Source organism: Blautia hansenii (assembly GCF_013304445.1).
In the GTDB taxonomy this organism is placed as follows: domain Bacteria; phylum Bacillota; class Clostridia; order Lachnospirales; family Lachnospiraceae; genus Blautia.
Genome location: NZ_JAAITA010000005.1, coordinates 1 through 115,343, shown reverse-complemented (window position 1 = coordinate 115,343; position 115,343 = coordinate 1). Strand labels below are relative to the sequence as shown.

General features: G+C 44.7%; 107 protein-coding genes, 2 pseudogenes and 2 riboswitches (1 of these 111 running past the window's edge). Of the genes and pseudogenes, 91 read left to right on the top strand and 18 right to left on the bottom strand.

Annotated elements, in window-relative coordinates; genetic code table 11:
• The 25 genes from G5A70_RS06330 to G5A70_RS06210 form a co-directional block, all read left to right on the top strand.
• A protein-coding gene (locus tag G5A70_RS06330; protein WP_173748833.1) for a DUF4430 domain-containing protein crosses the window boundary here: on the top strand, positions 1-1,879 show its 3' end. Its footprint begins 3,098 nt before the window's first position; 1,879 of the gene's 4,977 nt are visible here — the last part of the coding sequence; the start codon falls outside the window, past its left edge; it ends in the stop codon at positions 1,877-1,879.
• Positions 1,880-1,974: 95 nt separating this feature from the next.
• Positions 1,975-2,168, top strand: a riboswitch (cobalamin riboswitch).
• A 133-nt stretch (positions 2,169-2,301) separates the two neighbouring features.
• Positions 2,302-5,088, top strand: a complete 2,787-nt coding sequence (locus G5A70_RS06325) for a prenyltransferase/squalene oxidase repeat-containing protein (RefSeq protein ID WP_173748832.1) — start codon at positions 2,302-2,304, stop codon at positions 5,086-5,088.
• Positions 5,089-5,097: 9 nt separating this feature from the next.
• Positions 5,098-6,012 carry a DUF4430 domain-containing protein gene (locus G5A70_RS06320; RefSeq protein WP_173748831.1) on the top strand — a complete coding sequence of 305 codons (915 nt, stop codon included), beginning with the start codon at positions 5,098-5,100 and terminating at the stop codon, positions 6,010-6,012.
• A gap of 1 nt (position 6,013) precedes the next feature.
• Complete coding sequence (locus G5A70_RS06315; protein WP_173748830.1) at positions 6,014-6,907, top strand: energy-coupling factor transporter transmembrane component T; 894 nt, start codon at positions 6,014-6,016, stop codon at positions 6,905-6,907.
• Entirely contained in the window at positions 6,880-8,556 is a 1,677-nt protein-coding gene (locus G5A70_RS06310) for an ABC transporter ATP-binding protein (RefSeq protein WP_173748829.1), read from the top strand. The genes G5A70_RS06315 and G5A70_RS06310 overlap by 28 nt, the downstream gene beginning before the upstream one ends.
• Positions 8,529-9,872 carry an ECF transporter S component gene (locus tag G5A70_RS06305; RefSeq protein WP_173748828.1) on the top strand — a complete coding sequence of 448 codons (1,344 nt, stop codon included), beginning with the start codon at positions 8,529-8,531 and terminating at the stop codon, positions 9,870-9,872. The genes G5A70_RS06310 and G5A70_RS06305 overlap by 28 nt, the downstream gene beginning before the upstream one ends.
• A gap of 65 nt (positions 9,873-9,937) precedes the next feature.
• Entirely contained in the window at positions 9,938-10,798 is an 861-nt protein-coding gene (locus G5A70_RS06300; protein ID WP_226853620.1) for a leucine-rich repeat domain-containing protein, read from the top strand.
• Positions 10,799-10,890: 92 nt separating this feature from the next.
• Positions 10,891-13,452 (top strand): PAS domain-containing hybrid sensor histidine kinase/response regulator, encoded by a 2,562-nt coding sequence (locus G5A70_RS06295; RefSeq protein WP_173748827.1) that lies wholly within the window; start codon positions 10,891-10,893, stop codon positions 13,450-13,452.
• Between the two features lie 156 nt (positions 13,453-13,608).
• Positions 13,609-13,965: an Hpt domain-containing protein gene (locus G5A70_RS06290; protein ID WP_173748826.1), complete on the top strand. Its 357-nt coding sequence runs from the start codon at positions 13,609-13,611 to the stop codon at positions 13,963-13,965.
• 2 nt (positions 13,966-13,967) lie between these two features.
• Positions 13,968-15,407, top strand: coding sequence for an extracellular solute-binding protein (locus G5A70_RS06285; protein WP_173748825.1), 1,440 nt, complete (start codon positions 13,968-13,970; stop codon positions 15,405-15,407).
• 10 nt (positions 15,408-15,417) lie between these two features.
• Complete coding sequence (locus G5A70_RS06280; protein WP_173748824.1) at positions 15,418-15,825, top strand: hypothetical protein; 408 nt, start codon at positions 15,418-15,420, stop codon at positions 15,823-15,825.
• Positions 15,826-15,915: 90 nt separating this feature from the next.
• Entirely contained in the window at positions 15,916-17,649 is a 1,734-nt protein-coding gene (locus G5A70_RS06275; RefSeq protein WP_173748823.1) for a sensor domain-containing diguanylate cyclase, read from the top strand.
• Complete coding sequence (locus G5A70_RS06270) at positions 17,597-18,787, top strand: HD-GYP domain-containing protein (protein WP_173748822.1); 1,191 nt, start codon at positions 17,597-17,599, stop codon at positions 18,785-18,787. The genes G5A70_RS06275 and G5A70_RS06270 overlap by 53 nt, the downstream gene beginning before the upstream one ends.
• Positions 18,784-19,518, top strand: a complete 735-nt coding sequence (gene truA, locus G5A70_RS06265) for a tRNA pseudouridine(38-40) synthase TruA (protein ID WP_173748821.1) — start codon at positions 18,784-18,786, stop codon at positions 19,516-19,518. The genes G5A70_RS06270 and truA overlap by 4 nt, the downstream gene beginning before the upstream one ends.
• 12 nt (positions 19,519-19,530) lie before the next feature.
• Positions 19,531-19,977 (top strand): PaaI family thioesterase, encoded by a 447-nt coding sequence (locus G5A70_RS06260; protein ID WP_173748820.1) that lies wholly within the window; start codon positions 19,531-19,533, stop codon positions 19,975-19,977.
• Positions 19,978-20,092: 115 nt separating this feature from the next.
• The gene (locus G5A70_RS06255) at positions 20,093-21,772 is read left to right on the top strand and encodes a glutamine--tRNA ligase/YqeY domain fusion protein (protein ID WP_173748819.1); all 1,680 of its coding nucleotides are present in this window, start codon (positions 20,093-20,095) and stop codon (positions 21,770-21,772) included.
• A 31-nt stretch (positions 21,773-21,803) separates the two neighbouring features.
• Positions 21,804-23,234 (top strand): PLP-dependent aminotransferase family protein, encoded by a 1,431-nt coding sequence (locus G5A70_RS06250; protein ID WP_173748818.1) that lies wholly within the window; start codon positions 21,804-21,806, stop codon positions 23,232-23,234.
• Positions 23,235-23,266: 32 nt separating this feature from the next.
• Positions 23,267-23,378: riboswitch (TPP riboswitch) on the top strand.
• 84 nt (positions 23,379-23,462) lie between these two features.
• The gene (locus G5A70_RS06245; protein WP_173748817.1) at positions 23,463-23,759 is read left to right on the top strand and encodes a thiamine-binding protein; all 297 of its coding nucleotides are present in this window, start codon (positions 23,463-23,465) and stop codon (positions 23,757-23,759) included.
• Positions 23,728-24,492: an ABC transporter permease gene (locus G5A70_RS06240; RefSeq protein WP_173748816.1), complete on the top strand. Its 765-nt coding sequence runs from the start codon at positions 23,728-23,730 to the stop codon at positions 24,490-24,492. Before G5A70_RS06245 ends, G5A70_RS06240 begins: the two co-directional genes overlap by 32 nt.
• Positions 24,493-24,511: 19 nt before the next feature.
• Positions 24,512-25,525 (top strand): ABC transporter substrate-binding protein, encoded by a 1,014-nt coding sequence (locus G5A70_RS06235; RefSeq protein ID WP_173748815.1) that lies wholly within the window; start codon positions 24,512-24,514, stop codon positions 25,523-25,525.
• A gap of 16 nt (positions 25,526-25,541) precedes the next feature.
• Positions 25,542-26,285: an ABC transporter ATP-binding protein gene (locus tag G5A70_RS06230; RefSeq protein ID WP_173748814.1), complete on the top strand. Its 744-nt coding sequence runs from the start codon at positions 25,542-25,544 to the stop codon at positions 26,283-26,285.
• A 274-nt stretch (positions 26,286-26,559) separates the two neighbouring features.
• On the top strand, positions 26,560-26,742 hold the full coding sequence (locus tag G5A70_RS06225; RefSeq protein ID WP_173748813.1) for a hypothetical protein: 183 nt from the start codon (positions 26,560-26,562) through the stop codon (positions 26,740-26,742).
• Positions 26,743-26,806: 64 nt separating this feature from the next.
• Complete coding sequence (locus G5A70_RS06220) at positions 26,807-27,025, top strand: DUF3791 domain-containing protein (protein WP_173748812.1); 219 nt, start codon at positions 26,807-26,809, stop codon at positions 27,023-27,025.
• Positions 27,026-27,167: 142 nt separating this feature from the next.
• Positions 27,168-27,341, top strand: a complete 174-nt coding sequence (locus G5A70_RS16110) for a DUF3990 domain-containing protein (protein WP_226853631.1) — start codon at positions 27,168-27,170, stop codon at positions 27,339-27,341.
• 1 nt (position 27,342) lies between these two features.
• On the top strand, positions 27,343-27,483 hold the full coding sequence (locus G5A70_RS06210; protein WP_173748811.1) for a hypothetical protein: 141 nt from the start codon (positions 27,343-27,345) through the stop codon (positions 27,481-27,483).
• Between the two features lie 198 nt (positions 27,484-27,681).
• On the opposite strand, the gene G5A70_RS06205 is transcribed toward G5A70_RS06210, so the two are convergent.
• The gene (locus G5A70_RS06205; protein WP_173748810.1) at positions 27,682-28,197 is read right to left on the bottom strand and encodes a hypothetical protein; all 516 of its coding nucleotides are present in this window, start codon (positions 28,195-28,197) and stop codon (positions 27,682-27,684) included.
• A gap of 30 nt (positions 28,198-28,227) precedes the next feature.
• Entirely contained in the window at positions 28,228-28,680 is a 453-nt protein-coding gene (locus G5A70_RS06200) for a hypothetical protein (RefSeq protein WP_173748809.1), read from the bottom strand.
• Between the two features lie 302 nt (positions 28,681-28,982).
• On the opposite strand from G5A70_RS06200, the gene G5A70_RS06195 reads away from it, so the two are divergent.
• The 16 genes from G5A70_RS06195 to G5A70_RS06125 all read left to right on the top strand — a co-directional run bounded on the left by G5A70_RS06195 (position 28,983) and on the right by G5A70_RS06125 (position 41,699).
• Complete coding sequence (locus G5A70_RS06195; protein WP_173748808.1) at positions 28,983-29,279, top strand: DUF2325 domain-containing protein; 297 nt, start codon at positions 28,983-28,985, stop codon at positions 29,277-29,279.
• The gene (locus G5A70_RS06190; protein ID WP_173748807.1) at positions 29,272-29,823 is read left to right on the top strand and encodes a DUF3793 family protein; all 552 of its coding nucleotides are present in this window, start codon (positions 29,272-29,274) and stop codon (positions 29,821-29,823) included. Before G5A70_RS06195 ends, G5A70_RS06190 begins: the two co-directional genes overlap by 8 nt.
• Positions 29,824-29,996: 173 nt before the next feature.
• Complete coding sequence (locus G5A70_RS06185) at positions 29,997-30,584, top strand: Maf family protein (protein WP_173748806.1); 588 nt, start codon at positions 29,997-29,999, stop codon at positions 30,582-30,584.
• 2 nt (positions 30,585-30,586) lie between these two features.
• Positions 30,587-31,282 (top strand): HAD family hydrolase, encoded by a 696-nt coding sequence (locus G5A70_RS06180; RefSeq protein WP_173748805.1) that lies wholly within the window; start codon positions 30,587-30,589, stop codon positions 31,280-31,282.
• Positions 31,260-32,054, top strand: coding sequence for an HAD family hydrolase (locus G5A70_RS06175; RefSeq protein WP_173748804.1), 795 nt, complete (start codon positions 31,260-31,262; stop codon positions 32,052-32,054). Before G5A70_RS06180 ends, G5A70_RS06175 begins: the two co-directional genes overlap by 23 nt.
• Complete coding sequence (locus G5A70_RS06170; RefSeq protein ID WP_173748803.1) at positions 32,047-32,310, top strand: glyoxalase; 264 nt, start codon at positions 32,047-32,049, stop codon at positions 32,308-32,310. Before G5A70_RS06175 ends, G5A70_RS06170 begins: the two co-directional genes overlap by 8 nt.
• 101 nt (positions 32,311-32,411) lie before the next feature.
• Positions 32,412-33,212, top strand: a complete 801-nt coding sequence (locus G5A70_RS15690; protein WP_264293470.1) for a cation:proton antiporter — start codon at positions 32,412-32,414, stop codon at positions 33,210-33,212.
• 25 nt (positions 33,213-33,237) lie between these two features.
• Positions 33,238-34,020 (top strand): TrkA C-terminal domain-containing protein, encoded by a 783-nt coding sequence (locus G5A70_RS15875; RefSeq protein WP_264293471.1) that lies wholly within the window; start codon positions 33,238-33,240, stop codon positions 34,018-34,020.
• 68 nt (positions 34,021-34,088) lie between these two features.
• Complete coding sequence (locus G5A70_RS06160) at positions 34,089-35,486, top strand: aldehyde dehydrogenase (RefSeq protein WP_226853647.1); 1,398 nt, start codon at positions 34,089-34,091, stop codon at positions 35,484-35,486.
• A 21-nt stretch (positions 35,487-35,507) separates the two neighbouring features.
• The gene (locus G5A70_RS06155) at positions 35,508-36,146 is read left to right on the top strand and encodes a class I SAM-dependent methyltransferase (protein WP_173748801.1); all 639 of its coding nucleotides are present in this window, start codon (positions 35,508-35,510) and stop codon (positions 36,144-36,146) included.
• Positions 36,147-36,277: 131 nt separating this feature from the next.
• Entirely contained in the window at positions 36,278-38,326 is a 2,049-nt protein-coding gene (htpG, locus tag G5A70_RS06150) for a molecular chaperone HtpG (RefSeq protein ID WP_173748800.1), read from the top strand.
• Positions 38,327-38,584: 258 nt separating this feature from the next.
• The gene (locus G5A70_RS06145) at positions 38,585-38,896 is read left to right on the top strand and encodes a hypothetical protein (protein WP_173748799.1); all 312 of its coding nucleotides are present in this window, start codon (positions 38,585-38,587) and stop codon (positions 38,894-38,896) included.
• Complete coding sequence (locus G5A70_RS06140; protein WP_173748798.1) at positions 38,868-39,593, top strand: hypothetical protein; 726 nt, start codon at positions 38,868-38,870, stop codon at positions 39,591-39,593. The genes G5A70_RS06145 and G5A70_RS06140 overlap by 29 nt, the downstream gene beginning before the upstream one ends.
• 44 nt (positions 39,594-39,637) lie before the next feature.
• On the top strand, positions 39,638-40,501 hold the full coding sequence (locus G5A70_RS06135; protein WP_173748797.1) for a cache domain-containing protein: 864 nt from the start codon (positions 39,638-39,640) through the stop codon (positions 40,499-40,501).
• Between the two features lie 78 nt (positions 40,502-40,579).
• A complete protein-coding gene (locus G5A70_RS06130) occupies positions 40,580-41,110 on the top strand; it encodes a GGDEF domain-containing protein (RefSeq protein ID WP_173748796.1) in 531 nt (176 codons plus the stop codon).
• Positions 41,076-41,699, top strand: a complete 624-nt coding sequence (locus G5A70_RS06125; RefSeq protein ID WP_173748795.1) for an EAL domain-containing protein — start codon at positions 41,076-41,078, stop codon at positions 41,697-41,699. Before G5A70_RS06130 ends, G5A70_RS06125 begins: the two co-directional genes overlap by 35 nt.
• An 18-nt stretch (positions 41,700-41,717) precedes the next feature.
• Here G5A70_RS06125 and nudC read toward each other — a convergent pair whose 3' ends face one another.
• Together nudC and G5A70_RS06115 are read right to left on the bottom strand one after the other, a co-directional pair.
• Positions 41,718-42,554 carry an NAD(+) diphosphatase gene (nudC, locus tag G5A70_RS06120; RefSeq protein ID WP_173748794.1) on the bottom strand — a complete coding sequence of 279 codons (837 nt, stop codon included), beginning with the start codon at positions 42,552-42,554 and terminating at the stop codon, positions 41,718-41,720.
• A gap of 41 nt (positions 42,555-42,595) precedes the next feature.
• On the bottom strand, positions 42,596-43,099 hold the full coding sequence (locus G5A70_RS06115; protein ID WP_173748793.1) for a DUF5721 family protein: 504 nt from the start codon (positions 43,097-43,099) through the stop codon (positions 42,596-42,598).
• 171 nt (positions 43,100-43,270) lie between these two features.
• Here G5A70_RS06115 and G5A70_RS06110 point away from each other — a divergent pair, with 171 nt between their 5' ends.
• The 9 genes from G5A70_RS06110 to G5A70_RS06070 all read left to right on the top strand — a co-directional run bounded on the left by G5A70_RS06110 (position 43,271) and on the right by G5A70_RS06070 (position 51,898).
• Entirely contained in the window at positions 43,271-44,110 is an 840-nt protein-coding gene (locus tag G5A70_RS06110) for a DegV family protein (RefSeq protein WP_173748792.1), read from the top strand.
• Positions 44,111-44,608: 498 nt separating this feature from the next.
• Complete coding sequence (speD, locus tag G5A70_RS06105; RefSeq protein WP_180211107.1) at positions 44,609-45,355, top strand: adenosylmethionine decarboxylase; 747 nt, start codon at positions 44,609-44,611, stop codon at positions 45,353-45,355.
• 16 nt (positions 45,356-45,371) lie between these two features.
• The gene (locus G5A70_RS06100) at positions 45,372-46,826 is read left to right on the top strand and encodes an aminotransferase class I/II-fold pyridoxal phosphate-dependent enzyme (RefSeq protein ID WP_173748790.1); all 1,455 of its coding nucleotides are present in this window, start codon (positions 45,372-45,374) and stop codon (positions 46,824-46,826) included.
• A gap of 1 nt (position 46,827) precedes the next feature.
• Entirely contained in the window at positions 46,828-47,688 is an 861-nt protein-coding gene (gene speE / locus G5A70_RS06095; protein ID WP_173748789.1) for a polyamine aminopropyltransferase, read from the top strand.
• Positions 47,669-48,529 (top strand): agmatinase, encoded by an 861-nt coding sequence (gene speB / locus G5A70_RS06090; protein WP_173748788.1) that lies wholly within the window; start codon positions 47,669-47,671, stop codon positions 48,527-48,529. Before speE ends, speB begins: the two co-directional genes overlap by 20 nt.
• 51 nt (positions 48,530-48,580) lie before the next feature.
• Entirely contained in the window at positions 48,581-49,783 is a 1,203-nt protein-coding gene (locus G5A70_RS06085) for a saccharopine dehydrogenase family protein (RefSeq protein WP_173748787.1), read from the top strand.
• Positions 49,783-50,919, top strand: a complete 1,137-nt coding sequence (gene nspC / locus G5A70_RS06080) for a carboxynorspermidine decarboxylase (RefSeq protein ID WP_173748786.1) — start codon at positions 49,783-49,785, stop codon at positions 50,917-50,919. Before G5A70_RS06085 ends, nspC begins: the two co-directional genes overlap by 1 nt.
• 162 nt (positions 50,920-51,081) lie before the next feature.
• The gene (locus G5A70_RS06075) at positions 51,082-51,450 is read left to right on the top strand and encodes a multidrug transporter (RefSeq protein ID WP_173748785.1); all 369 of its coding nucleotides are present in this window, start codon (positions 51,082-51,084) and stop codon (positions 51,448-51,450) included.
• A 4-nt stretch (positions 51,451-51,454) separates the two neighbouring features.
• Positions 51,455-51,898, top strand: coding sequence for a GNAT family N-acetyltransferase (locus G5A70_RS06070; RefSeq protein WP_173748784.1), 444 nt, complete (start codon positions 51,455-51,457; stop codon positions 51,896-51,898).
• Here the strand turns inward: G5A70_RS06070 and G5A70_RS06065 are convergent.
• The gene (locus tag G5A70_RS06065; RefSeq protein ID WP_173748783.1) at positions 51,891-53,195 is read right to left on the bottom strand and encodes a sensor histidine kinase; all 1,305 of its coding nucleotides are present in this window, start codon (positions 53,193-53,195) and stop codon (positions 51,891-51,893) included. The genes G5A70_RS06070 and G5A70_RS06065 overlap by 8 nt on opposite strands.
• Positions 53,195-53,881: a response regulator transcription factor gene (locus tag G5A70_RS06060; protein ID WP_173748782.1), complete on the bottom strand. Its 687-nt coding sequence runs from the start codon at positions 53,879-53,881 to the stop codon at positions 53,195-53,197. The genes G5A70_RS06065 and G5A70_RS06060 overlap by 1 nt, the downstream gene beginning before the upstream one ends.
• A 154-nt stretch (positions 53,882-54,035) precedes the next feature.
• Between G5A70_RS06060 and G5A70_RS06055 the strand changes: the two genes are divergently transcribed.
• The 8 genes from G5A70_RS06055 to asnB all read left to right on the top strand — a co-directional run bounded on the left by G5A70_RS06055 (position 54,036) and on the right by asnB (position 64,019).
• Positions 54,036-56,339 carry an ABC transporter substrate-binding protein gene (locus G5A70_RS06055; protein ID WP_173748781.1) on the top strand — a complete coding sequence of 768 codons (2,304 nt, stop codon included), beginning with the start codon at positions 54,036-54,038 and terminating at the stop codon, positions 56,337-56,339.
• Positions 56,281-57,183, top strand: a complete 903-nt coding sequence (locus G5A70_RS06050; protein WP_173748780.1) for a carbohydrate ABC transporter permease — start codon at positions 56,281-56,283, stop codon at positions 57,181-57,183. Before G5A70_RS06055 ends, G5A70_RS06050 begins: the two co-directional genes overlap by 59 nt.
• Positions 57,180-58,025 carry a carbohydrate ABC transporter permease gene (locus G5A70_RS06045; protein ID WP_226853637.1) on the top strand — a complete coding sequence of 282 codons (846 nt, stop codon included), beginning with the start codon at positions 57,180-57,182 and terminating at the stop codon, positions 58,023-58,025. Before G5A70_RS06050 ends, G5A70_RS06045 begins: the two co-directional genes overlap by 4 nt.
• Positions 58,026-58,029: 4 nt before the next feature.
• Entirely contained in the window at positions 58,030-59,541 is a 1,512-nt protein-coding gene (locus G5A70_RS06040; RefSeq protein WP_226853639.1) for a hypothetical protein, read from the top strand.
• Positions 59,538-60,548 carry an ABC transporter permease gene (locus G5A70_RS06035; protein WP_173748778.1) on the top strand — a complete coding sequence of 337 codons (1,011 nt, stop codon included), beginning with the start codon at positions 59,538-59,540 and terminating at the stop codon, positions 60,546-60,548. The genes G5A70_RS06040 and G5A70_RS06035 overlap by 4 nt, the downstream gene beginning before the upstream one ends.
• A 127-nt stretch (positions 60,549-60,675) precedes the next feature.
• Positions 60,676-61,545, top strand: coding sequence for a dipicolinate synthase subunit DpsA (locus G5A70_RS06030; protein ID WP_226853641.1), 870 nt, complete (start codon positions 60,676-60,678; stop codon positions 61,543-61,545).
• Between the two features lie 27 nt (positions 61,546-61,572).
• The gene (locus G5A70_RS06025) at positions 61,573-62,151 is read left to right on the top strand and encodes a dipicolinate synthase subunit B (protein WP_173748777.1); all 579 of its coding nucleotides are present in this window, start codon (positions 61,573-61,575) and stop codon (positions 62,149-62,151) included.
• Positions 62,152-62,162: 11 nt separating this feature from the next.
• On the top strand, positions 62,163-64,019 hold the full coding sequence (gene asnB, locus G5A70_RS06020; RefSeq protein ID WP_173748776.1) for an asparagine synthase (glutamine-hydrolyzing): 1,857 nt from the start codon (positions 62,163-62,165) through the stop codon (positions 64,017-64,019).
• Between the two features lie 39 nt (positions 64,020-64,058).
• On the opposite strand, the gene G5A70_RS15680 is transcribed toward asnB, so the two are convergent.
• The 3 genes and pseudogenes from G5A70_RS15680 to G5A70_RS06010 all read right to left on the bottom strand — a co-directional run.
• Positions 64,059-64,337, bottom strand: a complete 279-nt coding sequence (locus tag G5A70_RS15680; protein ID WP_244092031.1) for a GHKL domain-containing protein — start codon at positions 64,335-64,337, stop codon at positions 64,059-64,061.
• A gap of 356 nt (positions 64,338-64,693) precedes the next feature.
• Positions 64,694-64,981, bottom strand: a pseudogene (locus G5A70_RS15675) (DUF4368 domain-containing protein); the annotation flags it as partial.
• Positions 64,977-65,144 (bottom strand): annotated as a pseudogene (locus tag G5A70_RS06010) (MobA/MobL family protein); the annotation flags it as partial. The pseudogenes G5A70_RS15675 and G5A70_RS06010, both read right to left, overlap by 5 nt.
• Before the next feature lie 447 nt (positions 65,145-65,591).
• Here G5A70_RS06010 and G5A70_RS06005 point away from each other — a divergent pair.
• The 5 genes from G5A70_RS06005 to G5A70_RS05985 all read left to right on the top strand — a co-directional run bounded on the left by G5A70_RS06005 (position 65,592) and on the right by G5A70_RS05985 (position 69,573).
• Positions 65,592-66,443, top strand: coding sequence for a tyrosine-type recombinase/integrase (locus tag G5A70_RS06005; protein WP_173748775.1), 852 nt, complete (start codon positions 65,592-65,594; stop codon positions 66,441-66,443).
• Positions 66,373-67,422 carry an IS91 family transposase gene (locus G5A70_RS06000; RefSeq protein WP_330605546.1) on the top strand — a complete coding sequence of 350 codons (1,050 nt, stop codon included), beginning with the start codon at positions 66,373-66,375 and terminating at the stop codon, positions 67,420-67,422. Before G5A70_RS06005 ends, G5A70_RS06000 begins: the two co-directional genes overlap by 71 nt.
• A gap of 138 nt (positions 67,423-67,560) precedes the next feature.
• Positions 67,561-68,616, top strand: coding sequence for a PD-(D/E)XK nuclease family transposase (locus G5A70_RS05995; protein ID WP_173748774.1), 1,056 nt, complete (start codon positions 67,561-67,563; stop codon positions 68,614-68,616).
• Between the two features lie 29 nt (positions 68,617-68,645).
• Positions 68,646-68,921: a GNAT family N-acetyltransferase gene (locus G5A70_RS05990; protein WP_173748773.1), complete on the top strand. Its 276-nt coding sequence runs from the start codon at positions 68,646-68,648 to the stop codon at positions 68,919-68,921.
• A gap of 31 nt (positions 68,922-68,952) precedes the next feature.
• The gene (locus G5A70_RS05985) at positions 68,953-69,573 is read left to right on the top strand and encodes a YdcF family protein (protein ID WP_173748772.1); all 621 of its coding nucleotides are present in this window, start codon (positions 68,953-68,955) and stop codon (positions 69,571-69,573) included.
• Positions 69,574-69,618: 45 nt separating this feature from the next.
• On the opposite strand, the gene pflA is transcribed toward G5A70_RS05985, so the two are convergent.
• The 5 genes from pflA to G5A70_RS05960 all read right to left on the bottom strand — a co-directional run bounded on the left by pflA (position 69,619) and on the right by G5A70_RS05960 (position 74,965).
• The gene (gene pflA, locus G5A70_RS05980; protein ID WP_173748771.1) at positions 69,619-70,383 is read right to left on the bottom strand and encodes a pyruvate formate-lyase-activating protein; all 765 of its coding nucleotides are present in this window, start codon (positions 70,381-70,383) and stop codon (positions 69,619-69,621) included.
• On the bottom strand, positions 70,370-70,612 hold the full coding sequence (grcA3, locus tag G5A70_RS15870) for an autonomous glycyl radical cofactor GrcA3 (RefSeq protein WP_173748770.1): 243 nt from the start codon (positions 70,610-70,612) through the stop codon (positions 70,370-70,372). The genes pflA and grcA3 overlap by 14 nt, the downstream gene beginning before the upstream one ends.
• Before the next feature lie 49 nt (positions 70,613-70,661).
• On the bottom strand, positions 70,662-72,737 hold the full coding sequence (pflB, locus tag G5A70_RS05970; RefSeq protein ID WP_173748769.1) for a formate C-acetyltransferase: 2,076 nt from the start codon (positions 72,735-72,737) through the stop codon (positions 70,662-70,664).
• 229 nt (positions 72,738-72,966) lie between these two features.
• Entirely contained in the window at positions 72,967-73,662 is a 696-nt protein-coding gene (locus tag G5A70_RS05965) for a YesL family protein (protein ID WP_173748768.1), read from the bottom strand.
• Between the two features lie 4 nt (positions 73,663-73,666).
• On the bottom strand, positions 73,667-74,965 hold the full coding sequence (locus G5A70_RS05960; protein ID WP_173748767.1) for an HlyC/CorC family transporter: 1,299 nt from the start codon (positions 74,963-74,965) through the stop codon (positions 73,667-73,669).
• Between the two features lie 212 nt (positions 74,966-75,177).
• On the opposite strand from G5A70_RS05960, the gene G5A70_RS05955 reads away from it, so the two are divergent.
• From G5A70_RS05955 to aspS, 13 genes are all read left to right on the top strand, one after another.
• Positions 75,178-77,310: an LPXTG cell wall anchor domain-containing protein gene (locus tag G5A70_RS05955; protein WP_173748766.1), complete on the top strand. Its 2,133-nt coding sequence runs from the start codon at positions 75,178-75,180 to the stop codon at positions 77,308-77,310.
• A 64-nt stretch (positions 77,311-77,374) separates the two neighbouring features.
• Positions 77,375-77,749, top strand: coding sequence for a TIGR04086 family membrane protein (locus G5A70_RS05950; RefSeq protein ID WP_173748765.1), 375 nt, complete (start codon positions 77,375-77,377; stop codon positions 77,747-77,749).
• 112 nt (positions 77,750-77,861) lie between these two features.
• A complete protein-coding gene (gene scfA, locus G5A70_RS05945) occupies positions 77,862-78,002 on the top strand; it encodes a six-cysteine ranthipeptide SCIFF (protein WP_022461131.1) in 141 nt (46 codons plus the stop codon).
• Positions 78,003-78,124: 122 nt separating this feature from the next.
• Positions 78,125-79,489 (top strand): thioether cross-link-forming SCIFF peptide maturase, encoded by a 1,365-nt coding sequence (gene scfB / locus G5A70_RS05940; RefSeq protein WP_173748764.1) that lies wholly within the window; start codon positions 78,125-78,127, stop codon positions 79,487-79,489.
• A 26-nt stretch (positions 79,490-79,515) separates the two neighbouring features.
• Complete coding sequence (gene secD, locus G5A70_RS05935) at positions 79,516-81,753, top strand: protein translocase subunit SecD (protein WP_173748763.1); 2,238 nt, start codon at positions 79,516-79,518, stop codon at positions 81,751-81,753.
• Positions 81,754-81,829: 76 nt separating this feature from the next.
• Positions 81,830-83,545, top strand: coding sequence for a single-stranded-DNA-specific exonuclease RecJ (gene recJ / locus G5A70_RS05930; RefSeq protein ID WP_173748762.1), 1,716 nt, complete (start codon positions 81,830-81,832; stop codon positions 83,543-83,545).
• A 95-nt stretch (positions 83,546-83,640) separates the two neighbouring features.
• Positions 83,641-84,180, top strand: coding sequence for an adenine phosphoribosyltransferase (locus G5A70_RS05925; RefSeq protein ID WP_173748761.1), 540 nt, complete (start codon positions 83,641-83,643; stop codon positions 84,178-84,180).
• 34 nt (positions 84,181-84,214) lie between these two features.
• Positions 84,215-86,524, top strand: a complete 2,310-nt coding sequence (locus G5A70_RS05920; protein WP_173748760.1) for a RelA/SpoT family protein — start codon at positions 84,215-84,217, stop codon at positions 86,522-86,524.
• Between the two features lie 10 nt (positions 86,525-86,534).
• Positions 86,535-87,167 (top strand): MBL fold metallo-hydrolase, encoded by a 633-nt coding sequence (locus G5A70_RS05915; RefSeq protein ID WP_173748759.1) that lies wholly within the window; start codon positions 86,535-86,537, stop codon positions 87,165-87,167.
• Positions 87,168-87,194: 27 nt separating this feature from the next.
• Positions 87,195-88,652 carry a coproporphyrinogen dehydrogenase HemZ gene (gene hemZ / locus G5A70_RS05910; RefSeq protein WP_173748758.1) on the top strand — a complete coding sequence of 486 codons (1,458 nt, stop codon included), beginning with the start codon at positions 87,195-87,197 and terminating at the stop codon, positions 88,650-88,652.
• Complete coding sequence (locus G5A70_RS05905; protein ID WP_173748757.1) at positions 88,640-89,179, top strand: HD-GYP domain-containing protein; 540 nt, start codon at positions 88,640-88,642, stop codon at positions 89,177-89,179. Before hemZ ends, G5A70_RS05905 begins: the two co-directional genes overlap by 13 nt.
• 18 nt (positions 89,180-89,197) lie before the next feature.
• Complete coding sequence (gene hisS / locus G5A70_RS05900; RefSeq protein ID WP_173748756.1) at positions 89,198-90,457, top strand: histidine--tRNA ligase; 1,260 nt, start codon at positions 89,198-89,200, stop codon at positions 90,455-90,457.
• 33 nt (positions 90,458-90,490) lie between these two features.
• Positions 90,491-92,293, top strand: a complete 1,803-nt coding sequence (aspS, locus tag G5A70_RS05895; RefSeq protein ID WP_173748755.1) for an aspartate--tRNA ligase — start codon at positions 90,491-90,493, stop codon at positions 92,291-92,293.
• Between the two features lie 87 nt (positions 92,294-92,380).
• Here aspS and G5A70_RS05890 read toward each other — a convergent pair whose 3' ends face one another.
• A complete protein-coding gene (locus tag G5A70_RS05890) occupies positions 92,381-93,484 on the bottom strand; it encodes a hypothetical protein (protein ID WP_173748754.1) in 1,104 nt (367 codons plus the stop codon).
• Positions 93,485-93,752: 268 nt separating this feature from the next.
• Between G5A70_RS05890 and G5A70_RS05885 the strand changes: the two genes are divergently transcribed.
• The 6 genes from G5A70_RS05885 to G5A70_RS05860 all read left to right on the top strand — a co-directional run bounded on the left by G5A70_RS05885 (position 93,753) and on the right by G5A70_RS05860 (position 101,438).
• A complete protein-coding gene (locus tag G5A70_RS05885; protein ID WP_173748753.1) occupies positions 93,753-95,138 on the top strand; it encodes an efflux RND transporter periplasmic adaptor subunit in 1,386 nt (461 codons plus the stop codon).
• 16 nt (positions 95,139-95,154) lie between these two features.
• A complete protein-coding gene (locus G5A70_RS05880; RefSeq protein ID WP_173748752.1) occupies positions 95,155-96,996 on the top strand; it encodes a biotin/lipoyl-binding protein in 1,842 nt (613 codons plus the stop codon).
• A 17-nt stretch (positions 96,997-97,013) separates the two neighbouring features.
• Complete coding sequence (locus G5A70_RS05875) at positions 97,014-98,267, top strand: ABC transporter permease (protein WP_173748751.1); 1,254 nt, start codon at positions 97,014-97,016, stop codon at positions 98,265-98,267.
• A gap of 75 nt (positions 98,268-98,342) precedes the next feature.
• Positions 98,343-99,221: a DegV family protein gene (locus G5A70_RS05870; protein WP_173748750.1), complete on the top strand. Its 879-nt coding sequence runs from the start codon at positions 98,343-98,345 to the stop codon at positions 99,219-99,221.
• A 6-nt stretch (positions 99,222-99,227) separates the two neighbouring features.
• Positions 99,228-100,994 carry an arginine--tRNA ligase gene (argS, locus tag G5A70_RS05865; RefSeq protein WP_173748749.1) on the top strand — a complete coding sequence of 589 codons (1,767 nt, stop codon included), beginning with the start codon at positions 99,228-99,230 and terminating at the stop codon, positions 100,992-100,994.
• Between the two features lie 18 nt (positions 100,995-101,012).
• Positions 101,013-101,438 carry an HIT family protein gene (locus tag G5A70_RS05860; protein WP_173748748.1) on the top strand — a complete coding sequence of 142 codons (426 nt, stop codon included), beginning with the start codon at positions 101,013-101,015 and terminating at the stop codon, positions 101,436-101,438.
• A 147-nt stretch (positions 101,439-101,585) separates the two neighbouring features.
• On the opposite strand, the gene pckA is transcribed toward G5A70_RS05860, so the two are convergent.
• On the bottom strand, positions 101,586-103,190 hold the full coding sequence (pckA, locus tag G5A70_RS05855; protein ID WP_173748747.1) for a phosphoenolpyruvate carboxykinase (ATP): 1,605 nt from the start codon (positions 103,188-103,190) through the stop codon (positions 101,586-101,588).
• A 261-nt stretch (positions 103,191-103,451) separates the two neighbouring features.
• On the opposite strand from pckA, the gene G5A70_RS05850 reads away from it, so the two are divergent.
• The 6 genes from G5A70_RS05850 (at position 103,452) to G5A70_RS16210 (ending at position 109,530) form a co-directional block, all read left to right on the top strand.
• Positions 103,452-104,129 carry a response regulator transcription factor gene (locus G5A70_RS05850; protein ID WP_173748746.1) on the top strand — a complete coding sequence of 226 codons (678 nt, stop codon included), beginning with the start codon at positions 103,452-103,454 and terminating at the stop codon, positions 104,127-104,129.
• Positions 104,130-104,131: 2 nt separating this feature from the next.
• Positions 104,132-105,052, top strand: coding sequence for a sensor histidine kinase (locus tag G5A70_RS05845; protein WP_173748745.1), 921 nt, complete (start codon positions 104,132-104,134; stop codon positions 105,050-105,052).
• A gap of 101 nt (positions 105,053-105,153) precedes the next feature.
• On the top strand, positions 105,154-105,822 hold the full coding sequence (locus G5A70_RS05840; protein ID WP_173748744.1) for an ABC transporter ATP-binding protein: 669 nt from the start codon (positions 105,154-105,156) through the stop codon (positions 105,820-105,822).
• A gap of 13 nt (positions 105,823-105,835) precedes the next feature.
• On the top strand, positions 105,836-108,337 hold the full coding sequence (locus G5A70_RS05835; RefSeq protein WP_173748743.1) for an ABC transporter permease: 2,502 nt from the start codon (positions 105,836-105,838) through the stop codon (positions 108,335-108,337).
• Positions 108,338-108,425: 88 nt separating this feature from the next.
• Positions 108,426-109,295: an EamA family transporter gene (locus G5A70_RS05830; RefSeq protein WP_173748742.1), complete on the top strand. Its 870-nt coding sequence runs from the start codon at positions 108,426-108,428 to the stop codon at positions 109,293-109,295.
• A gap of 55 nt (positions 109,296-109,350) precedes the next feature.
• Positions 109,351-109,530, top strand: a complete 180-nt coding sequence (locus tag G5A70_RS16210) for a helix-turn-helix transcriptional regulator (RefSeq protein ID WP_419525796.1) — start codon at positions 109,351-109,353, stop codon at positions 109,528-109,530.
• Here the strand turns inward: G5A70_RS16210 and G5A70_RS05820 are convergent.
• Together G5A70_RS05820 and G5A70_RS05815 are read right to left on the bottom strand one after the other, a co-directional pair.
• Entirely contained in the window at positions 109,464-110,753 is a 1,290-nt protein-coding gene (locus G5A70_RS05820) for a lactate racemase domain-containing protein (protein WP_173748740.1), read from the bottom strand. The genes G5A70_RS16210 and G5A70_RS05820 overlap by 67 nt on opposite strands.
• Positions 110,754-110,785: 32 nt before the next feature.
• Complete coding sequence (locus G5A70_RS05815) at positions 110,786-111,811, bottom strand: zinc-binding alcohol dehydrogenase family protein (protein WP_173748739.1); 1,026 nt, start codon at positions 111,809-111,811, stop codon at positions 110,786-110,788.
• A 324-nt stretch (positions 111,812-112,135) separates the two neighbouring features.
• Between G5A70_RS05815 and G5A70_RS05810 the strand changes: the two genes are divergently transcribed.
• The 3 genes from G5A70_RS05810 (at position 112,136) to G5A70_RS05800 (ending at position 115,197) form a co-directional block, all read left to right on the top strand.
• Positions 112,136-112,831 (top strand): GntR family transcriptional regulator, encoded by a 696-nt coding sequence (locus tag G5A70_RS05810; protein ID WP_173748738.1) that lies wholly within the window; start codon positions 112,136-112,138, stop codon positions 112,829-112,831.
• 171 nt (positions 112,832-113,002) lie between these two features.
• Positions 113,003-114,391 (top strand): GntP family permease, encoded by a 1,389-nt coding sequence (locus G5A70_RS05805; protein ID WP_173748737.1) that lies wholly within the window; start codon positions 113,003-113,005, stop codon positions 114,389-114,391.
• A gap of 107 nt (positions 114,392-114,498) precedes the next feature.
• A complete protein-coding gene (locus G5A70_RS05800; RefSeq protein WP_173748736.1) occupies positions 114,499-115,197 on the top strand; it encodes a FadR/GntR family transcriptional regulator in 699 nt (232 codons plus the stop codon).
• Positions 115,198-115,343 lie beyond the last annotated feature (146 nt).

Sequence of the window (115,343 nt, the reverse complement as noted above, 5' to 3'; positions counted from 1 at the left end):
AGAAGCATTGGAAAACGGAAAATCCCAGGAGGGAGATGCCCTTGGTGAATTTGACTACAGCTTTATGTCCGGCTGGATGTACCATGTAAATGGCGTGGAAGTGGGTTATGGAATGGCAAGCTATGTACCAAAAGACGGAGATGTACTCAGATATCAGTTCACATTGTGGGGATACGGCACAGACCTGACCGGATATGAGTATGGAAACACGGATCCGGTATTGGATATCTGCAATAAAGATGAAATCACAAGAGTTATGGCAGAAGTCAATGAAGACAGAGACATGCTTATGGCTGTACCGGCAGTGAAAGCGGCCTATGATAAAGCAGTGGAACTGGTTTCCGCAGTGATTACTCCAAAAGCTGAAATTGAAACAGCAACGGAAAATCTGAAAAAGGCTATGGAAGAGGCAAAAGAGCAGATGAGTCAGGATAAACTGGCAGCCGAAAGTGTAATTGCAAAGATTAACGCCATCGGAGAGGTCACTCTGGAAAGCGAAGCAGTTATTACAGAGGCAAGAACTGCTTATGATAAGCTGACGGATGCACAGAAAGAATTGGTAGGAACAGAAAATCTTGCAAAATTGACAGATGCGGAGAAGAAACTGGCAGAATTGAAACAGCAGGCCGAGGAAGACCAGAAGGTAGCCAATGCAGTAATCGAAAAGATTAACGCCATCGGGGAGGTCACTCTGGAAAGCGAAGCGGCTATTACAGAAGCCAGAGCTGCATATGACAAGCTGACAGAAGCGCAGAAAAAGTTTATAAGCGAAACGGAACTTAAAACACTGAAAGCTGCAGAAGCAAAACTGAAAGTGTTGAAACAGCAGGCAGCTGCAGACCAGGAAAAAGCCAATGCAGTAATCGAAAAGATTAACGCCATCGGAGAAGTAACCCTGGAAAGCGAAAAAGCTATTACAGAAACAAGAACAGCTTATAATGCTTTGACAGATGCTCAGAAGAATTTGGTAGGAGAAGACAATCTTGCAAAGCTCACCACTGCAGAGCAGAAACTGGCAGAACTGAAAGAGCAGGCAGAAAATCAGAAGAAAGACCAGGCGGCAGCAGATGCAGCTGCAGGTAAGATTGATGCTATCGGGGATAAGATTACTCTGGAAAGCAAAGCAGCCATTGAAGCAGCCAGAAAAGCCTATGACGCTTTGACAGATGCTCAGAAGAAGCTGGTAAGCAAAGAAACTCTTGCCAAGTTGGAAAAAGCAGAGGAAGAGTTGAAGAAACTGGAAGATAACAACCAGAATCCAAACCCAAACCCAGGCAAACCGGAAAGTGTAAAAATGCTGGTAAATGAAAAATACGGCGTGAAACTGGAAGGAGAGGGTCTGACCTCTGATATGGAACTGGCAGTTACTCCAATCGGAAAAGACAATGCAGACGTAGAAAAGATGAGAAAAGAAATTGCTTCTGACAAATCCGTATTCCGTCTGTACAACATCAAACTCACAAAGAATGGAAAAGAAATCGAACTTCCGTCTGCGTGTGTATTATCCATTCCGGTAGGAAAGGATTATAATGGCAAAGAATTGACTGTACTTCACTGCAGCGATTCCAAAGTGGAAAAACTGACCGGAAAGGTAACCGATGAAGCTGTTTCGGTAGAGGTAAAGAGCTTAGACAGCTTTGGCGTAGTCATTGACACACCGGCCTCCAACGGAAACAATGGTTCCGGAAACCATGGAAATAACGGCAGCAATGGAAGTGGAAACAATGGAAGCGGAAACAGTGGAAGCGGTACATTAAAAGGCACAGGTGCCAAGACAGGTGATGAAGCACCAATCAGCGTTCTGCTGCTCATGCTGGCAGTATCCGCGGCAGCTTTTGGAACAGCTGTTTATAAGAAAAATAGACAGCAGATGAAATAAGGACAGCAAAAACGGCAAAGTTCTTCGGGACTTTGCTGTTTTTTACAAATTCCTTGACATTTTCTGCCTGTTTGTGTAGTATGGTAATAGATTCATAACTGCATACACATGATGGTCTCTGCACGCAGAAAATGCAGAGTTAAAAGGGAAATCGGTGGAAGTCCGATACAGTTGCCTCTGCTGTGATGTTGACGAAGAAACAGTTGCCATTGAACTTACAAGAAGTTTGAGAAGGCGTTTCCGAGGGTGAGACTAAGTCAGAATATCTGCCATTATTTTAAAAATATTTCCGGGCGGAGGAGATTTTGTTGTTGTATGCATTTTAAAATTTCATAATTCAAAAGAACAGAGTTCCTTTACCGGAAAATGGTGAGGGGGCTCTTTTTTATGTGTATCAGGAAAGATAGAGGAAGGATGAGAGCATGAACAGAAAAAAATTAAAGCTTGTAGTGTCAGCCATGTCCATTCTGCTGGCAGTGCAGTCTCCGGGGGCAGTTCTGGCAGATACAGGACAGGAGACAGCTGTGGAGGCACAGGTTTCCACAGAAGAAACGGTATCAGAACCGGGTACGGAAGAAATATTAAACGGCATGGGCACAGAAATCACACAGGAGTCTGAAGGTTATCAGGAGGAAATCCTTCCGGGAACTGCGGATGAGGTGCTGCCGGGAACCGGAGAAGAGGAAAGTCAGATTTTGCGGGGGACTGCAGACATTGCCGAGGCCCAAAATCCTACCGTCCAGGAAGCTCTTGATAAGGCGGAAAAGTATCTGCAGTCTGCGGTGACTTCTCCGGTGGTGGATACTATTGGAGGCGAATGGTCTGTGATGGCCATGGCCAGAGCCGGATACTTGAGCGACACGGCAAAAGCAAATTATCTGGCAAATTTATATATGAAACTAGATGACACAAACGGAGTGCTTCACAACGCAAAATATACGGAATATTCCAGAGTCATCATGGCGCTGTCCTCTATTGGAACAGACCCTTCCCGGATAAATGGCTATAATCTGCTGAAGCCATTAGCAAAATTTGAGAAGGTGAATCAACAGGGCATTAACGGAACTATTTTTGCCCTGATTGCGCTGGATACGAAAGATTACGAAATTCCTGAGCGAGAAGGAGAAGGAACCCAGACTACCCGGGAAAATCTGATTCAGAAAATCCTTTCACAGGAACTTTCCGGCGGCGGCTGGGCTTTGCAGGGGAAAGTGGCAGACCCGGATATTACTGCTATGGCTATGCAGGCGCTGGCGCCGTATAAAGAACGGGCAGACGTTGGTGCGGCTTTAAACCGGGGATTGGATAAGCTGGCTTCCATGCAGGACGCAGACGGCGGATACGGCAGTTCTTACATTTCTGAAGGGGAAGAACCGGTAAAAAATCTGGAGAGTACGGCACAGGTCGTGATTGCTCTGTCAGCCATTGATGTATCTCTTTTGGAACAGGATAAATTTATGAAAAACGGAAAAACCCTGCTGGATGAAATCCTGAGATTCCAAAAAGAAGACGGTTCTTTTGAGCATATAAAAGGCGGCGGCAGTGATGCCATGGCAACCGACCAGGGAACTTTAGCCCTTCTGGCCTGGTCCAGGGCGGTAAACGGGCAGACCAGTCTGTACGACATGACAGATACAGAGACCCCCGATGAGGGAACGGAATCGGAAGAAAATATAGAGGCCTTCCGCAGTAAACTGAATGCGCTGCCGGAACAGATTACACTTGCAGAAAAACAAAGGGTTTATAATCTCAAAGTTGAACTGGAACTTTTGAAAGACTTTGAAGAAAAAGAAAGTTTCCGCAACATTTTGCAGGCAAAGGGAGAAGAAATAGACAGACAGGAAGCAGAAGTAGAAGCGTTGGATCATCGCATCTGGAATGAGTTAAATCCTTTGAAGATTACTTTAAAAGAAAAAGATACCGTGGAAGAACTGCTTTCTATTTATCATACGCTTCCCGAAAATAATAAGTCTTTTGTCACAAGAATCGATGACTTGAGAATTGCAGAAAGCATTGTGGACAAGCTGGAGAGAGGCATTATTGGAAAGGAAATTTTTGAGAAAGCCCAGGCTTCCAGAATGGATTATATTTATGAAGGAGAAGGCTACACCATTCGCGTAAAAGGAAAGAAGATAGCAGAACCGGCGGATATGAATGCAGAGGTGGAAATTCAGCAGAAAGAAGACGCCCTGCAGTTTGCGCTGAAACACGAAGGCGAGCTTCCCGGTGAAGTGGAAATTTCCATGCCCTGTACGTTTAAAGGCGGTGTGTTTATGCTGTATAACATCAACGGGAATGAGATGCAGTGGACCGGCGCTGTGGACGGTGTGCTGACCTGTGATGTATCCGCAGGCGGAATTTACACCCTGAAAAAGGGGAATATGGGATTTGAAGATGAGACAGAAGCCCTTTCCGGCACCAGTGACATTACGACAGATGAAAGCGTTCTGAAAGGTACGAAGAAATCTGCAAATACCGCGAAAAAGAGTACGTCTGCAGGCAGTGCGAAGAAATCTGCAGCGAAAAAGAAAACCGAATCCAACACCACAGAAGCTGAGGTGAAGAACGGTGTAGTGGAAAAGGCGGCTTTTGAAGCCGTGAAGGGAAAGGATAAAAACCTGAAAATCAAGGGAGAAACGGGCAAGGATAAACCGTATACCCTGACGGTCAACGGCAAGGATATCAAGACAGTGAAAGATATGAAAGTCGGTATCCGGGAAGGCAGTGATTATGCAGAAGATATTCAGAAATTGTCTGAAAACCCCTATATTTTCTCCTTTGATGAGAAGGGCGAACTTCCGGGAGAAATGCAGGTGGAGCTTACCACCGGTCAGGAGGACGGCAAATACCTTTTGATGAAATACAAGGAAAAAGAGCGAAAAGCAGAGTACATCCAGAAGGTTACGGTAAAAGATAAACAGACGAAATTTCTTGTGAAGACAGGCGGCGAGTATTTCATTGCAAAGAAAGCAAAGACAAAATCTTTAAACGAACTGGAGGAAAAGGAGGCTGCTTCTGCGGCAGCCAATACAGAGAAAACGGTTACAGCAAAAAAAAGTACAGGAGCAGACGCTGAAAACAGTAAAAAAACCAGCGCAGAAGCGGCAGAGGAAAAAAGTGCATTACCGGCAGTTTTAACAGGTACTGTGGTGGCGCTGGCCGGAATTGCAGGCGGCATTATCTGGTATATCAAAAGGAAAAGACAGTAGGTGGAATACATGAGAAAAACAATCAGAAAAACAATGGGAATTCTGGCGCTGGCTGCAGCACTTGCTTTTACAACAGTTGGCTGCGGTACGGAGAAACTGGCTGTGCCGGGGCAGGAGAAAACCGCGGACAGCGATGCCTGGACGGAGACAGAAGGAATCAAGAAAAAAGATACCGGGAAAAAAGCAGAAGAGAAAAAGACGGACAGCGCAGAAAAAGAGGAAGCGTTGGAAGCTGGGGAAGACGAGTACCTGGATGTCGAGTCTGCGGAAGACAGAGAGGCAGATTATACGAAATACCAGGAGAAAAAATCCTCGGAACAAAGTGCAGCAGGAAATGCAGACAGCCATACAGAGAAGGGGGAGGACAGTTCTGACGAAGGGAGTACGGGGAGCAATGGAACGGTAACCTACAGTGACGGTACGTCTACAGAGCAAGACCAGTATCTGACAGACCCCATTCCGGAAGGAAAGCCGAACCCCGTAGAACCGGGGAGCGTGGAAATCGACAAGAGTAAGCCGGGAACCTGTTATCTGAGCATTTCCTGTGACACCATACTGGACAATATGTCAGATTTGACAGAGGGAAAGGATGTACTGGTGCCGGAGGATGGTGTTATTTTCAGTGAGCGGGAAGTGACTTTCTATCAGGGAGAATCTGTGTATGATGTATTGCTGAGAGAAACCCAGAACAACCGTATTCACATGGAAGCCAGTTTCACCCCAAAGTACAACAGCGCTTATGTGGAAGGTATCAACAACCTGTATGAATTTGACTGCGGAAGATATTCCGGCTGGATGTATGAGGTCAATGGCTGGTATCCCAACTATGGCTGCAGCCGTTATCAGGTAAAAGAAGGGGATGTGATTCACTGGAATTATACCTGTGATCTGGGACGCGATTTAGGACAGTATTGGGAAGAGTGATATGAGACAGGATACTTTTTCTACCTTCCATCCGGTCAATAACTTTCTTTATTTTGTACTGGTTATCGGGTGCTCTATGTTTCTGATGCACCCGGTCTTTCTGGGACTTTCCTGCCTGGGTGGAATGGCGTACTACATCTATTTAAAACACTGGAAAGCATTAAAAACAGCATTATGGCTGATGCTGCCGGTCTTTCTGATTTCGGCAGCTGTAAATCCCCTGTTTAACCACCAGGGGATTACTCTGATTTTATACCTGAAAAACGGAAATCCTCTGACACTGGAGTCGATTCTCTACGGTCTGGCGGCTGGTGTTATGCTGGTCAGTGTGCTGAACTGGTTTTCCTGCTATCAGGTGGTTATGACTTCCGACAAATTCATTTATCTGTTTGGGAAGGCCATTCCTGCTGTGTCCCTGATTTTATCCATGGTGCTTCGTTTTGTGCCAAGGTTTAAAAATCAGATTGAGAAAATTTCCGATTCCCAGAAATGCATTGGCCGTGATGTGACAAACGGCAATGTGCTTGCAAGGGCAAAGCACGGCATGAAAATCCTTTCTGTCATGACGACCTGGGCGCTGGAAAATTCGGTGGAAACTGCAGATTCCATGAAGTCCAGAGGATACGGGCTCAGAGGCCGGAATAATTTTTCTATTTACCGTTTTGATACCAGAGATAAGCTGTTTTTGGGGATTCTGCTTTTGCTGGGCGGAAATATTTTTGCAGGAATTTTGACAAAGAGGGTGCATTTTTTGTATTACCCCATGTTGCGGATGAATACAAATACCCTGTGGGCCATGCTGGTGTATGTGTGCTATGGGATTTTGTGTTTTCTCCCTATAATCATAGATGTGACAGAGGATATAAAATGGCATTATATGAAATCAAAAATTTGAATTTTACTTATCCGGACACAGAACGTCCGGCGATACAAAACTTGAATTTTTCCATTGAACCGGGAGAATTTGTGGTTATCTGCGGAAAATCCGGCTGTGGAAAAACCACCCTTCTGCGGCATTTTAAAACCGTTCTGAGTCCTTATGGAAAGCGGGAGGGCGAAATCCTTTTTGAGGGAGAAAAGCTGGAGGAGGTGTCTGTGCGCAGGCAGTCTGCACAGATTGGCTATGTACTTCAGAGTCCGGACAACCAGATTGTCACGGATAAGGTCTGGCATGAACTGGCCTTTGGTGTGGAAAACTTAGGATATGACCAGCAGACCATACGCCTTCGGGTGGCGGAAATGGCCAGCTTTTTTGGGATTCAGAACTGGTTCGACAAGAATGTGGAAGAACTGTCCGGCGGGCAGAAGCAGCTTTTGAATCTGGCTTCTGTTATGGCTATGCAGCCAAAGGTACTGGTGCTGGACGAACCCACTTCCCAGCTTGACCCCATTGCCGCAGGAGAATTTCTTTCTACGATACGGAAGATTAATCTGGATTTGGGCGTTACCGTGATTCTCATTGAGCACAGACTGGAAGAGGTCTTTCCCATGGCAGATCAGGTGCTGGTACTGGAAGAGGGAAAGCAGATTTATTTTGATACGCCCCGGATGGTGGGAAAGGATTTGGCAGACAATGATTTGTTTCTGGCCATGCCAAGTCCGGTGCAGATTTACAATGGAACCGGTCAGGAAGGCGTCTGTCCCCTGACGGTATGCGAGGGCAGAAACTGGCTGGAGCAGCACTATGGAAGCTGCAAAAATATGCAGCACAGGGAATGTTTCCGGCACAGAAAACAGGAAAGGGACTATGTGGTTGAGGCAAAAGAAGTCTGGTTTCGCTATGAAAAGGATGGGCGGGACATTGTAAAGGATTTATCTCTGCAGGTTCCCAAAGGCGAACTTTTCTGTATTCTGGGCGGAAACGGTACGGGAAAGAGCACCACGCTGTCTCTTCTTAGCGGAATTCACCGGCCCTACCGTGGGAAAATCCTTTTAAAAGGAAAAGAAATCCGCAAAATCCGGGATAAAGAATTGTTTCATCGTTTTCTGGGAGTTCTGCCCCAGAATCCCCAGACGCTGTTTGTGGGAAACACAGTGGAAGAGGATTTGTGGGAAATGTTTTCGGAACGTTCCCCCATCAGGCGAAAGGAAGACAGGGAAAAGATAGAAAAAGTCGTTGGGGATACGCAAATTGGGCATTTACTGCACATGCACCCCTATGATTTAAGCGGCGGGGAGCAGCAGAGGGCGGCGCTTGCCAAGGTACTGCTTCTGGAGCCGGAAATTCTGCTTTTGGACGAGCCTACAAAGGGGCTGGATGGATTTTATAAAAGCAGACTGGCGGAGATTTTCCAGAAACTGAAAGAACAGGGGATTACCATAGTCATGGTTTCCCATGACATTGAATTTTGTGCTGCCTATGGGGATACCTGCGCCATGTTTTTTGACGGAGGGATTGTGACGGCCTGCGCCGCTAAGGAATTTTTTACGGGAAACAGCTTTTATACCACAGCGGCAAACCGCATGGCCAGGCAGATTTTCCCGGATGCAGTAACAGTAAAGGATGTGATAGAAGCATGTCAAAGAAGCAGGCAACCGGAGTAGATACCAGGGCTATGCTGCCCTTATACGTCAGTCTTTTTGTAAGTCTGTGCGCCTCCTTTTTTCCGTGGATTTCCATACCTGTGCTGAAATATTCCCAGCTTCCGGTGACGTATACCTTCTGGGAGATGGAGCAGTGTGTAAAAAACATACAAACCAGTATTGAAATGGGCGGCAGGATGCGCATGGAATTGTTTGAGGCAGGAGAACTGGAAATGCTGCATAAAATCAGCATGGGACTGAAGGGCGCGGCAGGGCTTTTGATTCTTTTCATGGTTCTGTGCGGGGTTCTTTCTTATACAATGAAGAAAAAGAGCCTGGGGTATGTAAGATTTGCCTTTGTCTGGAGCAGTCTTATGGCCGTGGCGGCTTTTTGCTGCATAGGAGCGGCCAATCTTTTTATCAACGAAAGAATGGGAAGAGAGAGCAATTTCATCAATCTGACGATACACAGTTATATTCAACTGACGGCCTGGCAGTATGCGCAGCTGATTCTGTCTGTGCTTATGCTCATTTGGGCAGGAAAGCTTCTGGATACCCAGGCGGAATATGAAGTCCAGAAGTACATAGAGCGCAGTGTGAAGAAAGACCGGGGAGTGGGGAAAAGAACGCTGACTGCCATGGTGCTGATTCTTGTAGCCATTCCTTTTGTCATCTTTTTCGGGATTTTTTTCCTCAATGACAGAAGTGAAATTTTTATTTCCCTGTGTATCATCGGACTGGCTATGATACCTTTTTTCATGGTATTTGAAGAGCGAAAGCCCCAGGCCAGGGAAATCCTGCTCATTGCGGTGATGGCAGCTATTGCCGTGGCAGGGCGCATGGCGTTTTTTATGCTGCCCCAGTTTAAACCTGTGGCGGCCATTGTGATTCTGGCCGGTGTGGGACTTGGGGCAGAAGCCGGATTTCTCACAGGGGCTATGGCGGGGTTTGTGTCCAACTTCTTTTTCGGGCAGGGACCGTGGACGCCCTGGCAGATGTTTTCCTTTGGAATCATAGGGTTTCTGGCAGGTCTTTTGTTTCGCAGTCCCGGAAAAAGAAGCGGCAGCCGGAAAAAGGAGTGGAGACATAAAATTCTGCTCTGCATTTACGGCGGGCTGTCTACGCTGATTATTTACGGATTTTTCATGGATACGGCATCTGTGACTATGGTGGGACAGGATTTGTCCTGGCAGGCTTTTGCAGCCTCTTATGCCACCGGATTTCCGTTTAATGTGATACACGGAACATCTACCGTGATTTTTCTGTTCTTTCTGACCATTCCCATGGAACGGAAATTGGACAGAATCCGAAAGAAGTATGGAATTTTAGAAGTGTAAAGGGGTGTGAAAGTCATTGAGTGCAGCATATTTTTGTGCTAAAGTTTTAAATAGAGAATGGGAAAATGAAAAAGAAAGCAGGGGAAGGTACAATGGGAAGGACACTGACATGGAGAGCAAGAGAAAAGGATGTTTTCGACAGAGAATCGGGGAAAAATTTTAAGGGAAAGGTGCTGATACTGGACGATTGCTACCGCAGTATTCAGGACCAGGCCATGAAGAATAATGTAAAGGTGAAACAGGCGGAAATTCCGGATACCCTGGCTGTAATTGGAAATCAGAGTTTTTATCACTGTACCGGACTTAAAAATATTAATCTGGGAGAAGTTGCCCAAATCCGAAAAGAAGCCTTTTCCGGCTGTATCCGCTTAAAAGAAGCCGTGTTTTCGGATAAGCTGGAGATTCTTGGAAAGTCGTCTTTTGCCCAGTGCAAACGTCTGGAAAAAGTGGAACTGGAAAGCGGAAGACTCCGAAAGCTGGAGGCAGGAACCTTTCAGGAATGTGAAAGTATGGAGAAAATCTGTCTTCCGGAAGGTATGGAAATCATAGAAGACAGGGCCTTTTACCGCTGCGTCAACTTAAAAAAAGTGGTATTTCCGGCACAGGGACTGAAAAAAATCGGCAGGGAAGCCTTTTACTGGACTGGAATGGATAAAGTAGAATTTCCGGATTCCCTGGAAGAAATCGGAGACAGCGCTTTTTTGAAAAGCAAAACACTGGAAAAAGCAAGGATTCCATCTTCGGTAAAGAAAATAGGAAAATGGGCCTTTCACGGCTGCGGCAGACTAAAGGTATTGGAGATTTTAGGTGAGCCGGAGGAAATCGGAGAGTGGATTGTAAATAAAAGTACCACCATCCGCTGCAGAAAGGGCGGAAGCGTGGAGAAATATGCTTTGGACAGCGGATTTGCAGTGGAATACCTGTAGAAAGATTTTTCTTGCATAAGGGCAGGCTATGACGTAAAATGGCAACCGAACCGTGATATTTTGAGAAACAAGTTTTTAGGAAAGGGACTGCTATGGAGTTAAAAGAGATTATCAGATGCCTGCAGAATATGAGAGAGACTTCGGTGATAGCCCCCATTCCTTTTCGGGGAGAGGGAGACTGTCAGCAATTAATAGAGGAAATTAATACGTTAATTATGGAGGAAGAGCGAAAGGCCAAAATGGTGCATCAGCTGATTTCTTCGGGTATGTGGACGATGCATTTTAATCATCAGGGGGAAATAACAAAAGTTGTGTGGAGTCAGGAATTCCGCTTTATGCTTGGATATGAGAATAGGATGGATTTTCCCGATAGACTGGATTCCTGGACTGAATTGCTGCATCCGGAGGACCGGGAATCTACATTGGAGGCTTACTGGCATGCGGTAAAATGCGGAGGGAAATATGACGTCATTTACCGTCTGAAGACAAGGTATCAGGGGTATCGCTGGTTTCATGCCATTGGAGAAACACTGCGGTGGGAGAAAGGAAACCCCCGTCTGTTTACTGGTGTTTTTATTGATATTACCAGGGAAAAGGAACAGAAAGAAAACATACAGGCCCGTTTGGAAATGCAGGAGCAGTTAAATGAAATGAGCCATGAATTGGAGATGAACAATGAAATTTTAAATGCACTCTGCGAAGATTATAACTCCATTTATATTGTAAATCTGGATACGGGAAAATACGACATTTACCGAATGACGGATACCTTGCCGAAAACGGTATCGGAAATTTCGTTCACCAATCAAATATATGATGTGGCTATCAGCCAGTACATAGAACGCTGGGTTTCAGAAAACGATGCGGGATTTGTTCGCTATATGACAGAGAGAAAGCGGCTGAAACGGCTGGTGAGAGAAACAGGAAGAGTGTCGTTCCGGTATTGTATTAAGGAGAGAGCAGATAGACAGAGGCATTTTGAATTTTGCTTTTGTGATATAAGCAAAACCCTGGATGAAACCGTTGTCGTTATGGGGGCGAGAAATATTGATGCTTTGATGGATGAAAAAGAAGATTCTCGCCGGGAGACGCTGGAGCAGGTGCAGGAAACTTTGGCCGGCTCCCAGACCGGGCTTTGGAGTCTTCGCTGGGAAGAGGGAAAAGCGCCGGTTATGCATGGAGACAGGACGCTGCATAAACTGATGGGAATTCCCGAAGAAGAGCTTTCTTTCAACTGTTTTAGGGATTGGGTGTCCGGAATTGATGAAAAATATAGAGGGGAAGTCATGGAAGTGCTGAAACGCAGCATTGCCAACGGTTTTCAGGAAATTGTCTATCCCTGCAGCTATGGAAAAAAAGAACAGATGTATTTTCGGCTGGGTGTTTCCAGTAAGAAAAATTTTCCGGGCAGCGGCTATCGTCTCAGCGGATACTGGCAGGATGTAACGGATACGGTTAAAGACAAGCAGGACCGGGAAGAACTTTTAAAAGAGGCTTTGCAAGAGGCACAGCAGGCCAACAAGGTTAAGACGGAATTTCTGTCTCATATGTCCCATGATATCCGTACACCCATTAATGGAATTCTGGGGCTTTTGACGATTGCGGAAAACGAGGAAGAAGACATCAGCAGACAGAAAGAGTGCCGCCGGAAAATTCGCCAGTCAGCAGAGCATCTCCTTTCCCTGGTCAATGATGTGCTGGACTTGTCCAGACTGGAAAGCGGGAAACAGACCAGAGTGGAGGAAACCTTCGATATTCACGAAGTACTGGATCATTGTATGTCCATCCTGCTTCCACAGGCACAGCTCCAGCAGATAAAAATCCAGGACCGCCGGGAAGAAATTGGATATGCCAGACTCAGGGGCTGTCCGCTGCAGCTGAGGCAGATATTAATCAATATTATAGGAAATGCCATCAAATATAACAAAGAATGCGGAAGTGTTCAAATCCTGACAAAAGAGACACAGGGATGTGAGAACACAGTCTGGCTGGAATTTGAAATCAAAGATACGGGAATCGGCATGAAAGAAGAGTTTCAGAAGCATATTTTCGAGGCCTTTACCCAGGAAACCCAGGGCGCCAGAACTTCTTATGCGGGAACCGGGCTTGGTATGGCGATTACAAAAAAACTGGTAGACCAGATGGGCGGCACCATCCGTTTGAGCAGTCAGATAGGCGAGGGAAGCTGCTTTTTTGTACGGCTGCCTTTTGAGATAAACAGGCAGGAAAACAAAGAATCTGTGGAGGAGGGCCAGTCCTTTGACGTGGCCGGTATGCATGTATTGTTGGCAGAGGACAATGAATTGAATCGGGAAATTGCCCAGTATGTGCTGGAGGAAGGAAAGGTGGAAGTTACCTGTGCGGCAAACGGGGCGGAAGCGTTGGAAATTTTTGAAAAATCAGAACCAGGGGAGATGGACTGCATTATCATGGATGTCATGATGCCTGTGATGGATGGACTGCAGGCAGCAAAAGAAATCCGGAAGCTTTCAAGAGAAGATGCAAAAACCATTCCCATGATTGCTTTATCTGCCAATGCCTTTGAGGAGGACCGGAAAAAGACAAGAGAAGCAGGCATGAATCAGCATGTATCCAAGCCACTGGATGCCAATCAGCTGTTTGCAATTTTAACTCAATATAAAAAGCAGAAATAAAAAGATTCTCCTGACAGACAATGGAAAGCAGTGAAAATAAGGTCTGTCGGGAGAATTGTATTTTTGCGGAAACATTTCTTTGCACAGGGTGTAAGAAGTAGACAATAAAAGCTGGTTATACTATAATTTTAAATCATATGGAAAAGAGGAAAGCGTATGAATTTAGCAGAGTGTTATGGCGAAATGGGGGCAGATTATCAGGGAACCATGCAGCGGCTGTGCAGTGAAAAACTGATAGAAAGAATTGTGCTGAAGTTTTTGGAAGATCCTTCCTTTGGACAACTGCAGGAAGGGCTGGAGATGCACAATCACCAGCAGGCTTTTCAGGCAGCGCACACATTAAAAGGAATCAGTCAGAATCTGGGGTTTACAAAGCTGGGGGAAGCAAGTGCAGAACTGACGGATTCTTTGCGCAAGGCATTGGATTCCACAGCATATGTACAATTTGAACAGGTAAAGACAGAATATACAACTGCTATCCGTACGATTGAAAAATACAGAGCGGGAAAGTGACAATGAAAAGAATGCAAAAAGGAATAGGCTGCGGACTGGCTGTCTGCCTGCTGCTTAGCGGCTGCGGCAAGGCGAAAGAGGAAGAAAGTCCGTTAAATCCCAAAGAGCCGGTTACCGTAACCATATGGCATTATTACAACGGTCCGCAGCTAAAAGCCTTTGACAAGCTGGTTCAGGAGTTTAATGAAACAATAGGACAGGAAAAAGGAATTGTGGTGGAAGGCAAGAGTCAGGGAAATGTCAGCAGTCTGGAACAGGCAGTACTGGATGCAGCGGAGCGAAAGGCGGGCGCAGGTTCCATGCCCAACATTTTTGCAGCATATGCGGATACAGCATATGAAATTGACAAAATGGGCCTGGTTGTGGATCTAAAGCCGTATTTTACACAGCAGGAATTGGATACCTATGTGGAAAGTTACATAGAAGAAGGGGTTCTTTCGGGAAAAGATGCATTAAAAATCTTTCCCATAGCAAAATCCACGGAAGTATTTGTGATGAATAAGACAGACTGGCAGAAGTTTGCAGAGGCAACAGGCGCTGACGAGAGTCAGTTAGCTACCATGGAAGGCGTTACAAAAACGGCACAGGATTATTATGAATGGACGGACGGCCTGACGCCTGAAAAGAATGACGGAAAAGCGTTTTTTGGCCGCGATGCCATGGCGAATTATATGATTATAGGCGCCATGCAGCAGGGCGTGGAGATTTTTTCCGTAGAAAACGGAACAGTTACCTTAAATTTTGATAAAGATGTGATGAAAAAGCTGTGGGAAAACTATTACGTTCCTTTTGTGAAGGGCTATTTTGCAGCGTCAGGAAGTTTTCGCAGCGATGATGTGAAGACCGGAAATATTTTAGCGTTTGTAGGCTCTTCTTCAGGGGCTATGTTTTTCCCGGAAGAGGTGACAATCAGCGATACTTTGACATACCCCATTGATTTGGAAGTGCTGCAGGCGCCGGAATTTGAAGGCGGAGGTTCCGTGGCCGTTCAGCAGGGCGCCGGCATGGTAGTGACAGATACCGGAGAAAAAGAAGTGTATGCTTCTGTAGAATTTTTAAAATGGTTTACCCAGGAGGAACAAAACCTTCAGTTTGTGCTTTCTTCCGGCTATCTTCCGGTGAAAAAAAGCGCCAACAATCTGGGCACAATTCAAAAACAGGAACGGGAAAATCCAGACGTGAATATGGACATTGTGAAAACAGCCATTGGAGAAATTCTGGATAATGAATTGTATACAACAAAGGCCTTTGAGCATGGAACAGATGCCCGCAGTGTTTTGGAGTATGCATTAGGCGATTCGGCCAAAGAAGCCCGGCAGGTTGTAGTACAGCGTCTGGAGGAAGGAAAGACATTGGAAGAAGCCGTAGCGGATTTTATCAGTGAAGAAGCATTTGAGGAATGGTATACAGAGACAAAGCAGGCTCTGGAAGAGGTTTTGTAGGAGGCGTCTCATGAAGAAAAGAGGGGTTTCGATTGCGGTTAAAATGGTGGCATTACTTCTGGTGATTTTTGTTTTTGAAGGAATGTTAATCGGATATAACGTCATTCATGGAGATGTTTTGGAGTATATGCAAACCAATGAGAGAAACATTTTTCATGAACGCGTGGTAAACCGAAAAAATTATCTGGAAGAAAAAATGCGTGTGCGGTGGGCAGATATAGAAGATTCCACCACGAAAATCAACAATATGACCCAGAAACTGGTGGATGCGGGAAGCATTTCACTGGACAGTCTGGACAAAAGTTCTGAGAGCAGTATGCCTTTGCTGAAAGAAACCAGTGATGTGCTGATTTCTCTTGTTCGTTCCAATGGCGTGACAGGTGCGTTTCTGGTTTTGAATACAGAAAATCTGGAATAAAAGAAGCAGGAGGGTCTATACGAAGACAAACCGGGGCTGTATCTGCATGATTATGACCCGGCATCAAGAGCGTGGGAGCGCAATCAGGATTTGTTGTGGAGTTATGCGCCGGCTGAGTTCATACGGCAGCAGGAATTTTCTACGGATGAAGGATGGAAAACAAAATTTAACTTTTCCCAGTGCGGAGATTATCTGCCCTATTTGTATGAGCCATATCAGGCTGCAAAAAATACGGAAAATGTAAAAGAGAGGGATATTCTGGACTTTGGTTACTGGGGATATACCGGGATAAATGACTGTGCGCAAAAAGAAGCCATAACGTATTCAGTTCCCCTGGTTTTAGAAGATGGGACGGTTTATGGTGTTCTGGGCATTGACTTAATGTCTGAATACGTTAAAAAGCTGCTTCCCTATCTGGAATTAATTGATGATAATAAGGACGGTTCTTATTTTATAGGAATTCAAAAAGGAGATGAAAGCACTGTAGAAAATGTGCTGCTATCCGGAAATACTTACATGTCCGCCTTTTCGCAGGGGGGAGAAACCGTATTTTCAAAAAAAGACGGACAAATCTATATAGATAGCCAGTCAGAGCAGTTGTGTGCGGAAATTACCTATCTGGAACTGTACAATGAAAGCAGCCCGTTTTACGAACAGAAATGGGTTCTGGCGGGGATTGCCCGGGAAGAGGACCTGTTCCAGTTTACAGACAGACTGCTTAAGATGTTTTCCTGGATTGCAGTTCTGGCTGTGGCGATTGGCGGTCTTGGCGGTGTGATTGGTATTATCTATATATCCAGACCTGTGCTGAAATTAGTGCATGAAGTAGAGGCCATAAAGCTGACGAAGCCCTTCACTCTGACGCAGACGGGAATTCTGGAAATTGACAAATTATCCAATGCATTGGTACAGCAAAGCATACGGTTAAATCAGGTTATGAATAAATTTTCTAATATTATTCACATGGCTGATATTCCTCTTGCAGCATTTGAAGTGAACCGGAAGGACAAGACCGTATTTATAACAGATAAGTTTTTTGAAATTTTCGGGCTGCCTCCAAAGGATTCCACAGAGCTTTGCATGGAAGATTTCTGGCAGATTTTTCAGGAACTGGAGGTTTATAAGGAATCCGAAGGGGAAGTAACCCTGTATCAGATTCCGGGAAAACACCCTGGAGAATATCGCTTTGTCCGTACTATGGTAAAGGACAGTGAAAATTATTACATCGGATTCGTAGAAGATGTGACGAAGCAGACTTTAGACTTGAAACGCATGGAATACGAAAGAAATCATGATGTACTGATTGGTCTGAACAACCGGCGGGCTTTCTTTGAACGGCTCCGGGTTCTGTTTGAGAATCCAAAACAATTAAAGACAGCAGCTTTTGTGATGATTGATCTGGACAACTTGAAACATATAAACGATACCTTCGGGCATGGCTGCGGAGACCAGTATATTCAAACGGCGGCGGAATGTCTGAAACGGGGCGTGCCCCAGTCAGCGGTGGTATGCCGTCTTGCGGGCGATGAATTCTGTATTTTCTTCTATGGCTGTTCCGGCAAAGAAGAAATTCGCCATTATATAGAACGCCTGCAGGTTCGGCTGAAACATACAACGATTCGGTTACAGGAAAACCAGGAGTACTCCATTTGTATTTCCGGTGGAATTGCATGGTATCCTGAAGACGGACGGAGTTGTGAAGAATTACTGGAACGGGCAGATAAAGCAATGTATACAGTGAAAAAGGCTGAAAAAGGACAGTTTAAGGAATATGAAAAGAGAACAGGCAACGAAATACAAAGAGACCATATTGATTGTAGATGATATGGAAATCAATCAGGAAATCCTGACAGAAATGCTGAAAGAAGATTACAATCTGATAAAAGCTTATGACGGTCAGGAAGCGATTGATTTATTGGAAAAACACCACTTGGAGATTCAGTTAATCCTGCTGGATTTTATTATGCCCCAAAAGGATGGCCTGGAAGTCTTAAGAGAGATGAAGGAAAAGCAGTGGATAAAAAGGATTCCGGTCATTATGATTACATCGGAGGATTCTCTGGCTTTTATGCATAAGGTGTATGAACTGGGAGGAACAGAGTATATACACCGTCCGTTTGACCGTTATGTGGTACAGCAGCGCATTAAAAATACACTGATGCTCTACGCCAAGAAGCGGCGGCTGGAAGAAATGGTGGCAGAGCAGGTCTATGAGCGGAAAAAGAACAGCGATATGATGATGACCATTTTCAGCAACATTGTAGAGTTTCGGAATGGAGAGAGTGGGCTGCATGTGCTGCATATCCGGATTATTACGGAAATTTTGTGCCGTTATTTATCGGAAACCACCCATCAGGTGAACTTGTCCGGCAAAGACATCAGCAATATTGCGTTGGCCTCGGCGCTGCATGATGTGGGAAAAATTGCAATTTCAGAAAAAATACTGAATAAACCGGGCAAGCTGACAGAAGAGGAATATGAGATTATGAAGACGCATTCGGCTATTGGTGCAGATATTGTAAGCAGATTAGAACCGTATCAGGAGGAACCTCTGGTAAAATTTGCTTATGATATCTGCAGATGGCATCATGAGCGCTGGGACGGAAAGGGGTATCCGGACGGTTTGAAAGGCGGGGAAATTCCGCTCCATGCTCAGATTGTAGCCATTGCAGATGTATATGATGCGCTTACCAGTGAGAGAGTGTATAAAAAAGCCTATTCCAGCCATGAGGCCATACAGATGATTGCAAACGGGGAGTGCGGGGCGTTTAATCCCATGTTGTTGGACGCTCTTTTCGTACTGGAGGATGAGATTTTGGAGGCGCTGGAAAAGGAGGGTCAGGGAAACCATGACCGGATTTTTACGGCAACGGAAAATATTATGCAGTCCTTAAACATTCCGGTTCACACAGATTCTTTGCAAAAGAAAGTTGCTATTCAGAAGGGGGAGAAAAAACCTTGAATTATCGTTTGGATATACAGTATGACGGAACCCGGTACGGCGGGTGGCAGAAGCAGAAAGATACAGACAACACCATACAGGGGAAAATCGAAGAGGTATTATCCCGTATGTGCCAGACTCCGGTGACGATACAGGGCGCGGGCAGGACCGATGCAGGGGTGCACGCGGCAGGGCAGGTGGCAAATGCGCATATGGAGACGGAAAAGACTAGTGAGGAAATCTGCGAATATCTCAACCGGTATCTTCCGGAGGATATTGAGATTGTCCGGGTGAAGCAGGCGGCAGACCGTTTCCACAGCCGCTTAAACGCCAGAGAAAAGGTGTACCAGTACCGCGTTGCTGCAGGTTCTCATAAGAATGTGTTTGAGCGGAAATACCAGTGCCCGCTTCATGAAAATCTGGATGTACCGGCCATGAGAGAGGCGGCGGAATTTTTGACGGGAACTCATGATTTTAAAAGTTTTTGTTCCAATAAAAAGATGAAAAAGTCTTCGGTCAGAACCATATATGACATCGAAATCCGGGAAGAGGGGCAGGAAATCCGCATGACCTATACCGGCGACGGATTTCTCTATAATATGGTAAGAATTCTCACCGGAACTCTGATTGAAGTGGGAAGAGGAGAGAGAAAGCCAGAGGAAATGATGGAAATTCTGGAACGCTGCGACAGAGGAGCGGCGGGATTTACAGCGCCGGCCAGGGGACTGACCCTGCTGGAAGTGCGGTATTAGGAGGAAGACAGTATGGAAAACAGCAGAAACCGGGAAATGGAACAGGAAATTCGTAAGAGCATGGAACAGCTTTATCCTAAGGACCCGGATCATTTGTACAGCCGGATGCAGGTGGAATTTTATGCCTGCAATTACGAGAAAAAAAGTGTAACCCTTCGTTTTCCGGTACAGAGATGGGAATTAAATCACATGGCAACCATGCACGGAGGTCTCATAGCCACGGCTATTGACACCACCTGCGGCGTTACGGTGCGCAGCGTCAGCGGAAGTGAAAAAATTCCTACCATTAACCTGAACCTGAATTATCTCTCCCCTGCCATGGCTCAGGACGCCCTGCTGGTAACGGCAAAAGCAGACCGGGCCGGACGGAGAATCTGCAGTGTATCTGCAGCATGCCGGTCTGAAAAAACGGGGAATCTCATAGCCACTGCCACGGCAAATTTCATGATTCTGGAGTGAAATTTTGAATGCAAATAAAAAAATAAAAGCAAAGCCTTTGAAAAAGCGGGAATTTATGGTACTATAGTCCTTAGACTGTAAAGGAAGAAATTACGATAGATGGAGGAAGAAAAAAGTGGAAAAAGAAACAGCAAAAGAAACCGTTTCTAAAAACTTTATTGAACAGATGATTGAAAAAGACCTGGCAGAGGGCAAATACGAGGAAATTTGTACCAGGTTTCCGCCGGAGCCAAATGGTTATCTGCATATCGGACATGCAAAGTCTATTTTATTAAACTATGGTCTTGCACAGAAATACCACGGAAAGTTCAATATGCGTTTTGACGACACCAATCCGACTAAGGAAAAGGTAGAGTTTGTGGAGTCCATCAAGGAAGATATCAAATGGCTGGGCGCAGACTGGGAAGACCGTCTGTACTTTGCTTCTGACTACTTTGAGCAGATGTACGAAGCGGCTGTAAAATTGATTAAGAAAGGGAAAGCCTTTGTCTGTGATTTGACGGCAGAGGAAATCCGGGAATACAGAGGAACCCTGACAGAGCCGGGCAAGGAAAGTCCCTACAGAAACCGCAGTGTGGAGGAAAATCTGGAATTATTTGAAAAAATGAGAAACGGAGAATTTGAGGACGGCAGCAAGGTACTTCGCGCCAAAATCGACATGGCTTCTCCTAATATCAATATGCGTGATCCGGTTATCTACCGTGTGGCGCATATGACACACCACAACACCGGGGACAAATGGTGCATTTACCCTATGTATGATTTTGCACATCCCATCGAAGATGCCATTGAAGGTGTGACCCATTCCATCTGTACCCTGGAATTTGAAGACCACAGACCTTTGTATGACTGGGTAGTAACAGAACTGGAATATCCCCATCCGCCAAAGCAGATTGAATTTGCAAAGCTGTATCTGACCAATGTAGTGACAGGAAAACGTTATATCAAAAAGCTGGTAGAAGACGGCATTGTAGACGGCTGGGATGACCCTCGTCTGGTATCCATTGCGGCTCTTAGAAGACGGGGCTTTACACCGGAATCCATTCAGAAATTCGTAGAGCTCTGCGGTGTTTCAAAGGCCAACAGTTCTGTGGATTACGCTATGCTGGAATACTGTATCCGCGAAGATTTGAAGATGAAAGCGCCTCGTATGATGGCTGTTTTAGACCCGGTAAAACTGGTTATTGACAACTATCCGGAAGGCGAAATCGAATACCTGGAAGTGCCAAATAACATGGAAAATCCGGAACTGGGCAGCAGAAAAGTGCCTTTCGGAAGAGAACTTTACATTGAAAGAGAAGACTTTATGGAAGTTCCGGTAAAGAAATACAAACGTCTCTATCCGGACAATGAAGTGCGCCTCATGAATGCGTACTTTGTGACCTGTACAGGCTGCGAAAAGGATGAAGAGGGAAATGTAACGGTTATCCACTGTACGTATGACCCGGCCTCCAAAGGCGGAAATTCCCCGGACGGAAGAAAGGTCAAAGGAACGATTCACTGGATTTGCGCTGAGACAGCCGTAGAGGCGGAGTGCCGTCTGTATGAGAATATCGTAGATGAAGAAAAAGGCGTATACAATAAGGAAGACGGAAGTTTGAACCTGAATCCGAATTCTCTTACGGTAGTCAAAGGCTGTCTGGTAGAGCCGGAACTTGGAAAAGCAGAGGCTTACGACCGGTTCCAGTTTGTGAGAAACGGATTTTTCTGTGCGGACTGCCATGACAGCAAACCGGGAGCGCCGGTATTTAACCGCATTGTGTCTCTGAAGAGTTCTTTTAAACTGAATCAGTAATGATTAAGATTTTATACGAAAAGAGGAGCCTGTGAACGAATTACTAATTCCTCTGGATACAAAAAGCAAAGTGCCGATTTACGAGCAGATTTGTGACTATATCAAAAGGGCTGTGCAGCAGAAGCATTTAATACCGGGAGAAAAGCTGCCTTCGTCCAGAGCCTTTGCCAGATGTCTGGCTGTGAGCCGAAGCACCGTAGACTTGGCCTATGACCAGCTGGTATCCGAAGGGTATATTGAGTCCATTCCCTGCAAAGGCTACTATATCTGCGAAATAGACAGCCTCTACGTTCCCGGCAGGAAGAGGACAGAAGAGTGGAAAACAGAAAAAGAGAATCCCTCTAAAAGGGCAGCGAGAGAACAGAAAACCTGTGCCTATGATTTTTCTTTAAACGGCATAGCGCCCGGCGGTTTTCCTCACAATGTCTGGAAAAAGCTGGCAAGGCAGGTGCTCTCAGAGGATGACGATACCCTGTTTCAGCTGGGAAATCCCTGGGGAGAATATGGATTTCGCAGCGCAGTGGCGGAATATCTGTATCAGGCCAGAGGCATGCGGTGCCGCCCGGAGCAGATATTAATTGGAGCAGGAAACGATTATCTGCTGATGCTCCTGGGAACCATTCTGGGGAAAAACCGTGTGATTGCCATGGAAGACCATACCTACCTGACTGCATATTACGATTTTCTGCACATTGGGTATGAGGTAAAAGCGGTGAAGCAGGACGAAAGCGGTATGTGTATCTCCTCTTTGAAAGATTCCGGTGCACAGATTGCCTATGTGATGCCCTCTCACCAGTTTCCCGCAGGCACGGTTATGCCCCTGAAACGCCGTATGGCACTTCTGGACTGGGCAGAGGAAGCGGAAAATCGCTACATCATTGAGGATGATTACGACAGCGAGTTCCGTTACCGCGGAAAGCCTATTCCGGCTCTGCAGGGATTTGACAGGGGCGGGCGTGTGATTTATATGGGAACTTTTTCCAAATCCATTGCCCCGTCCATTCGTGTCAGCTATATGGTTTTGCCGGAGTTTCTGGCAGAGCAGTATGCAGAGCGGAAAAGTCCTTTTTCAGTAACCGTGTCCAGAGCAGACCAGAAGATACTGGAGTTATTCTTAAAAGAAGGAGGATATGAGCGGCATTTGAACCGTATGCGGGCTGTCTATAAAAGCAAGCATGACAAAATGGTGAAAGTTCTGCGGGATATGGGGGATATCTGTACTTTTTCGGGAGAATATGCGGGACTTCATCTGGTACTGGAATTCACAAACGGGCTGACAGAAGAGGAGGCAGTTTTGCGGGCAGAAGCGGCCGGTGTTCAGGTCTACGGATACTCGGAATACGGCATAGAAAGCAGCAAGATAAAAAAAGAACCGGAAAGAAAGGTACTTCTGGGCTATGCCTGCATGACCGAAGAAGAAATCGAAAAAGCCATGAGGAAATTGAAAGAGGTCTGGGAATAAGTATTGACAGAAAATTATAAATACAGTAAACTGAACGTTGCAAGGGGAGCTGGAGCAAGTCCGGCTGAGAATAAAACCACATTCGTTTTAGACCCTCATACCTGATTCGGATAATGCCGGCGTAGGAAGCATTTTGTAAAATCTGCAGGTTCAGATACAGACATGAATCCCATCAGGTACTCCCTGGTGGGATTTTTTATACAGAAAGAGAATAAGGAGGAAGGAAATATGAACGCAAGCGTAGCTATCCAGACTTTGCCGGAGGCAAAAGACGACGAGGAATTAATCCGTATTGTAGACGAGGTGATTGCCTATATTAAAAGTACGGGAAATAATTATTATGTAGGCCCTTTTGAGACAACCATTGAGGGAGACTATGACGAACTCATGGACATTGTAAAGGAATGTCAGCATATTGCAGTGAAGGCAGGAGCGCCGTCTGTAGCTGCTTATATTAAGGTCAGCTACAAGCCGGAAGGAGATGTGCTTACCATTGAAAGAAAAGTCTCAAAACACCACCAGTAAAATCTGGACCGTGTCGGCTCTGGCTGTACTGCTGGTGCTTTGGCAGGCGGTTTCCATGGCTGGGCTGATTCCCAACTTTATGCTGCCCTCCCCGGTGGATGTGGGGAAGGCTTTTGTGGGGGATTTCGGGCTTTTAATGGAAAATGCAAAGGTAACGCTTTTGGAGGCGGCTCTGGGACTGGCCTGCGGTATTGCCGTGGGTTTTCTCATGGCGGTAATCATGGAGCAGTTTGAAAAGCTGTACAAAGCCTTTTATCCTTTAATTGTTCTGACCCAGACCATCCCTACGGTGGCCATTGCGCCCCTTTTGGTGCTGTGGTTTGGATATGAAATGCTGCCAAAGGTGATTCTCATTGTGGTGGTGACTTTTTTTCCTATTACCGTAGGACTTTTGGACGGTTTTGGGTCTGCGGATAAAGATATGATCAATCTCATGCGTTCCATGGGGGCAGGAGAGTTTCAGATTTTTCGTTATATTAAGCTGCCGGGAGCCATGAGTCACTTTTTTGCCAGTCTTAGAATTTCCGTGTCGTATTCCGTAGTAGGCGCTGTGATTTCTGAATGGCTAGGAGGCTTCAGCGGTCTTGGGGTTTACATGACACGGGTAAAAAAAGCATTTGCTTATGACAAAATGTTTGCCGTGATTTTTCTCATTTCCATTATCAGCCTGATTCTTATGAAGCTGGTGGAAATTCTGCAGAAAAAGGCCATGCCCTGGGAAAATGTGAAATAAGACAGAGGAGAAAAGATACATGAAAAAGAAATATTTTGCGACGCTTTTGTGCGCGGCAGTTCTCACAGCTTTTACAGGCTGCGGGGAATCCGGCGCTCTGAAAGAAGAGAAGAAAGCAGAAAATAAAACAGAAAAGCTGACTTTTGTACTGGACTGGACACCGAATACCAACCATACCGGTCTGTATGTGGCCAAGGAAAAGGGATACTTTGAAGATGAGGGGCTGGAAGTGGAAATCGTACAGCCGCCGGAGGACGGTGCAGACGCCCTGGTGGCATCGGGAAAAGCCCAGTTGGGTGTTTCCTTTCAGGATACGATGGCACCGGCGGTAGCGGGAGAAGACGCACTTCCCAATACAGCCATAGCTGCTGTTGTACAGCACAACACTTCCGGTATTATTTCCAGAAAAGGGGAGGGCATGGACCGTCCCAAGGGACTGGAAGGGAAAAAGTATGCCACCTGGGACGCTCCCATTGAAAAAGCCATGATGAAAAACGTGGTGGAGGAAGACGGAGGGGATTTCAGTAAAGTGGAACTGATTCCAAGCACAGTGACGGACGAGGTATCCGCACTGAAGACAAAGTCCGTGGACGCTATCTGGGTGTTTTACGCCTGGGCTGGTGTAGCTACAGAAGTGGCAGGTCTGGATACAGACTACTTTGCGTTTAAAGATATCAATCCGGTATTTGACTATTATACACCTGTAATTATAGGAAATAACGAATTTCTGGAAAAAGAGCCGGAAACGGCAAAATCTTTTTTGAGAGCGTTGAAAAAGGGGTATGAATTTGCCATTGAAGACCCGGATGCGGCAGCAGACATTCTCTGTGAGGCTTCACCGGAACTGGATGTGGAACTGGTAAAAGCCAGTCAGAAATATCTGGCTGACCAGTATAAGGCAGAGGAAGAACGCTGGGGATATATCAGCCCCGAGCGGTGGAACGCTTTTTATAACTGGCTGAATGAAAACGGCCTGTCAGAAACAGAAATACCGGAAAATACAGGATTTTCCAATGAGTATCTTCCGGAATAAGAAAGGCGGCAAAAAAATGGCACAGCTTGAAGTTTCCCATGTGACAAAATCCTTTGACGGCAGGAAGGTTCTGGAGGACGTGTCCATCCGTCTGGGGGAGAAAGAACTGGTGGCTCTTTTAGGCGTCAGCGGCGGCGGAAAAACAACACTTTTTAATGTGATTTCCGGTATCTTAAAGCCGGACAGCGGACAGGTGTTTTTAGACGGGGAGGAGATTACAGGCAGTCCGGGGAAGGTCAGCTATATGCTTCAGAAGGATTTGCTTCTGCCTTACCGCACCATTGAAGACAATGTGGCCCTGCCTCTGATTATCAAGGGGGAGAAAAAGAAGGCGGCGAGAAGTCAGGTGCAGCCCTATTTTCAGGAATTTGGGCTGGAAGGGACTCAGAAAAAGTACCCGGCTCAGCTTTCCGGGGGTATGCGCCAGAGAGCAGCGCTTCTGCGGACGTATATGTTTTCTCAGAAAATTGCCCTTTTGGACGAGCCGTTTTCCGCCCTTGATACCCTGACAAAAATTGCCATGCATAAGTGGTATTTAAACGTCATGGAGCAGATTCACCTGTCTACAATTTTTATTACACATGATATAGACGAGGCCATTCTTTTGGCGGACCGGATTTATCTTTTAACAGGGAGTCCGGGAACCATCACAGAAGAAATTGTGATAAAAGAGAAAAAGCCCAGAGCGGCGGATTTTAATCTGACGCCAGAGTTTCTGGAGTATAAACGGTATATTCTGGAGAAGATAGGGGAAAATTAAAAGCCGCATATAATATTCAGATAGCAGTGGAGAACTATTATAAAAATGCATTTGGAGATATCGGAAAGTATTACAACATGATAACGCAGCTGTGAGGTGTTTTTGTGAAGGGTTTGTATGTGGTGAGGTAGAGATGGGAAAAGGTATGAGAAGGTCGCAGAAATGCGGCTTTTTCTTTTTGTTTCTTCATCTTCTTGAGTTGCAGATAAAAATCAGTTAAAATAAAGTGTAGAAAGCAGAGGGACATGTTGGGAGAATGTGACAATCATGTATTATGAAGAAGATTGTGCCGCATTACTGGAACAGACTTCAAAAAGAAGAAGCTTATGAGAAGTTTGAGGAAATTAAGCAGGTTTTACAAAAGGATTATGAAGAAAATAAAGAACCATCAGGTGAATTTAATAAGAATATTTGCAGATACGTATGGGCTGTGCTTACCGAATGCTGTACTTTTTGACGCGTCATCGTTGTTTGGACTATAATACTATAGTTCAATAGATAAGAGTAAATGGAGGTTTTGGATGAGTGAAAAGAAAAAGAAAATAGGTTTTACTGTTGCATGTGTAAACGAATTTGCACAACATCATAATCTCAGTATACAGGAAGCATTTCGTTACCCTTTTCAGTTTAAAGGTATTGCGTTTATAAAAGAAAACTATGAAGTTGAGCATACTTTAGATTTTGAAACAATAATAGAAGACTTAGGGATATTGTGCCGAAAAAACGGAGGCGTGTTATGAGATTATATCATGGAAGTAATATTGTAATTGATAGTATAAATTTGGCAATGTGCAGACCATATAAAGATTTCGGTTTAGAAACAACGGAAGAATGTGCAAAATTTGTCATGAATAATAGAAATCGAACATTTACAAATATGATATGGTTATAGGACCTGTTGCGGATGATAATATGGCATTATTATTTCGTCAGTATGAAAATGAAATTATTGATTTTGAAACCTTATTGAAAGGAATGATATATAAAAAGACATCATCGCAGTATTCTTTTCATACAGAAAAAAGTATAAAACTTTTACGAAAGGTAGGAAATTAATATGGATAAGTTTTATAACTCAAAAGTCTTTGAAAAACTTCAGGATAAAGAAACCGGTTTATATATGGAAAGCTCAGAATATGTGTATGATCTTTTTAAAGATGAGATAAACTTTGGACGTATTGTTCAAGCAGAAATATAAGGTTTATAGGATATAACTTTATCTTTATTCATATAGGCTTTCAAAAATGCAGTTGAGGGGTCTTTGTGCCCTAAAATACATACAGAAAAGAAAAAATAAGAATCCCCCATAGAAGATTAGGTATAAAAAACACTGATTTCTACGGGAGATTCTTATTTTAAGATTTAGAAGCTAAAAACGGTATTTCCCGATAGCCCCTTAAATTTCCAGAAGTTTTCCTACACTTTCGTCATATCGGCAGTATTTGCCGTTCGCAGAAAGAAAAGGGGTGTAGGTTTTGGTTCTTACATTTTTTATGTATACGACCTTAGTGGCTGCCATGTAAACCAGAGAAAACTTTTCGTTCAAACTGGAAATCCATTTGTATACTTTTTGGTCTTTGTCTGAGAGCACCAGTTCGTAACCGCCTTCACAGGGCTCTAAGGAGAAATAACTTTTCTCGTCCTTTAAGGCCGTAAATACCTGGCTGTAAATGTAGGATGAAAAATGCTCGCGGACAAAGTTTTTGAAGTCCGGCAGGTTGTAAATCCGATGAGAAACTGCGTCTGTGATTTTGTCGCCGCGCTCAATACGGATTTTCAGGACCTTCAGAATTTCCACTGCGTCATTGATGAAACTCAGACGGTTGTATTCCATGGTTTCCAAAAGAAAAGAAATCAATTCCTTTGACAGAATATCATCATTTTTTGCCTGCTCGAATAACTGGTTGTTCATTGGTTTATCCTCCCTCTTTTGTCTGCGAATTTACGCTTCGCTCTCTTTTTCTTCTTCTTTCACTTCTTCTTTTATTTCGTCTTTTATATCTTTGACGGTTTCAGCGGCAGTCTGTACTTTTTCTTCTGCTTCCTCTTTGATATCCTCTGCTTTTTCGGCAGCTTCTTCGGCCATATCTTCTGCGGTTTCTTTGACTGCTTCGGTAAAATCCTCTTCTTCAAAGATGTCGTCGTCCAGAAAATCGTCGGTGTGTTCTTTGACTTTGCTTACTGCGTCATCTACGGATTTTTCCATGACTTTTTTAAACTTAGAAGCAACGCCTGCAGCAGAAACAGCAGTTTCTTTTAAATTATCCTGAAAGTCAGCAAACTCTTCCTGTAAGTCCGGATTTTCATTTTTCTTCTTAACAAAATAGTAAGCTGCAGCACCTGCCGCTGCGCCTAAAGCGCCCATCCCTAAAAGTTTTTTTCCAAAATTTCCCATATCATTATCCTTTCTGAGTCTCACTCCCATACTCTTATATGTTCTCCATTATAATCCTTTTTATGAGGAGAAGGAAGAGGTATTTTCATTAATTTTCTATGAATTTCAAAAAAACTATTGACAAAAATAGAAAAATCAGTATGATAGTAGCATAAGAGTTAGTTGTAGCTAATTCAACAGAGGAGAGGCAGTTTTACCCTATGTCTTTTCTTTTTACAGACAGGTTAGAAATAACTAACTTAGTGAGCGTATGAATGGAAGAAAAAAGGAAATGATAACAACAATGGAAAGGAGTTTTGCATATGAGTATTGTAATTATCGGAGGAAACGAGAGAATGGTCACCAGATATGAGAATCTGTGTCAGGATTATGGATGTAAGGCGAAAGTCTTTGTCAAAGAACATGGTTCCATTAAGAAAAAAATGGGCTGCCCGGATTTGCTTTTGATGTTTACCAATACGGTTTCCCACAAAATGGTTATGAATGCTTCCCAAGAGGCCAAGAGGAACAACATTCCTATTGTGCGGATTCACAGAGCCAGCACAGCAGCGCTGCAGTCTGTACTGGAGGATATCAAAGGAGGAGCGGTTTATGCTTGATGAATTTTTAATCCGTCACAGCGCTCCCACGCTGGCCGGACTGAAGACAGCCAATCTTTTCTGGTATCCCTGGGAAAACCGGGAAGAATTGAAGGCAGTTCTGGAAGAATGGCAGAAGGTGTTTCAGGAAAAGGGATTGGGTCTGATGGTTATGCGCCTGCACGGGCAAAGGGCTCTTTTGTATGTATATAGAATCAGCCGCCTTGAGCAGGATTTAAACCGCAGGGAAACCAGACAGATGTTAGCAGCAGAGGGCTATGCATATGAAAAAGCGAAAGAGGCTTTGGTCTGTCTGCGGCAGAGAATTCAAAGCTGTGCAAAGTTCCCTCACGAAATCGGACTGTTTCTGGGATATCCCCAGGAGGATGTGAAGGGATTTATAGAAAATGAAGGGAAAAACTGCAAATGCTGCGGCTGCTGGAAAGTGTACTGCAACGAATGTGAAGCAAGAAAAACCTTTCATAAATTTAAAAAGTGCGAACTGGTTTATACCCGTCTGTTTTTGGGAGGAAGACCGGTCAAAAAGTTGATTGTAGCAGCGTAAAACAGGAAATTTCCATACGAACCTTCTGATAAAAAGGGACGGCCACGAAGGACGGGAGAGTCCGGATTCTGGCCGTCCCTTTTAAAAAGAGGTTGCGTCAGAGGAAAAGTCGGGCTATACTCTTACTATGCAGTACACCAGAAGATATTTCATACTGCAAAAAGGAGCAGACAATGAAACAAATCATACTTGCAAGTGCATCACCGAGACGGCGGGAATTGTTATCCCAGGCAGGGATTCCTTTTGTGGTAAAGCCCAGCCAGGCAGAAGAAAAGATAACCGTCAAAGAGCCGGGGCAGGCTGTGGAGGAGCTGTCCCTGTTAAAATGCCGTGATATTTATGCACAGACAACAGGAGACGTGGCAGTTATCGGTGCGGATACTGTAGTGGCCGCAGAAGGCAGAATTTTAGGAAAGCCGGCTGATAAGGAGGAGGCTGTGAGCATGCTCACCATGCTTCAGGGAAAACAGCACGAAGTCTATACCGGTGTAACGGTTATGGTGAGGGAAGAGGGAAAAGAAAATATCCGCACCTTCCATGAAAAGACAGAAGTGTATTTTTATCCCATGACAGAAGAAGAAATCAGGGGATATGTGGAGACCGAAGAACCTATGGATAAGGCAGGTGCTTACGGAATCCAGGGGAAATCCGCAGTCTTTATCCGGGAAATCCGGGGGGATTATAATACGGTTGTGGGGCTGCCTCTGGCAAGACTCTATCAGGAATGCAGAAAAATGGGATTGGAAATAAAGGAGTGGTAGACATGTATAAAGCTTGTATTTTTGACCTGGACGGAACCATTGCAGATACCGTGGAATCCATTGCCTATGTGGGAAATCAGACACTGCGTCATTTTCACCTGCCGGAACTTCCGGTGGAAAATTATAATTTTTATGCAGGAGACGGTGCAGATGAACTGGTAAGAAGAATGCTGCAGGCAGTTCCCGGCGGCGATAAAGTGGATTATGAGGAAGTGCGGGTTTTGTACCGGAAGTGGTTTGGAGAAAATCCTTTTTACCATGTAAAGCCTTTTGAAGGAATTCTGGAACTTCTGGAAGGACTGAAAAAGGAAGGTCTGAAAATTGCTGTCTTTTCCAATAAACCTCACGGGGCGGCTGTGGAAGTTGTGGAAAAGATTTTCGGCAGAGACGTGTTCCATAAGGTGCAGGGACAGACTGAGAAGATTCCCAGAAAGCCTTCTCCCATAGGCGCCCTGGCTATTGCAGAGGAATTTCAGATTTCTCCAAAGGAGTGCATTTACTGCGGAGATACCAACACAGATATGGATACCGGGAAAGCGGCAGGCATGTTTACCGTAGGGGTGACCTGGGGATTCCGCCCAAGAACAGAATTGGAAGAACACCATGCGGATAAAATTGTGGACCGGCCGGAAGAAATTCTGACTCTTGCAAAAAGAGAAAAGGAGAAGCAGAAAAATGCTGAAGCTGATAGCCAGTGACTTAGACGGAACCCTTCTGCAAAACGGAGTCAGGACGTTGTCTGACACTGTCATAGAGCAGATAAAGCAGTTAAAAGAAATGGGTATTTTATTTGTAGCCGCCAGCGGAAGACAGTATACCAATCTGCAAAGACTGTTTGCACCTGTCTGTGAGGATATTGCCTATGTCTGTGAAAACGGTGCCCTGGTAGTTTACAAAGGAAAAATTTTACATAAAAATGTCTTTGAAAGGGAATTGGCAGAAGAAATGCTGCATAGCATATTGAAGAAAGACCGTGCGGAACTGGTGGTTTCCGGGGAAAGGACGGTTTATCTGCAGCCTAAGACAGAGGCTTTTCGGGAATACATGATAAATTTTGTGAAAAACGACACTACGGTGCTGCCGGATATTTTTCAGGTGCCGGAGGAAATCATTAAGATTTCCGTATATGAGGAAAACGGCGCGGAGGCCATTGCGCCTTACTGGAAAAAGGCCTTTGGCAGCAGAGCCACGGTAGTGACTTCCGGGATTTCCTGGCTGGATATGATGCCTTTAAGCGCAGATAAGGGAAACGGGCTTCGGGTGCTGAAGAAACACCTTCTTTTGTCTGATGAGAACTGCGCGGCTTTTGGCGACAATTTCAATGATTTGGAAATGCTGCAGGAAGTGACCTATGGCTTTGCCGTGGGAGAGGCCAGGAAGGAAGTGCGGGAAACCGCCGGAAGAGTAACCGACAGAGTGGAAACGGTACTGGAAAAAGTGATAAAACAGGGAGGAAATTGGTATGAATGAGTACAGCGAAGAGTGTATTTTAACATTTTTAAGAAATCAGGAGCAGCTTTTTACAGAGCCTGTGGCAGAGACAGAGGAAGAGGCGGAGGCCTTTTTAGAGGACTGCATGGCCGCTGTGGTGGATTCACTGGAAGAAGTGAGAGTGTACTTTGAGGAAAACGGCATGGACGTAGAGGATATGTCCCTGGAAGAACTGGAGGACGCCAGTGAAGTTTTCCCACTGCCAAACGGTCAGTATTTGATTGTAGAAGGATAAATAAAAAGGAAAAAAGAGGCTGCTGCATGATTTCTGATGAAAGGTTCATAGAAGACATGCAGAAGCCTTTTTCTGAATGATTTACAGATGGGAGAGATGAGATGACAGGAATTATATTGGGAATCACCTTGATTATGCTGCTTTGCGTGCTTGCAGAAAAGTTTTCGGACAGGCTGGGTATGCCTGCGCTGATACTGTTTATGTTTATCGGCATGCTTTTCGGAAGTGACGGTATTTTTAAAGTACCTTTTGAAAATTTTGAACTGGCAGAAAGAATCTGTTCGGTGGCTTTTGTATTTATTATGTTTTATGGCGGATTCAATACCAAGTGGGAGGCGGCGAAGAGTATTGCAGGAAAGGCCGTTACCCTGTCTACAGCAGGTGTTTTCATTACGGCCGGAATTACGGCTTTGCTTTGCAATGTAGTTTTAAAGTTTTCTTTTGAAGAGAGTTTTCTGATTGGCGCCGTGCTGTCTTCTACAGATGCAGCCAGTGTGTTTGCCATTCTGCGAAAAAAGAAGCTGAACCTAAAGGATGGGACAGCGTCACTTCTGGAGGTGGAAAGCGGAAGCAATGACCCCATTTCCTATCTTCTCACGATTATAGCCATTGGAATTATGACAAATGGAAAATCCGGAAATATTGCGGCTGTGATTGCCATGCAGATTATCTTCGGTGTTCTGGTAGGACTGGTGCTGGCGAAGCTTTGCGTCTTTATTATGGCAAAGACTAGTCTGATTGCGGAAGGGCTGGAGATGGTTTTTGTGATTGCCATGGTGCTGGGCTGCTATGGTCTGACTTCTTTTGTGGGGGGCAATGCTTTTTTGAGTGTGTATCTTTTCGGTATTCTTATGGGAAACAGCAAAATCAAAAAGAAGGAGATACTGATTCCGTTTTTTTGACGGCGTTACCAGCCTGGCTCAGATATTGATTTTCTTTTTAATCGGACTTTTAACCTTTCCGCATCAGATGCCGGAAATCATTCCCACAGCGCTTGCTATTGTGGCTTTTCTGACAATTATCAGCAGGCCGGTGGCTGTCTTTTTACTTTTAAAGCCTATGAAATGCAGCAACCGGCAGTGCTGGCTGATTTCCTGGGCAGGGCTTCGCGGTGCCTCTTCTTCAGTATTTGCCATTACCGCCGTAGCGGCAGGGATTTCTATGAAGCAGGATTTGTTCCACATTGTGTTTATGGTTTCTCTTTTCTCTGTAGCCATTCAGGGAACGTTTCTGCCCAAGGTGGCGCAGAAGCTGTCTATGATTGATGATACCGCGGATGTAAGCAAAACCTTTAACGATTATCAGGAAGAAACTTCGCTGCAGCTTATGCGCATGTATATTCCCCAGGGGCATGAGTGGGATGGAAAGAAAATAAAAGAGGTGAACATTCCCACGGGCTCTCTGGCTTTGATGATTAAACGGGGAGAGGAAATGATACTGACAAAAGGAAATACAGAAATCTGTGCCGGGGACAGTGTGATTCTCAGTGTGCCGCCTTATAATACCAATGAGACGGAGCAGCTCCAGGAGAAGCGTATTCTTTCAGGGGATAAATGGTGCAACAAAAGCATAGCCCAGCTGCATTTGTCCAGAAACGAACTGATTGCCATGGTTATTCGTGGGGAGGAGGCCATTATTCCGGATGGAAAAACGGTGTTAAAGGAGCAGGATGTTGTGGTTATGTACCGGGACATGGCAGCCGGAAAGTGAGAAAGAATTCTCCAGCTGTTTTTTCCCTTGTATTTGTGGTAAAATAAAGAAAGATATCCGGCAGAAGAATAAGAGAACAGGAGTGTGATAGCAAGATGGAAATCAGCAGTCTGGTAGAAAAACAGAGAGCCTTTTTTCAAAAAGGCATTACAAAAACCCCGCAATTTCGTCAGAAAGCACTGGAAAGGCTGGAAAAAGGAATCAGACGGTATGAGAAGGAAATTCATCAGGCTCTCCGAAAAGACCTGGGGAAATCAGAGTTTGAGGCCTATATGACCGAAGTGGGACTGACGCTTTCCGAACTGACTTATGTGAAAAAACACCTTTCCGCCTGGATGCGGCCAAATGGGGTGCCGACTCCTCTGGCCCAGTTTCCGGCAAAAAGTTTTGAAATGACAGAACCATACGGGGTGGTACTGATTATGTCTCCCTGGAATTATCCGTTTATGCTGTGTATGGAACCGCTGATTGGCGCCATTGCCGCAGGAAACTGCTGTATTGTGAAGCCGTCTGCCTATGCGCCCCATGTATCGGCAGTGCTGAAAAAAATGCTTTCGGCAGTGTTTCCACCGGAGTTTGCAGCCGTGGTAGAGGGGGGAAGGGAAGAGAACAGCCGCCTTTTAGAGCAGCGTTTTGACTATATTTTCTTCACAGGCGGAAAAGCGGTGGGACAGCTGGTACTGGAAAAAGCAGCTGTCCATCTGACGCCGGTGACCTTGGAACTGGGTGGAAAAAGTCCCTGTATCGTAGACGAAACGGCGGATTTGAAACTGGCGGCCAGGCGTCTGGTATTCGGGAAATATTTGAACAGCGGTCAGACTTGTGTGGCTCCCGATTATCTTCTGGTGCAGAAAAGTGTGAAAGAGCCTTTCCTGAACTATGTAAAAATGTGGATTCATAAAATGCTGGGAAAAAATCCACTGGAGAATCCCAATTATCCCAAAATGATAAACGAAAAGCATTACCACAGAATGTTGGAACTTATCAAAGGCGAGGCAATTCTGGAAGGGGGATTTGGCGAGGAAGCGCGTCTGCGGATTGCCCCTACTGTACTGGATTATGTTTCTCCGGATTCCCCGGTTATGCAGGAAGAAATTTTCGGTCCGGTGCTTCCGGTGCTGACTTATGACACCATAGAAGAAGCAGAAACCTTTATCCGTGACAGAGAAAAGCCCTTGGCTCTTTACCTTTTTACGAAAAATCCGGACACAGAGCAGAGGATTTTGAGGAATCTTTCCTTTGGCGGCGGTTGTGTGAATGACACCATTATTCATCTGGCTACTTCCCGCATGGGCTTTGGAGGAGTAGGAGCCAGCGGTATGGGAAGTTACCACGGAAAGAAGAGCTTTGACACTTTCAGCCATACCAAGAGTATGGTAAAGAAAGCCGGCTGGCTGGATTTGCCCATTCGCTATCAGCCTTATACCAAAGGGAAAAAGCAGCTTTTGCGTATGTTTTTAAGATGACCGGAAAGGAGCGTGGAGAATATGAAAGAAAAACAAGGATCCGGATTCTGGGACAAGCGCTCCCGGATGTTTGACAGCCAGGTTCTGGAGGTTTATAAAAATGCCTACAAAAAGACAGTAAAGCGGTCTGCAGCATTTCTGAATCAGGAAAATACTGTATTGGAAATCGGCTGCGGCACCGGAATTGTGACCATGCAGCTGGCAGATTGCGTGAAGGAAATTACCGCAATAGATAGTTCAAGGGAAATGCTTTTGCGTGCAGAGCAAAAAGCCAGAGAACTGGGAAAACAGAATATTTCCTTTCACTGCGGAACCCTTAAGGATAGGAAGTTTCCGGCGAAATCCTTTGACGTGGTGACCGCCTATAATGTGCTGCTTTATATGGAAAATCAGGAGGAAGTGCTGGAGCAAATTTATGAAGTCTTAAAGCCGGGCGGCCTTTTTATTTCGGCTACGGACTGCCTTGGCAGAAGTCTGTCAAAAGAAGCCATAAAGAAGTTCTGGAAAAGCAAACTGCATCTTATGCCGTATGTGGCCTTTGATACCCCTATTGGGCTTATGCGGAGAATACAAAAGCACGGTTTTTTAGTGCTGGAGATTGTGAATCTGCATAAAAGTCCGCCCAATATTTTTATCGTAGGGCAGAAAGTGGAAAAATGAAAATCTAAACAAAATATAAAATTTATAAATTATTAGCACTCACTGAAAATGAGTGCTAATTTTCTCTTGACTTTTATTCCCCTGCGTATTAATATGTTTTTTAGAAATGAAGAAAAAGGAGATGCATTATCATGGCTAATAAGCGTGGTACTTTATCAATTAATAGTGACAATATTTTTCCGATTATTAAGAAATGGCTCTACTCAGACCATGACATTTTTTTCCGTGAACTGATTTCCAACGGCTGCGACGCTATCACAAAGCTGAAAAAGCTGGAAGTCATGGGCGAGTATACTTTCCCGGAAAATCATAAAAACAAAATCCAGGTTATCGTAAATCCGGAAGAGAAAACCCTGAAATTTATTGATACCGGTCTTGGTATGACAGCGGAAGAAGTAGAAGAGTATATCACCCAGATTGCCTTTTCAGGTGCAACCCAGTTCCTGGAGAAATACAAAGACAAGACAAACGAAGACCAGATTATCGGACACTTTGGTTTGGGATTCTATTCTGCATTTATGGTGGCAGATGAAGTGCAGATTGATACGCTTTCTTATAAGGAAGGCGCTGTGCCGGTACACTGGTCCTGCGACGGCGGCACCGAATACGAAATCGGTGAGGGAAATAAGACAGAAGTGGGTACTGAAATTACCCTGTTTTTAAATGAAGACAGCCTGGAGTTTGCCAACGAATACCGTGCAAGAGAAGTCATTGAGAAATACTGTTCCTTCATGCCGACGGAAATATTCCTGTCCAAGGCGAATGCGCCGCAGGAATATGAAACGGTAGAAGAATCCGAAGTCAGAGAAGACGATGTAGTTGTAGAGCACATTCACGAAGAGGCCAAAACCGAAGAAAAAGAGAACGAAAACGGCGAAAAAGAAGTGGTAGAAGTTTCCCCTGCAAAGGAAATGGTAAAAATCCACAAGCGTCCGGTTTCTTTAAGCGATACCAACCCGTTATGGATGAAGCACCCAAATGAATGTACAGACGAGGACTATAAGGCTTTTTACCGCAAAGTCTTTATGGATTACAAAGAGCCGCTGTTCTGGATTCATCTGAATATGGATTATCCGTTTAACTTGAAAGGTATTTTGTACTTCCCGAAAATCAACATGGAATATGAATCCATTGAGGGAACCATTAAATTATACAACAACCAGGTATTTATTGCAGACAACATTAAGGAAGTGATTCCGGAGTTTTTGATGCTTTTAAAGGGTGTGATTGACTGTCCGGACTTACCGCTGAACGTATCCAGAAGCGCCCTTCAGAACGATGGATTCGTGAAGAAAATTTCTGACTATATCAGCAAAAAGGTAGCAGACAAGCTGACCGGTATGTGCAAGACAGACAGAGAAAACTATGAAAAATACTGGGATGACATCAATCCGTTTATCAAATTCGGCTGCTTAAAAGATACGAAGTTCTCTGAAAGAATGATGGACTACATTCTGTATAAGAACATTGACGGAAAATATCTGACTTTGGAAGACTGTATCAAAGAGAATGCAAAAGAAACACCGGAAGATACAAAGGAAGAAGTTCTGGAGGAAACCAAAGACGAGGCACAGAAAGAGCCGGAGAAGACCAATATCTACTATGTCACAGATGAAGTACAGCAGAGCCAGTACATCAATCTGTTTAAAGAACAGGGACAGGATGCTGTGATTCTGAAGCACAACATTGACTCTGCATTTATCTCTCATGTAGAGCAGGCAAAGGAAACAGTCAGATTCCTTCGCATTGATGCAGATTTGACAGAAGCAGTGAAAGAGGAAGGAAAGAATCTGGAAGACGAGACAAAAGAGTTGTCAGAAGTTTTCAAAAAAGCTTTGAAAAAAGAGAATCTGACCGTGAAAGTGGAAAGCCTGAAAAACGAGAAGGTATCTTCCATGATGACGATTTCAGAAGAAAACCGCCGTATGCAGGAAATGATGAAAATGTACAATATGTATGGTATGGACCCGTCTATGTTCGGCGGACAGGAAACTCTGGTATTAAATGCCAACAATAAACTGGTGCAGTATGTACTGGAGCACAAAGAAGGAGAACAGACACAGATTCTCTGTGAACAGCTCTATGATTTGGCGTTAATCAGCCACAGACAGCTGACACCGGAGGAAATGACAAAATTTGTAGCCCGAAGCAATGAGATTATGCTGTTGCTGGCAAAATAAACCAGGCAGTTACGAGAAAAAATAACAAAAGGAAAGAGCAGAAAAATCCGTATGGGAGTTTCTGCTCTTTCCTTTTTGAAGACAGGTACAGCCTGTTGGATTTAGGAGGATGGTACTGTAAAAATTTGGAGAAACATATAGACAAATAATGCGGAGTGTATTAGAATAATGCTCGAAAATGGGTAAGTATGAGAGAAAATGACGCATAGAGAAAATGTCCCGGAAGGAAACAGAGCCGGCAAGGGAGAAATGAAGAATATGAAAGCATACAAAAAAGAGAAAAAGAAGTATCTGAACAGTATGGGCGGCAGAAGGCTGAAAGTGCGGGTTCACATGCTGCTGCTGGGGACGCTTTCCCTGGGAATTGTTATATATTCTGTAGTTTGTACCATTCAAATGAAATCAAAGGATGCCAAAACCACAAAAGAATATGTAAGGAATTATGTGGAGCAGCGGGCTGATATGATAGACATGGAAATCAGCAGCAATACAGCCATGATGACGGGACTGGCCGAGACTCTGACAGAAGAAAAACCCCGGGATGGATATAGAAAGTTACCTGGAGACTAAGAGGAAGCTGTATGGTTTTGATTTTATTGCGCTATATGATGATAAAACAGGAGAGGTACAGCTTGCTGGAAAAGGTTTTGAGGATGTAAACAGGGAAGAACTGACAGAAAACGATGTGTTTGGGCAGGAATTAAGAGAAGGACATTGTGCGTCCTGTATGGAAGAGGAACGAATGGTCTATGCCGTAAAGACAGGCAGCGCCAGTGAAGAAAAAACTTTGTGGGCAGCAGCTTCGTCAGAAGAAATAACAAGTATTATGATGTCTAAAACGTTCCAGGAAAAAAGCAGTACTTATGTGGTAGATAAAACGGAGCAGGTACTTCTGTCTTCCGGGGAAGAAGAGAGCATGGCGTTTTGGAATCTTGTCGTAGGACAGAAGGAAGATAAAGAGATTCTGGAAAATGCAGAACGTATGAAAGAAAATATCAGCAACCACAAGGGCGGCGTTTTCCGTATCCTTCTGCCCGGCTATAAGAGGTATTACCTGGCTTACGAGCCTCTGGAAAGAAGAGGATGGACAGCTGTAACCATTGTTTCTGCGGATTTGTTTTCCGGTTTTTCTGATTCTTACGTAGTGAAAATGATGGGAAATCTGGTTGTGGTTATGCTGGTGTTCGGCCCTTATTTTTCCTGCTGTTTAAAAGCTACAGCGAGGGGGAAAAGAAACTGGAACACCTGGCTTTTTCCGATGAGGTGACCGGAGGAATCAATATTGGATTGCATAAGAGAGGGGATATAAAAATGGATGAAAGAGGAATGCAGAAGCGTCTGAGAAAGATAACACTTTTCTTTACTCTGGTGAGTCTTGTGCTCTTAATGGGAAGCGGAGGCATTTCCATCCTGCTGAATCATACGTTTCAGAATGAAATCGAAGATCAGATTGTGACAGAGACAAACAGGCATAGAACCAATATCAACAGAAAAATTGACACAGACCTGCAAACTCTTTATACCCTGTCAAGTTTTATGGAGTTCAGCGGAACCATAGACAGCAGCCAGTTTGCAAAGGGATTGTATGAATCCAACAATGAGAACAGCTTCCTGCAGATGGGATACTTTGAAAAGGGCGGAACAGGAATCCGCGTAACCGTCAATGGCGCCATGGAAGAAAATATGAAGGCAGAAGAGACGGATTCCACTTTCTATGAGAGCATTCAGAAAGCCTGGGACGGGAAAAGCGTGGTTTCCGATGTCTATCATGACAGCGCAGCAGATGAAGATTTCATTGCGTATGCAGTTCCTGTACAGAAAAATGGAACGGTGGTAGGCGCCTTGACGGCCTGTGAAAGCACGTCGGTGTTTTTTGATGTATTAAGTATTAAAAGTGGTTTCAGTGAACAGACAAAGGTTCGGGTTATGGGGACAGACGGAAAATTTTTTCTGCCTGCCCAGTCCGGAGATCAGGCAGACTCTGTTTCTGATATTCTTCTCTCTGAAAAAGAGCGGACAGCATTTCAGAACATGTTGGAACAGGGAAAAAGTAAATTTATGGAGGTCAATGAGAATGGGCAGACTTGCCGGATGTTTGCAGAGCCGGTAGGGGTTCATGACTGGTATCTGGTGCTGACTGCCACAGAACGGGGAATCAGCGAGCCACTGTACTAGAACCTTCTGATTACGAGGATTATTTTCTTCCTGCTTCTGGCTCTTTCCGGTATGTGTATCCTGTATGGCGCCCGTCTGATGAAGCGAAACAGCAGAGCACTTCTGCGGTTTGCCTATTATGACCAGCTGACAGGCAGTTATAATATGGTGAAGTTCTCCCACATGCTGGAAGAAACCATTGCCAGTACCCGGGATTTCAGTCTGGTGGCCATGAACATCCGCAAGTTTAAGTTTATCAATGAGACTTTTGGAGATGAAGTGGCTAACCAGCTGCTGTGCTATGTGAAAAAGGTGCTGGATGAGGCAGTTTTTGAGGGAGAGTTCTTCTGCCGGGAAACTGCGGATAAGTTTTACATACTCATGAGAACTTCAGATGAAAACCTTGTGCAGAGGCGTCTGGAGGAGATTACAGAGCACATTCGTGATTTCTTTCTGCACTACAACCGGCAGTACCGCATGATGATTTATGCAGGGGTGGTGACCGGGGCAGAGATAAACGGCAGTTTTGTGAAGCGGGAAGAACTTATGAGTCATGTCATGTTTGCATTGGACAGAGCGAAGAAGCGGCAGCAGGATGATTTTTCCGGATCAGTTTATTCCGCTGTTTGAGCAGAATGGTTTCTGTACAGAACTGGATTTGTATATGGTAGAGCTGGCATGCCGTCAGATTCGCCAGTGGATGGATGAAGGAAAGGAAGCCATTCCCATTTCGGTCAATCAGTCCAAACTGTTGTTTTACAAGGACGGATATGTGGAAAATCTGTGTGAAATCATGGAACGGTACCATGTGCCGGCTAAGATGATTACCCTGGAAATTCTGGAGGGCCTGGCTCTTGGGGATGCAGAAGGATTAAACAGCAGAATCCGGGAACTGAAAGAAAAGGGCTTCCAGATTTCCATGGATGATTTCGGCAGCGGCTACTCTTCTCTGAACATTCTGTGCAGTCTGGAAATTGATGAATTGAAGCTGGACAGAGCGTTTCTGATGGAAATGCCGGGTCATAAAAAATGGCAGCAGCAGATTGTGATGGAACAGATTGCACAGCTGGCAAAGAAAATGAACATGACGACTGTGGCAGAAGGCGTGGAAACCTGGGAAGACGAAGCCTTTATTCTGAAAGCAGGCTGTGATTACGGACAGGGGTATTATTACAGCAAACCTCTTTGTGCCGCTGAATTTACGGAAAAATATATGTAGAAAAAAGGCTCCTTTGGTTTAAAGGAGTCCTTTTTTAAACTGTATCATCATTTCACGGGTAAGACTGACATCATAGTCGTCATAGGGGATTTCTTCCCGTTCAAACCACTGTGCCACAGCCAGTTCGTTTTCGTCTAAGGTGATGGTATCTTCTCCATCCAAATCGCAGACAAATCCGGCCAGAAGGCTGCCGGAAAGTCCCCAGGGCTGACTCTTGTAGTAGCGGATATTCTTCACTTTTAAACCAACCTCTTCCATGACCTCTCTTTTTACGGTTTCCTCCAGGGTTTCTCCGATTTCTGTAAATCCCGCAATAAGGGCATAGCGTTTGGCGTTTCTTCCCGCATATTTTGACATGAGAATTTTGTTCCCGTTGGTAACCGCCACAATGACGGCTGGAGAAATTTTAGGGTATTCTGTGGATTGGCACTGAGGACAGTACATCATGCGCTCTTTTTCGTCATGGATGAGTTTGTGTCCGCAGGTTCCGCAGAACCGGCGTCCTTTATACCAGTTGTAGAGATGAAAGCCGGTGACAAGTCCGAAACACTGCTCCTTAGGCTGCATACTGCGGAAAATGGAAATGTCCTGATATGTAAAGTCTGCAAATTCTTCTGCCTCATAATCGAAAAGCAGGAAATATCTTTGTTCGTCAATGGAAAAAAGATAAATACAGGCACTGGGAGAAAGGTTCTGGCTGCCAGAGAGCGTTTCCCAGGTGGGGAAGGTGAGAAGCCCGTCTCTTATGGCGCCAAGGATTTCCCGGCTGCGGAAGGAGAGAATGAAATCTCCGTTCTCAGGCTGTGCGTGGGTGTATTCGTTGTGATAGCAATGAAAATCAAGGTCCTGAATCATGTTGATTACCTCCGAATGTAAAATAAAGTAAGACAAATCAGTTACAGTTTTTCGCAGGGGATTTGCTGCTGTCTGAAAAATTTCTGAATCAAATCGTCCCAGACGTGGTCAAGGGATTTATCCAGGGTAAAGGTCTTTAGGGAAGTACCAGTGGTACAGGTCAGTGTCTTTCCGTCATACTGGAAATTGACAAATAACCCGAAAACATCATCAGAGGAAAAGTTCAGATGATTTCCCAAAAGAAGTTTTTCCGTATTTTTTTCGGAAAGACGGAATACAATCTTAAAGTGAAGAGGTGTTTTCTTTCCTTTCATCATGGAAAAGCAAAAGGGTTTAATATCCCGCCAGAGCGAATAAGTCTGCTTTTGCGTCTGGAGGAGTTGGGCCTCCTGTGTATCGTAAAAGTCTGTATGCAGAGTACCGTCAATGGTAAAGGTTGCAAAGGTGGTGACAGAGGCCTCGCACAGCCAGAAGCTGTCAAAGGTACTGCCGATAAGAAGCTTGGACATGAAATCCTTTAAGTCCACAATCTGCAGAGCAATCATAGTAAGAATCCCTCGTTTCTCTAAAAATTACTGCATGAAACACAGATAAGAACAGTATAAACGAAAATCAGAAAAAATCCTAGAGTTTTCCGGGAAAAAACCTTTTCAAATAGCAGGCTTTGTGTTATTATAAGACATGGTATTAAAAACTACATAAAGAGGTTGTTGAAAATGAGTTATAAAATAGTGATAGACAGCTGCGGCGAACTGCCCGAAAGCTGGAAAACAGATGAAAATATAGAAAGTATCCCCCTGACGCTTACGGTAGAAGGAGAGGATATTATAGATGATGAAACCTTTGACCAAAGCGCTTTTTTGAAAAAGACTGCACAGAGTCCGGAGTGTCCGAAATCTTCCTGCCCTTCTCCGGAGCGGTATATGCAGGCTTATGACTGCAGCGCAGAGCGTGTATATGCAGTCACCCTGTCTTCTAATCTGAGCGGTTCTTACAACAGCGCCGTGCTGGGAAAAAATCTTCTTCTGGAGAACCGGCCAGAGCAGAAAATATATGTCTTTGATTCCCGTTCTGCTTCGGTAGGGGAAACGCTTGTTGCCATGAAGATTCGGGAGTGCGAGGAGCAGGGCATGGCGTTTGAGCAGGTCATTGAGACGGTGGAGGCGTACATTGATTCCCAGAACACATACTTTGTCCTGGAGAATCTGGAGACTCTGCGCAAAAACGGAAGACTCAGCAATCTGAAAGCCTTTGTGGCATCTGCGCTGAAAATCAAGCCGGTGATGGGGTCCACCCCGGAAGGTACCATTGTGCAGCTGAACCAGGCCAGGGGCATTAATAAGGCCATGATGAAAATGGTGGATTATGTTGCCCAGAGGGCAAAGGACAGCGAGGAAAAGGTGCTGGCTATCAGCCACTGCAACTGTCCGGCCAGAGCGGAAATTGTAAAAGAGGCGATTTTGCAGAGAGTTTCCGTAAAAGATGTGGTGATTCTGGATACGGCAGGTGTCAGCACCATGTATGCCAATGACGGAGGCGTGATTGTAGTCTTATAGTTTTGTTTTGCAATTTGTCTCACAAAGGAATTGACAGGAAGAAAAAAATCAGATATAGTAGAAACGCTATGGGATACAAAGTTCGACAGATTCCATGCAAATATTTATGTGACCATCCCGGAAGGGATTAAGGCCATACGGACAGCCGGGTCAACTGCCGATTGGCAACGGAAGTTGCCTTATTGATTGAGTTAAAAGCTCAAATTTTATAAGTTGGTAACTTTACAACCAGTGCGTACAGATGCACATCAACTTGTGAAACGGTCAATAAGAGTAGTAAAAGTAAGATATTTGCTATATAGACTCTGAACTTGAGTAATTCCATAATCAAACCTTTATTTTCTGCCTTGTGCAGAATTTAAAAACATGGATAAGAAATGGTCAGCCGCAGGTGATGTGTAGAAATATACGTCATTTGCGGCTTTTTACGTTTGCTTTAAGCCTGCGGAAAAGCCATATTTCAGGAAGAAAAAGGAGTTATCCGTTGTGGGCGAGAAAATGAAATTGTATGGATTTAATAATTTGACGAAAGCCCTGAGCTTTAATATTTATGATGTCTGTTATGCAAAGACGGCCAGAGAGCAGAAAGACTATATTGCCTATATTGACGAGCAGTACAATTCCGAAAGACTGACGGGGATTTTAACCAATCTGACGGACATGATAGGAGCCCAGGTACTGCATGTTTCCCAGCAGGATTATGAACCCCAGGGGGCGTCCGTGACTTTGCTGATTGCAGAAGGGTCTATGATTCCCGCAGGCAGCACTCAGGTGGCTCATCTGGACAAAAGCCATGTGACAGTGCATACTTACCCGGAATACCATCCGGAAACCTGTCTGGCCACTTTTCGGGTGGACATTGATGTGGCAACCTGCGGAGAAATTACACCGCTGTCTACACTGGATTACCTCATAGGCTCTTTTGATTCGGATATTATTACCATGGATTACCGGGTACGGGGCTTTACCCGCAGTGTAAACGGCAGGAAGCTGTTTATGGATCATAAGATTACATCCATTCAGGATTATATTGCAGCAGAAACCCTGCAGCGGTATGATGCGGTAGACATCAATGTGTATGAGGCAAACCTTTTTCACACGAAAATGATGTTAAAGGAAATTGATTTGCAGAATTATCTTTTTAATACAGATATTTACGAACTGCCGCCCAAGAAACGGCTGGATATTATGAACAGCCTGCGGCGGGAAATGATAGAGGTCTTCAGCGGAAGAAATATTTACTGACAGGGGAGATGGGAAAATGGGAAAATTATCTCAGGAGAATGCCCCTATTTATGAGGCGTTGGAAAATTTAAGAAAGATGCGGGTGGTGCCTTTTGATGTGCCGGGACACAAAAGAGGCCGGGGAAATCCGGAACTGACACAGCTTTTGGGAGAGCAGTGCATGAACATGGATGTAAATTCCATGAAGCCTCTGGACAATCTCTGCCATCCCGTATCCGTGATTAAGGAGGCGGAGGAACTGGCGGCAGAGGCCTTTCATGCAGCCCATGCTTTTCTTATGGTGGGAGGCACGACCTCCTCGGTGCAGAGTATGATTCTCTCGGTAGCCAAAAGAGGGGAAAAAATCATCCTGCCCAGAAACGTACATAGAAGTGTGATTGGGGCCATGGTGCTGTGCGGGGCAGTTCCGGTTTATGTGAATCCCCAGTGCAGCCAGAGGCTTGGGATTCCTCTTGGTATGTCTGTGGAAGATGTGAGACGGGCTATAGAGGAAAATCCGGATGCAAAGGCCGTGCTGGTGAACAATCCCACCTACTATGGGGTCTGTTCGGATATCCGCTCTATTGTGAAACTGGCACATGAGCATGGCATGTACTGTCTGGCTGACGAGGCCCATGGAACGCACTTTTATTTTTCGGATAAGCTGCCGGTATCGGCGATGGAGGCTGGAGCGGATATGGCAGCGGTATCCATGCACAAGTCCGGGGGAAGTCTGACCCAGAGTTCCCTTTTGCTGACAGGACCGGGAATTTCGCCGGGACATGTCCGCCAGATTATCAATCTGACCCAGACTACCAGCGGTTCGTATCTTCTCATGTCCAGTCTGGATATTTCCAGAAGAAATCTGGCTCTGCGGGGAAGAGAAACCTTTGAAAAAGTCATGGAACTGGCCGAATACGCCAGAAGCGAAATCAATGAGATTCCAGGCTTTTATGCCTTTTCCAAAGAACTGATAAACGGTGACAGTGTTTTCGATTTTGATGTGACCAAGCTTTCCGTACATACGCTGGAAGTAGGGCTGGCAGGCATTGAAGTCTATGATCTGCTCCGGGATGAGTATGACATTCAGATAGAATTCGGAGATTTCGGCAATGTGCTGGCATACCTTTCCATTGGAGACAGAAAGCGGGACGTTGAGCGTCTGGTTTCTGCTCTTTCAGAGATTTCCCGCAGATTCGGGAAGGAAAAGGTGGATTTGCTGGAACAGGAGTATATACCGCCTCTGGTAGCGGTATCTCCCCAGGATGCGTTTTATGCGCCCAAAGAGGCACTGCCTCTGGAGCACTGTGTGGGACGGATATGCAGTGAATTTGTCATGTGCTATCCGCCGGGGATTCCTCTTCTTGCACCGGGAGAACAGGTGACACAGGCCATTGTGGAACATATTGTATATGCAAAAGAAAAGGGCTGTACCCTTACCGGGCCGGAGGATGAGGAAATTCGCCAGCTCAACGTACTGAAAGGAGTGTAGTATGGAATTTTGGTTTTCGGAAAAACAGACAAAGGATGTGAAATTTTCCATTCGTGTAGACCGGCAACTTTACAGCGGTCAGAGTGAATTTCAGAGGATTGATATTTTTGAATCGCCGGAATTCGGAAGATTTCTCACTTTGGACGGCTACATGATGCTGACGGAGAAGGACGAGTTTATTTATCACGAAATGATTACCCATATCCCCATGGCAGTACATCCTAAAGCGGAAAAGGTATTGGTTATCGGCGCGGGAGACGGAGGTGTCATCCGGGAACTGGTTCGTTATCCGGAAATAAAGCAGATTGATTTGGTGGAGATTGATGATATGGTGGTGGAGGTCTGCCGCAAATACCTGCCTAAAACCGCCTGCTGTCTGGATGATGAGCGGGTAAACATCCGCTATGAGGACGGCCTGAAATACATCCGCAGATGTGAAAATAAGTATGACTTGATTATTGTGGATTCCACAGACCCCTTTGGCCCGGGGGAGGGGCTTTTTACCAGAGAATTCTACGGAAACTGCTATAAAGCGCTGAAGGAAGACGGCATTATGGTGAATCAGCATGAAAGTCCTTTCTATGAGGAGGATGCCAGAGCCTGCCAGAGAGCACACCGGAATATTACGGAAACCTTTCCGGTCAGCCGGGTGTACCAGGCCCATATTCCTACATATCCTTCCGGACACTGGCTTTTTGGGTTTGCTTCCAAGAAGTATCATCCGCTGAAGCATTTGAGGGAAAAAGAATGGAATACCCGGGGGATTCAGACACGTTACTATACGACAACGTTGCATAAAGGGGCATTTTATCTGCCTGCGTATGTGGAGGAACTTTTGAAAAATGTTGAGAAAGAATGTTGAAACTTTTCTGGAATGTGATAAGGATTATGAGGAGGCTGAGGTCATTCTCTTTGGTGCGCCGTTTGATTCTACCACCTCCTTTCGTCCGGGAACCAGGTTTGGCAGCAGCGCCGTCCGTCATGAGTCTTTTGGACTGGAGAGCTACAGCCCTTACCAGGACCGGGACTTAATCGACAGTCCGGTAATGGATGCGGGGGATTTGGAGCTTTGCTTTGGAAATACCAGAGACGTTCTGTCTGCCATCCGGGAGAGAGCCGGGGAAATTTTACGGGATGAAAAACTGCCTTTTATGGTAGGGGGAGAGCACCTGGTGACGCTTGGAGCCTTTGAGGCTGTGCAGGAGAAATACCCGGAGATTTGTATCATTCATTTTGACGCCCATGCAGATTTGCGTGAGGATTATCTGGGAGAAAAGCTGTCTCATGCCTGCGTACTGCGCCGCTGCTGGGACTTGATTGGAGACGGGAAAATTTACCAGTTTGGGATCCGTTCCGGGGACCGGGAAGAATTTTCCTGGGCCAGAGAACACACCTGTATGCAGAAGTTTGATTTTGAAGGGCTGGAAGAGACCCTTGCTGCCCTGGAAGACAGACCGGTTTATTTTACCGTGGATTTGGATGTGATGGACCCGTCCGTCTTTCCGGGAACCGGAACGCCGGAACCGGGAGGGGTGAGCTTTGACAGGCTTCGCCGGGCTGTGACGCTGGTATGTGAAAGAGCCAGGGTAGTGGGCTGTGATGTGAATGAGTTAAGTCCGCACTATGACGCCAGCGGAAGTTCTACGGCAGCAGCAGGAAAGATTATCCGGGAAATGCTGCTGGCTCTTACGAAGAAGGCATAATACCAATTTATTTATAACATACATAAAACCAAAAAACAGGAGGAAACAAATATGGGAAAAGCGTTGATTATCGGATGTGGAGGCGTAGCCTCTGTAGCAATTCACAAATGCTGTCAGAACAGTGAGGTATTTGAGGAAATCTGTATTGCCAGCCGTACAGTATCCAAATGTGACGCGTTAAAGGCAAAGCTGGAAGGTACGACAAAGACAAAAATTACAACTGCCCAGGTAGATGCAGACCAGGTGGAGGAACTGATTGCTTTAATCGAAAAGGAAAAACCGGATGTGGTTCTGAATCTGGCTCTTCCGTATCAGGATTTGACTATCATGGATGCCTGCCTGGCTACCAAAACCCATTACATTGATACTGCAAACTATGAGCCGGAAGATACGGCAAAGTTTGAGTACAGCTGGCAGTGGGCATATAGAGAACGCTTTGAAAAAGCAGGCATTACGGCGCTTTTGGGCAGTGGATTTGACCCGGGAGTAACAGGGGTGTTCAGCGCCTATGCCCTGAAACATGAATTCGACGAAATCAATTATATTGATATTCTGGACTGCAACGGCGGTGACCACGGATATCCGTTTGCCACCAATTTCAATCCGGAAATCAACATCCGGGAGGTTTCTGCAAAGGGCTCTTACTGGGAAGACGGTCACTGGGTAGAGACAGAACCTATGGAAATTAAGAAAGAATACAATTTCAAAGAAGTAGGACAGAAGGATATGTACCTTCTTCATCATGAGGAAATTGAAAGTCTGGCACTGAATATTCCGGGGATTAAGAGAATCCGTTTCTTTATGACCTTTGGACAGAGCTATCTGACACATTTAAAGTGTCTGGAAAATGTGGGAATGACTTCCATTGAACCGATTTTGTTTGAGGGAAAGGAAATCGTACCGCTGCAGTTCTTGAAAGCAGTACTTCCGGACCCGGCCTCTCTGGGACCGCGCACCAAGGGAAAAACCAACATTGGCTGTATTTTCCGCGGTAAAAAAGACGGAAAAGAGAAAACCTACTATCTGTATAATATCTGTGACCACGAAGAGGCTTACAAAGAAACCGGCTCTCAGGCGGTTGCCTATACCACAGGTGTGCCGGCTATGATTGGAGCTATGATGGTCATGACTGGAAAGTGGAATAAACCGGGTGTACACAATATTGAAGAGTTTGATCCGGATCCATTTATGGATGCTTTGAATACCTGGGGGCTTCCATGGCAGGAAGACCATAATCCGGTACTGGTGGATTAATGGCAGGGGGAGAAAAAAATTCCTTTTCCACACCGTATTTTCTGGTGGACGAAAAGAAACTTGTGAAAAATCTGGAGATTTTAAAGCAGGTTTCTGACCGGACGGGCTGTAAAATTCTGCTGGCACAAAAGGCATTTTCTATGTTTTATGCCTATCCGCTGCTGAGAAAATATCTGGCGGGAACTACAGCCAGCGGTCTGTATGAGGCAAAGCTGGGGCATGAAAACTTCGGCGGGGAAACCCATGTGTTTTCCCCTGCATACAGGGAAGAGGAATTTGAAGAATTGCTGCAGTATGCAGATGATGTGGTGTTTAATTCCCCGGGGCAGGTGCGAAAGTATGCAAAAAAGGCAAAACTGGCGGGGAAATCCGTGGGACTGCGGATAAATCCCGAATGTTCTACCCAGGAGGGACATGCTATCTATGACCCGTGCGCCCCTTTTTCCAGGCTGGGAACTACGCTGGAAAATTTTGATGAGTCATTGCTGCCGCTTTTGGACGGGCTGCATTTTCATACTTTGTGTGAGCAGGGAGCAGATGCTTTGGAAATCACCTTAAAAGCTGTGGAAGAGAAGTTTGGAAAGTACCTTTCCCGGATGAAATGGCTGAATCTGGGAGGAGGACATCATATTACAAGAGAGGATTATGATGTGGAGGCTCTTGCAGAGATGGTGAAGCGGCTGAAAGAAACTTACGGAGTAGAGGTTTATCTGGAGCCGGGGGAGGCAGTTGTACTGCAGGCAGGATTTCTGGTATCAGAAGTTCTGGAAGTGGTTCACAATGGCATGGATATTGCTATTTTGGATACTTCCGCTGCCTGTCATATGCCGGACGTGCTGGAAATGCCTTACCGTCCCCCTGTGAAAGACAGCGGGCTGCCGGGAGAAAAAGCCTGCACAGTAAGACTTGCAGGACCAACCTGCCTGGCCGGAGACGTCATAGGAGATTATTCCTTTGACACACCGCTGAAGCCGGGCGACCAGGTGGTATTGGAGGATATGGCGCTTTATACCATGGTGAAAACCAATACTTTTAACGGTATGCCTTTGCCGGATATAGTCTGGGAAGGGATAGATGGGAAAAGAAAACTGGTAAAGAAGTTCGGATATGAGGACTTTAAAAACCGGCTTTCCTAAGTATAGAGAAGACTGCTGCGGGCTTTGTCTCTAAGGGGACATGGGCGCGACAGTCTTTTTTCTTGGGGTAAAGAGATACAAACGCCCTGGTCTTTTTGTTTATCTTATGTTATATTTTTTCTATAAAACAGTTTGCGGATAAACAAAACGGGAGGGATACCCATGAAAGAAAAAATGAAAAAAAGGAAATGTGTTTTAGCAGTGGCAGGTGTGATAGCAGTAGGTTTGTTGATTGGGAATTTTTCTTTTAAAGATGAAAGCAGAAACTTTGTCAATGATTTTGTGCCTCCTCCTTCTTTTTTGGGGACTGTACAGCAGATAAATATAAAAAACAGTCAGATGGTAGTTACTATAGAGAAAAATGCTATTACGCAGGAAAACATGGAACAGAAAAATATGGTTCTCGATTGCGAAAAAGTGGATTATAAGCTGTATAACACAAAGCCGGGAGACCAGGTGAAATTTTCCTGCAAAGAAGAGGTACTGGATGATAAAGTTGTAAAAATTGATAATTTTACAAGAGAGGAGTAAACAGATGATTAGAGCAATGCAGGCGTCTGATTTGGAAGAAGTAATGCAAATCTGGCTCACCGCCAATATGGAGGCTCATGACTTTATAGACAGCAGCTATTGGAAAAGCCATTTTGAAGAAGTGAGGGCGCTGCTGCCTCAGGCGGAAATTATGGTATCAGAAAATACAGATACCGGGGTTCTGGAAGGATTTATAGGCATAATGGAATCCTATATAGCCGGAATTTTTGTGAGACAGGAATATCGTTCAAGAGGGATTGGCAGGCAGTTTTTGGATTTTGCCAAGGCAGCCAAACCAGAACTGAAGCTAAAGGTATATAAAAAGAATGAAGCAGCAGTGAATTTTTATCTGCGGGAAGACTTTCTTGTGCTGCAGCAAGGACAGGATGAGGACACCGGGGAAGAAGAGTTTACTATGGAATGGAAAGGAAGGGATGCCTTTATGTGACATTCCCTTCCTCTGCGGCTGGTAGCATCAGACAGAACGTACACCCGCCTCCTGGGGTGTCTGTCAGCGTCAGCTTTCCTTTTTGCAGTTCTGTAAGTTCTCTGGCAATGGAAAGTCCCAGACCGAAATGCTCTTTTTCTTTCCGGGATTTGTCACTTTGATAAAAGCGGTCAAATATCCGTTCTTTCTCTTCATCGGGGATTCCATTTCCATGGTCTGCAACCAGATAGCAGACATTTCTTTTCTTAATAAAAATTTCCAGGTCAATCATTCCATCAGGTAAGGTATAGGTTATGGCGTTGTCCAGAAGAATGGTGAGAATCTGAATTACCCGGCTTTTGTCGCAGTGAATCCGGGGCAGTTCCATATCCGGCAGCATCAGATTCAGCGTTATGCCGTTGTGGCGGCAGACAGGTTCAAAGGTTTCATATACATCCAGAAGCAGGGTATCGCTGTCATGGTTTCCCAGGGTCAGATGCCACTTTTTAGAATCTGAAGCAGCCAGAATCAGAAGGTCTTTAATCAGATTTCCCATGCGGGTGCACTCTTTTTCAATGTTGATAAGCATGAAATCTGTATTTTCAGGAGAGGTCCGGACAGCAGATGCGCTGGCCTGAATCACCGCAAGGGGAGAGCGCAGCTCATGAGAGGCGGCAGCAATAAATTCCGCCTGTTTTTTCTGGTTTTCTTTCAGAGGCAGCAAGGTTTTTCCAACGGTCCGCCAGCTTGCCAGATACAGCAGAAAGATACCGGAAAGACCTGTGAACAGGAAGAATACGCCCTGCCATAAAAGCTGTCTGGAGAAAGCCGTAATATCCTGTAAGACAAAAAGAGACTTGTAACCAAACGTTGTGGACACCAGGAAACACATGCCAAGATAAGAATCCCCCTGGGTGCCTTTGACGGTAAAGACAGAAGACTGCAGGGGAGAGGACAGAGCCGCTTTTTGTGAAGTAATGCCTTCTTTTACTGCCTTTTTCCGGGCCTTTTTTAAAAGGGTTTCCCGGCTGGTCTCAGGCTGGAAAGCGCCCCGGAAAAACAGAGGGGTGTCATTTTCTTCAATATGAATGAGCAGGCTGTTATCCATTTCCATCTGGGACAGCCAGGAATCTGTGAAAAAGGCTTCTGTTTGAAACCGGTTGGAAATATTGAGAAAAACACTGGAAAACTGTGCTTTATACCGGGCCTCCATAGAACTTTTCATGTAGAAAAAGCAGATAATGAGAATCACTGTGAGAATGGCTCCGGTAGTCAGCGTATATAAAAAAGTAAGTTTTTTTTGAAGGTTTTGAAACATCAGGTGTCCTCCTGTATTCCTTCCAGACGATATCCCACACCATGAATGGTTTTAATCTGCACCCGGCTTTTTAAGGTGCGCAGCCGCCGCCTGAGAAAATAAATATAGTTGTCCAGATTTCCCTCCTCAATTTCCGCGTCAGCCCCCCAGACATAAGAGAGAATCAGTCCCCGGCGCAGATTTTGCTCCTTATTTTTCAGAAAGTATTCCATAAGTCCAGCCTCTTTTTTTGAGAGAGACAGAGATTTTCCATTGGCAGATAATTCCAGATTTTCCGGGTCGAAGCATAAGTCCCTGAAACAAAGCAGGGGAGATTCTTTCAGAATGGCCGGGCGTCTGGTAAGGGCGCGGACACGGGCAAGCAGTTCCTCCGCATCAAAAGGTTTGGTAATATAGTCATCTGCGCCGCAGTCCAGTCCGCTGATTTTATCCCGGAGAGAATCCATGGCAGTTGCCATAATCACAGGAGTAGAAATATTTTTTTTCCGGATTGCACCTAACAGCGTCATTCCGTCCAGTTCCGGCAGCATACGATCCAAAATAATCAAATCATAGGTATTCTGCAAGGCATAGGAGAGCCCATCGGTACCATTGTGGCACACATCCGTTTCATACCCCTGGCTGCCAAGGTGAATCAGCAGTGCCTTACATAGAGAAACGTCGTCTTCGATTAATAAAATTCGCATATAGATAAATCCTTTCGTTTTCTTCTTTTGTATTGTATCATACAAATCTCTAAAAAATCTCCAAAAACATCTGGGATTTTTAAAGATTTTTAGAGATTTCCCTGTTATGATAGATACAGAAACAACGATTAGGGTACAGAGAGGAGATTGACAGATGAAATTCAAAAAAGCGCTTGCCCTTGCACTTTGCGGGGCAGTTACCCTTGGAATGCTGGGAGGATGTTCCCAGAAAGAAAAGAAAGACGGAAAAGATTCTGAAAAAGAAGCCAAAGGGGGTTATGTGGAAGAGGAAATGGAAGGCCCCTGGGGAGAGAAGGAATCCTATCTTGGAAGTTATCTGAATGAGGATGGGAAACTGGAGGTCTATACCCAAACGGGAGAGGTCAGCCCGCAGGTATTTTCTTATACACATCAGGGCGGCAGCGACTGGGAAAAAAAGGAAGAAAACTGGGTGGAGGAGAAAATCAACGACAGTACCTATGTGTACTATCTCCTTCAGGGAGCCGATAAAAATCTCTACCTTATGACCTGTGGAATCACCGATACCTCTGAGTCTGGTGTGACTACTACAGAGGAGGGAGAAATCAGTCTTCCGCCCCAGCCCTGGTATCTTTACCGTCACACCCAGGAGGGAGAGACCCAGGAAATTCCGGTGGAGTGCCTGGATATGGAATACCAACAGCAAAACGGCGGTTTTGCCCCGTATTATCTGGGAGCCGCACAAAACGGTGATATTGCTCTGGTAGGAGTGGCATCCTCTAACATTGTCTTATATGATGGAACCACGGGAAAGGAAAAATACACCTTGCCCAGTCATCAGATAGTCACCAACAATGACGGTATGATAAACATTACCGGGAATACCATTGCAACCATCAGTGAAGACCAGAAAAATCTTCTTCTGTATGACGGGACTACAGGAAAAGAAACGGGAAAAATCAAGGTGGAAAATATGGAGGCAGGAACCGGATTTCTGGCTGCTACAGGGGATGGAACTTATTATATTGCAACGGAAAAAGGAATTTCTGTATATAAGGAGAATGGCAGTATCGGCGAACAGATTTATGATGGCAGCCGGGGAAATATGGGAGAAATGAAAAATAGTCTGACAATGAAAAATTTCATGGCAGGCGGTGAAAAGAATTTCTATGCAGCTTATGACAATTATCAGACCGGAACTTTTCACATCTGCCATTATTATTACAATGCTGCCACAAGCACCAAGACAGAGAAAACCCTGTCCCTGTACGGGCTTTATGAAAGCCGTATGGTGGAAGCAGCCGTAAGGGCTTTTGAGAAGAAACATCCGGAAGTAGATGTGGATTATCAATATGCCCTGAAGCAGGATGCAGAAGGAAAACCGGAGGATTATATTGATGCACTGAATACCAGTCTTTTGAATAAGGAAGGGGCCGACGTGCTTTTCCTGGATGACCTGCCTGTAGATTCTTATATTGAAAAAGGAATTCTGGAGGATTTAACCGATTTGGCGGACAAAGGCGAGAATGATAACACACTGTTAAAGGGAATTGTGGACGGCGCAAAAAAGGACGGGAAAAATTATGAAATACCGGCGTCCTTCCGTCTTCCGGTATTTTATGGTACAAAAGAAGCCATGGCAAGACTGGACAGCCTGGATTCCGTAAAGAAATTTTTACAGGAACAGCCTGAAGGAAAAATCATAGGAGCCGCGTCTTACGGACAAATGGCATACCTTTTGTTTGCGTCAAATTATGAAGAACTTCGTCAGGAAGACGGCAGCTTTTCGGAAGAAAAGATACAGGAATTATTGGAAATGTCTAAGCAGCTTGTGGACAACAATCCATCCGAAGATATGGAAGAGAGCTGGGGAAGTTACTTTAAAGGCCGCATTTTATCCGGAAATACCATGTCTGCATTTTCCGGTATCGGTATGCTGGAGTTGTATGAGGAAACAGATATTGCAGGTGTGGACGATTTGACCGGATTGGCAGAAATTTCTCTGCTGTGTGATATTTTGAAAAAGCAGCCGGAACTTTCTGTAGAGAATCCCCATAATATGTACCTGTCCATGAATCGTATGGGTATCAATGCTTCTTCCAGGGAGAAGGAACTGGCAGAAGAATTTATACAGACTATGTTAAGCGATGAGATTCAGCAGCAGGAGTTCGTGGAGGGACTTCCGGTTCGTACGGAAAGTTTGGAGAAACAGGCCGATATTGCAGAAAAATCCGGACAGGAGGAGATGTTCAGCATCAGCTATGGCGGAGGAGAAACGCATTCCTACGGCTATCCGTCCAGAGAACAGCTGGAGCCGATTCTAGCCCTGGCGAAAAAGGCAGAGACGCCTCTGGTTATTGACCTGTCTGTAAGAGAAACATTTATCGACTGTGCAGAACAGTATTTTGGAGGAAGTATCAGTGCAGAAGAAGCAGCGCAGACTTTGGGTGAAAAAATGCAGCTTTACCTTTCCGAATAAAAGGGAAAAGTTGATTCCCTGGATTTTGCTGGCCCCCAGTCTTACGGGAGTGAGTGTGTTTATTCTGATTCCCTTTGCCGATGTGGTACGGAGGTCTTTTTTGCAGGCAGTAGGCGGCAGATTTGTGGGTTTGGAAAATTATAAAAATGTTCTGGAAAATACTGCTTTTCGGTTGGCAGCGGGGAATACGGTCAGATTTCTGGCCGTGTGCCTCCCTCTGCTTCTGGGACTTTCTCTGCTTTTTGGAATTTTGCTTTTGCAGGCAGGGAAGAGAAGCAGTCTTTTAAAGTCCGGATTTTTGCTGCCCATGGCGGTGCCGGCCGGGTCTGTGGTGTTGTTCTGGCAGCTGTTTTTTGATAAAAACGGAATTTTAAACGAAGCGCTGCAGCATTTTGGCGGCAAAGGAGTGGATTATATGAATACGCCAAAAGCTTTTGGCGTACTGGTGGCGGTTTATCTGTGGAAAAATCTGGGATATGACATGATTTTGTGGCTTTCCGGTCTTATGGGGATTCCCGACAGCCTTTATGAGGCAGCGAAAATGGATGGGGCAGGGGGCTGGAAATGCTTTCTTCATATTACCTGCCCCCTGCTGCTTCCCACAGCCTTTCTGACCGGTATTTTATCTCTGGTCAATGCCTTTAAGGTATTTCGGGAAGCATGGATGATTGCGGGAAATTATCCTCATGACAGTATTTACATGCTGCAGAATTTGTTTAACAACTGGTTTTTGAAGCTGGATATGCAGAAAATGACAGCAGCGGCCGTAATGCTTGCAGTGGTTCTGGGGTGTATTCTCATCGGAAGCCAGAAAATAGAAGAGAAATGGGGGCAGGGAATGTGAGAAGAAAGAAAGCCGTGATTTGGATACTGATCACCCTGTTTGTTCTGGCTCTGATTTTTCCCGTTCTGCTTTTGACGGCAGGCTCTTTTATGGGAACGGAAGAATTGAGAGAAAGCTATGGCAGTGTCCTTTATGGGGACTCCGGAAATTTGCAGTGGAAACTGTTTCCTCTGTATCCTACCTTAAAAGCCTATCTGCAGCTTCTCTTAGACAGTCCGGATTTCTTTGTGATGTTTTGGAATTCCTGCAGGCAGGTGTTTCCCATACTGGGCGGACAACTGCTTTTAGGACTGCCTGCAGCCTGGGCACTGGGCAGATTCCGGTTTCGGGGAAGAAAGATGATTCTTTATCTGTATATGATTCTGATGATTCTGCCTTTTCAGGTAACCATGGTGTCCGGTTATACGGTGCTGTCTTTTCTGCGTGTACTGGATACCCACTGGTCTGTCATACTGCCGGGCATTTTCTCTACTTTCCCGGTATTTCTTATGACAAAATTTTTTCAGCAGATACCGGACACCCTTTTAGAGGCGGCAAAGGTGGACGGTGCAGGAGTGGCAGCCTCCTTTTTTTACATTGGTCTGCCCCTGGGAATTCCGGGCGTGGTATCTTCTCTGATTCTGAATTTTCTGGAATACTGGAATGCCATTGAGGCGCCTATGACATTTTTAAAGAACAAGAGCCTGTTTCCCGTTTCCCTGTATCTGTCTAATATCACAATTCATGATATGGGGACCGCTTTTGCGGCTTCCATTTTAATTATGGCGCCGTCGGTGTTTTTATTTGCCTGCGGGCAGAATTATCTGGAGCAGGGAATTCTTGCGTCAGGACTAAAGGAGTAAGAGCATGAAGAGAGAGAAAGTCAATAAAAAACAACTGGCAGCAGCAGCGTTTGCTGTATTTTTCCTGATTATGGCGGTCTGTACGGCGGTTTCCAGAGCCGCAGCCTCTATGGTAGTGCCGAAAGTCACTACCGGAAAAGTACAGGAAGGAAAGCTGAGCATTCTCATACAGGGAAAAGGAACGGTGGAGACCAGAGAAGAAAGCCTGCTTTCCCTTCAGACAGGACTGCGTGTAGAAAAAATTCTTCAGACAGGCACGGTGGTGAAAAAGGGAGATGTTTTGCTGCAGTATGATCAGAACTATCTGCAGGAAAGGATAGAAGAGAAACAGGCAGAAATCAAAAAGCTGGAACTGGCGGTAGAACAGGCAAAACTTACGGGACAGCCTCAAGCCAGAGTGGAGGCCGCCGAGAGCGCACAGCGGGATGTACAGCTTTCAGAGGATAATTATGCAAAAGCGTGGGAGGATTACAATGCAGCAGCGGAAGCTTATGAGACAGGCGCCGCCGGGCAGCAGCAGAATTTAGACCAGGAGCTGCAGGCAGCAGAGGAAGAAAAAGAGCGTGTACTGCAGCAGGCACAGGAACTGGAAGCTGCAGGAGAGGCAGAGGAAGCAGAAAAGCTGCGTCAGCAGGCAGAGGAGAATGCAGAGCAGAGAAAGGCACAGGCCCAGTCTGCTTATGACAGTGCCATTCAGGAACTGGAACTTCAGAAAAGCCAGGCCGAGGAAAGTCTGCAGGCTCAGGATTCGGCCAGAGCTCAGGCGTATAATGCCTATGAAAGTGCAAAAGAGCAGGATGCGGCTGCGGCAGAAAATGATAAGAAGACAGCAGAGGCAGGCAGCTACACCACACAGTCTGCCCAGGTGGATTTAGAATTGGCAAAAAAGGAACTGGAAAAGCTGCAGAAGGTACAGTCAGAAAACGGAGAGGTGAAAGCCCCGGAGGACGGGGTCTTAAAAAGCAGTACCATAGCAGCCGGTGGGGTGACAGACGATACGGCATCTCTGATGTTTGGCTGGGGCGGATACCGGGTCAAAGGCAATCTGACAGCAGAAGACCTGTCTAAGGCAGAGACCGGAGATGAGGTAAAAATTATGGTTCCCGGGCAGGGGAAAACTTTGAAAAAGAATATTGGAGAAATCTCCGGAAATACCAATCAGCAGGGGGAGGGTCAGACTGCAGCAGGAGTGTTTTATGCGGAAATGGAGGAAAAGGAGGCTGTGTATGGAAGCGAAATTTCCTATGAAATCAGCAGACAGACAGATTCTTCCTATAAGCAGGTGATTCCTCTTTCAGCCGTAAGAAAGGATTCTGACGGAACGTTCTGTCTGGTGGCAGAAGAGGAGAAAACCGTACTGGGAAATGAATACAGGGCAAAACGGGTAGCTGTGACTGTGGTGGAAAAAGACAGTACCAGCGCAGCGATTACCTCCTCTCTCGGGCAGGAGGATAAAATTATTACAGGCAGCAGCAAGGACATTGCTCCGGAAGATAAGGTGAGGCTGGAAGAATGAAAAAAATATGGATAAGAGCAGGGGTAGGTTTTCTCAGCTTGGCGCTTTGGTGCCTCTCTTTCTTTTTCTATAAAAAGACGGAGGAACAGGCGGGCAGCTTTAACGGTTATTACGATATGCCGGTTCTTACAGAGGCAGAGTTGTCTGCCTTTCTCTCCCAGGCGGAACAGCCGGATCAACTGCCGCAGATAACGGGCTGGTCAAAGGAAGATAAGATTCCCATAAAGGGAGAGGTGCGGGAGGCCGTTTCGGGAACTTTGTGGAAAATCGCAGGAAGTATGGAAATGTTTTTTGCGGGACAGCTGAAGGAGGGAAATTATCCCTGGGAAGAAGATGAGGAAGGCTGTCTGATTAGCAGCGGTCTGGCAGAAAAGCTTTTCGGAACAGAGCGTATACAAGGCAATCAAGTGCAGATTTTTGGGAAAACCTACATTGTCCGCGGCTGCATAAAAAGCAGAGACTCTTTTGCTGCTGTCTTTGCAGAAACAGAAGACGGGCTGGAGGGAATTTCTTTGCAGTATACAGACCACAGGCAGCCCGGCTCTTTGGCAGAGAGTCTTTTGACTCAGATAACGGGCAGTGCGCCGGATGGATTCTGGGAAGGAAATCTTTACAGTAGTCTGGCCAGAGTTTTGGCAGCGCTTCCGGTGTGGGGCTTTGTCCTGGTCTGCTTTGGCAGAGGATACCGGCAGACAAACAGATGTGCAGTTTTTGCCTTTCGCCTTTTCATCAAGCTTGTGGCGGCCGCTGCATTTTGTTTTCTGTTTGCGGCAGGGCTGTGGATGACGCTTCGGTTTTCCGGAGATTATCTGCCGTCTATGTGGTCTGATATGGATTTCTTCCCAAGACTGATGCAGGAAAAGCAGCAGGCTTTTGACAAAGTGCAGAAGTTTGTTCGCTGTCCGAAGGATGCCAATATGCTGGAAAACCTTAGAAGGACTGCAATGGCGGCTGTGGGCGGTATCATGGCTGAAAGTATTTTTCTGGCGGAAAAAAGGAAAAAATAGAGAAAAGAGACCTTTTCGTCTGTGTTTTGGAAAGAAATATTCCGGGCAGCAGGCGGAGAGGTTTTTCTTTTTGGAAAGACAGTTTCCATTGGCTCTGTTTTGCATACCATATAAGAAAAAGGTTTAAGTGAAAAAATTGAAGAAAAGTTTCTATAGATTTGCGGTTCTGGGCGGAGATATGCGTCAGGTGTATCTGGCAGATATTCTGGAGGAAAAGGGACAGGAGGTAAAACGCTATGGCTTAGAGACGGAAACGGAGTCCTCTGCCAGTCTGAAAGAGGTATTGGAAACTGCGGATGTCATTGCGGCGCCGGTTCCTTTTTTGAAAAAGGATGTGGTTTTCTGCAAAAATCCCCAGGAAAAGTTTCAGACAGAGCTTCAGAGAGAAAATATCCTGAAGCTGGTGCGGCCAGGCAGTGTGCTGTTTGCCGGAGGAATCCCTGCAGAGTATGAGAAAAAGGCGGCAAAGAAGGGCATTGTCTGTGTGGATTATTTAAAAGATGAATACACGGCAATGGAGAACACGGTTGCGGCTGCAGAAGGGCTTCTTGCGGAAGCCATTTGCCGCAGTTCCAGGAATCTTTTTGGAAGTTCCTGTCTGGTGCTGGGATATGGAAGATGTGGAAGCACACTGGTATCTTATCTGAAAAAATTTTCCTGCCATGTGACAGTGGCAGAAAAGGAGGAAAAGGTCAGAGCCAGGGCAGGGCTTTTGGCAGACCGGGTGATAGCGCCCTCTAAGCTGCCCCTTTATTTGGGGTCTGTGCAGTATATTTTTAATACGGCTCCTGCTATGGTGCTGCCCAGAGCATTGTTGGAATATGTGTCTGCAGATGCGCTGATTCTGGATATGGCGTCTGCGCCGGGAGGGGTGGATTATCAGGCCGCGGAAGAGAAGAAACTGCAGGCTGTGCTGCTGCCGGGGCTGCCGGGGCGGTATGCGCCGTATTCTTCGGCTGAAATTCTGGCAAAATTCATCTTTCGATATATGGAGTAAAAGAAAAGATTTGGGAAGGAGTTTATCATGAATTTAAAGGGAAAGAAAATCGGAGTGGCTTTTACAGGCTCGTTCTGTACCTATGAAAAAGCCTTTTTGGCATTGGAAAAGCTGGTGGGGGAAGGGGCAAAGGTACAGCCCATTTTTTCGGAGGCGGCAAAGAGCATTGACAGCCGTTTCGGAAATGCAGAGGATTTTGTAAAAAGGGCAGAACAGATTACAGGAGAAAAGATTATGGGAACCATTGCACAGGCGGAGCCCATTGGCCCGCAAAGCCTTCTGGATTTGCTGATTATTCTCCCCTGCACGGGAAATACCATTGCAAAACTGGCAAACGGGATTACCGATACTCCGGTTTTAATGGCGGCAAAAGCCCATCTGCGGAATGAAAAGCCGCTGCTGCTGTCTATTTCCACCAACGATGCTCTGGGAATGAATATGAAAAATATCGGGTTGCTTTTGAATGCCAAGCATGTCTTTTTCGTGCCTTTCGGACAGGACAATGCACAGAAAAAGCCGAATTCCATGGTAGCCCATACAGGGCTTTTGGTACCGGCGGCAGAAGCTGCTCTGGAAGGAAAACAATATCAGCCGATTATTCAGTAGGGAGGAAAACTATGTGTGGAATTGCAGGATTTAGCAGTTACGAAGAAGACTATGGCATATGCCGGGGAAAATGGGAGGAAATCCTGGAAACCATGAATCAGGTGCAGAAACGAAGAGGACCTGACGAAGACGGAATTTTTCTGGATGCTCACTGTGGCATGGCTCATGTGCGTCTGTGTATCTTGGATTTAAAGAGAGGGCAGCAGCCCATGTCCCGGCACAGCCAGGGACGAACCTGTACCATTTGCTTCAACGGAGAAATTTACAATATGAAAGCACTGCGAAAAGAATTGGAGGCAGAAGGAGCAATTTTTCAGTCAGACAGTGATACAGAGGTGTTTCTGGTGGGCTATATGCTTCATGGGGAAAACTTTGTAAAGCGGATAAACGGCGTTTTTGGAGCGGCTCTTTGGGATTCGGATAAGGAAACTCTTTTTCTTTTCCGGGACAGAGCAGGGGTAAAGCCGCTTTTCTACACAAAATACAGAGAAACCCTGGTTTATGCCTCGGAATTAAAGGGAATTCTGGCCTATCCCGGCATGGAAGCCGTGGCAGATGCGGATACGCTGTGTGAAATTTTTGCCCTGGGGCCGGCAAAAACATACGGAAAAGGAGTTTTGAAAGACATTTATGAGGTTCTGCCGGGCCATTATCTGGTTTTTTATAAGGGGAAAATAAGGGATATCTGCTATTGGAAGCTGGAAAGCCATGTACAGGAAGCGTCTTTTGAAGAAACTGTGGAAAAGACCTCATGGCTTATAGAGGATGCGGTAAAACTGCAGATGTTGTCGGATGTGCCTGTCAGCACCTTTTTGTCCGGAGGGGTAGACAGCAGCCTTGTGACGGCAATCTGTGCCAAAGAGCTGAAAAAACAGGGAAAAACTCTGCGCACCTTTTCTTTTGATTTTGAGGGAAACCGGAAATATTTTAAAGCCAATCGTTTTCAGCCCAGCCAGGATCGTCCCTGGGTTGAGAAAATGGTGAAGTTCTGTCAAAGTGAGCATACGTTCCTGGAGTGTGACAATATACAGCTGTTGGATTATCTCTACAAGGCCGTAGATGCCAGGGATTTGCCCTGTATGGCAGATGTGGAGTCTTCCATGCTGTACTTTTGCTCCAAGGTAGCAGAGAAAAACAAAGTAGCCCTTACCGGAGAATGTGCCGATGAAATTTTCGGAGGATATCCCTGGTTTCACAATCCAAAAGCGTTTGAAACCCAGGACTTTCCCTGGTCTTCGGATATGAAGGTACGGCAGACACTCTTATCAGAAGAGTGGATACACATGCTGCCTATGGAAGAATATGCACACAGCGCCTACGAGAAGACCATAAAAGAGACTCCGCTTTTGGAAGGGGAGACAGGTACGGAAAAGAGAAGAAGAGAGATTGCCTATCTGAACCTGAAATGGTTTATGGCTACGCTTCTGGACAGAATGGACCGAACCGGAATGTACTGTGGTCTGGAGGCCAGAGTTCCTTTTGCAGACCACCGGATTATAGAATATGTGTGGAATGTGCCGTGGGAAATGAAATGCCGGGACGGTGTGGTAAAAGGATTGCTGCGCCATGCAGGGGCAGGAAAGCTGCCGAAAGAAGTACTGTGGAGAAAGAAAAGCCCGTACCCCAAAACTTACCATCCCGAATACGAAAAAATGCTTGGCGACAGGCTGCGTGAGGTGCTGGCAGACTCCAATGCCCCTGTGGGACAGTTTCTGGATAAGGGGAAAGTGGAACGCTTTCTTGCAAGTCCTTCGGATTATGGGAAACCCTGGTACGGACAGCTTATGGCAGGACCGCAGATGCTGGCTTATATGCTGCAGGTGAATGACTGGCTGGAAAAATACAAGGTAAGAATTTCACTGCGGTAATAAAACCTGACTGCGGGCTGCTTTTGGTATTTATGCTCTTTACTGCTTCAAGGTTATAATCGTATGAAAAGTAGCAGTGGTGTCATCATAATACATCCGTAGATTGCCCTGATACTGCTCTACTACTTTTCGAATACTTTTGATTCCAAAGCCATGTCTTCCTTTGCCGGATTTATGCGAAACGGGAAATCCGTTTTGGTCAAAATCCGGCATACTTCTGCATGAATTTACAAGGACAATTACAACAAAAGGAGTGTTCTCTTTCTTTTGAACCATAAGGTCAATAAAAGAATCCGGGATGTGTTCCGCAGCTTCCATTGCATTTTCCAGCAAGTTGCAGAACAGGGAGGTCAGGTCATTCTGGTGCAGATGGTGGAGCAGATTCTTGCTGTTTCCTTTAAATCAGAAGCATCCATAAGCTGGAGGATATAAGCATCTATTTTCTCACTTTCCCCCTTTTCATTTAGTAGTTTGATGGACTGCAGGTGCTTTTTGATATCATGAATTAAAATACTCCGGTTTTCATTTTGAGACAGCAGCATTTTATAATATTCAGCAGAATCGGATTCTTTTTGAAGCAACAACTGCATTTCTGTAAATTCACGGCTTTTTTTCTGATTATATTGTGTAATTCCAAATACCAGTAGGTTTATTAATAGAAGAAGAACTGCACTGATTTCTTTGATTAAGCGGTTGAGGGTGGCTGCGTTCAGCTCTGTGATGTTGGCGTATTCCTGAATGGCTTCCACCCATTGTTTTGCGTCATTGGCAAGCTGGACTTCATCGGACAGCCGCTTTCTGCCCTCGGATACTCTTGTTTTAAGCTCCGTCTGCTCGGTCTGTGTCTTTTCCAGTATGGTATTGAAATTCTGCTCACTGATACGCCCTGCAATCATATCCTCATAAAGCCGCATGACCATTTTGTCCAGAACCTCAATCCGTTCCTCGTCCCTTGTAAGGGAGCAGGATTTCATTGTGGACGATACCACGCTTTTCCGGGTAGTGCTTCACTTGCTGGTCATATTCACAGAACAGTTTTTCGCCGCTCTGGTAAGCAGCGGCGGCAACCGCAGACTGCTGTTGGCTTCGCTGCACAATAGAGATTTCGTTGTGTGGACAGGGCATTTCGTGTTTCTCCTTTCGGTAATTAGTAGATGGGGTGGCGTTTTACCACCTCATTTTGGGCAGAAAAAAAGCAGGAGACCTTTTTCAGATTTCCTGCTTGGTGTGCCGCTGTGTGGGCGACGGGTATTTGGTTGTAAGTTCGGGGCAAGTTGACCCGATGTGTGTGGAATAGCAAACTGGAATTGAACAAAATCGCTGCGCGATGGCCTGCCAAGGCTGTGGCATAGCGATTTTCTGTTTTCTATAATAAAAAACAGTGGAAAGCAAGTCCTAAAAGTAGTATTGTTAAATCACCACAAAATAACAATCAAACAGGATCGACCTTCCCACTGCCTATGAAAAGAATACCACCCTTCCGCTTGGTTGGCAAGCGGTTTTATGACCCAAATGCACCTCCGTGTAAAGCAGTGTTTTGATTACTACTGATTTTACATGGAGGATTTTATTATGTATGAAAAATATTTAGAACAGCTTGAGGAAGCCGGAAAAATCCGCAACCTCAAAGAACGTTCCATCAACTGCTATAAAAACTATGTTTCTTACTTCCTGAAATATCAAGCGAAGCACCCTGAAGAACTTACCTGCCAGGATGTCAGAAATTTTTTGCTTGCCAAAAAAGAGGAAGGACTAAGAGCCACAACTCTGAACCTTTATAATTCGGCTATCCGTTTTTTCTATCGGAATGTCCTGCATATCCTTTGGGATGATATCACAGTTCCACGTATGATTCTGGAACACAAGCTTCCGACCGTACTGACTGTTGATGAAATAGACCGTCTATTAGAAGCTGTTGATGATATCAAATATAGAGCCATGTTTGCAACGATGTATTCTTCCGGGATGCGGGTTTCTGAAGTGATCCACCTTCATTATGATGATATTTCCCGTTCAAATATGCAGATCCATGTCCGGGATACGAAGAACAGGATGGACCGCTATACAATTCTTTCTAAACGGTGTCTGGATATCCTTACACAATACTGGTTTGAGAAAGGACGTCCCCGTGGGATCCTGTTTCCTAATAAATTTACTGGTAATTACCTGACAGTCAGTACACTGGAGCAAGTGATGCGACGGGCAGTATCCGATGCTGAACTTCCAAAGAAAGCAACTCCACACTGTCTCCGTCATAGCTTTGCAACTCATCTGATGGAGCAGGGAGTAGAACGGCAGAATATTCAGGCACTGCTTGGACACCGTGACCCAAAATCCACGGAAGTTTATCTTCATGTCAGCAACAAATCTCTCATGGGAATCCAAAGTCCCTTTGACAGGAAAGAAGGTGCTGATTATGAATAAGCCCACCGTTCAGGATATTTTCCGGTGTTTTTATTCGGCATACCTTGAAAAGTATTCTTCTTCTCCGGAACAGGCAAAAGTTGCCCGGAACATCTTGAACTGCAAAACCGGAGCCTATGGTGCAAACGTCAGTGTATGTGAAGACTGTGGTGCTGTTCAGATTCACTATAATTCCTGCCGCAACCGTTGTTGTCCCATGTGTCAGGCTGTTCCAAAGGAAATGTGGATGGATGCCCGCAAAGAGGATGTGCTTGATGCACCCTACTTCCACTTGGTATTTACAGTTCCTGACATTCTGAATCCAATCATTTACAATAATCAGAAACTGTTATATGACACCCTGTATCATGCAGCTTCTGCTACAATCAGTGAACTGACTGCTGACCCAAAGCACCTTGGTGCTGATGTCGGCTATATCTGCATCCTGCATACATGGGGATCTGAAATGAACTTTCATCCCCATATCCATACAATACTGCTCGGCGGTGGTCTGACATCCAAAAACGAATGGAAAGACAACGGTACTGAGTTTTTTCTTCCTATATGGGCTATCTCCAAAGTCTTTCGTGGAAAATATATGGATGAGTTGAAAAATCTCTGGAATACGAATCAACTTAAGTTTCATGGAACTGCCGAAAAATACAGTAACCATTATGTGTTCAAAGAACTGATTGATTTCTGTTATGATGCGGAATGGATTCCTTATTGTAAGAAAACTTTTAACGGCGCACAGTCTGTGATTGACTACCTTGGAAAGTATACCCATAGGATTGCCATCAGCAATCACCGCATCATCTGTATGGACGATGAAAACGTTACTTTTTCTGTAAAAGATTACCGGAACAAAGGACAATGGAAAGAACTGACCCTTTCTGGTGTTGAATTTATGCGAGTCATAACAAAGAAGATATCATGCGAATCAGATAAACGGATTTCCTTTATGCGGAAAATAGTGCTTGTATCTGTAAAACAAAGATGATAACATATCTTTATACATCATTCATTCAGACTAAGAAAACTTATATCATCTTATGTCTAAACGTCTTTTTTCTATAGCTTCTTTTCTGAAGCGGTATTTCAAAAATGTAAAATAAAGCAAACAGGGAGGTAGATGTTTATGGACACTTTACTGAAAACGTATTTTCCAATCATCCGCACAAGAGAAGAAGTGCTGAACCTGATTGGGGAGAAAGAGAAACTGACAAATTTGTTTGAGAGCTGGAGCGAAGAACAGCAGGAGGAGTTTCTGGATTTTTGTACAGGAGTAAAGGGAGTAAAGATTCTGTATGATTCTTTTTTTAAAGAAATTTTCAATCCGGAATATCATGCAGAAAGACTGGAAGAGCTGTTAAGTCTTTTGCTGGAGACAAAAATCCGTATTAAACAAATTTTGCCCAATGATTCCGTTCGTCTGGCAGATGAATATACCCTGCTCATTACAGATATTGTAATAGAGACCGAGGATGGAAGAATTGCAAATTTGGAAATACAGAAGATAGGTTATGCTTTTCCTGGCCAGAGGACAGCGTGCTACTCCGCAGATTTGTTGCTCAGACAATACAAGAGAGTGAAGGACAGGAAGAGGAGCGAAAATAAAAAGTTTAATTACAGGGATTTAAAGAAAGTATATACAATTGTTTTATTTGAGAAAAGTACAAGAGAATTTCATGAGATTCCAGATAAGTATCTCCATTATGGGGAGCACATCTATGATACGGGACTAAAGCTGGAAACACTTCAGAAAAGTGTATTGGTAGCTCTTGACATTTTTCGGAAAAATATAGAAAATAGGTCTATAGAAAACAAACTGGAGGCTTGGCTGTTTTTACTCAGCAGCGATGAGCCGGAAAGAATCATGGAACTTTTGGAAAAGTATCCTGAGTTTCGTGAAATATATGAAGAAGTGTACCAGATGTGCAGAAATGTGGAGGGTATTATGAGTTTATTTTCAAAAGAACTGGAGGAAATGGACCGGAACACAGTGAGTTATATGATTGAAGAGTTGGAGGCAGAAGTAAAGGCAGCGGAGGAAAGGGCAGAACAGGAGAAACAGGAGAGAAAAGCAGCGGAGGAAAGAGCAAAGAAGGAAATGGAAGAACGGGAAAGGCAAATTGCAGAGCTTCAGGAAAAAATTAAACGTTTAGAATCCAGGAAGGATGAACAACAGGCATGAAAAAAACTTGCAAAAAGGAGAATGGAAATATGAATTTTATCGTGGAAGAAAATGCCATTTATTATATGGATGAAAACCGGGAAAAAAACGCAGAGGTAACATTTCCGAAACTGGATGAGCATACCGTGGAGATTAATCATACTTTTGTTTCTCCCTCTCTCCGGGGAACCGGTATAGCAGGGAAACTGATGCAGGCTGCGGCAGAAGAAATTTCCAGACAGGGGAAGAAGGCAGTGCTTACCTGTTCGTATGCAAAAGGCTGGTTTGCGCGTCATAAGGAATTTCAGCACATCATACAGGAATAAAAGAACGTTTGGAAAAGGAAGACAGAAACTTATGAAACATGCAGCATTTTTGAAGCAGATTACAGATTTTGTTTTTGTGGAGAATGAACCGGAAAAAGCGGATATTATTTTCATCCCCGGCAGCGGCTTTCCGCAGCTTGCAGAAGAGGCGGCACAGCTTTATAAGAAAGGTTTTGCGCCTTATATTCTTCCGTCCGGGCGTTATAGTATTACACAGGGACACTTTGGTGGTGTACAGGAAAAGGAAGCGCTTTATCCGGGAAAGTACCATACGGAATGGGAATTTCTCAGCCGTGTTTTGATAGAAAACGGGGTTCCCAAAGAAGCTGTTTTAAAGGAAGAAAAAGCCACGTATACCTATGAAAATGCGATTTATTCCAGAAAAGTAACAGACAAGGCTCGTCTGGAGATTCGGCAGGCCATTCTTTGCTGCAAGCCTTATCATGCCAGAAGAAGTCTTTTGTATTATCAGCTTTTGTACCCGGATACCCGTTTTCTGGTTTGTCCGGTAAAAGAAAGCAGTATCCGAAAGGACAACTGGTATCAGACTGAGCAGGGGACAAAGGTGGTTTTGGGAGAAATGGAACGCATTGGCATACAGTTTCATGAAATCATAGGGGAAATACGAAAAGAAGAGCCAATAGATAAATGAACCGGAAGACAGAGACGAATCCTCTGTTTTCCGGTTGAAAAGGCTTTAGGAGAGATGATTCTGGCTGCGGTATTTTCGGATACTTTGTAAAATGGTCTGCCGGGCTTTCTGTGCCAGTTCTTTTGAAAGATTTTCCATTCCCTGAAGAGGATAGGAAAGTCCCAGTTCTTTATACTTGATTTCTCCCATATTGTGATAAGGGAGCACTTCCAGACCTTTGACATTTTTATGCTCTGCAATGATTTTTCCGATGCCGTCCCATTCTTTTGGGGTATCGGTGTAGCCTTTGACCACTACATGACGGATAATTGCAGAAACCCCAGATTTGTCAGCAGCGTCGAGAAACTCCAGAACAGACTGCAGGGCTTGCCCGGTAAGGGTTTTATGGGTATCTGCCTGACTGTGTTTTAAATCCAGGAGAAGAAGGTCTGTAGAGGCAAAAAGCCGTCTGTACGCTTCGTCTTTTTCTTTCCGATAGAGAATTCCCGATGTATCCAGACAGGTATGAATCTTCCGTTTTTTTGCACCTTCAAAGAGGGCAATGAGAAAATCCAGCTGCATAAGAGGTTCCCCCCCTGTAGCTGTGATACCACCCTTGGAATAGAAGCCTTTATTTTTTTCATAGATATCCAGAATCTCATCTACGGTCATTGTCTGGCCCTTTTTCGGTGCCCAGGTATCCGGATTGTGGCAGTACAGGCACCGCATAGGGCAGCCCTGGAAAAACACCACAAGGCGTATTCCGGGACCGTCTATCGTGCCAAAGGTTTCCAGAGAATGGATATAACCGGTTTCTTTACATTCCATCATGGAAAGTTCTGGAAATAACCTCGTCCTGCTGTTCTTTTGTCAGCTTATTGAAGTTTACCGCATATCCGGATACACGAACAGTCAGCTGAGGATATTTTTCCGGGTGTTCCTGTGCATCTAAAAGAGTTTCTTTTGTAAATACATTTACATTTAAGTGGTGGCCGCCTTTTTCGGCATAACCGTCTAATAAACCTACAAGGTTGTCAATCTGAGCGTCACTGATATTCATAATTTCTACCTCCGTTAAATTTTTTATGAAAAGTTTTTGTCTTCAGAGATTAATCAAGCTGTGCATTAGGTTCGCAGCAGGCGCAATCCGGTTCCAGCTCGAAAGTAATGTCATCAAACAGGATAGCATCATCTTTTCCCAGCGCACCGGGGATAATGGAGAAGGTATTGGAAATACCGTCCTGTGCGTCCTTAAAAGGAAGCTTGGAAACAGAATTTAAAGAGGCCACAGCGCCGTGACGGTCTCTGTGGTGCATAGGGTTTGCACCCGGAGCAAAGGCCTGTCCCGCTTTTCTTCCATCCGGAGTAGAACCGGTTGCCTTTCCATATACCACATTGGAGGTAATGGTCAGGATAGAAGTTGTTGGAATTCCGTTTCGGTAAGTGTGATTTCCTTTGATATACTGCATAAACTGGTGCACGATATCGTATGCAATATCGTCTACACGGTCATCGTCGTTTCCGTATTTTGGGAAATCTCCTTCAATTTCGTAATCAATGGCAATACCGTTTTCGTCACGAATTGGTTTTACCTTGGCATACTTGATTGCGGAAAGAGAATCGGCAACAACGGAAAGTCCGGCAATTCCTGTGGCAAACCAACGGGTTACTTTTTTGTCGTGGAGAGCCATCTGCAGTCTTTCATAGCTGTATTTATCATGCATATAGTGGATGATATTTAAAGTGTTCACATATACGCAGGCCAGCCATTTCATCATATCCTGGAAACGTTCCATGACTTCCTCGTAGTCCAAATATTCGGAAGTGATGGGGCGGTATTTCGGTCCTACCTGTTTTTTGGAAATTTCGTCTACACCGCCGTTGATGGCGTAGAGCAGGCACTTGGCCAGGTTTGCTCTTGCACCGAAGAACTGCATTTCTTTTCCCACTTTCATGGAAGACACGCAGCAGGCAATTGCATAGTCATCTCCGTGTGTAACACGCATCAAGTCATCATTTTCATACTGGATGGAAGAAGATGCAATGGAAGTTTTTGCACAGAAACGTTTGAAGTTCTGCGGCAGTCTGGTGGACCAGAGTACGGTCAGGTTTGGTTCCGGCGCTGTGCCCAGATTTTCCAGTGTATGGAGATAACGGTAGGACATTTTGGTTACCATGTGGCGTCCGTCAATTCCCATACCGGCAATGGACTCGGTAACCCAGGTGGGGTCACCTGAGAAAAGGGCATTGTATTCCGGTGTTCTGGCAAATTTTACAAGGCGCAGCTTCATGATAAAGTGATCAATAAACTCCTGAATCTGTTCTTCTGTGAAAGTGCCGTTTTTCAAGTCTCTTTCTGCATAAATATCCAGGAAAGTAGAAGTACGTCCAAGGGACATGGCAGCGCCGTTCTGCTCTTTGATGGCAGCCAGATAGCCGAAATACAGCCACTGGATTGCTTCCTGGACATTCTGTGCCGGACGGGAAATATCGTAGCCGTAAATATGGCCAAGCTCTTTTAATTCCTTTAAAGCCTTAATCTGTTCGGAAAGTTCTTCTCTTTCTCTGGTTACATCAGAGTACATAATGGTTCTGGTGCTGTCCTTCTGATTCTGTTTGTCTTCAATCAGACGGTCTACGCCGTAAAGGGCCACACGTCTGTAATCACCAATAATGCGGCCTCTTCCGTATGCATCGGGAAGACCTGTGATGATGTGGCTGGAACGGCAGGCGCGCATTTCCGGTGTGTAGGCGTCGAAAACACCGTCGTTGTGTGTTTTGCGGTGTTTGGTGAAAAATTCTACCACTTCCGGGTCTACTTTATATCCATTGTCCTCGCAGGCTTTCATAGCCATGCGGATACCGCCGTATGGCTGCAGAGAACGTTTAAAAGGTTTGTCGGTCTGGAAGCCCACAATGGTTTCTTTTGCTTTGTCAAGATAACCGGGACCATGAGAAGTAATGGTGGAGATTACTTTGGTATCCATATCCAGGACACCGCCTTTTTCCCGCTCCTGCTTTGTTAAGTCCATAACCTGCTGCCATAAATCCTGTGTTGCCTGCGTCGGTCCCTGCAGGAAAGTATCATCTCCGTCATAAGGCACATAGTTCTTCTGGATAAAATCCCGAACATTGATTTCCTTTTCCCAGATGCCTCCCTGGAAAGACTCCCATTCTTTGAGCATAGTATAACCTCCTATATCTTGTAGTTAGTTGTAAATAACTTTTCTGTTATATGTGGATTCTATAATATTGGACTTAAAAAGTCAAGGTAATACCATGTTTATTATTCCATACAATCGGAAAAATATGAGCAAAAAAAGAATGCCGCATTTCGTGCACACCGGGAATATCTGCATATTCCGGATTGCTTTTCATGCGGCATTTTCATTGTTTTTCCAGTATCAAGATAATTTAATTTTCTTCAGAATCTGCAGGTTCTTCAGGCAGACTGAAAGCATCTGGATTGGATGTGTTCTCTTCTTCCTGCGGCTCATATTTTGCAAATATTTTGCGGAAAATAATGGAAGAAACATACGCAACTGCAGCAAATCCCAGAAGCATCCACAGCATACTGCCGTACACCAGAGTGGAAGGTGTAAGGAAGGTTACAAATACAAGGGCTGCCGGACAGACAACCAGAACCAGTGTCCAGGGCAGATTCAAAATAGAAATCAGCAGAGCATTTTTGAAAGTGTTTTTGATATTATTTTCAAATCTTGCCGTGTAGGGGAAAACATAAGTCAGCACCATCAGATATAAAACCAGAAGGGCCCCAATGAGAATACGGAAAATAGTACTCATGTTTTCAGGCAGAAAAGAAGCTGCACGGTAATCTACAAAAATAAACAGTCCCAAAACAGCCATAATCAGCCACAGAATGGTAGACTGTTTAAAGTTTTCCTTAAAAGCTTTGAGAAATCCTTTGAAAATATAGGATTCTTCTCCGCGTACCATTTTCAGTGTAATGGTGTAAAGGGCGGTGATAGAAGCGCCTGCTGTCACCACAGGAAGGCAGCAGATAATGCATAAAATATTTAAAATCATCAAGTCACATATACGGGACAAAAACCGCATAATCGGGCTGTCCATGTTAAAAAAACTGCTCATAATGTCAATCCTTTCTTAAATTGTTGTCAGATTCAGAAACCTGTTCTTTTTTGGGCGGAAGATAAATATGAACGGATTCAATTCTGTTTCGTTCCGCTTTGTCCACTACCAGTCGTATGCCGGATTCTGTAGTAAGAGATTCTCCCTGTTCGGGGAAACGGTCCAGTTGTTCAATTATGTAGCCGCCTATGGAATCGTAATCTTCGGATTCGATGTCCAGGTGCAGAGTTTCATTTAAATCATCCAGCCTTGCAGAGCCAAGAGCCACATATTCCTGATGAGGAATAATTTCTGTTAAATCCTCTTCCTCTTCTGTATCGTATTCATCGTGAATATCTCCTACGATTTCTTCAATGAGGTCCTCCAGCGTAACAATACCGGAGGTTGCACCATATTCGTCCAGAACTACGGCAAAGGATACGGAATTGGCCTTCATATCCATCAGAAGTTCGGATGTCTTCTTATATTCATAGGTGAAATAAGCTTCTCTTAAAAGTTTTCGTACAGAAAATCCCTTTTTTTCTGTAAGCAGAAGGTCTTTCATATTAATGATACCGATAATATTGTCCGTGGTGTCCTCAAAAACAGGAAAACGGGTATGTTTTTCTTCACGGAACAGCTGAATTAAATCTTCATAGCTGCTGTTAACATCCGCAAAAGTTACATCAATACGGGGAATCATAACGTCCTGGGCCTGAGAGTCACCAAAGTCGAATACATTGTAAATCATGCGTCGTTCTTCGCTTTCAATGACACCTTCTTCATGGCCTACATTTACCAGCGTACGAAGTTCGTGTTCCGTAATGGTGTTTCCTTTTACACTGTCATCTACACGCATCAGCGTCAATACACCGTGGGCCAGGCCGTTTATAATAAAAATCACGGGTGTGAGAATAATCATAAGCAGACGAATGATTCTGGCATAGGCAAGAGCCATTTTTTCTGCATGAAGGGTGGCGAGAGTTTTGGGCGTAATCTCTCCGAAAATCAAAACCAGAAGAGTAATAATACCGGTACTGATACTCACTGCCGCATTGCCGAACAGACGCATGGTAATGGTCGTGGCCAGAGAGGAGGCTGTGATGTTTACGATATTGTTTCCGATTAAGATTGAACTCAGGAGCTTGCCGGAATCTTCTATCACCTTGAGAAGTGTCTGGGCTTTTTTGTCACCCTGCTCAGCAAGAGACTGAATACGAATTTTGTTTACGGTTGTCATAGAAGTTTCTGCTGATGAAAAGAATGCCGAAAGGCAAATCAAAAGAATCAGAATCAGAAACTGTATGGCGTCACTGGAATCCAATAGTTTCAACTCCTTTTAAAATAAATTACAGCTTAACCAGCTATTAAAACTAATATACATGATTTTAAAATAGAATGCAAGAAAAGGGAGAAAAAAGTTACTTTTAGGGGGTGTCGGAAAAGGAAAAACTGTGCTATACTTATCAAAATAAGGAAAAAAACAGGAAATGCCTTCAGAATCATGAAAACAGAGAAGCAGAAGGGAACAGGTAAATGAACAGAAATAAAAAGAATTTACATAAAAAAGTAACAGCCAATGTACTGGGACTTACGTTGGCTTCTGTAGTAGCGGCAGGTGCGGTAACGGATGTGACAGTGCCGGTATTTGCTGCCCAGCAGACACAGGAAAAGGAAAAAACAGCAGCAGCTTCCGTATATGTAAACGGAGAGGCAGCGGCAGATGAGAAAGCAGACGGCAGTACAAAGAAAAATGCAGTTTCCTCGTTGGAAAAAGCTTTGAGCCTTGCGGGGGACAAAGGCACTGTTCTGGTGTGCGGTACCGTAACGGTCAATACAGAGCAAAAACTTATCATTCCGGCAGGTGTTTCCATCAAGCGCGCAGAGGGCTTTACCGGCCCACTGGTGAAAGTAACCGGAAAGGGCAGACTGACGGTTGTGGGAAATCAGCTCTCAGCTTCTGATGTAGATACTTCCGCAGCAGAAGCCGGCAAAAATGCCTTTGTGACGGGACAGGCAGAAGAGACAAAGAAGAAAGGTACTGTGGAGATACCATCTCAGGTAACGGTGGCTTCTTTGGAAGAATGGAAAAACTTTCAGTTTTCTGCAGCCGGATTTTCAGGAGAGGGAACCTTTGCATGGCAGGATAAAGCAGAACCTTCTGCTTATGAATCTTCCCTGCAGGTGGTTTTTACGCCAAAGGACACAGAGCAGTATGACTATACGCAGGTATCCGGGTGGGATAAAGATACAAAGACAGTGGTCAAAACCGTAAAAGTAACAATAGAGGAACTGAAGCCCCAGGAAAAACAGGAGGGGGCGGTTACCATACCGGCGCAGGTGAATCTGCAGAAAAAGGCAGAGTGGACAGCCTTTGATTTTGCAGCAGCCGGCTTTACGGGAACCGGAAGCTTTGCCTGGGAAAATCAGGCGGAACCGGAAGCTTATGAGACAGAGAGAAAAGTTGTATTTACCCCTTCCGATACAGAGGAAAAAGATTACAGCCAGGTATCCGGCTGGAATGAAGAGACAAAGACCGTTGTCAGAACCGTGAAGGTGGTAACCGAGGAACTGAAAAATCCGGAATCGGAAACCAAGCCTGAGGACAATACAGAGAAGCCGGGAGACAGTGCTGACAAAGAGGATACCGAAAATCCGGAGAGCGGTACCGATGAAGGAAACACCGAAAAACCGGAAGACAGCACAGATAAAGAAGATGAGGTTCAAAAGCCGGAAACTCCCCAGGACAACGGGGAAAAAGACGAAACAGACGAAACAGATAAGACAGACAGTGAGGATAAACAGGAAGGCAAAGAAGATTCTGACAAGGTTGTCATTACTCCTGTAGAAGAGGAAAAAGCACCGGAGAAAGAGGAAACAACCGAAGAAAACGTGGACTACAGCGCAGAACAGGGCAAGACAGGAGAAGTAGCCGATAAAGCACCGGAGGCAGTTCCGGTGGGAAGTCTGATAGATGAAGCCACAGGGGTACAGGTATCCGGAGATTTCCTTCCGTTTTATGTGGATTTGCAGGTTTCCTATAATGACGCAGTCAGTGAGCTGCCGGATGCGGGAATCGGAGAAATTCTTTCCGCATATGAATTAAAACTCTGGGATTTAAAGGAAAACGAAGAGTATAAACTTCCGGAAGGAGAAAAAGTAAAAGTGCTGATTCCGCTTCCGGAAAATGCAAATTGCTATTCAGAGTTGTCTATTGCCCATTATCTGGGGAATAATGAATACGAATATTTCGTATTTGACCGTGACGGAAAAGTGGGAAATATGTCTGTGGAGGAAGTGGATGGAAAAGAGTACCTTTCCTTTGAGACGGCCTCTTTCAGCCCCTTCAATGTAGGGGGACATCAGATTGTAGGTCCGGGAACCAGCAGCAATAATCACAAGCCTTCCACAGGTACTGCTGCAGGCTCTTCCGGAAGTACTGCAGGAGGGACAACGACAACCCAGACAACGCAGAATTCCGGAACAACGGGCACGGCTGCAAATACAAATACACAGTCTTCAGCTTCTACTGCAAAGAAGAGCAATACCAAGGTTATCCGTACGGTAAAAACAGGCGATGAAAATAACATTATGACATATCTCCTGGCAGGAGGAGCGGCAGTTGTACTGGCAGTGATAGCTATTATTCTGGGAAAAAAGAAAAAATAGAGTGTGACAAAGAGTCATGTTTTTCAAACCCTTCCATATATTTAACATATGGGAGGGTTTCTCTATGGAACAGACAATGTCAAAAAATGCAAAACCTCTGCTGATGATGAAGGCTCTTGTGCTGGCTTATGCTGTAACAGGGATACTGCTGCTTGTGCTGGCTTTTCTCCTGTATAAGCTGGGGCTTGGAGAGAGCCAGGTAAACCTGGGAATTATGGTGATATACATATTGTCCAGCCTGTTGGGCGGCTTTTATATGGGAAAAAAGGTGAAAATCCGAAGATTTTTATGGGGCATGGGTCTGGGCGTGGGATATGCCTGTCTTTTGACAGCTGTAACTTTTCTCACAGAGCACCAGATGCGGGGCGACATGAAAGAAATGGCGCTGCTGTTTTTTCTCTGCACCATTGGGGGAGCTCTGGGCGGTATGCTTTCCTGAAAGGCCTGAAAGAATCCGGGAAAGAAACACTTGCCTGGCGATACCAGCTATGCTATAATACTGCCAGATGTATATTATATCTTAAAATCTAATACATATGGAGGAATATGTGATGAAACATATCAAAACATTAAATACAAAAAGCTTACAGAACACCGTGAAAAAAGGTGGATGCGGAGAATGTCAGACATCTTGCCAGTCCGCATGCAAGACATCCTGTACAGTAGGAAACCAGAGCTGCGAACACAAATAATCAGAGGACTCAGGCAGCTTTTACATGCGAGGAGCGAATGAGGGCAGCGGTATAAAAGCCGCTGCTCATTTTTTGCAGGGACAAAATTTTAAGAGCAGAAGACAAGAGAAAGGGGAAACACGGTGATTCATCGTTATAAAAATAATGGCTACAATCTTGTACTGGACGTCAACAGCGGCTCCGTACACGTAGTAGATGAGTTGGTCTATGAGATAATCGGATTGTTAGACCAGGGAAAACAGGAAACAGAAATTTTAGAAGCCTTAAAAAGCACGTATAAGGAAGAAGACATCCGCACAGCCTGCGGCGAGATTCGGGAGCTGAAAGACGCAGGTATGCTTTTTACAGAGGATATTTACAGAAACGCCATTGAACATTTCAAGGAAAGAGAAACGGTGGTAAAGGCCCTGTGCCTGCACATTGCCCATGACTGCAATCTGGCCTGCAGATACTGCTTTGCGGAAGAAGGGGAATACCACGGACGCAGAGCTATGATGTCCTATGAAGTAGGAAAACAGGCTCTGGATTTCCTGATTGCCAATTCCGGGAACAGAAAGAACCTGGAAGTTGATTTCTTTGGCGGAGAGCCGCTGATGAATTGGGATGTGGTAAAGCGGCTGGTAGAATACGGAAGAGAACAGGAAGAACTTCACAATAAAAAATTCCGTTTTACACTGACAACCAACGGCGTCCTTTTAAATGACGAAATTATGGAATTTGCCAATAAAGAAATGGCCAATGTGGTTTTGAGTATTGACGGAAGAAAAGAGGTTCACGATTTCATGCGTCCGTTCCGCAAAGGGGCAGGCAGCTATGATTTAGTGGTGCCGAAATTTCAGGAATTTGCCAAGAGCAGAGGGGAAAAGAGTTATTACGCAAGAGGAACCTTTACCCGTCATAACCTGGATTTTTCAGAAGACGTGCTGCACCTGGCAGATTTGGGATTTGACCAGATTTCTGTGGAACCGGTGGTGGCAGACGAGAAAGAAGCATATGCTCTGCAGTGGGAAGATGTACCGAAAATCTGTGAAGAGTATGACAAGCTGGCAAAAGAAATGATAAAACGGAAGAAAGAAGGCAAAGGATTTAATTTCTTCCACTTTATGATAGATTTAACAGGCGGTCCCTGTGTGTACAAGCGTTTATCCGGCTGTGGTTCCGGTACGGAATACCTGGCTGTCACTCCGTGGGGGGATCTTTATCCCTGCCATCAGTTCGTAGGAGAAGAAAAATTCCTTATGGGCAATGTGTGGGATGGTGTAAAGCGCACGGATATCTGCAGTGAGTTTAAAGAATGCAATGTATACGCAAAGGAAAAATGCCAGAACTGTTTTGCAAAATTCTACTGCAGCGGCGGCTGTGCGGCAAACTCCTACAATTTCCACGGTTCCATCAATGACGTCTATGAACTGGGCTGTGAATTACAGAGAAAACGAGTGGAATGCGCCATTATGCTGAAAGCGGCAGAGGCAGAAGAAGCAGAATAAAATCTAAGAAAAAGAAGGGAAAAACAATGAAGAAAAGCAGAGGAGTACTGGTATTGGTGCTGACTGTTATCGTTACGGCGCTTCTGATTTTTACCACTGCAGTGGGCTTTGGTCCTACGGGTACAGGTGCCGCAAAGAATATTAAGACAGGTCTGGATTTGTCCGGCGGTGTCAGCATTACTTATCAGGCGTCAAAAGAATCACCTACGGAAGACGAAATGTCAGATACTATTTATAAACTCCAGAAGCGTGTGGAGCAGTACAGTACAGAGGCGCAGGTTTACAAAGAAGGGGATAACCGCATTATCGTGGAAATTCCCGGTGTAACAGATGCCAATAAGATTCTGGAAGAACTTGGAAAACCAGGTTCCCTGTATTTTATTGCCCACAAGGATTCTGAGGGCAACGAAAACTATAGTTATGACGCTGCAACGGGAGAATATAAGCTGAACAAAACCATCGAAGAGATTGAGGCAGACGGCGGTATTGTTCTGACCGGTACAGATGTAAAGGACGCTAAAGCAGCTGTATCTCAGGATGACCTGAGCAATAAGGTGAATGTGGTCAGTCTTTCTTTTACAAAAGAGGGAACAAAGAAATTTGCCGAAGCTACGAAAAGTGCATATGAAGCGGGAAAAGACAGTATTGGTATTTATTATGACGGAAGTTTTGTCAGCGTTCCCAATGTACAGTCTGAAATCAAAGACGGAAATGCACAGATTGATGGTATGGCCAGTGCAGAGGAAGCAGAAAATCTGGCTTCTACCATTCGTATCGGCGGTCTGAAACTGGAACTGACGGAACTGCGTTCCAGTGTGGTTGCAGCACAGTTGGGGGAAGAAGCTATTTCCACCAGTTTGCTTGCGGCAGCCATTGGTCTTGCTTTGATTATTCTCTTTATGATTGTTGTGTATCGGATTCCGGGTCTGGTGTCCGGTATTGCCCTGATTATTTATGTGTGTCTGGATTTGATTGCCTTAAATGCCTTTGACCTGACACTGACGCTGCAGGGCATTGCGGGTATTATTCTTTCTATTGGTATGGCTGTGGATGCAAACGTTATCATCTATGCCCGTATCCAGGAAGAAATTGCAGCGGGGAAAAGTGTGAGAACCGCGCTGCAGAACGGTTTCAAAAAGGCATTTTCCGCTATTTTTGACGGAAACATTACTACATTAATCGCTGCGTTTGTCTTAAACTGGATGGGCTCCGGCTCTGTCAAGGGATTTGCACAGACATTGGCTCTTGGTATTGTACTGTCCATGTTTACTGCACTGGTGATTTCCAGGTATGTGATGTACGCGGCTTATGCAGTAGGAATCAAAGATGAGAAATTCTACGGAAAGAGAAAAGAGAGAACGCCTATCCGCTTCCTGCAGAAAAAGAAAGTCTTTTTTGCAATCTCAATCCTCATGATTGTAAGCGGTCCCATTGCCATGATGGCCTTTAAGGGAAGCACAGGAGAAGCGCTGAAATACAGTCTGGAGTTTAAGGGCGGTACCTCTACAAACGTAACCTTTAATGAGAATATGTCTATTGCGGACATCGATTCCCAGGTAACGCCTCTGGTAGAAGAAATAACGGGAGACAAAAATGTACAGGCTACAAAAGTCGTGGACAGCAATCAGGTCATTATCAAAACAACGACTTTGAACGTAGAACAGAGAGAACGTCTGGAAAATGCGTTGGTAGATGAATTTGGCGTAGACGCCAAAAAGATTACATCAGAGAGTATTTCTTCTACGGTCAGCAGCGAAATGCGTACAGACGCGGCAAAAGCGGTAATTATGGCAACGGTGCTGATGCTGCTGTATATCTGGTTCCGTTTCAAGGATATCCGTTTTGCCAGCAGTGCGGTTCTTGCCCTGATACATGACGTATTGGTTGTGTTTGCATTTTATGCCATTGCCAGAGTATCCGTGGGCAATACTTTTATTGCATGTATGCTGACTATTGTGGGTTACTCTATCAATGCAACGATTGTTATCTTTGACCGTATCCGGGAAAATCTGGCTGCAGGAAGAAAGAAAGAAGATTTGGAAACTCTGGTAAACGCCAGCATTACACAGACGCTTACCAGAAGTATTTACACTTCACTGACCACGTTTATTATGGTATTCCTGCTGTTTATTGTGGGAGTTTCTTCTATCCGCGAATTTGCTCTGCCTCTGATGGTAGGCATTGTATGCGGCGGTTACTCTTCCGTATGTATTACAGGAGCCCTGTGGTATGTGATGAAGACAAAAATAAAGAAACAGAAATAGAATTTCAGACGGGAGGCTGCTGCAGGAAATGCGGCAGTCTCTTTCCTGTTTAGAAAATACAGAAGCGGAGGAATTTATGGAAAAATGGGTAGTGTCTGCCAAGAAGGCGGACTTTCAGCAGATTGCAAATAAATTTGGGATAGACCCGGTGGTGGCCAGACTTATCCGGAACAGAGAACAGATTACCGATGAGGAAATCGATACGTATCTGCACGGGAAAATAACGGAGCTTCATTCCTGGAAGCTGTTGAAAGGAATGGAGTCTCTTCTGGACATCCTGACAGAAAAAATCAAAGAGCAGAAAAAAATCAGGATTATCGGAGATTATGATATTGATGGTGTTTGCTCTACTTATATTCTTCTAAAGGGGCTGAAGCGGGCCGGGGCAGCAGTGGATGTGGATATACCGGACCGGATGAAAGACGGCTACGGTATCAGCCGGGAACTGATTGATTTGGCAAAGGAAGCCGGAACAGATACGATTATTACCTGCGACAACGGTATCAGCGCCATAGAGCAGATTGCCTATGCAAAAGAGCTGGGCATGACGGTGCTGGTGACGGACCATCATGAGGTACCTTATGAAGAACAGGAAGACGGAAGTATCCGTACGTTTCTGCCGGATGCAGATGCCATTGTCAATCCCAAACAGGAGGACTGCGGTTATCCTTTTAAGGGAATCTGCGGAGGCATGGTAGCTTTTAAAGTCATTTGCGGCCTTTATGAAAAACTGGGAATTCCTTTTAAAGAAGCGGAAGAACTGATTCCTTTTGCAGCCATTGCCACGGTAGGGGATGTGATGGATTTGGTGGATGAAAACAGGATTTTGGTGAAGGATGGACTCAGAAGACTGCAGAATCCGGAAAATGAAGGTTTAAAAGCTCTGATACGGGTCAATAATCTGGAAAACAGAGAAATCACGGCATATCACATCGGATTTGTTCTGGGTCCCTGCATGAATGCCAGCGGCCGGCTGAGCACAGCAAAAAGGGCATTGCAGCTTCTGCTTTCTCAGGATGTCAAAGAAGCCTCTGTACTGGCGGAAGATTTGAAGAATCTCAACGACAGCCGGAAGGATATGACGGCAAAAGGGGTTGAACAGGCAGTGGAACTGGTGGAAACTACGGATTTGCTTTATGACCGGGTGCTGGTTATCTATCTGCCGGATTGTCATGAAAGCCTGGCCGGGATTATTGCCGGGAGAATCCGGGAGAGATACACACGGCCGGTATTTGTACTAACACGGGCGGAAGAGGGGGTGAAAGGCTCCGGGCGTTCCATTGAAGCGTATCACATGTTTCAGGAAATGGTAAAGTGTAAAGAACTGCTGACAAAATTCGGAGGACACCCTATGGCTGCAGGCCTTTCCCTGCCGGAAGAGAATGTGGAAGCCTTTCGCAGAAAATTAAATGAAAACTGTGTGCTGACCCAGGAGGATATGATAGAAAAAATTGTCATTGACGTGCCTATGCCCATGTCTTATGTGACGATTCCTCTGATTCGTCAGCTTTCCCAGCTGGAGCCTTTTGGAAAAGGCAATACAAAGCCGGTGTTCGCACAGAAGAAGCTGCGTTTTGCAGATTGCAGAGTATTCGGGAAAAACAGAAATGTGGTAAAGATGCAGGGGAAAGACGAATTTGGATTTACAGCAGAGTGTATCTGGTTTGGCGATGGGGATGACTTTCTGGAAAAACTCCGGGAAAAAGAGTGCTGGGATGTGATTTATTATCCGTCTGTGAATGTATTTCGGGGACGGGAAAGTATAGAAATGGTGATTCAGAATATTCGGTAAAAATAAAATTTGATTCTGCCAGAAAAAGATGATATACTAAACCACATAAAAATCTGATATATGACAGGATTCGATATAAAGGGCAGGGAGAGAACATGGAAAATTGTAAAGAAAAGAAAATAGAAGAGTATGTAAGAAGTATTCCGGATTTTCCGGAGGAAGGTGTGATATTCCGGGATGTTACCAGTATTTTGCAGGACGCAGACGGTTTTGCTCTGGCTGTGGATTCCATGCAGAAGCTGCTGGAGGGCAGCAAAGTGGATGTCATTGTGGGAACGGAGTCCAGAGGATTTATTTTTGGAGCACCCATTGCGTATAATTTACATAAGCCTCTGGTGCTGGTTCGGAAGAAAGGAAAACTGCCCTGTGAAACGATTGAGCAGAGTTATGAACTGGAATACGGCAGCGCCGTGGTGGAGATGCATAAGGATTCCATCAAACCGGGACAGAAGGTAGCCATTGTAGATGATTTGATTGCCACAGGCGGGACCATTGAAGCAGCAGCGCATATGGTAGAAGAACTGGGCGGCGAAGTTGTGAAAATTGTCTTCCTTATGGAACTGGCAGGATTAAAGGGAAGAGAACGTCTGAGCAAATATAATGTTGCATCAGTTATTCGTTATGAAGGAAAATAAAATCAGGTGATGAACGAGAGGTGATGGTTGCGTGATGGAAGAGAAAAGAGAGTCCACCCTGGGAGAAGAGGAAGTAGAAAAAATCAGACAGGCAGACGCCAATGTAAAGACAATGGAGGATTTTACCAGTCCGGAGGTTCTGTATAAAGAACTGATTTCCAGTGTCAGGAAATACCATCCGTCTACGGACATTTCCATGATAGAAAAAGCCTTTAACATTGCCAATAATGCCCATACAGGACAGGTGCGTAAATCCGGAGAACCTTATATCATTCATCCGCTCTGTGTGGGAATTATCCTGGCAGATTTGGAACTGGATAAAGAAACCATTGTGGCGGGCCTTCTCCACGATGTAGTAGAAGATACGGTTATGACTTCTGAGCAGATACGAGAAGAATTCAGTGCAGAGGTGGAACTTCTGGTGGATGGCGTTACAAAACTGGGACAGTTGAATTATTCAGCAGATAAGGTGGAAGTACAGGCGGAAAATCTGCGTAAGATGTTTTTAGCCATGGCAAAGGATATCCGCGTTATCCTGATTAAGCTGGCAGACCGTCTGCACAATATGCGGACGTTGAAATATATGCCGCCTCATAAGCAGAAGGAAAAAGCCAGAGAGACCATGGATATCTATGCACCCATTGCTCAGCGGCTGGGTATTTCCAAGGTGAAAATCGAACTGGATGATTTGTCTTTAAAATACCTGCACCCGGAAGTCTATTATGAACTGGTGGAAAAAATCAATCTGAAGAAGAGCGAACGGCAGGCTTTTATTGACCAGATTGTGGGCGATGTACGCAGCCATATTGACCACGCGGGTATTCATGCGCAGATAGATGGCAGAATCAAACATTTTTTCAGTATTTATAAGAAGATGGTGAATCAGGATAAAACCCTGGACCAGATATACGATTTGTTTGCGGTCCGCATTATTGTGGACACGGTGAGGGACTGTTATGCAGCGCTGGGGCTTATCCATGAAATGTATAAGCCTATTCCCGGCCGGTTTAAAGACTATATTGCCATGCCGAAGCCCAATATGTACCAGTCTTTGCATACCACACTTATCGGTCCTACGGGACAGCCTTTTGAGATTCAAATTCGGACCTTTGAAATGCACCGGACTGCAGAATACGGTATCGCGGCCCACTGGAAATATAAAGAGGTTTCCAATAACGGAAAAGTCAGTGTTACACAGTCGGAAGAAGAAAAAATGAGCTGGCTTCGGCAGATTCTGGAATGGCAGAGAGATATGTCTGACAATAAGGAGTTTTTAAGTCTGCTAAAGAGTGATTTGGACTTATTTTCCGAAAGTGTGTATTGCTTCACCCCTGCAGGGGATGTAAAGACTCTGCCAAACGGCTCTACGCCTATTGACTTTGCCTATAGTGTACACAGCGCAGTGGGCAATAAGATGGTAGGGGCGAGAGTGAACGGCAAACTGGTACCCATTGAATATGTGATTAAGAACGGAGACCGGGTGGAAGTTATCACTTCCCAGAATTCCAAAGGCCCCAGCCGGGACTGGCTGAAAGTAGTAAAAAGCACCCAGGCCAAGAATAAGATTAACCAGTGGTTCAAGCAGGAATTAAAAGAAGATAATATCCTGAAGGGCAAGGAAATGCTGATACAGTACGCAAAAGTAAAAGCAGTTGCTCTGGGGGAAATTCAAAAACCCAAATACCAGGAAGCGGTTATGAAGAAATACGGTTTCAGAGACTGGGATTCTGTGCTGGCAGCATTAGGTCATGGAGGCTTAAAGGAAGGTCAGATTATCAACAAGCTGCTGGAAGTCTATAATAAGGATCATAAGGCAGAGCTGACAGACGAAAAGGTGCTGGAGGCTACGGCAGAGCATAAAGAGAAGCTGCATATCGGAAAGGCCAAAGGCGGTATTGTGGTAAAAGGTATTCACGATGTGGCTGTGCGGTTTTCCAAATGCTGCAACCCCATTCCGGGAGATGAAATTGTGGGATATGTAACCAGAGGCCGTGGGGTAACCATTCACCGAACCGATTGTATCAATGTGATGAATATGTCTGCAGAGGATAGGAACCGTCTGATTGATGCGGAATGGCAGGTGCCGGAACAAGAGACGGAAGAGCGTTACATGGCAGATTTAAATGTGTTTGCCTATAACCGCACCGGATTGATTGTGGATATTTCCAAGATTTTTACAGAGCGGAAAATTGATATTTCGGCGCTGAATACCAGAACCAGCAAACAGGGAGTGGCAACGATTAATATTTGTTTTGAAGTCAAAAGCAAGGAAGAGCTGAACAGTCTGATTGAGAAAATCAGGCAGATAGACAGCGTTAAGGATATTGAGCGTACTGCCGGTTAAGGAGTTTTGTATGAAGAATCTGATATTGAGAGGAATCGTGGTTGGACCGGTACAGACCAACTGTTATTTTCTGAAACATAAAGAAACAGGGGAACTTGTTATTGCAGACCCGGGAGCCGAAGCGGAGAGAATTATTTATGCGCTGGAAAAACTGCAGGGAAAGCCAGCGGCCATATTGCTTACCCATGGTCATTATGACCATATCTGTGCAGCCAATGAACTGAGAGAGCATTACGGAATTCCGGTTTATGCAGCGAAGGCAGAGGAAGGGCTGTTGGCAGATACATACAGCAATCTGTCTGCAGACTGGTCAGGCGTGCCGTATACGGTAAAGGCGGATGTGTACCTGGAGGACAGCGCTGTTTTTGAGGCAGGCGGCTTTTCTGTAAAAATGCTGCTGACTCCGGGACATACACCGGGTTCCTGCTGTTACTGGATAGAAGACGAGGGTGTCTGTCTTAGCGGTGATACTGTTTTTTGCGGAAGCTGCGGCAGAACCGATTTGCCGGGAGGCAGTATGAGCAGCATGCGGCAGAGTTTAAACCGTCTGCTTCATCTTCTTCCGGGCAGCACAGAAATTTATCCGGGACACGGAGAAGCTACAGATGCAGAATTTGAGAGAAAGAATAATCCTTATCTGTAGAAAATAGAGAGAAAGAGACCAACGTATATGATTGGAATTGCGTTTAATCAAAGAGAATTTGAATATGATGCCTATACCCTGGTGAAGGCCTTTTATCCCCAGGAAGACATAGAGATGTATTGTACCGCGGAGGAGGAAACCAGGGCATATGACAGGCTGATTTCCATAGAATATGGAGAAAAGGTGAAAATCCGTCTGAAGTTTGCCGGAAAAGAGCAGGAAGATTTTTTGCCTTACGATGAAACAGAAGACAGAAAAACAAGAAAAAATAAATTAAAACAGGTGCTCTATAAGCTGTTGGTGCAGGAAACGGGACAGGCGCTTCCCTGGGGAAATCTGACAGGAATCCGTCCCACGAAGATTGCTATGGGGCTGATAGAGTCCGGTATGAGCAATGCACAGACCGCAGAATATATGAGAAATACCTATTTTACCAGCAACGAAAAGACAGCGCTGGCCATTGCCATTGCCAATCGGGAACGTGATATTTTGAAGGATATTGACTATGAAAAGGGCTACAGTCTGTATGTGGGGATTCCTTTCTGCCCCAGTATCTGCCTGTACTGTTCTTTCAGTTCCTCTCCATTAGAGCGATGGCGGGAAAAAGTAGACAGTTATCTGGATGCTCTTTTGAAAGAGTTGGACTTTATTGCCGAAGCCATGAAGGACAGAGTGCTGGATACCATTTATATCGGAGGAGGAACGCCAACAACCTTAGAGCCTTATCAGCTGACCAGGCTGCTCGGACATATTCAGGCAAAATTTCCGGTACATCAGGTAAAAGAATACACCATTGAAGCCGGGCGTCCGGACAGCATTACCAGAGAGAAACTGGAGGCCATCCGGAAGTTTCCCATCACCAGAATTTCCGTAAATCCCCAGACCATGAACCAGGTGACTTTGGATATTATCGGAAGAAAGCATACGGTGGAGGATACGCGACACGCCTTCGCTTTGGCGAGGGAATGTGGATTTGATAACATCAATATGGATTTAATTGTCGGTCTTCCGGGAGAACAGAAGGAAGACGTACGGCATACACTGGAAGAAGTGAAAAAGCTGAATCCGGACAGTCTTACCGTCCATTCACTGGCAGTAAAACGAGCGGCACGGCTGAAGCTGTTTCAGGAGCAGTACCGGGAAATGGGACTGGAGAACAATCAGGAAATCATGGATATGACTATGGAATACGCCAGATCCTGTGAGATGTCTCCCTATTATCTGTACCGTCAGAAAAATATGTGCGGAAATCTGGAAAATACCGGCTATGCAAAAGTTGACAAAGCCGGAATTTACAATATACTTATAATGGAGGAGAAACAATCGATTCTGGCGGCCGGTGCCGGTGCGTCTACCAAATATGTATTCCAGCACGGAGCGCGTATTGAACGGACGGAAAATGTAAAAGATGTGGCAGGCTACATCAGCCGCATCGATGAAATGATAGAACGGAAAAGAGTCGGAATCGAGACATGGCTGAAATGAGTGAAAAGATTATCCGCTATGACCTGGAGACAGAAATCAATCATGGGATACAGGTCAGCAATCTGGCTTATAAGACGGGAAGGCAGATGAGCCTTGCAGAAGATGTGTGCTATGAACTGGCTGTGGCAGGCATGCTTCATGACATCGGAAAGCTGCGGCTTTCCCGGTATGTGTCCGGAGATAAAAATCCCCTGGTAATTGAAGAAATCAAATATGTCCGCAGACATACCCAGCTGGGATATGAAGCACTGAAAAACAAAGGATATTCTTCCTTTGTTCTGGAAGCAGTTTATTACCACCATGAGAATTTTGACGGCAGCGGTTATCCGGAAAATCTGCGGGGAGAGGAAATCCCTTTGGGAAGCCGGATTCTGCGGGTATGCGACACTTATGCAGCCCTTACGGAGAAACGCCCTTACCGGGACGCCTTTGACAGCCAGACGGCTGTCAGGATGATGATAGATGAAGTGAAAAATTTTGATATGCAGATATTTCTTGCATTTCAGAGAGTCGTCCATGAATCATAAAAGAGAGGAGAAAAAGAGATGCAGTTAAAGAAAAAACCAGTAACAGGAATGAAAGATATTTTACCTCAGGAAATGGAAATCCGCGATTATGTTATCGGACTGATTAAGGAAACTTACAAACAGTTTGGTTTTACCTCCATGGAAGCACCCTGCGTAGAACACATTGAGAATCTGACCAGTAAGCAGGGCGGGGACAATGAAAAACTGATTTTCCGTATTCTGAAAAGAGGAGAAAAGCTGAAAATCAGTGAGGCCAAGGAAGAAAATGATTTGGTGGACAGTGGTCTGCGCTATGACCTTACCGTTCCACTGTGCCGTTTCTATTCCAACAATGCCAATGAACTGCCGCAGCCATTCAAGGCTCTGCACATCGGAAATGTATTCCGTGCAGACCGTCCTCAGAGAGGCCGTTTCCGTCAGTTTATGCAGTGTGATATTGATATTCTGGGCGAGCCGACTTTCCTGGCTGAAATTGATGTTATTCTGGCAACTTCCACTTTGGTAGGAAAGCTGGATTTCGACAGCTTTACCATTCGTATCAACGACAGAAGAATTTTAAAGGCCATGGCAGCTTACAGCGGTTTTCCGGAGGAATCCTTTACCCAGGTATTTATCATTCTGGATAAAATGGATAAAATCGGCATGGACGGCGTGGCAGCAGAGCTGGTGGAATCCGGTTTTGACCAGGCAGGCGTAGAAAAATATATGGATTTGTTCAAGGCTATGGGTGCCGGCGTTGACGGTGTGGCTTACTGCAAGGAAAAGCTGGAAGGATTTTTAGATCCGAAGGTGGCAGAGGATTTGACCACGATTATCGAGAGTGTCATGCAGGCTAAGACAGCCAACTTTAATCTGGAATTCGACCCCACGCTGGTACGCGGTATGTCCTATTATACCGGACCGATTTTTGAAATTTCCATTGACGGTTTTGCAGGCAGCGTAGGCGGCGGCGGCCGTTACGATGAGATGATTGGCAAGTTCACAGGAACACCAACACCGGCAACGGGATTTTCCATTGGATTTGAGCGTATTGTTATGCTGCTGATGGAGAAAGGCTTTAAAGTTCCGGGAACAAAAGAGAAGAAGGTTTACCTTCTGGACAAAAAGCTGTCCTCTGACAAGATTCTGGCAGTGATGAAAAAAGCCGGAGAAGAGCGTGCTGCCGGACAGAGCGTGAATATTGTCTATGCAAAGAAGAATAAGAAATTCCAGAAAGAGCAGCTGGAAAAAGAAGGATATTCTATTATAGAAGAAGTATACAACGATTCCGAATTATAAGAATCGGAAACAGCAGAAGGAGTAGATACTATCATGGCAGAATCAATGAATGGGCTGAAAAGAAGCCATAGATGTGCAGAAGTGACGAAAGCGGATATCGGAAGCACCGTAACCTTAATGGGCTGGGTGCAGAAAAGCCGGAATAAAGGCGGAATTGTGTTTGTAGATTTAAGAGACCGTTCCGGTATCATGCAGATTATTTTTGAAAACGAAGATATTGACGAGCAGGGCTTTGAAAAGGCAGGACGCTTGAAAAGTGAGTTTGTGATTGCGGTAAAAGGCCATGTAGAGGCACGTTCCGGTGCGGTAAATACCAATCTGGCTACCGGAGAAATTGAAGTGCGGGCTACGGAACTTCGTGTTTTATCTGAAGCGGAGACACCACCGTTTCCTATTGAAGAAAACAGCAAAACCAGAGATGAAGTGCGCTTAAAATACCGTTATCTGGATTTGAGAAGACCTGATTTGCAGAGAAATATGATGCTGCGCTCTCAGGTGTCTACCCTGGTTCGTCAGTTCCTGGCAAAAGAAGGGTTTCTGGAAATTGAGACACCGACTCTGATTAAGAGTACGCCGGAGGGAGCCAGAGATTATCTGGTGCCGAGCCGTGTGCACCCGGGAAGTTTTTATGCGCTTCCGCAGTCTCCCCAGATTTTTAAACAGCTTTTGATGTGCTCCGGTTATGACCGTTATTTCCAGCTGGCCAGATGTTATCGTGACGAAGATTTGCGTGCGGACCGCCAGCCGGAATTTACCCAGATTGATATGGAACTGTCTTTTGTAGATGTGGAAGATGTTCTGGACGTAAACGAAAGAATGTTGGCGTTCCTGTTTAAAGAGGTTCTGGATATAGAAGTACAGCTGCCTATTCAGAGAATGACCTGGCAGGAAGCCATGAACCGCTTTGGTTCTGACAAGCCGGATTTGCGGTTTGGCATGGAACTGACCGATGTTTCCGAAGTGGTAAAAGACTGTGAATTTGCAGTGTTTAAAGGCGCTTTGGAAAATGGCGGCAGTGTGCGTGGTATCAATGCCAAGGGACAGGGAGCTATGCCTCGTAAGAAAATTGATAAGCTGGTAGAATTTGCCAAAGGCTACGGCGCCAAAGGTCTGGCTTATATTGCCATTGGAGAAGACGGCACAGTGAAATCTTCTTTTGCCAAATTCATGAAGGAAGAGGAAATGGCAGCCTTGATTTCTGCTATGCAGGGAGAAAATGGCGACCTTCTGCTCTTTGCCGCAGATAAGACAAAGCTGGTATGGGATGTCTTAGGCGCACTGCGTCTGGAACTGGCAAAACAGATGAACCTTCTGGATAAAAACGAATATCGTTTCGTATGGATTACGGAATTCCCACTTTTAGAGTGGTCAGAGGACGACCAGAGATTTACTGCTATGCACCATCCGTTTACTATGCCTATGGAAGAGGATTTGCAGTATATTGATACAGACCCTGGCAGAGTTCGTGCAAAAGCCTATGACATTGTCTTAAACGGCAATGAAATCGGCGGCGGTTCTGTGCGAATCCATCAGGACGACATTCAGGAAAAAATGTTTGAAGCTCTGGGCTTTACAAAGAAAGAAGCGCAGAAGCAGTTCGGTTTCCTGTTAGATGCCTTTAAGTATGGCGTTCCGCCTCACGCAGGACTGGCTTACGGTCTGGACCGTCTGGTTATGCTTATGGCAAAGGTAGATTCCATTCGTGACGTCATTGCCTTCCCGAAGGTGAAAGACGCTTCCTGCCTCATGTCAGAGGCGCCGGATATTGTAGACGAAAAGCAGTTGGAAGAACTGGGCATTGCCATTCGTGTACAGGAAGAAGAAGCAGCAGAATAAAAGAACAGAAAAAGAGAGTCCCTCTGGATGTGGCCATGATGGCTGCGCCTGGCGGGACTCTCTTCGTATGTTTTTCATTTTGGGCAATTAGTTTTTGCTTTCCGAAACCGTATTCAGTGCGTTCTGCACATCTCCAAAAACAGCCTGAGAAACCTCAGGAGTCATTTGAATTTTCCAGTTTACTCCATCATTTACCAAAGGAATTTCTACATCGTGAGAAACTATGGCCTTATTTTGTTCCATACAGGAAAGCAGAAGTTCGTATTCTTTCTGTCTTCTTCCCTCAGAACCGCCTGCAAGAGCTGCAGAAGTTTTCAGCCACTTGGAAAGTTCTTCCTGATAAGTCTGCAGAATCTGTTCAAAGTCCACACTGGTAATGGCAGTCTGTACAACCGCAGAAGTACCGTCAATGGTTTCTTTTTTGATTTTAAAGTCAAAAGACTGATGAATTTGTTCCGTGACAGCCTGTATCAAGGTGTTCTTCTCAGAATCTTCTGTGTCTGTCAGAGTGTCAAGAGACAGATAATGTTTTAATTGTTCCGAATCAAACTCCTTCATTGTATGGAAATGTGTTTCTACAATTTCAGAAGGAGAGAGGAGATTGGAACTGGTGACATAGGAAAAGAAATTTCCCGTCAGAGTTTCATCTAACTTGGCGGTATGGATAACCTTCCAGGTGTCTCCTTTTTTTTTCAGAGAAATGTCTGCGGAAACAGACTGGGTTTTATAATCTTTGGATTCCAATAATTCTCTTAAAAGCGTGTAGGAATCTGCAGCAGAAGTTTGTACTTCACTGGGGCTGGCCTCTTGTTCGATATTCTTTTCCAGAGAAAGCCGGGCAAAATCTTTGGCCAGTTTTTGGCTGTTCATAATCTTTAATTTTGTATGAACAACGGCTTTATTTTCTGTAATGGAAATTTTCCCGATTTTATAAGAGAAGTCTTTATAAAAGAGCTGGAAAATATACGCAATGTCTTCCGAAAGGCCGTCCTCATTCTGGAAGACCAAAGCCATATCTTCTGTCTGCATATACTGCCGGGCCATCTCCGAATCAGAGTCCTTCAACTGGTTCAATTCTGTTTCCAAGGCTTTTCTCACATTTTTTTCCTCTTTGGAATCACAGCCGGAAAGGAAGAATAGAATCAGGCAGCAGCAGACGCATAAAAAAAGCGTTGTTTTTCTGGGGGTCATATCAGTTCTCCATGTTTTCTTTTTCTTTTGTAGTATAACCTGAAATAGGATGTTTCAAGTGTATTTCATTAGTTTATCAAAATTGTGTATAACTTGCAACACAATGCAGGAACAGAAATCCATAGAATCGTAAGAAAAATGTAAAATAATGCATAAATTTTAAGAAAAAAACCGGGGACATCCCGGCTATTTTTTGATATACTAGGGGTATAAACGGACAAAATTAACGATATGCAATAAAAAATCTGAAAAAGAAAAGAGGTAGCATATGAAGAAAAAACAGAAAATCATAGCAGGTGTCTGTGCAGCAGTATGCATCGGAGGGCTGGCAGCAGGAATTTTTTTCAGCCACAATAAGAAAGAAAAAGACGGGAAAGAACTGGCTTATGTCATGAGCGTTTCCTCTATGAATGAAATGGCGGGAATCCAGCGGATGTCCGGCGTGGTAGAATCCCAGAAAACCCAGGATATTCAAAAAGATTCGGAAAGAGAAGTAAAAGAAGTCCTGGTAAAGGCAGGAGATGAGGTGGATGTAGGAACCGCATTGTTTACATATGATACAGAAAAACTGGAAGCTGATTTGCAGCAGGCCCAGTTGGATTTGGAAAGAGCAGATAATGATATGGCAAATCTGAAAGCCCAGATTGCCCAACTGCAAAAAGATAAAGAAAATGCGTCAGAGGATGAACAGCTTTCTTATACGACCCAGATACAATCCGGGGAAATGGACTTGAAAAAAAGCGAATATGAGAGAAAAGCAAAAGAGGTAGAAATCAACCGCCTCCAGAGCCAGATACAGAATTCTACCGTGAAAAGTGATATGAAAGGCGTTGTAAAATCTGTAAACAATGAAAATAGTTCCAACAGCAACATGTACAGCGATTCCAGCCAGGCTTTTATGACAATTCTGGCTACGGGACAATACCGTATCAAAGGAAAGGTCAATGAGCAGAATGTTTCTCAGGTTGTAGAGGGACAGCCGGCCATTATCCGTTCCCGTGTGGATGAAAATATGACCTGGAGAGGGACATACACAGCGGTGGATACGAAAAATCCCAATAACAGCAGCAATAACATGATGTATGGAATGTCTTCAGAGGAAGCCTCCCAGAATACCTCAACCTCCTATCCCTTCTATGTAGAACTGGAATCTTCGGAAGGACTGCTTTTGGGACAGCATGTGTATATTGAGCAGGACAACGGACTGGAAGAAAGGGAAAAAGGCATTTGGCTGGATGAAGCTTTTATTGCGGATATAGATAAGAAGCCTTATGTATGGGCAGAGACCGGGAAAGGCACACTGGAGAAAAGAACCGTGGTGCTTGGAACCTATGATGAGAATATGATGCAGTATAAGATTGAAAAAGGTCTGAAAAGTTCAGATTATGTGGCTTATCCCCAGGAATTTTTAAAAGAAGGTATGAAAACCACCCATGAGATAGAAAACAGCACCATGGGCGGCGATACGGGCGGAGAAGTTCTGCCGGAGGGAGAATCCGTTCCGGAGGGAGAAGTATTGCCGGAAGGCGAAATGGTTCCGGAAGGCGAAACAGTACCGGAGGGTGAAGAACAGCCGGCAGAAACTTCAGAGGAAGGAAACGATGTAGCATTAGGTGGCTTACAAAAGGAATCAAATTTCCTTCCGGGAATCTGAAAGAAAGGGGAAAGCTATGGATAAAAAGAAAATAAAAATAGCGGTCATCAGTACGGCAGGTATTTTGTTAGCCGGGACAGGTATCTGGTTTGGAGTGACAAAGCTGCAGAAAGCAACGGTCAGTGTGTATTCTATGAATGAGCTTTCTCAGTCTGTATTCGGAGATATGCCCAGTCTGGAAGGCTCTGTTTCCTCCAACGTATCCCAGCAGGTGCATCTTGCAGACAAACAGATTGTATCCCAGGTCTTTGTGAAAGAAGGGCAGGAAGTAAAAGAAGGCGACCCTCTTTTATCTTATGATATGACGCTGGTAAATCTGGACTTGGAAATGGAAAAGTTAAATAAACAGCAGTTGGAAATTAAGAAAAAGGGTCTGGAGCAGGAACTGCAGAAGTTAAAAGAAGATAAAAGCCAGATGGCATCCACAAAGAAAAGTTATGAATTGCAGCCTCTGAACCAGACTTCAGAGCAGCCTTCCAACCAGGAAAATTCGGAAGGGGAAGATACCGGGGCAGGAAATGGAACAGATAACGGCACGGCCACACCCCCGGGAGAGAATCCGCCTGGGGAGCAGGGAGAAGAGGGAAGCGGAGAAACCGTCACACCTCCAAATGGGGAAGAGACTCCGGATAACGGAGCGAACCAGGAAACGCCGGATACAGAAAAACCTTCCGGTGCTTACCAGCGGCTTTATCGTGATGTGACACTTCCCAGCACCGAATTTCCCGATGACGATGCCATTATAGAAAATGCCATTCCCTATAAAAGAATGGGAGAAAACAGCGCTTATGACGTTTATCTGTGTAAACAGAATGTGCTGATTCAGGGAGCTTTTCTCAATCAGCTTGCAGGCTTTGATGAATCCGGAGAACGGGTGAGAGACCCGTATTCCTGTATTTTAGAAGTGCGCAGTGAGGATTGTACAGATGGTGTGCTGCTGGCTTCTATGACACTGGATGGAAGCGTTTTGGAAAACAGTGTAGAGCCGTCTGCCTGGTTTGCTACCAGCCTTGGGAAGAATCAGTGGGAAGAATTGCTTCCGCAGGAGCCCCAGGATGATACCTGGGAAGAACTGCCTGATGGTATGGGAAATATGATGCCGGAAGAAGACATTATCGGCGGTTATTCCAAAGAAGAACTGGAAAAAGCCATTGGAGAAAAAGAAAGAGAAATTTCCACAGCAGCGCTGGATATTAAAGAAGCCCAACTGAAAATTCAGAAGGTGGAACAGCAGCTTCAGGAAGAAACCGTGAAAAGTACGGTAAACGGTGTGGTAAAAACAGTAGGAGACCCTGCAAAGGGGGAAATTGACGGAGAACCCTTTATGGTAGTAGAAAGCAGCGGCGGCGTTTACATACAGGGTGTGGTGGCCGAAAATGTACTGGATAAGGTAAAAGCGGGGCAGATACTGACCGGAATGGGATATGAATCCATGATGGGATTTGAGGCAGAAGTGAAAGAAGTTTCTCCTTATCCCCAGGATAATTATTCTATGGGCGGCGACAGGGAAATGTCTTATTATCCATTTACAGCGTTTATCAAGGACAGCACAGGGTTAAAGGATAACGAAATGGTAAGCCTGGATGTTCCTCAGGAAGACAACAGTATTCAGGGGATTTTTATCAGTAAACAGTTTATCCGAAACAAAGACGGAAAAGACTTTGTATACAAAGAAGGGAAAAACGGAAAACTGGAAAAGCAGACAGTGAAAACCGGCCAGATTTTCTATGGAGAATTGGTGGAAATCAAAGAAGGCATTACCGAAGAAGACTATCTGGCATTTCCCTATGGGAAAAAGGTAAAAGACGGGGCAAAAGTAAAGAGAAGTGAAATTTCAGAGCTTTATAATATGTATTAAGAAAGGAAAGCAGATACATGATTGAAAATATAAGATTGTCGTTCCAGGGAATCTGGGCACATAAAATGCGTTCCTTTTTGACCATGCTGGGTATTATTATCGGCATTGCCTCTTTGATATCCATTGTGTCTACCATCAAAGGAACCAATGAGCAGATTAAGAAAAATCTTATCGGTGAAGGGGATAATGTGGTTGATATTTATCTGAGTGATAACGGAAGTGAATATCAGATTGAATATCAGGGAATCCCGGAAGGCGTGCCTGTGATTTCGCAGGAACAAAAGGAAAAAATTCTGGATTTAAAAGAAGTGGAAAATGCAACGCTTTATCAGTCAAGGCAGTATGCCAGCGGGATTTATTATAAGGATAAAAGCATCAATGGCGGAAATGTACTGGGCATTGACAAAGACTATCTGGATACCTGTGGGTATCAGGTGATTCGCGGACGGGGATTTTCAGATAAGGATTATGAAAAATACAGCAAAGTGATTCTCATGGATGAAACCGCAGCAGGCAGTCTCTTTGAAAAGGGAGAAGAAGTAGGGAAAACCGTGGAAATTCAGGGAGAACCCTTTACGGTAACAGGCATTATTAAGAAAGTGGAAGAATTTGAGCCTGTGATTAACAGTATAGAAGAATATAATACCTATTACAGCAGCAGCGGCGGCGTGGTTCTTATGCCGTCTGCAGCCTGGCCGGTGGTATATCAGTATGATGAGCCGCAGATAGTTTCCGTTAAAGCGCCTTCTCCGGAAGAGATGAGCGCAGCCGGAAAGAAAACAGCTAAAATTTTAAATGAATCGATTACCTCGTCCACAGGTACCATAAAGTACGAAGCAAAGGATATGATGGAAAAGGCCAAAGGCCTGCAGCAGATTAGCGAGAGCACCAATCGTCAGCTTTTGTGGATTGCCAGCATTTCCCTTCTGGTAGGAGGAATCGGCGTTATGAATATTATGTTGGTGTCTGTGACGGAGCGGACGGGTGAAATCGGTTTGAAAAAGGCTATTGGAGCCAATAAATGCAGAATTTTGGGGCAGTTTCTTACAGAAGCTTCGGTGCTGACCAGTATCGGTGGAATTTTAGGCGTGTTTGCGGGAATTATTCTGGCGGCAGGAATTGCTAAAATGTCCGGAACTCCCATGGTTATCAGTATTCCGGCAGCCGTAGGTGCCGTGGTGTTCTCCACGGTTATCGGAATCGTATTCGGACTGCTTCCCTCCATTAAAGCGGCGAATTTAAGTCCTATTGAAGCCCTGCGGAGAATGTAAAAAAGGATTGTATTTAAACAGGCTCTATGGTATCATTAGAACTAGCGACTTAAAATAGAAAAGGAGCTCAAAACCATGGAGAAAACAAGAGTCAAAATTGTAACGGACAGCAACAGCGGCATTACCCAGAAACAGGCAGAGGAACTGGGAATTACCGTGCTTGCCATGCCATTTTATATTGATGAACAATTATATTTTGAAGATATCACACTTACCCAGGAGGAATTTTACAGACATCTGGAGAAGGATGCGGCTATTTCTACCTCTCAGCCTTCTCCTGCAGATGTTATGGAAACATGGGAAAAACTGCTGAAAGACTGTGAAGAAATCGTGCATATTCCCATGTCCAGCGGGCTGAGCAATTCCTGTCAGACCGCTTTTGTTCTGGCAAAGGAATTTAACGGAAAAGTGCAGGTGGTGGATAATCAGCGCATTTCTGTAACCCAGAGACAGTCGGTTATGGACGCCATGGCTCTGGCAAAGGCCGGAAAATGTGCGGCAGAGATTAAGGAAGTTCTGGAAAGGGAAGCGGGAGAATCCAGTATTTATATTACCCTGGAAACGTTGAAATATTTGAAAAAAGGCGGCAGAATCACACCTGCGGCGGCAGCCCTTGGTACCGTGCTGAATTTAAAGCCGGTTCTGCAGATTCAGGGGGACAAGCTGGATGCGTTTTCAAAAGCCAGAGGAAAGAAGCAGGCGAAGCGTACCATGCTGCAGGCTATGAAGGCAGACCTGGAAGGCAGATTCCGCCAATATACGGAAAAAGGGCTGATGTGTCTGGAAGCGGCTTATGCGGGAAATCCCGAGGAAGCGCTGGAGTGGAAGGAAGAGCTGGAAAAGCAGTTCCCCGGTATGCCTGTGCATATGGACCCTCTGTCTTTAAGCGTAGCCTGCCATATTGGACAGGGCGCTCTTGCGGTAGCAGTTTCAAAAAAAGTGGAAGTGGAGTAAAAGTACATGAAGAGAATTGTTGAACATATAGAAGCAGTATTAAAAGAGGCATTTCTGGCAGCCGGATATGATGAAAAATTTGCAAAGGCAACGGTTTCCAATCGTCCGGACCTCTGTGAATACCAGTGCAACGGCGCCATGGCGGCAGCGAAAACATATAAAAAAGCCCCCATTATGATTGCAAACGATGTGGTGGAAAAACTGCAGAACAGTGAAATCTTTGAAACCATAGAGGCTGTCAATCCGGGATTTATCAATATCAAGATAAGCAAAAACTATCTGGCAGGGTATTTAAATGACATGCTGGAAGATAACAAACTGTCTGTAGAAGAGAGTAAAGAGCCCAAAACCATTGTCATCGACTACGGCGGACCAAACGTGGCAAAACCGCTTCATGTAGGACATCTGCGTTCCGCAATTATTGGTGAAAGTATTAAGAGAATGGGACGTTTTCTGGGACATAAAGTGATTGGTGATGTACATCTGGGAGACTGGGGTCTGCAGATGGGGCTGATTATTACAGAACTGTCCAAAAGACAGCCGGATTTGGTGTACTTTGATGAAAGCTATGAAGGAGAATATCCTAAAGAACCACCATTTACCGTAAGCGAACTGGAGGAAATCTATCCAACAGCCAGCGGCAAATCCAAAGAAGATGAAGCTTATAAAAGTGAAGCCTTAGAAGCGACTCTGCAGCTGCAGCAGGGCAGAAGAGGGTATCGTGCCCTGTGGAAACACATTATGGAAGTGTCTGTGGCAGATTTGAAGAAGAACTATGCCAAATTAAAAGTAGATTTTGACCTCTGGAAAGGTGAGGCTGACGCAGACGCCTACATTCCGGATATGGTAAAATACCTGAAGGACAACGGATATGCGTATATGGACCAGGGCGCCCTGGTGGTAGATGTGAAAGAGGAGTCTGACACAAAAGAAATCCCGCCGTGTATGATTTTAAAATCAGACGGTGCGTCTCTGTACAATACCACCGATTTGGCCACGATTGTGCAGCGTATGGAAGATTTTCATCCGGATGAAATTATTTATGTGGTGGATAAACGTCAGGAACTGCATTTTGTACAGGTGTTCCGCTGTGCAAAGAAAGCGAACATGGTGGATGAAGATACAAAGCTTTCCTTTGTGGGATTTGGTACCATGAATGGAAAAGACGGAAAGCCTTTCAAGACAAGAGAAGGCGGTGTTATGCGTCTGGAACGTCTCATTGCGGAAATCAATGAAGAAATGTACAAAAAAATTGTGGAAAACCGCAGTGTAAAAGACGAAAATGCAGAGCATACGGCGCAGCTGGTTGGCTTATCTGCCATTAAATATGGAGACTTGTCTAACCAGGCTTCCAAGGATTATGTATTTGATATTGACCGTTTCACTTCTTTTGAAGGCAATACGGGTCCGTATATTTTGTATACCATTGTGCGTATCAAGTCTATCTTAAACCGTTACGCAGAAGAAGGCAAAAATCCGGAACAGGGAAGCATTCAGGGTGCAGTCAGCGACAGTGAAAAGACATTGATGCTGGAACTTTCCAGATTCAATTCCATTATTGAACCTGCTTTTGAAGAAAAAGCGCCTCATAGAATCTGCTCCTATATTTATGATTTGGCAAATGCTTTTAACAGCTTTTATCACAACACCAGAATTCTGGCAGAGGAAGACCAAAGCAAACAGACTTCCTGGATTCGTCTGCTGGCCTTGACAGAGAAAGTCCTGGAAACCTGTATTGATTTGCTGGGATTTGACGCCCCGGAGAGAATGTAAGGAGAAAAGGAGACAAGTATGAAAGATACAAATTGCGCGTACTGCATGGAGGGAACACTGGTAGATGCCTTCGGAATTAAAATATGTGAACTGGAGACTTCTAAAGTATATTTGTTCAAAGAACAGAGCCATCCGGGAAGAGTGATTGTAGCCCACAAGAAACATGTGAGCGAAATTACAGAGCTGACAGCACAAGAGAGAGCAGCTTATATGGAAGATATTAACAAAGTAGCCCAGGCGGTACATCAGCTGTTCCACCCGGATAAAGTGAATTACGGAGCGTACGGAGATACAGGGCATCACCTGCACTTTCATCTGGTACCGAAATATAAAGACCAGTATGAATGGGGCGGAACCTTTGCCATGAATCCTGCTGAAAAAACTCTGACAGAAACAGAGTATGCGGATATGGTGGAAAAATATAGAGAAGTGCTTATGAAATAATCTCAGGTTATGGAAAAAGAACGAGGAATCCAAGACAGCAGGAAAACAGAAGCTGTCTATGGATTCCTTTTTTGAACAGGCCGTTTACACAAACAGAAAAAGACTGCCGCAGCAGCCTTTTTCTAAGAATTTTAAATTATTCAGAAATTATTCCTGAGGACCAGCAGCAACTAATGCTTTACCAGCTTCGTTTCCTTCGTATTTAGCGAAGTTCTTAACGAATCTCTGAGCCAGGTCTTTTGCTTTTGTTTCCCATTCGGAAGCGTCAGCATAAGTATCGCGTGGGTCAAGGATGTTAGAATCTACACCAGGAAGTTCTGTAGGTACTTCAAAGTTGAAGTGAGGAATCTTCTTAGTAGGAGCGTTTAAGATATCTCCGTTTAAGATAGCATCGATGATACCACGGGTATCTTTGATGGAGATACGTTTTCCTGTTCCGTTCCATCCTGTATTTACCAGGTATGCTTTTGCGCCGCTCTGTTCCATTTTCTTAACAAGCTCTTCTGCATATTTTGTTGGGTGCAGTTCCAGGAAAGCCTGGCCGAAGCAAGCTGAGAAAGTTGGTGTAGGCTCTGTGATTCCACGTTCTGTACCAGCCAGTTTTGCTGTAAATCCAGACAGGAAGTAGTACTGAGTCTGTTCCGGTGTCAGGATAGATACTGGAGGCAGTACGCCAAATGCATCTGCAGACAGGAAGATAACTTCTTTTGCTGCCGGTGCGGAAGAAACAGGGCGAACAATGTTTTCAATATGGTTAATCGGATAAGATACACGAGTATTTTCTGTTACGCTCTTATCTGTGAAGTCGATTTTTCCTTCGGAATCCAGAGTAACGTTTTCAAGAAGAGCGTTACGTTTGATTGCGTTGTAGATATCTGGTTCGGATTCTTTATCCAGATCGATAACTTTTGCGTAGCAGCCGCCTTCAAAGTTGAATACGCCGTTGTCATCCCAGCCGTGTTCGTCATCACCGATAAGAAGACGTTTCGGGTCTGTGGACAGAGTTGTTTTACCTGTTCCGGAAAGACCGAAGAAGATAGCTGTGTTTTCACCGTTTAAGTCTGTGTTTGCAGAGCAGTGCATGGAAGCGATACCCTTTAACGGCAGGTAGTAGTTCATCATAGAGAACATACCTTTTTTCATTTCTCCGCCGTACCATGTATTTACGATAACCTGCTCACGGCTTGTAATGTTAAACATAACAGCTGTTTCGGAGTTTAATCCTAATTCTTTGTAGTTTTCTACTTTTGCTTTGGAAGCGTTGTATACGATGAAATCAGGCTCAAAGTTTTCCAGTTCTTCTGCTGTAGGCTGGATAAACATATTTGTAACAAAGTGAGCCTGCCAAGCAACTTCTACGATGAAACGGATAGCCATACGGGTATCTTTGTTTGCGCCGCAGAAAGCGTCTACAACGTACAGTTTTTTATTGGAAAGTTCTTTGATAGCCAGGTCTTTTACAGTAGCCCATGCTTCCTGTGAAGCCGGATGGTTATCATTTTTGTATTCGTCAGAAGTCCACCATACAGTATCTTTGGAGTTCTCATCCATAACAATATATTTGTCTTTAGGAGAACGTCCGGTGTATACACCTGTCATTACGTTCACTGCGCCAAGTTCACTTTCCTGACCTTTTTCAAAACCTTCCAGTTCCGGTTTTGTTTCTTCAGCGAATAATAATTCATAAGAAGGATTGTGAACGATTTCAGTCGTTCCTGTGATGCCGTACTTGCTTAAATTCAATTCTGCCATCTTACATGTACCTCTCTTTTCTTTCATAATAATCACCGGAATTCAGCCTGAAAAACAGGCTTCCGTGATATTCCTTTTCAGAGAAACCAGTAACCTGGTTCTCTTTTCTATTATACATATTTACCTCAATAAATCAATAAAAAAAATATAGATTTTATAAAAATTGTTTAAATTTTAACGACTTTTACCCTTTGACCGGGAAAAACATAAATGCTATGATGTAATATAGAAAAAACAGGATGAAAAAGGGAACGGAGGAACATGAAAAAGATATTGCTGATTGAGGATGACAGAGACTTAAATACCGGGCTCACCTGTGACTTGGAATTGGAAAATTACCGGGTCTGTTCTGCATTTACATTGGGAGAGGGCATGGAGATTCTTACACGGGAAGAAGTGGATTTGATTTTGCTGGACGGGAATCTGCCCGATGGGGACGGCTTTGATTTCTGCAGGGCCGTAAAGGCAGAACAGGATATTCCCGTTATTTTTCTCACAGCCAGGGATATGGAACGGGACGAGATGAAGGGCTTTGACTGCGGTGCGGATGATTATATCACAAAACCTTTTAAAATGCCCATTCTGCACAGGAGAATTCAGGCAGCTCTGCGGAAAAGTGGAAAGACGGCAGACAGGGCTGTGTATGACGATGGATATCTGAAAATAGATTTTGATAAAATGACGGCTGTAAAAGGCGAAGAAAGCCTTTCTATGACGCCCACGGAATATCGGATTTTACGGCTTCTTATTGCCAATGCAGACCGGGTGATGACAAAAGGGCTGCTGCTGGAAAAAATCTGGGACCAGGGCGGGAGCTTTGTGGATGAACATACAGTGGCTGTCAATATCAACCGTTTAAGAAAGAAGATAGAAACCCCTGTGCGCTCTTACATTAAAACTTTGTATGGAATGGGGTATCAGTGGAAAGGCGGGAAATAAAAGTGGAAATTATTTTGCTGGCGTTTTCTTTTTTCTTTTTTCTCTTTGGGCTGTTTCTGGTGTTTTATGCCAGAAGGGGAGTTCTTTCGTATACTTCACAAATCATGGAATGCCTGGAAGCCATGATTGCAGGCAAGAGGAATATTGTATTCCAGGAAAGTCAGGAAACGCTGATGGGTAAAATTCAGATGAGAATGCGTCGCCTTTATGAAATCATAGAAATGAAATCGGAGGAAAACCTTCGCCAGAGAGAACAACTGGAATCCATGATTTCCGACATTTCCCATCAGGTAAAGACTCCTATCGCAGGTATTCGTATGTATCACAATCTTCTGGAGAGAAGGGGGATTTCTGAAGACCAGAGGGAGAGATTTCTCCAGGCCTCGGAACATCAGGTTGATAAGCTGGAGTTTTTTATGCAGAGCATGATTCGAATGTCCCGAATGGAAACAGGACTGATTAAGGTGCAGCCAAAAGAACATTCTGTCTATGAACTTCTGGCAAGGGCTATCTGTGATGCTGCCTTAAAGGCAGAGGAAAAAGGAATTGAAATCCAAGTTTCCTGTGAGGAAAGCCTTCGGGCGTATTTTGATAAAAGATGGACACAGGAAGCCGTGTTTAATGTGCTGGACAATGCCATTAAGTACACCGGACAGGGAGGAAAATTGTGGATTTCAGCGGAAAAGACAGATTTTTTCGTGAGAATAAAAATCCGGGACAATGGAAGAGGTATTCCGGAAGACAGACTTCCCCATATTTTTAAACGTTTTTACAGGGAACCGGAGTCTGCAGAGACAGAAGGTGTAGGCATTGGGCTTTATCTGACCAGAGAGATTGTCATGCTCCAGAAAGGTTTTGTGGAAGCCCACTCCAGAGTTGGAGAAGGAACGGCTATTTGTATCCACCTGCCTGTAGAGCAGTGAAAGCAGAAAAAGAAATTATCTCAATTCTGTTACTTTTTTGAGAACAGTTTGAGATAATTTTTTTGTATGCTGATAGCATCAAAGGAAAGGAAGGTACTAAGATGGATTATATTTTAGAAACAAAGGATTTGAAAAAATATTACGGACAGGGGACAAATGTGACAAAAGCCCTGGATGGAGTAAGCGTTGCAGTGGAAAAAGGGGAATTTGTATCTGTAATTGGTACATCAGGCAGCGGAAAATCTACTATGCTTAATATGCTGGGCGGTTTGGACGTTCCCACCTCGGGAAGTGTGAAAATCAGAGGAAAAGAAATTGCAAAAATGAATGATGAGCAGCTTACGGTTTTTCGCAGAAGGAATATTGGTTTTGTATTTCAAAATTACAATCTGGTGCCCATTCTGAATGTATATCAGAACATTGTGCTGCCGATAGAACTGGATGGGAACAAGGTAGACAGAACCTATGTAAAGGAAATTATCAGGGTTCTGCATTTGGAGGAAAAACTGGATAATCTGCCGAATAATCTTTCCGGAGGACAGCAGCAGAGAGTAGCCATTGCCAGAGCGTTAGCGGCAAAACCAGCTATTTTGTTAGCAGATGAACCTACCGGTAATCTGGATACCCGCACCTCCTTGGAGGTCATGCAGCTTTTAAAAATGACTACAACGGAGTTTGGGCAGACGCTGGTGATGATTACCCACAATCCGGAATTGGCTCAGATAGCGGACAGAATGCTTCATATTGAAGACGGAAAGATTACAGAATAAGGGGGCAGGAAGTATGAAGCTGTTGGAAAATAACAATCGGAAGTTTATGAAAAACTTGTCGGGAAGCTGCCTGAAAGCCAATAAAAGCAGAAATGGGATTGCGGTACTTGCCATTATTTTGACGGCGGTTCTTTTTATGGGGCTGACTACGGTTATGGAAGGTACGCAGGTATCCATGAAAAATCAGATGCTTCGTCAGGCAGGAAGCCGTTTTATGGTGTCCTTAAAAGGTCTGTCAAAAGAAGAAGCAGAGACTCTGGCAAAGGATTCCGTGTTTTCAGAAGCCGGAGTAGAGCACTATGTGGCTAATGTAAATAACCAGGAACTGAGAAACATTCACGCAGTGGCAGGATGGGTAGATGAAACTACGGCAAAAAACAGTTTTATGGAGTTAACAGAGGGGCATTATCCTAAAAAGGAGAATGAAATTGCCTGTGATACGGAAATTCTTAAGCTGTTGGGAGTTTCCCCCAAACCGGGCAGCACCGTTACTTTGCAGTATTCTATAGGAGAGGAAAAGCTGGAAAAGAAAATGACCCTTTGCGGTGTCTGGGAAGGAAGGAGTCATGAGCAGAACGCCTCCCTGCTGATTTCCAAAGGACTGGCTGAAAAGATGGAGACAAAAGGGGAAAGCTACAGTGTAAGGGGGAGTTTTCACAGTGATAAAAATATACAGGAGCGGCTGGATAACCTGATTGAGAAAATGGGATATGACCCGGAAGCCAAACAAGGCGAGGAGGGATATCTGATTCACCATGTAAGCCCGGCTTACGAGCAGTCTACACAACAGTCTCCCCAGACTATAATATTGATAGGAATCGGGATTCTGCTGATTTTGTTTGCCGGTTATCTGGTCATTTACAATATTTTTAAAATTTCTGTGGAGAAAGACATTCGCTTGTATGGACAGTTAAAAACCATTGGAACTTCGCCGAAACAGATTCGTTACATGATTATCCGGCAGGGAAGTATCCTCTCTCTGGTGGGAATTCCCGCAGGACTGGTACTTGGATGGCTTTTGGGAAATGGACTGCTGCCCCTGGTTATGGCAAGTACAAATTTTGCGGAAACAGAGTTTATCGTTCCCTCCTGGTGGATATGGCTGCTGGCCGCGCTGTTTACTTTTGTAACGGTGCGTATCAGCTGCAGCAGACCGGGAAAGATTGCAGGAAGAATTTCTCCTGTGGAAGCATTGAAATATCAGAGCGGTGTGCAAAATAAGCAGACCCACAGAAGAGGAAAAGAAACCCGTTTTCCGCTGGGGGCCATGGCGGTGGCCAATTTAAGCAGAAATAAGGGAAAGACGCTGTTGGTAGTATTATCCCTTTCTTTCAGCGCCGTACTTTTAAACTGCGCTTTAAATTATACCGGCAATATGGATGAGAAAACGTTTGTGGAGGGAATGGTAATTTCTGATATTGATGTTCGCAGCAGGGACTTTCTGAAGCCTGGTACAGAGGAGTACAAAAAAGTGGTGAAGGGGAGTGCTGTAAGAGAACTGGAAAATCTGGAAGGCGTACAGGATTTTGGAAAAGTGTATACATATATGCTTCCGGAAGAAAAGAGGACGGAAAAAAGAGAGGATTTGGGAAAGATCCTCCGTGTGAACGGAAAAGAAACATCAGAAAACAGCCAGGTTTTTGAACGAAATCGCATGTTATATGGATACAATGAAAATGCATTGGCCAGAGCAGCTGTAATAGAGGGAACGATGGATTATGAAAAACTTTGCAGCGGAGATTATGTAGTGATGGCGGGCAGTCTGGGAGATTCGGGAGAATATAATTATGAGGCACAGGAATTTCACGCAGGTGATATTATTGAAGCTGAAATCAAAGGAACAGTAAAGGAATATACGGTTCTGGCAGTGGTAGGAGTGGAGCAGGCACAGGAGATGAGCTACAGCAGCGGCGGTTATGAAGCCATAGCCTTTCCGGAGTCGGTATTTTTGCAGATGTTTCCGGAAATGCAGAATCCGATTCACTGCCTCTTTGACGCAAAAGAAGGTTCCTTTGATACCCTTTATGAGAAGGTGGAGAAGATTGCCGAGGGAAACAATCTGTCGGTACTTACCCGATTGACGGCGGAAGCAGAATTTAAGGAAATAAAGACTACGTTTAGTATGGTAGGAATTGTGGTTTCTGTCATTCTGGGCAGTATCGGAACTTTAAATCTTGTCAACGTGATTTTGACAGGTGTAATTGCCAGACAGAGAGAATTTGCTGCCATGAGAAGCATCGGCATGACGAAAAAGCAGCTCAGAAAGCTGATGATTTGTGAAGGAGTGCTTTATGCAGTGCTGGCAGGAATGATGGGGCTTTTTATCAGCGCGATTTTGTCCATGACCCTGGTAAAAGGAATTACTGCAGGAATCTGGTATATGAAATACCATTTTACTCTGGTTCCTGCGCTGGTAGTGTTTGGGATTTCCCTTTTCTTGTCTGTGTGCATTTCCGCCATGACGGATAAAATATGGAACAAGAGAAGCGTGGTGGAGCTGCTGCGGGCAGAGTAGTTAGGAAAAGGCTGTTGCACATACGGCAGGCTGCGTTATAATGAGAAGGACAAAGAAACTGTTAAAAACTGTTTTGGAGGACAGGAATATGTGGATATTTTATGCAATAGGTTCTTCCTTTTTTGCCGGAGTGACAGCCGTTCTTGCCAAATGCGGAATCCGAAAGACGGATAGCGATGTGGCAACGGCCATTCGTACGATCGTGGTACTGCTGTTTTCCTGGCTTATGGTTTTTCTTACAGGGGCAGAAACAGGAATGGCACAAATCAGCGGCAGAACATTTTTGTTTCTGATTCTGTCCGGTCTGGCCACGGGGGCCTCCTGGCTGTGCTATTTCCATGCACTGCAAAAAGGGGATATAAACCGGGTGGTTCCCATTGACAAATCCAGCACGGTGCTGACCATTGTGCTGGCTCTGATATTTCTGGGAGAAGGGATGAGTTGGAAGAAAGCGCTGTCCGTAATTTTGATTGGCGCAGGAACGCTGCTGATGATTGCACCAAAGGCAGCAGAAGGGCAGGAAAACCATACAAAGGGCAGAGAGTGGCTCGTATATGCTGTTCTGTCCGCAGTATTTGCCAGTTTGACAGCCATTCTTGGGAAAATTGGAATTCAGCATGTAGATTCCAATCTGGGCACAGCCATCCGAACCACAGTAGTGCTGTTTATGGCGTGGATTATGGTGTTTGCTGCCGGAAAACAGAGGGAGGTTAAGCAGATAGAGAAAGGGGAGTTTGGATTTCTGCTTCTGTCCGGTCTGGCTACAGGGGCTTCCTGGCTGTGCTATTACCGGGCTTTGCAGGAAGGGCCTGCCAGTGTGGTGGTGCCCATTGATAAACTGAGTATTCTGGTTACTATTTTGTTTTCCGCAGTGGTATTTGGGGAAAAATTGTCAAAGAAAGCGGGGGTTGGCCTGGGCTGTATGGTTTTTGGAACGGTTTGGCTGGCTTTTCAGTGAGAAAACAGGAATTTCACCTGTTTTCTCTTTTGAGGTATGGTACTTCGGGAATGTTGTGCGAGATTGTCTGGAGCAGGCAAGGGTGTGGCTGTTAAAGTCTGAACTTTCCGTAAAAGAGGTTGGAAACCGATGTGGTTTTCAGGACACCAGTTATTTTATCAGGGTTTTTTACAGACATTTTGGAGAGACACCGTCTGCTTTCCAAAGCCCCAATGCAGGTGTTTTCACAAAGTAGATTTCTTCTCCGTTTTCCAGGGTATTCCACCCCTCCTTAAGTGTCTCCGGATTGTATAGCTTTGCCGCTTCTTCATAATCCATCCAGTCGTAACCAACGCGGTTGATGTCTTCTTTGCTGAGATTTTCCGGTCTGGTACAGTAAGTGATACGGAATCTGCCGTCGGATGAACCTTGGATTAAGTGGGCAGCCGCCATAATACGGTTTTCAAAGACACCTTTTCGGAACAGTTCTAATACATAGTCCCGTCCTTTATATCCATATGTTCTGGTCATTTGGTCCATTTCCTCGTTTTCACCAAAGGACTTGACCCCGGGTGCGAGAATTATCAAATCTCCACCGTCTGCTACAGCCATGCGGGTGCGGTAAATTCCTTTGTTTCCCACCCAGGTGGTTTTCAGTTCACAGGGGTCTAAATAAGTAACCAGTTTTTTGGCTCTGCGCGCTACATGGCAGATGTTCAGCTTTGTGGACAATGCTACACCGTGTTCAAAAGGCTTTCTGGATGAACCGATATAAAGTCCGTTTAAGCAGACCTCCTCTTTCTTTAAAGTGGTTACCGTCTGCAAATAGACCAGAGGAAGCCTGCCGTCCAGAAAATGCTGCTGTGCGTAATCAAAGACTTTCCGGGCGGGAGAATCTGCTACGCCCAGAGCTTTTTCCATACCGCAGATGGCACTAAGCATATGGGATTTGTTAATCATCTGCCGTCCGCCTACACCTACGAAAATATTTTTGCTGTAATTTGCCATACCTACGACCTCATGGGGAACAACCTGGCCTACGGAGAGAATGAGATCATAGCTGCCGTTTATAAGTTTTTCATTGACCTCCACTTCGATTTCTGTAGAATATAGTCCCTGGGAAATTTCTTCAATCACTTCTTTTGGAACGGTTCCAATAGAAATTGTATCGGTTTGCCAGTGGTGAACCAGAAAGGCTCCGTCAGGAATGTCTTTTCCAAACATTTTTTCTTTTTCTTCTTTATCCATTTCCATATGTGTGCCAAGAGCAGGCATAATATGAACCACGGCTCTCGGCGACAGCTTTTCATAGAGCATCCGGGTAAGTTCTCCGGCATAAGAGTAGCAGCGGGTAAAATCCGGAGGAATAATCAGTACTTTTTTTACATGGGGAAACTGTGCCAGCAATGCTTCTAAAGCCTGGTTCACTTCTTTTGGGGAAAGCCCCTTTGTTTCATCGGTTAAGTAGATTTCTTTCATAGAAACTCCAATCTGCCGTAAAAGGCATTTTCTTATCGGTCTTCAAATTTTAATACGATTTTTAATACATCCTGGGGATGTTCCTGAATCATAGTCAGGGCCTCCATAATATCTTTATAGTTGTACGCCTTGGTCATCAGCTGCTCTGGCTTCAGAGTTCCGTCTTCAAATCCGGCAATCACTTCATCAAAGCAGTTGTTATTTAAGCGGGAACCCACAATAGTCAGTTCTTTTTTCGTGATTTCTGCCATGGTAATCTGGGAGGGCTGGTTTTTCAGACCGATACAAACCACGCGTCCGGCAGGGCAGGCCAGCTGGACGGCCTGCTCAAAAGAGGAAGGAATACATACGGTATCCACAACAACGGGAATTCCTTCTCCATCTGTAAATTTCATCAGCCGTTCTTCCAGGTTTTCATTGGAAACCAGAACCGTTTCATCTGCGCCCATGGATTCTGCCTTTTCCAGACGTTCTTTGACTAAATCTGTCATAATAACCTGAGCGCCGTTTCTCTTAGCCACCTGCATGGCACAGATCCCAATGGGACCGGATCCCATAATCAATACCTTGTCTCCTTTTGAAATCTGTCCTCTGCGGTTGATTTCCACTCCAATGGTAAACGGCTCCACAAGACCAAGGAGAGATTCGTCAAAATCCTTGTGGAAGAGATGAATGTTTGATTCAGGTGCAGTTACATATTCGGCAAAGCCCCCATCTCTGTGAACGCCCATGACTTCAAGAGAAGAGCAGACATTGTGTCTTCCGATACGGCAGGCGTAACAGTGACCGCAGCTTCTTACCGGGTCTACGGCAACTTTGTCTCCGACTTTTACAGAAGTTACGTTTTCGCCTATTTCGGTAACAATGCCGCCAAATTCATGTCCAATGAGCCGGGGATAAGTAGCCAGAGAATTGGTTCCATTGTAAATACCAATATCAGAGCCGCAGATGCCCCCGGAGGTAATCCGTACAAGGACATCATCTTTCTTTTGGATAGTTGGTTTTGGTACATCTACGATTTCTACTTTAAATGGTTCGGTTACTTTGATAGCTTTCATAATTCCATACTCCTTCATCATAAATAATATTAATATATTAGTTTGCTGCGATAATCTATAGTACTAAAATAAAATATGTACCATATAGAAGAAATTGGAATAAAGATGGTCAGATAACTGATATATCAGTTTATGCAGTCACTATAGCAGAGTCTCATAAAAAGTGCAATATGAAATCCCTACAAGAAAAAGGGGAATATCTTGTAGAATCTACACAAAACATATGACGTATTATGATGAAAAGATACTTCCAACCGGACCATTGACGGAAGAAGAGGCCTGTGCTACGATTCTGAAAGAAAGGAAAACAGGAGAAGAAGAAATATGCCCATAATACTGTCAAAAAGAATAGAAAAAGAAAATAACCGGGAGTATGCGTACCGTGTTTTAAGGGATAATATTATGACTCTGCAGCTTTTGCCGGGGACAACCATTAATGAAGGAGAATTAGCCGAACTTTTTCATACCAGCAGAACACCCATACATGAAGCGGTATTAATGCTGAAAGAGGAATATCTGGTAGATGTGTATCCTCAAAGCGGTTCTAAAATTTCCAGAATACAACTGGACATTTTAAAGGAGGGATATTTTTTGCGCTCACTTATAGAGCCGGAGCTTATAGCCCATATGGCGGGAAATATTTCTTCCGGGCAGGCGGCAGAACTCAGAGAGAATCTGGACAGACAGAAAGCGGCCCTTCATCAGAAGGATAAGATAGATACTTTTTTTAAACTGGATGATTCTTTCCACCATCTGCTGTACCAGATGGCAGGAAAACCCCGCACCTGGTATGCAGTGAAAAAAGTCAGTACCCATTATGACCGGATTCGGTATCTGGATGCCATTATGTACCATACCGAATTGAAAAATATTTATGAAGAGCATAAGAAAATTTTTCAGATTTTGCTTCTGGGTATGGCACCGGATTTTGAATGGAAAAATTTTTACGACCGACATCTGGGAACTTACCGAAAAGGATTTTCAGAAATTTTTGAAAAGTATCCGGAATACTTTGCGTAAACAGTTGTGCAAAATATATAAAAATTAAACGATAAATTTATGATTATTCAACATAATTTCGTTTCCTTATTGACGTATGACGTCTTATATGCTACATTCTTTGCATGGAATAAAGAGGTCATACGTCTTACTATTAACGATCAAAAGGAAAAGAAAAAGGAGGAAACGATTATGTTTTCAGGAGGAATGGTATCAGGGCCACTGTTAATCGGCATTTTTATTCTTGCCATTGTGGTATTGCTGCTGCTGATTATTAAATTTAAACTCAATGCGTTTGTTGCACTTTTGCTGACGGCATTTGGTACAGGGGTATTGGTGAACATGCCGCTGCCGGATGTGGCAAGTACAGTTACGGACGGATTCGGAAGTACTCTGGGCAGTATTGGTATGGTAACCGGCTTAGGTGTTATGCTGGGAAAATTCATGTTTGAATCCGGCGGTATCGAATCTATTTCCAACGGAATTTTAGGTATATTCGGAGAGAAAAAATCACCGGTTGCTGTGGCAATTTCAGGATTTATTACCGGTATTCCGGTGTTTGGAGATGTGGTGTACATTATGTTTGCACCGATGCTTCGGGTATTGTCCAAAAAAACAGGCATTTCCATGGTTACCTTTTCCTGTGCGATTTCGGTGGCAACGACCTGTACTTTTGCGCTGGTACTTCCGACAGCCCCGCCTTTAGCTGTGGCTGGAGAGCTGGGCGTGGAAATTGGTATCTTTTTCTTTTATGCTCTGATTTCTGCCTTTGTAGGTATGCTGGCCGGCGGTATTTTCTATGGTATGCTTCTGAACAAGCAGGATCACAAAAACAATCATTTTTATACCTTTGAAGATTTGGACGAAGAAGAAGCAGAGATGAACAAAGCTGCAGGCAGAAAGAAAATGGGCGCAGGAAAAGCATTGTCCATTTTACTGGTTCCCATTATCCTGATTCTGCTGGGAAGTTTTGTGCCGTTGGCGCTTGGAGACGACGCAGCGATAACGCCTGTTGTAAAATTTATCGGCGACAAAAACTTTGCTATGATGGCAGGTGTTGTATATGCAGCATTGATTTCCCGGAAATATATTGAAAAATCAGCTACGGATATTATGACAGAAGCAGCTGATCAGGTAGGTTTGATTCTTCTGATTACAGGTGCAGGCGGAGCTTTTGGTAAAATTCTTCAGGCTACGGGAATCGCAGACTATGTGGCCGGTTCCTTGTCTCAGTTCAATATTCCGATTCTGGTGCTCTGTTTCCTGATTGCACAAATTATCCGCTGCGCACAGGGTTCTACAACGGTAGCCCTTATGACAACCGCAGCGATTTTATCCAGTACCATTGCCACATGCGGAGTTTCTCCTATTCTGTGTGCAATTGCCATTTGTGCAGGCGGTATCGGTTTATCTTTGCCAAATGATTCCGGTTTCTGGGCTATTAGCAGATTCTTCCGGATTTCCGTACCGGATACAATCCGAGGTTGGAGTATCGGCGGGTTTATAGCGGGTGTGGCTATTTTGATTTTTGTGTCCATTTTATCCTTGTTCCAGGGGTTCCTTCCGGGATTGATGATGTAAATCGTTTCTTTCCTGTTTTTGCAGAGTAAAAGTAGACTTTTCATTGGCAGACTGATATAATAAGAACTTGCATAGGTATGCAGTTATAGGAAATTGAGGAAAAATATATGTTAGAGTCAGTGAAAAATAATAACAAACTGTTGCCGGAGCAGGTATCTGAGCAGATTGCTAATCTGATTACCGACAGAGCTCTGCACGCTGGTGATAAACTGCCAAATGAATTTGAAATGGCAGAACAGCTTGGTGTGGGAAGAGGCACTATCCGGGAAGCGGTAAAAATTCTGGTATCCAGAAATGTAGTAGAGATAAAAAGAGGAAGAGGTACTTTCGTGTGCCATCATCCGGGTGTGGTCGATGATCCTTTTGGTTTTGCTTTTGTAAAAGACAAAAAGAAGCTGGCTATGGATTTATGCGAAATCCGTATGATTATTGAGCCTGAGATTGCTGCGCTGGCGGCAGAGAGAGCCACAGAAGAAGTAGAGGAACTACAGAAAACAGCGGATGAGGTGGCAGTGCTTTGCAGACAGAGAAAGCAGCACATGGAAAAGGATATTGAGTTCCATGAAAAAGTAGCAAAATACAGCAAAAATTCTGTAACGCCAAAGCTGATTCCGGTGATTCAGGCAGGTGTGTCTGTGTTTATTCATGTTACAGACCTGTCGCTGGCCCTGGACACTATCCGAACCCACCAGATGATTGTGGATGCCATTCGTGCTCATGATTCTCAAAAAGCCAGAGAAGCCATGATTGAACATTTACGGAATAACAAAGAGAAGATTGAGGAAATGAAGGAGCTGTCGCAGTAATGCGGCGGCTTTTTCTATTAGAGGAAATGCCGGGAATTGTTTTGGATTATGGAATTTTCCTGTGAAAAAAGTAAGATTTCGGGAAGGCATTCTTGAGTTTCCGCAAACTGTAATTCAAAAATGAATATGTCTGCCCAAAGTGCCAA

What these genes read in the sequence shown, in the direction of transcription:
- asnB (WP_173748776.1), top strand. Translation starts at nt 62,163, where the DNA reads ATGTGTGGAATTGCAGGATTTAGCAGTTACGAAGAAGACTATGGCATA.
- G5A70_RS06245 (WP_173748817.1), top strand. Translation starts at nt 23,463, where the DNA reads ATGAACGCAAGCGTAGCTATCCAGACTTTGCCGGAGGCAAAAGACGAC.
- recJ (WP_173748762.1), top strand. Translation starts at nt 81,830, where the DNA reads ATGGAAAAATGGGTAGTGTCTGCCAAGAAGGCGGACTTTCAGCAGATT.
- G5A70_RS06085 (WP_173748787.1), top strand. Translation starts at nt 48,581, where the DNA reads ATGGGAAAAGCGTTGATTATCGGATGTGGAGGCGTAGCCTCTGTAGCA.
- G5A70_RS06270 (WP_173748822.1), top strand. Translation starts at nt 17,597, where the DNA reads ATGAAAAGAGAACAGGCAACGAAATACAAAGAGACCATATTGATTGTA.
- G5A70_RS05870 (WP_173748750.1), top strand. Translation starts at nt 98,343, where the DNA reads ATGGAGAAAACAAGAGTCAAAATTGTAACGGACAGCAACAGCGGCATT.
- G5A70_RS05920 (WP_173748760.1), top strand. Translation starts at nt 84,215, where the DNA reads ATGGAAGAGAAAAGAGAGTCCACCCTGGGAGAAGAGGAAGTAGAAAAA.
- G5A70_RS06115 (WP_173748793.1), bottom strand. Translation starts at nt 43,099, where the DNA reads ATGATTGCTCTGCAGATTGTGGACTTAAAGGATTTCATGTCCAAGCTT.
- G5A70_RS06290 (WP_173748826.1), top strand. Translation starts at nt 13,609, where the DNA reads ATGAATTTAGCAGAGTGTTATGGCGAAATGGGGGCAGATTATCAGGGA.
- G5A70_RS06100 (WP_173748790.1), top strand. Translation starts at nt 45,372, where the DNA reads ATGGGAAAATTATCTCAGGAGAATGCCCCTATTTATGAGGCGTTGGAA.
- G5A70_RS05915 (WP_173748759.1), top strand. Translation starts at nt 86,535, where the DNA reads ATGAAGAATCTGATATTGAGAGGAATCGTGGTTGGACCGGTACAGACC.
- G5A70_RS06190 (WP_173748807.1), top strand. Translation starts at nt 29,272, where the DNA reads ATGCTTGATGAATTTTTAATCCGTCACAGCGCTCCCACGCTGGCCGGA.
- hemZ (WP_173748758.1), top strand. Translation starts at nt 87,195, where the DNA reads ATGATTGGAATTGCGTTTAATCAAAGAGAATTTGAATATGATGCCTAT.
- G5A70_RS06205 (WP_173748810.1), bottom strand. Translation starts at nt 28,197, where the DNA reads ATGAACAACCAGTTATTCGAGCAGGCAAAAAATGATGATATTCTGTCA.
- G5A70_RS06235 (WP_173748815.1), top strand. Translation starts at nt 24,512, where the DNA reads ATGAAAAAGAAATATTTTGCGACGCTTTTGTGCGCGGCAGTTCTCACA.
- G5A70_RS06295 (WP_173748827.1), top strand. Translation starts at nt 10,891, where the DNA reads ATGGAGTTAAAAGAGATTATCAGATGCCTGCAGAATATGAGAGAGACT.
- G5A70_RS06195 (WP_173748808.1), top strand. Translation starts at nt 28,983, where the DNA reads ATGAGTATTGTAATTATCGGAGGAAACGAGAGAATGGTCACCAGATAT.
- G5A70_RS15680 (WP_244092031.1), bottom strand. Translation starts at nt 64,337, where the DNA reads ATGGAAGCTGCGGAACACATCCCGGATTCTTTTATTGACCTTATGGTT.
- G5A70_RS06130 (WP_173748796.1), top strand. Translation starts at nt 40,580, where the DNA reads ATGAAGCGAAACAGCAGAGCACTTCTGCGGTTTGCCTATTATGACCAG.
- G5A70_RS05890 (WP_173748754.1), bottom strand. Translation starts at nt 93,484, where the DNA reads ATGACCCCCAGAAAAACAACGCTTTTTTTATGCGTCTGCTGCTGCCTG.
- G5A70_RS06035 (WP_173748778.1), top strand. Translation starts at nt 59,538, where the DNA reads ATGAAAAAAATATGGATAAGAGCAGGGGTAGGTTTTCTCAGCTTGGCG.
- speE (WP_173748789.1), top strand. Translation starts at nt 46,828, where the DNA reads ATGGAATTTTGGTTTTCGGAAAAACAGACAAAGGATGTGAAATTTTCC.
- G5A70_RS06200 (WP_173748809.1), bottom strand. Translation starts at nt 28,680, where the DNA reads ATGGGAAATTTTGGAAAAAAACTTTTAGGGATGGGCGCTTTAGGCGCA.
- G5A70_RS05805 (WP_173748737.1), top strand. Translation starts at nt 113,003, where the DNA reads ATGTTTTCAGGAGGAATGGTATCAGGGCCACTGTTAATCGGCATTTTT.
- G5A70_RS05995 (WP_173748774.1), top strand. Translation starts at nt 67,561, where the DNA reads ATGGACACTTTACTGAAAACGTATTTTCCAATCATCCGCACAAGAGAA.
- G5A70_RS06210 (WP_173748811.1), top strand. Translation starts at nt 27,343, where the DNA reads ATGGATAAGTTTTATAACTCAAAAGTCTTTGAAAAACTTCAGGATAAA.
- G5A70_RS06125 (WP_173748795.1), top strand. Translation starts at nt 41,076, where the DNA reads ATGATTTTTCCGGATCAGTTTATTCCGCTGTTTGAGCAGAATGGTTTC.
- G5A70_RS06225 (WP_173748813.1), top strand. Translation starts at nt 26,560, where the DNA reads ATGAAGAAGATTGTGCCGCATTACTGGAACAGACTTCAAAAAGAAGAA.
- G5A70_RS06040 (WP_226853639.1), top strand. Translation starts at nt 58,030, where the DNA reads ATGAAGAGAGAGAAAGTCAATAAAAAACAACTGGCAGCAGCAGCGTTT.
- hisS (WP_173748756.1), top strand. Translation starts at nt 89,198, where the DNA reads ATGCAGTTAAAGAAAAAACCAGTAACAGGAATGAAAGATATTTTACCT.
- speD (WP_180211107.1), top strand. Translation starts at nt 44,609, where the DNA reads ATGAAATTGTATGGATTTAATAATTTGACGAAAGCCCTGAGCTTTAAT.
- G5A70_RS06135 (WP_173748797.1), top strand. Translation starts at nt 39,638, where the DNA reads ATGGATGAAAGAGGAATGCAGAAGCGTCTGAGAAAGATAACACTTTTC.
- speB (WP_173748788.1), top strand. Translation starts at nt 47,669, where the DNA reads ATGTTGAGAAAGAATGTTGAAACTTTTCTGGAATGTGATAAGGATTAT.
- G5A70_RS06285 (WP_173748825.1), top strand. Translation starts at nt 13,968, where the DNA reads ATGAAAAGAATGCAAAAAGGAATAGGCTGCGGACTGGCTGTCTGCCTG.
- G5A70_RS06280 (WP_173748824.1), top strand. Translation starts at nt 15,418, where the DNA reads ATGAAGAAAAGAGGGGTTTCGATTGCGGTTAAAATGGTGGCATTACTT.
- pflB (WP_173748769.1), bottom strand. Translation starts at nt 72,737, where the DNA reads ATGCTCAAAGAATGGGAGTCTTTCCAGGGAGGCATCTGGGAAAAGGAA.
- G5A70_RS06070 (WP_173748784.1), top strand. Translation starts at nt 51,455, where the DNA reads ATGATTAGAGCAATGCAGGCGTCTGATTTGGAAGAAGTAATGCAAATC.
- G5A70_RS06110 (WP_173748792.1), top strand. Translation starts at nt 43,271, where the DNA reads ATGAGTTATAAAATAGTGATAGACAGCTGCGGCGAACTGCCCGAAAGC.
- G5A70_RS05860 (WP_173748748.1), top strand. Translation starts at nt 101,013, where the DNA reads ATGAAAGATACAAATTGCGCGTACTGCATGGAGGGAACACTGGTAGAT.
- G5A70_RS06320 (WP_173748831.1), top strand. Translation starts at nt 5,098, where the DNA reads ATGAGAAAAACAATCAGAAAAACAATGGGAATTCTGGCGCTGGCTGCA.
- G5A70_RS06025 (WP_173748777.1), top strand. Translation starts at nt 61,573, where the DNA reads ATGAATTTAAAGGGAAAGAAAATCGGAGTGGCTTTTACAGGCTCGTTC.
- aspS (WP_173748755.1), top strand. Translation starts at nt 90,491, where the DNA reads ATGGCAGAATCAATGAATGGGCTGAAAAGAAGCCATAGATGTGCAGAA.
- G5A70_RS06315 (WP_173748830.1), top strand. Translation starts at nt 6,014, where the DNA reads ATGAGACAGGATACTTTTTCTACCTTCCATCCGGTCAATAACTTTCTT.
- G5A70_RS05835 (WP_173748743.1), top strand. Translation starts at nt 105,836, where the DNA reads ATGAAGCTGTTGGAAAATAACAATCGGAAGTTTATGAAAAACTTGTCG.
- G5A70_RS05950 (WP_173748765.1), top strand. Translation starts at nt 77,375, where the DNA reads ATGGAACAGACAATGTCAAAAAATGCAAAACCTCTGCTGATGATGAAG.
- G5A70_RS06170 (WP_173748803.1), top strand. Translation starts at nt 32,047, where the DNA reads ATGAATGAGTACAGCGAAGAGTGTATTTTAACATTTTTAAGAAATCAG.
- G5A70_RS06055 (WP_173748781.1), top strand. Translation starts at nt 54,036, where the DNA reads ATGAAATTCAAAAAAGCGCTTGCCCTTGCACTTTGCGGGGCAGTTACC.
- G5A70_RS05955 (WP_173748766.1), top strand. Translation starts at nt 75,178, where the DNA reads ATGAACAGAAATAAAAAGAATTTACATAAAAAAGTAACAGCCAATGTA.
- G5A70_RS05875 (WP_173748751.1), top strand. Translation starts at nt 97,014, where the DNA reads ATGATTGAAAATATAAGATTGTCGTTCCAGGGAATCTGGGCACATAAA.
- G5A70_RS06065 (WP_173748783.1), bottom strand. Translation starts at nt 53,195, where the DNA reads ATGTTTCAAAACCTTCAAAAAAAACTTACTTTTTTATATACGCTGACT.
- secD (WP_173748763.1), top strand. Translation starts at nt 79,516, where the DNA reads ATGAAGAAAAGCAGAGGAGTACTGGTATTGGTGCTGACTGTTATCGTT.
- G5A70_RS06310 (WP_173748829.1), top strand. Translation starts at nt 6,880, where the DNA reads ATGGCATTATATGAAATCAAAAATTTGAATTTTACTTATCCGGACACA.
- G5A70_RS05905 (WP_173748757.1), top strand. Translation starts at nt 88,640, where the DNA reads ATGGCTGAAATGAGTGAAAAGATTATCCGCTATGACCTGGAGACAGAA.
- G5A70_RS06185 (WP_173748806.1), top strand. Translation starts at nt 29,997, where the DNA reads ATGAAACAAATCATACTTGCAAGTGCATCACCGAGACGGCGGGAATTG.
- G5A70_RS15690 (WP_264293470.1), top strand. Translation starts at nt 32,412, where the DNA reads ATGACAGGAATTATATTGGGAATCACCTTGATTATGCTGCTTTGCGTG.
- G5A70_RS06230 (WP_173748814.1), top strand. Translation starts at nt 25,542, where the DNA reads ATGGCACAGCTTGAAGTTTCCCATGTGACAAAATCCTTTGACGGCAGG.
- G5A70_RS05840 (WP_173748744.1), top strand. Translation starts at nt 105,154, where the DNA reads ATGGATTATATTTTAGAAACAAAGGATTTGAAAAAATATTACGGACAG.
- nspC (WP_173748786.1), top strand. Translation starts at nt 49,783, where the DNA reads ATGGCAGGGGGAGAAAAAAATTCCTTTTCCACACCGTATTTTCTGGTG.
- G5A70_RS05815 (WP_173748739.1), bottom strand. Translation starts at nt 111,811, where the DNA reads ATGAAAGCTATCAAAGTAACCGAACCATTTAAAGTAGAAATCGTAGAT.
- htpG (WP_173748800.1), top strand. Translation starts at nt 36,278, where the DNA reads ATGGCTAATAAGCGTGGTACTTTATCAATTAATAGTGACAATATTTTT.
- G5A70_RS05885 (WP_173748753.1), top strand. Translation starts at nt 93,753, where the DNA reads ATGAAGAAAAAACAGAAAATCATAGCAGGTGTCTGTGCAGCAGTATGC.
- G5A70_RS16110 (WP_226853631.1), top strand. Translation starts at nt 27,168, where the DNA reads ATGGTTATAGGACCTGTTGCGGATGATAATATGGCATTATTATTTCGT.
- G5A70_RS05810 (WP_173748738.1), top strand. Translation starts at nt 112,136, where the DNA reads ATGCCCATAATACTGTCAAAAAGAATAGAAAAAGAAAATAACCGGGAG.
- G5A70_RS05830 (WP_173748742.1), top strand. Translation starts at nt 108,426, where the DNA reads ATGTGGATATTTTATGCAATAGGTTCTTCCTTTTTTGCCGGAGTGACA.
- G5A70_RS06175 (WP_173748804.1), top strand. Translation starts at nt 31,260, where the DNA reads ATGCTGAAGCTGATAGCCAGTGACTTAGACGGAACCCTTCTGCAAAAC.
- G5A70_RS06260 (WP_173748820.1), top strand. Translation starts at nt 19,531, where the DNA reads ATGGAAAACAGCAGAAACCGGGAAATGGAACAGGAAATTCGTAAGAGC.
- G5A70_RS06300 (WP_226853620.1), top strand. Translation starts at nt 9,938, where the DNA reads ATGAAAAAGAAAGCAGGGGAAGGTACAATGGGAAGGACACTGACATGG.
- argS (WP_173748749.1), top strand. Translation starts at nt 99,228, where the DNA reads ATGAAGAGAATTGTTGAACATATAGAAGCAGTATTAAAAGAGGCATTT.
- G5A70_RS05800 (WP_173748736.1), top strand. Translation starts at nt 114,499, where the DNA reads ATGTTAGAGTCAGTGAAAAATAATAACAAACTGTTGCCGGAGCAGGTA.
- G5A70_RS05880 (WP_173748752.1), top strand. Translation starts at nt 95,155, where the DNA reads ATGGATAAAAAGAAAATAAAAATAGCGGTCATCAGTACGGCAGGTATT.
- grcA3 (WP_173748770.1), bottom strand. Translation starts at nt 70,612, where the DNA reads ATGAATATCAGTGACGCTCAGATTGACAACCTTGTAGGTTTATTAGAC.
- G5A70_RS06180 (WP_173748805.1), top strand. Translation starts at nt 30,587, where the DNA reads ATGTATAAAGCTTGTATTTTTGACCTGGACGGAACCATTGCAGATACC.
- scfA (WP_022461131.1), top strand. Translation starts at nt 77,862, where the DNA reads ATGAAACATATCAAAACATTAAATACAAAAAGCTTACAGAACACCGTG.
- G5A70_RS06075 (WP_173748785.1), top strand. Translation starts at nt 51,082, where the DNA reads ATGAAAGAAAAAATGAAAAAAAGGAAATGTGTTTTAGCAGTGGCAGGT.
- G5A70_RS05990 (WP_173748773.1), top strand. Translation starts at nt 68,646, where the DNA reads ATGAATTTTATCGTGGAAGAAAATGCCATTTATTATATGGATGAAAAC.
- G5A70_RS05850 (WP_173748746.1), top strand. Translation starts at nt 103,452, where the DNA reads ATGAAAAAGATATTGCTGATTGAGGATGACAGAGACTTAAATACCGGG.
- G5A70_RS05985 (WP_173748772.1), top strand. Translation starts at nt 68,953, where the DNA reads ATGAAACATGCAGCATTTTTGAAGCAGATTACAGATTTTGTTTTTGTG.
- G5A70_RS06000 (WP_330605546.1), top strand. Translation starts at nt 66,373, where the DNA reads ATGTCAGCAACAAATCTCTCATGGGAATCCAAAGTCCCTTTGACAGGA.
- G5A70_RS06155 (WP_173748801.1), top strand. Translation starts at nt 35,508, where the DNA reads ATGAAAGAAAAACAAGGATCCGGATTCTGGGACAAGCGCTCCCGGATG.
- G5A70_RS05925 (WP_173748761.1), top strand. Translation starts at nt 83,641, where the DNA reads ATGGAAAATTGTAAAGAAAAGAAAATAGAAGAGTATGTAAGAAGTATT.
- G5A70_RS06060 (WP_173748782.1), bottom strand. Translation starts at nt 53,881, where the DNA reads ATGCGAATTTTATTAATCGAAGACGACGTTTCTCTATGTAAGGCACTG.
- G5A70_RS06145 (WP_173748799.1), top strand. Translation starts at nt 38,585, where the DNA reads ATGAAAGCATACAAAAAAGAGAAAAAGAAGTATCTGAACAGTATGGGC.
- G5A70_RS05820 (WP_173748740.1), bottom strand. Translation starts at nt 110,753, where the DNA reads ATGAAAGAAATCTACTTAACCGATGAAACAAAGGGGCTTTCCCCAAAA.
- G5A70_RS06325 (WP_173748832.1), top strand. Translation starts at nt 2,302, where the DNA reads ATGAACAGAAAAAAATTAAAGCTTGTAGTGTCAGCCATGTCCATTCTG.
- G5A70_RS06140 (WP_173748798.1), top strand. Translation starts at nt 38,868, where the DNA reads ATGGATATAGAAAGTTACCTGGAGACTAAGAGGAAGCTGTATGGTTTT.
- G5A70_RS06305 (WP_173748828.1), top strand. Translation starts at nt 8,529, where the DNA reads ATGTCAAAGAAGCAGGCAACCGGAGTAGATACCAGGGCTATGCTGCCC.
- G5A70_RS06220 (WP_173748812.1), top strand. Translation starts at nt 26,807, where the DNA reads ATGAGTGAAAAGAAAAAGAAAATAGGTTTTACTGTTGCATGTGTAAAC.
- G5A70_RS05965 (WP_173748768.1), bottom strand. Translation starts at nt 73,662, where the DNA reads ATGAGCAGTTTTTTTAACATGGACAGCCCGATTATGCGGTTTTTGTCC.
- pflA (WP_173748771.1), bottom strand. Translation starts at nt 70,383, where the DNA reads ATGATGGAATGTAAAGAAACCGGTTATATCCATTCTCTGGAAACCTTT.
- pckA (WP_173748747.1), bottom strand. Translation starts at nt 103,190, where the DNA reads ATGGCAGAATTGAATTTAAGCAAGTACGGCATCACAGGAACGACTGAA.
- nudC (WP_173748794.1), bottom strand. Translation starts at nt 42,554, where the DNA reads ATGATTCAGGACCTTGATTTTCATTGCTATCACAACGAATACACCCAC.
- G5A70_RS06005 (WP_173748775.1), top strand. Translation starts at nt 65,592, where the DNA reads ATGTATGAAAAATATTTAGAACAGCTTGAGGAAGCCGGAAAAATCCGC.